Consider the following 110,884-nt stretch of genomic DNA (forward strand, 5'->3'; position numbering starts at 1 on the left):
ACAGCTCACGGACGCCCTTAACCGCCCAGCTGAACGGGTTGAAGTCAGCGACGCGCTGCAACCAGGCCGGAGCCAGGGTCATGGGCAGCAGGATGCCGGACAGCAACATGATCGGCTGGATGAACGTGTTGAGCATCGGCGCCAGGGCGTCTTCGCTCTTGAGGGCGAGACCCAACGCGTACCCCAAAGAGGAAAGCAGCAACGCCATCAAAGCGATAAGCAGATACGCGAGCAACGCGTTGCCCAGCTGAACCCGCATTCCGAACAGGACAGCCAGGACCGTGACCAGAACCGCTTGGAACAGCAGCGAAACCACGTCACGAAGGCAACGGCCCAGCATCAGGGCGACCCGGCTGACAGGCGTCACCCGGTTGCGCTCAATGACACCGGCCCGCAGCTCGGCGATAAGGCCAAACCCGGAGAAGGCGGTGAAGAGCGCGACCATCACGAGCATGCCGGGCACGAAAATCAGGTAGGCCTGAGCATCGGTCAGCTCAGCGCCCTGGCCCAGCGCCTTCTTCATCAGCGGGGCAAACAACAGCAGATAGAACAAAGGCTGAGTAATACCAACGACAACCCACACCGGGTTGCGCAGCAACAGCAGCATCTGCCGCTGGAAGACCAGCCATGTATCACGCAGAAACTTCATGGTCAGCTCTCCCTCAAACTGCGGCCGGTCTTGGCCAGGAACACATCGTCGAGGCTGGGCCGGTGCAACTCGACGGAGGTGAGCTTGATGCCATTGGCATCGAGGGTACGAAGCACCTGCGGGATAACCGAGGCACCGTCCTCAACGTAAAGCCGGATGGACTCATCCGTGGTTTCCAGCTTCTTGACATATTCAGCGCTGTCGAAAACTTCGGCGGCCGCCGCAACGTTTTGCGGCAGGGCCACCTGCACGACATCGCCGAGCACTTCCTGCTTGAGCTCAGCTGGCGTTCCCTCCGCCACGATCTGGCCGTGGTCCATGATGGCGAGCCGGTCGCACAGCGCGTCGGCCTCATCGAGGTAGTGCGTCGTGAGGAAGACGGTCATGCCCATCTCGCGAAGCTTGCGGACCTCTTCCCACATGTGCGCCCGTGATTGCGGGTCAAGGCCTGTGGTCGGCTCGTCTAGGAACACCACTTTTGGCTGGTGGATGATGCCTAGCGCGATGTCGACCCGGCGCCGCTGGCCACCGGAATAGGTCTTGCACTTGCGGTTGGCGTATTCAGCTAGCTCGAATGCTTCGAGCGCGGCCGAAGCACGTTTGTGCGCCTCGGTTTTGCTGATGCCATACATCCGGGCGTGCAGCACGAGCTCTTCGCGAGCCGTTGAGTCGTCCCAGGTGCTGCCGCCCTGGGCCACATAGCCAATGACTTTGCGGACGTCACCGGGTTGTTTACGCAGATTGACGCCAGCGATGGTCGCGTCACCGCCGTCGGGAGTGATGAGGGTGGCAAGCATGCGCAACGTCGTCGTCTTGCCGGCCCCGTTAGGGCCGAGGAATCCAAAAATTTCGCCTTCAGCGACTTTGAGGTCCACACCGCGGACTGCCTCGACAGTCTTCTTCTCGCGGCCGGCCCTTGAGCTGAAGGATTTCCGCAGCCCAGTCGTCTCGATGATCATAGGGGCGACCCTACCCATCGCGTACGACACTAGTCAAGTTTGATTAGTTATAGCTGAGGTATCTCACCGCCACGCGCGAGTGCCCAGCGCGCCGCGAGTTCCTCGGTCAGATAAGGAGCGCCGTCCTCAATCTCCTTGGCGATCCGCTCGCACCAGGCGATCTCGCCTTCGTTGCGGGCCATGTTGAGTTCGAGCATCCAGCGGACGTTGGCTGGCTTAATGTCTGGCGCTGCCCACCCCGACACGATCGCCGCGCGCATTCCCTCATTTGCCGCCCTCAATTGGGTGGCCCGGTTACGCAGCACCGCGACGGTTTCCTGCCGCGGCACCTCAAACAGGAACGAGAACGCCGCCATGAACGGATCCACATGGCTCTCCCCCGCGCTCCAGAGATATTGCGACAGCAGATCGCGGAACTGTTCGTATCCCTTCTCGGTGACCTCGTAAGAGACCCGAGCCGGCCGGCTGCCCACTTGCGACGTGCCCACTTCTCGCAGCGCGCCTTCGTCGACCAGCTTCTTCAGCGCATGGTAGACCGATCCGGGCTGGATATTCGCCCACTTATCAGCGTTCCAGCTCAGCAGCTCCCGCCGCACGTCATAGCCGTGTACTGGCTGAAGGATCCGGACGACCCCGAGGATCATCATGCGCGTGATAGACACACGTTTAAGACTAAGAGGAAAGCATCACAGGGACGTGTTACTGATCGGTCGTTTAAACTCCGCCTCATGGCCGAGCTGTCCAAAGTGTTGATCGCTAACCGGGGCGAAATCGCCGTCCGGGTCATCCGCGCCTGCCGCGACGCCGGGCTGGGCAGCGTCGCTGTGTATGCCGACGGCGACCGGGACGCCCTGCACGCCAGGATGGCTGATGAGGCCTACGCGCTCGATGGCGTTACCAGCGCGGAGACCTATCTGCGCATCGACAAGCTTCTCGACGTAGCCAAGCGGGCCGGCGCTGACGGCGTACACCCTGGATATGGGTTTCTCGCGGAGAATGCTGAGTTCGCCCAGGCGGTGATCGACGCTGGCCTGACCTGGATCGGCCCCACGCCGCAAGCCATCAAGGACCTCGGCGACAAGGTGACCGCCCGGCATATCGCGCAAAGAGCAGGTGCCCCGCTGGTACCAGGCACGCCTGACCCCGTCGCCCACGCCGATGAGATCGTGGCGTTCGCCAAGCAGCACGGCCTGCCCGTGGCGATCAAGGCCGCGTTCGGCGGTGGCGGCCGTGGGCTCAAGGTCGCCCGCACGCTGGAAGAGATCCCGGACCTGTTCGAAAGCGCGACGCGGGAAGCGGTCGCGGCGTTCGGCCGGGGCGAGTGTTTCGTCGAGCGTTACCTGGACAAGCCCCGGCACGTCGAAGCTCAGGTCCTGGCTGACCAGCACGGCAATGTGATCGTGGTCGGCACGCGGGACTGTTCGCTGCAGCGACGGCACCAGAAGCTGGTGGAAGAAGCACCCGCGCCGTTCCTGACCGACGAGCAGCGCAGCCAGATCCACGAGTCCGCTAAGGCGATCTGCCGCGAAGCCGGTTATCACGGCGCCGGAACGGTCGAATATCTCGTGGGCGCCGACGGGACAGTGTCCTTTTTGGAGGTCAACACGCGTCTTCAGGTTGAGCACCCGGTGACCGAGGAGACCGCTGGCATCGACTTGGTACGCGAGCAGTTCCGCGTCGCCTCTGGCGAGAAGCTGCGTTTCACGCAAGACCCCACGCCCCGTGGGCACTCAATTGAGTTCCGCATCAACGGTGAGGACCCGGGCCGCAACTTCCTGCCCGCCCCCGGAACGGTGACGAAGCTGAATCTCCCCGAGGGCCCTGGCGTGCGCGTGGACACCGGCATCGAGGAAGGCAACGCGATCAGCGGCAACTTCGACTCGCTGCTGGCGAAGGTCATCATCACGGGTGAAACCCGGACCGAGGCACTTGAAAGAGCAAGAAGAGCACTGGACGAAATGATCGTCGAGGGCATGGCCACGGCACTGCCGTTCCACCGGGCGATCGTGCGGGACAAGGCTTTCGTCGACTTCACCGTCCACACGCGCTGGATCGAAACGGAGTGGGACAACACGGTTGCGCCGTTCCAGGGTGCGTCCGAACCCGACGATGAGGCACCACGCCAGAAGATTGTCGTCGAAGTTGGCGGCAAGCGGCTTGAGGTTTCGCTTCCGCGACAAGCGACAGCGGCGGCTGCCACAGCGGTGGGCCCGAAACCCAAGCGGGCGGCCAAGAAGTCGGGCGGGGTAAAGGCGAGCGGCGATTCGCTAGCCGCACCGATGCAGGGCACGATCGTGAAGCTCGCCGTCGCCGAAGGGGACACGGTCGCCGAGGGCGACACCATCGTCGTGCTGGAAGCCATGAAGATGGAACAGCCACTGAACGCGCACAAGGCTGGTGTCGTCACGGGACTCAAGGCCACTGTCGGCGAGGTTGTGCAGAGCGGCGCCGTTCTGTGCGAAATTAAGTGACGTGGACAGACTTGAGGGCTTCACCGGCGTCTACCGGGATTTCGTGCACGAGCGGGACTGGGAACAGTTCCACACGCCTAAGAACCTAGCCATGGCGTTGGCCGGCGAGGTGGGCGAGCTGGTCGCCGAATTCCAATGGCTGACGCCGGAACAGGCCGGTCAGGTGATGGCTGACCCAGCACACGGGCAGCGGGTCAAGGACGAGATCGGCGACGTCATGATCTACCTGACCGGGCTGGCCGATGTGCTGGGCATCGACCTCGTTGAGGCAGCGGAGCAAAAGCTTGCCAAAGCGGCGCTGCGCTACACGGTCGAGACACACAAAGGCAGCGTTTCTAAGGCCTAGCTCGCCGCAACCGGGAATATCCAAAAAGGACAGCCGCCGTCCAGGCGAGTGCCCAGGCGGTTATGCCTAACGCTTGCGGCAGGGATCCATCGGTGTTCACATAACGGGCCGCTGACATCAGCGGTGGCGCCAACCACGGAGCCGGGAAACCCCTGAGCCCCAGCACAATGGCGAGCACGGCACCGGTCGCCAGCACCATCGCGCCGGCACCGGCGGTACGGCTGATCGCACGGCTAGCCATGGCGCCCAAGGCAACCGCTGGCGGCACCGCGATGAGGTGCACCCATAGTCCTTCCGCCAGCGCGAGACCCTCGTCAGCGGAGACCCCACCCACGGCCCATGGCAGCACCATGCCTAACAGGACGGTCACGCAAGTTGTTGCCGCGCCAGCGAGCAGACCGTTGACGAGTTCGCGATGACGCGATCCCAGAGCGGTGATGGCGATGTGCCGCTGCACGTCTGGCTCGACGTCGAGCAGAATCTTCACCTGCCACGCGAACACGGGAAACAGCACAATCGCTGACATGCCATAGGCTTCGGCGGCCCGTGCCTGACCTCCACCGTAGAGCACGCTCAGCACCGCGAGCGCCGCTAACAGTGGTACGACGGCGATTTGCGTGTGCAAGTAGGCCGCCAGCCGCATTCTGATCATCGCCGCACCGCCACGACATCGTGACCGTCGGCTCGCAGGCGCTTGGCTACGTCATCGGCCTGCATTGGATCAACCGCGATCTCAATGACAGCTTTGTGTGGGGTGCCTTCACCGACCAGCAACGAGCCGTCGTGCACGGTCCAGACAACGGCGTGCGGCAACTTCACGGTCTCCCCACGATGGTCGCTAACGAGCACGATGCCGCCTTCATCGGTCACCTCTGCGATGATTCCGCTGACCGCCGCCCGGGTTTGCGCGTCGAGCCCTTCCCACGGTTCGTCGAGCACGAGCAGCCCTGGGCGCACGAGAAGTGCTTGTGCCAGACCAACTTTTTGCGCACTGCCCTTTGACAGCTCGCCGAGTTTCGTGTGGAGGAAAGGTGTCAGGTGCAGTCGCTCTACCCACTCGTCGATAGCCGTTGACGGTGCGCGGCGGATCGCTGCCATGTGCCTTAGATAGGCCAGAGCCGTGAACGGCTGTGCCGCGGGAAACCGCTCCGGCACCCAGCCAACGATGGCCGGCCTGTCAGCGACCGTCCCCTTGTCACACGCCCGGATGCCCGCGACGGCACTGAGCAAAGTGGACTTTCCCGCACCGTTACGGCCGTGCACCACGGCCACCTCACCGGGCGCGAGCGTCGCCGATACGGACCGCAGCACCCACGGTGCCCGGCGCCCATAACGGATCCAGAGACCGTCCAGCCGCATCCGGCCAGTGTGCCAGCGCTACCAGCTCGTCGGTAGGGGCATGCCTTCGGTGTAGCCAGCGGCCGATTGCACGCCCACGAGCGCACGGTCATGCAGATCTTCCAGGGTGCGGGCGCCGGCGTAGGTGCAGGCACTGCGTACACCCGCGATTATCTCGTCTAGAAGATCTTCGACGCCGGGACGCCGGGGATCGAGATACATCTTCGCCGAGGAGATTCCCTCTTCGAACACCGCTTTGCGGGCCCGGTCAAACGGCGAGTCGTCCGCCGTCCGCGCACTCACCGCGCGGGCCGAGGCCATGCCAAAACTTTCCTTGTACCGCCGTCCGTCGGCATCGAGATAGAGATCGCCCGGAGACTCATAGGTGCCCGCGAACCAGGACCCGATCATCACGTTGGCCGCACCGGCCGCCAAAGCCAGCGCCACATCGCGCGGATGACGCACGCCACCGTCGGCCCACACGTGCTTGCCCATCTCGCGAGCCGCCTTGGCACACTCCAGCACGGCTGAGAACTGCGGCCGCCCCACGCCCGTCATCATGCGCGTGGTGCACATGGCACCCGGGCCGACCCCGACCTTGATGATGTCGGCGCCTGCGGTGACCAGGTCTCGTACGCCCTCCGCGGTCACGACATTGCCCGCCACCACCGGCACCTGAGGGTGCACTGAACGGACCGCGTGCAGGGCCTGGATCATGCGTTCCTGGTGGCCGTGCGCGGTGTCCACGACGAGGGTGTCCACGCCCGCGTCCAGAAGCGACTTCGCCTTGCCCGCGACGTCACCGTTGATGCCGACGGCGGCTGCCACGCGCAGCTGACCCTTCGCGTCCAGGGCCGGACGGTAGAGGGTCGCCCGCAGCGCGCCCTGCCGCGACAGCACGCCCACGAGCACGCCTTCGTGATCGACGACCGGGGCGACCTTGCGCCGCGCGTGGTAGAGCCGCTCGAAGGCGTGCCGCGGGTCAAAATGTGATTGCAGCGTCAGCAGATCCGTCGACATGACGTCGCCCAGCTGGGCGAACCGGTCCACCCCCACGGTGTCCGACTCCGTCACGATCCCGAGTGGACGCCCCCGCGGATCGACCACGATCACGGCACCGTAAGCCCGCTTGGGCAGCAGGTGGATCGCATCGCCAACGGTTTCCGTGGGCCCGAGCGTGATCGCCGTGTCGTGGATGAGATGACGCTGCTTCACCCAGGAGATGACGTCGGCCACCACCTCGATCGGGATGTCCTGCGGGATCACCACGAGCCCCCCGCGCCTGCTGATCGTCTCCGCCATCCGGCGGCCCGCCACCGCCGTCATGTTCGCCACGACGATCGGGATCGTGCACCCCGTACCGTCGGCCGTGGACAGATCGACATCAAGCCGCGACCCGACCTCCGACCGCGTCGGGGCCATGAAGACGTCGTTGTAGGTCAGGTCATACGCGGGCAGCGCGCCGGACAAGAACCGCATAGGCCCCATGATTCCACCCCGGCCCACGTCAGGACTGGCCATCGCCGCACACCCCGCGTCAAATCGGCCATTAAACTAGCTAATCAACTATGCGATTAGCTAGTTTAGGCACCTGCATAGAGCCGCGAGATGTCAACAAGTTCTACCTCTGATCTAGCTGCTGCCTGTTTACGCAGTTCAACGCTGAAACCAGCGCGGCCGAACAAAAGCAGCTTCACCTCAGATGCCAGCTTGTCCTGAGGAATGAGTCCGCGTAGATGGTCTAGCCGGATCAGCTCAGCCACGCCAACCGGCGACGATGTTCCCTTCGCTTCGCCCAGGGCGACGATGCGCTTCGGCTCGTAGGCCACATCGATGGTGGCGACCACATCGATCTCATGGCTATGCCCATGTTCCATACACGCGATAACTGCTGGCCGCACCTGGTTCGGCCAGCCAAGTAGATCAGGCGGAGCGTACTTGAGTGTCCATTCACGGGCGATGTCCTCAAAGTGCGGACCGTAGATTTTCGCCTCAACCGTGTCCTGATGAGACAGCCAGACGTCTCGGCCACCGAGCGCCACGAGCTGCGGTTCATGACGCCGCATGAGCAAATGATGAAGGCGGATAACTGGCTCTGTTAAGCGGTAAATTGGTCGCCGCTCGACCAGACCGTCTTCCACCTTCTCGGCTAACCTGATCTCCTCAAGAACCGTAAGTGGGTGCGCCAGAGCGCTGTCAGGCCGCCCGAGCCGTACGGCAATCTCGCTACGCCGGGCCGCTCCAGTCGCGATCGCCTGCAGAACGCTGAAATAGAGTGCGGCGTCAGTAACCTCCGGCTGTTCCTGAAGCAAGATGTTGCCTTCGCGGAACATCGCCGACGCTGGGTTCAGCAAGCCACGCAGCACCCAGGGAACAAAGTCACGCTCGGATTTCACTGGGCCGTCGCTCATCGCCAGATACGCAGGCGTACCCCCGGCGAGGGCATTGACACGGAAGGCTAAGTCAGGGTTGCCAGCCAGCCCCCAGAACTGTGCTGCCTCTCGGTAGCCAAGCGGCGCGACAGCGAGTTCAAGCGTCGCGCGTCCGCGCAGGGGTGCTGATCCGCCGAGAAGCTTCCGCATTGTTGTCAGGGCGCTCCCACACAGGATGAGTCGGGTGCGGCTTTGCCGCATAGCCCGGCTGCGTGGACTCATCGCGATCTGAATGAGCGATGGCAAGGCTGGCTGGTCTAGCAGCAGATGCGGGAACTCATCCAGCACGACTAGAACTGGCTTGTCGCCACGCTCTCCAAGCCGCATGAGCGCGTCGATCGCCTCTTCCCAATCGGCGAACCGGACCGGCTCCCCGGTTTGCACGAAGTCGCGATACGCCTGGCTCAATGCTTCGAGATTTCCAGGACCATACTGCTCCGACGCGGTGAACATGAGGCCGCCAGTTGCCTCTGCCAGCAGCTCCAGCATGAATGTTTTGCCTTGGCGTCGGCGTCCATAGACAAGCCCCAGCGCAGCTCCAGCATCGAGCTTGGTCGCGAAGCGGACGAGGTTTTCCCATTCCACGTCACGCTCGACTAGCTCAACGGGCTTGTCCAGCACCGACAACTCCTTCATCGCAACTTCAGTTATGGTAACTCAAGTTGCGATGAAGTGTTTCATCATCATTCGGCGACGTGCTGCATGAGCTGGCGGGCGGCTTCGGAGATGGAGCCGGACAGCGACGGGTAGATGGTGATGGTGTGGGCGACCTGGTCGACGGTCAGGTGGTTCTCGACCGCGATCGTGATCGGCATGATGAGTTCACTGGCGCGTGGGGCGACGACGACGCCGCCGATGACGATGCCGCTTGTGGGGCGGCAGAACAGTTTGATGAAGCCGTCGTCGAGGCCAGCCATCTTGGCGCGGGCGTTGCCGGCCAGGGGCAGCATCACTTCACGCGCAAGGGTTTTGCCATTGTCCACATCGGACTGTGAGACGCCGACCGTGGCGAGTTCAGGGTCGGTGAAGACGTTGGCCGCCACGGTGCGCAGGCGCAGCGGGGCGACAGCCTCGCCGAGCGCGTGCCACATGGCGATGCGGCCCTGCATCGCCGCGACACTGGCCAGCGGCAGGACGCCGGTGCAGTCGCCCGCGGCATAAATGCCGGGAACGTTGGTGCGCGAGACGCGGTCGACGGTCACGTAACCGCCGGGGCCAACGGCCACGCCATATTCGGCCAGGCCCAGGTCGGCGGTGTTGGGCACGGAACCGACCGCCATCAGCGCGTGCGATCCCTCGACCACGCGGCCGTCGGACAACGTGACCTGCACGCCGTCGCCAGCGCGCAGCACCGAGTCCGCACGGGAGTTGTTGAGGATCGTCATGCCCCGCGCCCGGAAGACCCGCTCGATCGCCATGGCGGCGTCGGCGTCCTCGTGCGGCATGACCCGGTCGCGGCTCGACACGAGGGTCACGCGAACACCCATGGCCAGGTAGGCACTGGCGAACTCGGCACCGGTCACGCCGGAGCCGATGACGATCAGGTGCGCCGGAAGCTCAGGCAGGTCGTAAACCTGCCGCCAAGTCAGGATGCGCTCGCCGTCGGGCACAGCCGAGGGAAGCCGGCGTGGTGTCGCCCCAGTCGCGATCAAGACGGTTGACGCATCGATGAAATACTCAGCGTTACCGTCGTGTGGCGCAACGGCGATCCGGTGAGTGTGCCCGAGAGTGTCGTCACCCAGACGGGCTGTGCCATGGATCAAGGTCACACCGGCCTTGATCAGCTTGGCTTGGATGTCTCGCGACTGCGCTAAAGCGAGCCGTTTGACGCGACCGTGAACCGCTGAGGCATCGACTGTGATCGCTTCAAGACCGTCCGAGTGGATCCCGAATTCCTCGGTGTCGCGATACCCGGTTACCACCTCTGAGCTGGCGATAAAGGTTTTCGACGGCACACAGTCGTCGAGCACGCAAGCCCCGCCGGCACCCGCCGCTTCCACCACCGTCACGTCGGCATCCAGTTGCGCGGCGACGAGTGCCGCCTCATAGCCGGCCGGCCCGCCACCAATGATCACGATGCGATTCACGGGTCCATTGTCTACGACGGCGCGACAGTGACACGCACCGGCGTATTCTCACGGAGCGCCTAAGCGGGATATCGTCATCGCCGTGCGTCATTACGCTGCGTACGGATCGAACTTGGACCCGGGGCGGATGCGGGCTTACTGTCCGCACTCCCCGATGGTCGGTGTCGGCTGGCTCGAAAATTGGCGGCTGACCTTTGCCGGCGAGGAGCTCGTGGGCTGGGAGGGCGCTGTCACGACGATCGTGGAGTCCCCCGGCGATCGTGTCTTCGTGGCGCTCTATGACGTGCACCCTTGGGACGAAGCCCGGCTCGACGAGGTCGAGGGGGTGAGTTCCGGCACCTACACCAAGCTGCACCTGCGGGTGGCCACTTTGGATGGTGAGGTGACGGCCTGGGTCTATGCCTTCCACGGTTTCGAGGGCGGGCTGCCCACAGCGTGGTACCTGACCGAGATCGCCAACGCGGCGGAGAAGGCCGGTGCGCCGGATGACTACGTCAGAGCCCTGCGCTCCCGGCCGACCCGGACGAATCAGCTGTAGTCCTGCTCGTAGATGTTGGCACGGTAAGCCGGGGTCATACCGACGCCGGTGTAGAGCCGGATCGCCTCCGTCGGGTTAGCCAGGTCGACGCCGAGGCCGGCTTGCGGGTACCCCTTGGTGCTGTAAATCTGGAAAGCGGCGGCCAGGAGTGACCGGCCGACCCCGCGTTTGCGAAATTCCCTAAGCACGGCAAGGTTTTGCACCCAGCCTTCGGGGTCGCCTTCCGAGGCCTTGCTCTGCAGCGCGCCCGCGAGCTGACCGTCCACAAGCGCCACTAGCCACTCATCCCAGTCAACGTGACGCTCGCCGACATAGCGGGAAAGCCACTGCTCATAGCTCGTGGGACGGTAGTCAGGCGTGTCCCGGAACGCCGTGTCGATGATGCTGTAGAAGGCGGGCAGCTCCTCCTGCGTCACCGGCCGCACTTCAACGCCGGGCGCTGGTTCGAGCGCGACCGGGAGCGTGATCTGCATCCGGGCGTACTGCTTGAGGAACGTGAAGCCCGCATCCTCAATCGAGGCGATCCACGCCAACTCGGTCGGGATCGCGCCCGCACGGGCGTTCTTGCCCCGTTCCTTGACGGCAGCCGTCATGCGAGCGAGCAGCGGACGCTGGGCGGGCAGGCCGCCCTCGGGATGGACGTAGACCTCGACGAAGTCACGCGGACCGTCGGTCGCGTTGTCGAGGTAACCCCAGCCCATGATTTCGCCAGCGGGACCGGTGGCCACCACCGACACGGGACCCTCCAAAGCCAGCTTGACGTCTGACGGGTCGAAATCAGCGAAGCCAACCGCGACCATGTCACTGGCGTGCACAAGGGCAAGCAGGTCGGGGGCGTCTTCGCTGGTCGTGGGGCGGGTCGCCCATCCACTTGGCAGCATGCCCGACAAGCTAGCTCAACTTCGCGTGCTTGCGCGCTTCATTTACGAGCGTGACGAACTCGGTGCGCTCGGCCGGGGAAAGCACCTTAAGAGCCTGCCCGGCCAGGTGGTCGGCGACACTGTCCGCCCACGCGCGCCTTCGGATCAAAGGACCTATCGGGGGGTACGGCGGTTGCCAGCCATACGCGACGGCGGAGGCTTCGCCCTCGGGTCCAGCGATCAGCGCCTGCACCGGCGTCAAGCCACTAGCGCGTACAGCCACCAGGAGCGCGCCTGCGCGATGTTCATGCAACAAGTGCATGGCGATGGCGGCCCGGGCTCCCGGACCGTCCAGCGGCCCGCTGGTCAGCCCGTCCAGCGACGCCCTCCCACTTGGCAACGGCATCGCCCGCCAGGCGGCGAACAACGGCATCCCGGCGGCATCGGCGCTAACGGCGACAGTTTCCGCCAGCGTCACGAGGCGAGCGATCTTGGGAGCGTCCTCTAGCTTGTCCGCTCCCCACCGGGAACACTCGGCCAGCACGTGAGCGGCCACTTTGGACGGTGTCAGCACCGACCGCGCCGCCGTCCAGCCATCCCGTACCGCCTCCGGCGAGATCATGCCTAGCGCGGACGCGACCGTGTCGGGACGAACGTCGCCGAGAGCCCCACCACGCCCGGCCACGTAGAACGCCCAGCCGGTCAGGCCCAGCTCACGGGCGCGCCGCAGCGTCATAGGGCACTGCAGAAACGCCGACCCCAGCGAGATGACCGCTTTCCTCGTCGCAGCGCCAGCCTGATCCGGATTCACGAGACGATTGTGGACCCAGGAGCTAGCCGTTCGTAAGGGCAGCCGGACCGTGCGGTGAGGTGACCGTCCACAAGCGACGCGCTTTTGTCGTTGTCCAGGCAGTCATGCAAGGCGAACGCTCGCCGCGGATTGACCGCGCGCACGAAGTCCAGCGATTCGGAAAGCTTCAGCCACGGCGCGGATACCGGCACGAACAACGTCTCGATCCGCACGCCCTGCGGCACATCAACCGAGTCACCGGGGTGATACAGCTTCTCTTCAATGAGATAACCATTGTTTGGTACCAGGGGAATCTCGCGGTAGATCTCGGCGTGCCAGCCACCGAACACTTGGATTCCCAGCCCCGCGGCCGAGAAAGCGTCCCCCGGGGACACCGGGACGGTCAGCCCCGCCCACTGCCCGGCGAATTTCTCGGCGACCGCCGGGTGGGTGTAGACCACGGCGTCGGGACGCTTCTCCAAAGCATCGGCCAGTTTGGCGGCATCGACATGGTCGGCGTGCTCGTGGGTGAGCAGCACGGCGTCAACGCCATCTAAGGCGACCTCGGATTCGCTCCAAACACCGGGATCAATCACCACAACAGCATCGTTATGTTCAAACCGGAGACAGGCGTGCGAATACTTAATCACTCTCACGAGTGCAACGTTACGGGCTCCGCGTGCGTCCGCTGTGTCATGAAACGAATTGCTGTCGCGGGGCTCGTTCTGGGGGCCCTGTTCATTAGTGGCTGCACCTCCAACGAGAGCGGGGCACCTACCAGCGCGGAGGCTCCCGGCCGCGACTTTCTGTCGGCCGGTGACGGGTCGGAGAAGAGCGCCGCCAATCCGGCTGGCGCCCCAGGCGAGCAAGACGCCGGCAAGGCTCCAAACGCGACGGCCGCACCCGAAGGCCGTGCCCTGATCTACCGCGGTGACATGACGATCCGTGTGGAGGAGGTGGAGGCCGCGGCTGTGAAGGTCGAGGCGCTGGCGACCTCGCTCAAGGGCCATCTCGCGAGCGAAAAACGTTCGCTGGGCAGCCAGTCGGCGTACGCCTCGATCACCATCCGGGTGCCGTCTGAGAGCTATGCGACAGCGATGCAGCGACTGTCCAAAGAGATCGGACGCGAAGAGTCCCGCTCGTCCAACACCGAAGACGTCACCGAAGCCGTCGTCGACTTGGACACCCGCATCGCCGCGGCCAAGGCGAGCGTGGAGTCGGTGCGTCGGCTCTTTGACCGGCCTGGCCTGCCGATGAACGAAATTGTGTTGCTGGAGAAGGAACTCAGCTCACGGCAAGCCGAGCTCGCCTCGCTCGAAGCCAAGAAGCGCCGGCTAAGTGACCTGGTCGCGATGTCGACGATCACGGTGAACCTGGCCGGGCCAAACACTGTCCTGCCTGAGAAACCGAAAGAACGCGCGCCCGGATTCCTTGGCGGGCTTCAGGCGGGCTGGGATGCCTTCCTGTCCGTGGGCGCCGCCATCATCTATGTCGTCGCCTACCTGTTGCCGTTCGCCGCGGTCATCCTGCTCCTCGGTTTCGGCCTCAGCCGCCTCCTGCGCCTGCGGCGCGAACGCGTAACCACCACCGCTTCTCCACCGTCCACACAAGACTGATCGCGCCGTGGCGGCGTGCGAGTCTAGGTTGCTGGTGTGCCAGCGACCTTCCCCTCCCACGCCGCCGCGGTCCTTGGGCTCAAGTTCTGGAAGCCGCGCTGGTTCGACGGCATCGCCCTCACCGTCGGCTCGGCCGCGCCTGATTTCGCCTATGCCGTTGACGGCACGTGGTTCGAGGCGCCCGTGCCTGACTGGCCGCCCCTATACGCCATCGCGCATTCCTGGTACGGCATCGCGCTATGGGGCCTGCCCGTAACACTCGTCGCCTGCTGGCTAACGCGGCGAACTTTTGAGCAAGACCGTCCGGACGTCTGGATAACCACGGCCTCAGCCGTCATCGGAACGGCCAGTCACGTCGTGTGGGACCTGTTATCCCCCAACGATCTGGCGTCCAGCATCGCCGGCGCCCTCATCGCCGTGCCGCTGCTGGCGCTCCACTTTGGACGATCCTGGCCGAAACCCCATTGGCCCACACTGATCGCGGGGGCGGTCGCGTTGCCGTTCCTGCCCGGTGCCGCGCTCGCGCACACCACCGGGTCACGGATCGTCCTGCTGACCGGTCTATCGCTCCTGATAGGACGGAGAACTAAAACTCGGCCCTGAGGGCCTGGGTCGCGGTGTGGACCATCGTGCGCACACCGACACCGATGCACTTCTCGTCGACGTCGAAGTGAGCCTGGTGGATGTCCATCTTGCCTTCGTAGCCGGAGATGGCGGTGCCTAGCCGGAACATCGTCCCGGGAACCTGCTCCACGTAGTAGGCGAAATCTTCCCCGCCCATACTCACTTCGGCCTCGAGCACGTTGTCGGCACCGATGGCGTCGGCCGCGGCGGCGGACAGCACACTGGTCGCCACGCGATCGTTGATCACGGGTGGCACGCCGCGGATGTATTTCACCTCAACGTGTGCTCCCGTTGGCGCGCAGACCTCGTGGATCAGCTGAGTGATCAGATCCTGGGCGCTGAGCCAGGCTTCCCTGCTGAGCACCCGGATCGTCGCCTTGGCCACACCCTCGTTGGGGATCGCGTTGAACGAGTCACCCGCGTGAATCGAGCCGAACACCATGGACATGCTGGCGCGCGAGTCGACCCGGCGGCCGATCAGGGCCGGCACCTCGGTCACCACACGCCCCAGGGCGGACACCAGATCGGCTGTCAGGTGCGGGCGGGCCGTATGCCCACCGAGACCCGACAGACGGACTTCCACGGCGTCACAGGCGGCGGTGAAGGCGCCGGAACGCACGCCAATCTGGCCGGTCTTGAACCAGGGCCCCACATGCAGCGCGTAAATGGCCGCGACGTCCTTGAGCGCACCCTCGGCGATCATCTCCGGGGCACCGGAGTTCAGCGACTCTTCAGCTGGCTGGAAGACCAGGCGAATGCGGCCCGGCAGCTCGCCTTGCTCGTCAAGCTGAGCCAGGGCAAGGCCAGCGCCCAAAGCGATCGTCGTGTGCACGTCGTGACCACACGCGTGAGCGACACCGTCGTTTGTCGAGCGGTAAGGCACGTTCTTCGCGTCGTGCAGCGGCAGGGCGTCCATGTCCGCGCGCAGCGCGATCACCTGGTCACCGCGGCCGATATCGCAGAGCACGCCATTGCCACGGCCGGTCAGCCGGGGCGCGAGCCCAGCGGCGGTAAGGATCCGGGCCACGTAGGACGCCGTCTCAAACTCGTGATGTGACAGCTCGGGATTGGCGTGAATATGGCGGCGAATAGCTACGAGATCGTTTCCGTGCGCGGCCAGCCATCGGTCAAGCTGACCTCGCAGAGCGGCTGGGTGCAGGGATGCTGACGTCACCGAGCTGCTTTCGATCGCCATCGGTGCTAATGGCGGCAGCGTTAATGCTCGCGTCACGGAAGATTCTCGATCTCTTCGGTTGGAACAAACTCCACAAGACTAGCCCCGGAGTAGTAACTCTGCGCAATCACTATCTTGTAGTCGAAATGTTGCAGAGAGCATTCGCCCTGGTAAGAGCTGTCCACCACTCCGTCTCACCTCTTACAACGTGTGACGACAGAGCGGGTTGCGGATGACGCAAGTCAATGCTGCAAGTTGCAGGCTAGAAGGTCTCTCTGGGCTGATACGTGCCCCAGACTCGGCGCAGCGTGTGACATACCTCGCCGACGGTTGCGCTCAGGCGCAACGCTTCCTTCATCGGATACAGGACATTTCCGTTGCCGGCGGCAGTTTTCTCCAGCTCAGCCATTGCCCTGGCCAACGCGTCGTTATCGCGGTCGCGGCGAAGCGCAGCCAGCCGATCACGCTGAGCTACCTCGATCGTGGGATCTACCCGTAACGGTTCGTAGGGTTCTTCAACGTTAAGGGTGAACTTGTTAACCCCGACGACGATCCGCTCACCGGAGTCAACCTCAAGGGCGGTGCGGTAAGCCGAAGATTCGATCTCGCGCTTCTGGAACCCCACCTCGATGGCCTCGACGCTCGACCCGTGATCGAAAACGCGCCGGATCAGATCGTTTGCCTGTTCCTCAATGGTGTCCGTCATGGCTTCGATCGCGTAGGACCCGGCAAACGGGTCAACCGTTGCGGTCAGGTCGGTTTCGTAGGCCAGGACCTGTTGCGTGCGCAGGGCCAGCCGGGCGGCCTTCTCCGTCGGCAGGGCGATCGCCTCGTCGAAAGAGTTGGTGTGCAACGACTGTGTGCCGCCAAGCACCGCTCCCAGCCCCTGCACGGCGACCCGGACCAGGTTGACCTCAGGCTGCTGGGCGGTTAGCTGCACCCCGGCGGTCTGGGTGTGGAAACGCAGCATCCAGGACTTGGGGTCCTTGGCACCAAAGTCTTCACGCATGATCCGCGCCCAGATCCGGCGGGCCGCACGGAACTTGGCGATCTCCTCGAGCAGAGTCGTGCGGGCGACGAAAAAGAACGAAAGCCGGGGAGCGAAATCATCGACGGCCAGCCCGGCGCTAACGGCGGCACGCACGTATTCGATGCCGTTGGCGAGCGTAAAAGCGATCTCCTGCACGGGAGTCGCTCCCGCTTCAGCCATGTGATAGCCGGAAATCGAGATGGTGTTCCACTTAGGAACCTCGGCCCGGCAGTAGGCGAAGGTGTCCGCGACCAGGCGAAGCGACGGCTTCGGCGGGAAGATGTAGGTCCCCCGGGCGATGTATTCCTTCAGGATGTCGTTCTGGATCGTGCCGTTGAGGGCACCTCCAGCCACGCCCTGCTCCTCGGCGACGAGCTGGTACAGCAGCAGGAGGACGCTGCCCGGGGCATTGATGGTCATGCTCGTGGAGACCTTGTCCAACGGGATATCCCGGAACAGGACGCGCATGTCCTCGATCGAGTCGATCGCTACCCCGACCTTGCCGACCTCACCATGGGCGATGGCCTCGTCGGAGTCGTAACCCATCTGGGTCGGCAGGTCGAAGGCGACCGAAAGGCCCATCGTCCCGGCGTTGAGCAACTGGTGATAGCGGGCGTTGGACTCCGCGGCGGTCCCGAATCCGGCATATTGCCGCATCGTCCAAGGACGAGACGTGTACATCGTCGGGTACACCCCACGGGTGAAGGGATATTCACCCGGACGTTCGCCACCTTCAGGGCCATACACAGGCTCGATGGGGAAACCGGACTCGCTCAACCGCCGTTGGTTCACATACGCGATCGTAGGTCCCAATGTGGTAACGAGGGCTGAGGTGTTTAACACAGCTTCCGTTTCTGGGTATGAGTCACGCAGAATAGGGCTCGACCCGATCCCCCTCGTGTGCGAAGAAAGTGACCATGCATTCCACCCGTGCAGCCCCCGGCACCGTCATCGGCGGTCGATACGCCCTGCGTGCTGCGGTTGGCCACGGCGGCATGGGCACCGTCTGGCGGGCGACCGACACCGTCTTGCGCCGCGAGGTGGCGGTCAAAGAGGTCGTGCTTCCGCCAGGTCTGGCGGCCAGTGACGCGGAGGCGATGTACGAGCGCACGCACCGTGAGGCACGTGCCGCCGCCGCTTTGTCGCACCCGAGCGTGGTCCAGGTCTTCGATGTCGTGGTCGAAGAAGGCCGACCGTGGATCGTGATGGAGCTGCTCGACGCGCGCAGCCTCGCCGACATGGTCATCGAGGACGGTCCGGTCGCGCCACGGGCCGTGGCGAAGATCGGCGTGGCTCTGCTCGGCGCCCTGGAGGTCGCGCACGCGGCCGGAGTGCTGCACCGCGACGTGAAGCCCGCCAACGTTCTGATCACGCGCGATGGCCGTTGCGTGCTGACCGACTTCGGTGTGGCCAAGTTGCCGACCGATGTCCAGCTCACGACGCCGGGCATGGTGCTCGGCTCACCACACTTCATCTCCCCTGAGCGAGCGCTTGGCCACCGTTTTGGCCCGCCCAGCGATCTGTTCTCGCTTGGCGTGACGCTTTACACAGCGGTCGAAGGACGCCCACCGTTCGACAAGGGCGACCCGCTCGCGACGATGCACTCCGTAGTGGAGGATCCGCCCGCGCTGCCTCAGCGCTGTGGCCCGCTAGCTGACGTGCTCTATGGCTTGATGGAAAAGGACCCACAGCGCCGCTGGGATGTGCCCACGTCACGTGGCTTCCTGCGCGAGATGCTGGCTGGCCCGCTGGCTCAAAACGCCTCACCGCAGCACGTGACCGATCCGTGGGCGATCGTGGCACCACCGCCGCCTCCCCCGCCGGTCTATCAACAGCGCCGCCAGGAGAAGCAGGTCGGCGGCCGGGCGATGCTCCACACCGGAGAGATGCCGGCCGACCGGTTCACCCGCTCGCGCCAGGGCACGCAGGCACAGCCCGTGCTCGGTGACGCTAAGCCCAACAAGCTGCGGTTCGCCGTGATCGGCGGCATCGCGGCCGTTCTGATCGCCGCGACGGTCAGCTGGGCCATGTTCGGTGGCGATGACGATCCAAAGGGGACACAGCCGACCGGGCAGCCTCAGAACAAGCCCAGTGCCTCGGCCAGCGCGGCACCGGCCAACACCGAGGTGCTGACGCTCAGTGGCGTGAGTGTGAACGTTCCGAAGGGCTGGAAGCGCTCGCCCAGCAGCACCTATGTGGACGTTCAAGACCCCGCTGACACCACCCGCTGGCTGCGGATCAACGTGACGAACGAGAAGAACGCCAAGTCAGCGCTGGAAAGCGCCGACAACCGGAAGATCGGCAACTGCGACGCGGGCACTTACGAGAAGATCTCGCTTACCGACGTCGAGTTGGCCGGGACGCCGGGGGCACAGCTGGAGTTCCGCTGCAGCATCAAAGGCGTGCCAAAACATGGCATCTGGCGGATAGCTGTCATCAAGGGCGCGGCCCGCCACTGCTACCTGCAGGTTCCAGAAGCGACATTCGCCGCCGACAAGGCTATCTTCGACGCCGCCGTGGCAAGCTACAAAGTCACTTAGTCTTCTGCTAGAAATCCGGCATGACGGAACTCGCTGCGCGCGCACAAGCCTGGATAGACGACGACCCGGATCCGACTTCGCAGGCCGAGTTACGTGAGCTGTTAGCGGCGCTGCCGGGCAGCGAGGCTGAGCTGCGAGACCGGTTCAGCGGACCGCTCACCTTCGGCACCGCTGGCCTGCGTGGCCCGCTCAGGGCCGGCCCGAACGGCATGAATCTCGCGGTTGTCCGCCAAGCCGCGGCCGGCCTGAGCCAATGGGTCGCCAAGCGTCAGCCGGGATCACTGATCGTGATTGGATATGACGCCCGGCGTGGGTCGCATGAGTTCGCGATGGAAACGGCTCGCGTCGCGACCGGTGCCGGGCTCAGGGCCGCCTTGCTGCCCGGCCAGTTGCCGACTCCGGTGCTCGCGTTCGCCGTGCGGCACCTTGGTGCCGCGGCCGGCGTGATGGTCACGGCCTCACACAATCCACCGCAGGACAACGGCTACAAGGTGTACCTAGGCGCCGCTCTCGGTGGCACGCTCGGCGATGGGGCACAGATCGTGCCACCCGCCGACAAGGAGATCGAGGCCGAAATCCGGGCGGTGACAAGACTTTCGGAAGTTCCGCTCGGCGTTGACGGCGATGTGCTCGACCACAAGATTGTCGACTCCTATGTGGAGGCCGCGGCCGCCGTCGTCGATCCAGATGAGCCCAAAGAGCTCGCCATCGCGTACACCCCTTTGCATGGTGTTGGGGGCGAGGTGTTGCGGGAATCCTTTATCCGCGCGGGTTTCCAGCCGCCATCGATCGTGAGCACCCAGGCCAAGCCGGATGGGACGTTCCCGACGGTCGCGTTCCCCAACCCGGAGGAGCCCGGCGCCATGGATCAGGTGGTGGCGCTGGCCAAGACCTCGGGTGCCGACCTCGTCATCGCCAACGATCCCGACGCTGACCGCTGTGCGGTGGCGATCCCGGTCGGGGACTCGTGGCGCATTCTGCGCGGGGACGAAGTCGGTGTGCTGCTAGCTGATCACCTCATGCGGCGCGGCGCGACCGGCACCTACGCGACCACCATCGTTTCCTCCAGCCTGCTCAAAACCCTTTGCCAGGAACGCGATCTCGGGTACGCCGAAACCCTCACCGGTTTCAAGTGGATCGTGCGCGGCGGCGAGGATCTGGTCTACGGCTACGAAGAGGCCCTGGGCTATTGCGTGGCACCGCAAATGGTGCGCGACAAGGACGGGATCACCGCGGCTCTGGTGGTCGCCGAGCTGGCTGCTGGGCTGAAAGCCGAACTGCGCACACTGCAGGACCGGCTAGATGAGATCGCTCTCAAGCACGGGCTCTACGTCACCGATCAGCTTTCGGTTCGCGTCGACGACCTGCGTGAGATCTCTGACGCCATGGCACGGCTGCGCAACAGAATGCCAGCGTCGCTTTTGGACGAACCCGTTACTTCTGCTGAGGATCTGCTGCCCGAGGCTGATGTGATCATCCTGCGCACGGAGTCATCTCGTGTCGTGGTGCGGCCTTCGGGAACCGAGCCGAAACTCAAGGCGTACTTGGAGATCGTCGAGCCGGTCAGTGAAGGGGACCTGGCCGCGGCCAGGGAACGGGCTGCCGCGACCATCGTCGCCCTGCGGACGGAAACCGCCGCGGCGCTTGGCATTTGGAGCGTCAATCCCTAACGTCCCATAGCGTTACGTCAGACGTGTGCCAGCCGGGCCCAGCCAGACCGGTTAGGAGCTGCGCTAGCTCCTCGCCCCGGTATTCCTGGTAGTCAGGCAGCACGATGGCGGCGGCCCGCCAAAAGGACACATCGTGTTTGAAGGCGGTCCGCATCTCCGGCGTGATCTCGGGGACTTTGCCGGTGGTGTAAACCTCACGGATCAGGGCCGCGGTCGGTCTCGGCACAGCGCCGAACCGGGCGCGGCCCGATTCGTCTGGGCCGAGGAAGTAGCCACCCGCGAGCGCGAAGTCAGACTTGGCTCGCTGCCACTCCATCGCCTGCGGGAACTCCTCTGACGTCACGGGCACCGCGACGAGGGTCCGTCCCGAGGGGATCCACTCCTTCCAGGCACCAGACGTGATGAACGCGGGAGTTCCCGGGTGGTGCTTGGCGGGGATCGGCACGGGCAGGATCGGCAGGATCGCGATGATGAGAGCGAGCCACGCCAGACGGCGTTGTTGTGTCTTCTCGATCCGCCGCACGAGATCGACACAAACGACCAGCAGCGCACCGATCACTGGCACGAGGATCAGTCCAAACCGGACGGTGATGACGTGCCCCATGAGCGGAAGCTTCTGCAACACCAGCCACGGCAACGGAATCCCGGTGCCACGCCGGCCGACCATGAGCGTGGTGCCCAGGCTCAGGATGAAGAACACGCCAGCTGTCATGGCCAATGCCTTGATGAGCGTCCGGTGCCAAAGCCAGATCATCACGACGGCCATGAGGATGAGCAGCGGCCAGCCGAAGAAAGTGTTCTCTTCACTGATGTTCCACGACAGGCGGTTCGGGCCGGGCAGCCCGCCAAACGACAGGCGCGAGAACGCTGGATAGGACGCCAGGTCGGCGCGATAGTTGGCGACACTTGACGGCAGGCCGTGATAGGTCTGCCCGCCGAAGAACTGGCGATAGAGCGGATAAGCCAGCGCGACCGCGGCGATGGCCGCCGCGATCCAAAGCGGTTTGAGGATCGGCTTAACCGGGCGCTTCTCCAGCCACGCGTAGGCGCCCATGAACACAGCTAACGCCAAGGCCGTGTACAGCAACACTTCTTCGTTGATGAACGCCTGAATGACAACGAGAACCCCGAGCACGACACCGCTCTTGACGCTCGCCAGCTTCAAGGCGGCGAGCACGAGGAAGGGCACGAGAAACTGTGCGGTCCAGTTGATGTGCCCGTTGGCGTGACTGATCATGCCGGGGGCGAAGCCGCAGAACGCGCCACCGATCGCCGCCGCCAGCGGTGACTTCGTCAGGAGTTTGCCGAACACGAGAAACCAGCCGAACGCGGTTCCCGCGAGCCCCAGCACCAGCAGCACGAGGAAGGACACCTCGGCGCCAAACAACATCGTCACCGGGACCATCGGAATCGTCAGCGCGAGCGCGCCGGTGTTGGCCATGAGGTTGACGCCATCGGGGACGTTGAGCAGGTGGGTGAAGAACGGGTCGACGCCCTCGGTGACGACGCGCTGCGCGTGCCTCAGGAACCAGATGAACTGGGACTGATCAGAGTTGATTTCCACCCGGCGGTGCGCGAGGTCCCGCCATAGCCGGGCTGTAATGAACAGCCCGGCCAGCAGATAGCTAGCGGCGACGATGATGTAACGCCACTTGAAAGGTGAGCCCGAGTCTTGGTGAGCCGCCGTCCGAGCGTGCTCAATTAACCGCCTCGTCCGCAGATTCACCTTTTCTTTCTAAGGCATTTATTCGAAATGAGGAGCGTAAGCGCCAAATTGCCGGTCGCCAGCATCGCCAAGGCCCGGCGTGATGAACATGCTCTCGTTGAGACCGTCGTCAATGGACGCGGTCACCAGTTTGAGGGGCAGCCCGGACTGTTCCAGGCGGCGGATCGCTTCGGGCGTCGTCAGGGCGCACAGGACGGTCATGTCAACGCAGCCTCGCGCGGACAGAAGACGGCAGCAGTGCTCCAGCGAGCCACCCGTCGCCACCATCGGGTCCAGCACCAGAACCGGCCGCGTGGACAGGTCGTCGGGCAACGACTCCATGTAGGGGCGAGGCTCGAACGTCTTCTCGTCACGGGCCAAGCCCACGAAACCCATCGAGGACTCCGGCAGCAGGGCGAGGGTGGCGTCAGCCATCCCGAGCCCGGCGCGCAGCACCGGCACGATCAGTGGCGGGTTCGACAGGCGCGTGCCCTTGGCGACCGCGACTGGCGTGTGCACCGGGAACGTCGCCGCCTCAAAGGTGCGGGCCGCTTCATAGGCGAGCATCGTTGTCAGCTCGTGCAGGGCGGCCCGGAAGTTGGCCGAATCGGTGCGGGAGTCACGCAACGCGGTTAGCCGGGTCTGCGCGAGCGGGTGTTGCACGACGAGTACGTCCACGGCATCACTCTAGGGCAAGTCAAACCGTCCCGGTCGCGATGGCCATTTGCGATCTGGCCGGCATCCGCCGCACGCTGTCGTAGATGCCGAGGATCGCCTCAACGAACGCTTGCGGCGTATGCCTTTGCGCGTTGACGCGAGCGTTCGCGCCGAGCGCACGGGCGAATTCGCGCTCCCGCAACAGGCCTATGATGCCCTCAGCGAAGGTGTCCTTCGTGGCCAGGACGGCCTGCCTCTGGAGTACCCCCTTTTCATAGAGCACCTCATCGAGCAGCACGCTGGGGACCCCGGCGAGCGCGGCCTCTTGCAGCACCAGAGCCTGTGTGTCGGTCAGCGACGGGAAGGCGAAGACCTCCGCCGCCTGGTAGGCCGCGGCGACTTCCTCAGGCGGCAACTGTCCGGTCACGACGATCCGGTCGGTGCGGATCATCCGCTTGAGCCAGCGCGGCTCGTAGACCGCGCCGATTAGCACCAGCTTGGCGTTGGGCTCGGCTCTCAGCACCTGCTCGAAAGCCGGGATCAAGGTCTCGACGCCCTTCTCGCGGTTGACCCGCCCCACGAAGAGCACCACCCGGTCGGTGTCCGCGATCCCCCATCTGCGCCGCCAGCCCGGGGCCGCGTCTCGCTTTTCCACCCCAGTGGGTACTAGGTAGAGCTTGCGTGGATCCACGGGCAGCGTGATCCGCTCTAGGACTGCCGCCGTCGGCACGATCACGGCGCTCGCGGTCCCGAGCAGCAACTCGTTGCCCGCATCCAGCGCCCGCTGCCGGCTGGTAGCCGAAGCGTCGGGGCAAGGGCGGCCTAGTTTCCACGCGTAGAGGCGGGCCATCGTCCACAGCGCGGGCGCGGGCACCCGGTAAGCGGCGGCGTAGGCGTGCAGATCCGTGTGATAGGTCTGCACCAGCGGGATGCTCAGCCGTTGCGCGAGCAGGACGCCCAGCAGCCCGGCCGGGCCGGGACTGTGCACGTGGACTATGTCGGGCCGGTGTCCAGCCAGCTCCGCGATGAGCCGGTCGCGGCCGCCGGTGACAGGCCAGTGCGCCAGGCGCAGGTCAGCTACTCCACAGGGCAGCGAAGGAAGGCTGACCTGGCCTCTTGGCGCCACGATCGTGCTGGTGTGGCCGAGCGTCTCCAACGCGGCGCTCAGCGTGCGTAACGAGGTAATGACCCCGTCGCGTCGCGGCAGGTACGTATCGGTGAAGTGCAGTATCCGCACAAGCAGCAGATTCGCTGGGTACTGCCAATACCCCATGTCCAGGTCGTAACCGAATGGTGAAACGTAGACTTCGCCTTGTGAACAACGCCGAGCTAACGCGCATCCTCCACGGGCTGCCGGGCGTCGACAAAGTTGGTGCGGAGGCGCGGGCGGCCAGCCTGGGCACCCGGTCCATCAAGACCACGGCCAAGGCCTGGGCGATCGACACCGCGATCCGCATGGTGGACCTAACCACCCTCGAAGGCGCTGACACTCCCGGCAAGGTCCGGGCCCTGTGCGCGAAGGCCAGACAACCCGATCCCAGTGACCAGACTGTCCCCTCCGTCGCGGCGGTGTGTGTCTATCCCTCGATGGTCCCGACAGCTGCAGAAGCTTTGAAAGGCTCAGGGATTCACCTGGCCAGCGTCGCCACCGCCTTCCCGAGCGGGCAGGCGCCCCTGAGCGTCAAGCTCGACGACACCAAGGCGGCTGTTTCGGCCGGCGCCGACGAGATCGACATGGTGATCAGCCGCGGCGCGTTCCTGGCTGGCCGTTATCTGGACGTCTACGACGAGATCGTGGAGGTCAAACGGGCCTGCGGCGACGCGCACCTCAAGGTGATCCTGGAGACGGGCGAGCTGGCCACCTATGACAACGTGCGCCGTGCCTCCTGGCTGGCCATGCTCGCCGGTGGCGATTTCATCAAGACCTCAACCGGCAAGGTCACCCCGGCCGCGACTTTGCCCGTCACGCTGATCATGCTGGAAGCCGTGCGCGACTTCCTCGCCGAAACCGGCCGCAAAGTCGGCGTGAAACCGGCCGGAGGCATCCGGACCACCAAGGACGCCATCAAGTACCTGGTGATGGTGAACGAAGTGGCCGGTGAAGGCTGGCTCGACCCGGACTGGTTCCGCTTCGGTGCTTCAACGTTGCTCAACGACTTGCTGATGCAGCGCCACAAACTGGCCACCGGGCACTATTCCGGCCCCGATTACTTCACTTTGGACTAAGCCATGTTTGAATACGCGCCCGCTCCAGAATCCCGTTCCATCGTCAACATCAAGCCCTCGTACGGGCTGTTCATCAACGGGTCGTTTGTGGACGGATCATCGTCGTTCAAAACGATCAATCCGGCGTCGGAAGAAGTGCTCTCCGAGGTCGCCTCGGCAGACGCCAGCGATGTCGACAAGGCGGTCAAGGCCGCCCGCACGGCGTTTAGCAAGACGTGGGGCAAGATGCCCGGCAAGGAACGCGCGAAATACCTCTTCCGGATCGCGCGCCTGATCCAGGAACGCTCCCGTGAACTCGCCGTCCTCGAAAGTCTCGACAACGGCAAGCCCATCAAGGAATCCCGCGATGTCGACCTGCCTTTGGTGGCCGCGCACTTCTTCTACTACGCGGGGTGGGCCGACAAGCTCGGCTACGCCGGCTTTGGCCCGAATCCGAAGCCGCTAGGTGTTGCAGGACAAGTGATTCCGTGGAACTTCCCGTTGCTCATGCTCGCGTGGAAGATCGCGCCCGCACTGGCCGCCGGCAACACGGTCGTGCTCAAGCCGGCCGAGACGACACCCTTGACCGCGTTGCTGTTCGCCGAGATCTGCCAGCAGGCTGACCTTCCGCCCGGGGTGGTCAACATCGTGACCGGCGCGGGCGAGACAGGTGCCGCGATCGTCGAGCATCCCGATGTGAACAAGGTGGCCTTCACCGGGTCAACGGACGTCGGGCGCATCATCGCGCGCGCTGTGGCTGGTACCCAAAAGAAAGTCACGCTTGAGCTCGGCGGCAAGGCAGCGAATATCATCTTTGAAGACGCGGCGATCGACCAGGCGGTTGAGGGCATCGTCAACGGCATCTTCTTCAACCAGGGTCACGTGTGTTGCGCTGGCTCACGGTTGCTGCTGCAGGAGTCCATTCAGGACGCGGTGCTGGAAAAGCTCAAGCGCCGCATGACCACTCTGCGCGTGGGTGACCCGCTGGACAAGAACACCGACATCGGCGCCATCAACTCGGCCGAACAGCTTTCGCGCATTCGCACCCTGTCGGAAATCGGGGAGAGCGAGGGTGCCGAGATGTGGCAGGCGCCCTGCGACCTTCCCGCGCACGGATTCTGGTTCCGCCCAACGATTTTCACCGGCGTCTCGCAAGCTCACCGCATCGCGCGCGAGGAGATCTTCGGCCCGGTGCTGTCGGTGCTGACGTTCCGCACGCCGGCCGAAGCGGTGGAGAAAGCCAACAACACGCCCTATGGCTTGTCCGCGGGTGTGTGGACAGAGAAGGGCTCGCGCATCCTGCAGATCGCCGATCAACTGCGGGCCGGGGTCGTGTGGGCGAACACGTTCAACAAGTTCGATCCCACGGCACCGTTCGGTGGGTACAAGGAATCTGGATACGGTCGCGAGGGTGGCCGCCACGGGCTGGAGGCATACCTTGCGGCTTAACGTGCGTAAGACGTACAAGCTCTACATCGGTGGAGCGTTCCCCCGCAGCGAGTCAGGACGGACCTACGAAGTGGACGGTCAGAACGCGGCCCTCGCCTCCCGCAAGGACGCGCGCGACGCCGTGCTGGCGGCCCGTGCCGCGTTCGGCAAATGGTCCACGGCCACGGCCTACAACCGCGGCCAGATCCTTTACCGCGCGGCGGAAATGCTGGAGGCACGGCGCTCAGAGTTTCCGGCTGGTGAAGTCGACGACGCCATCGACCGCCTTATTTGGTACGCGGGCTGGGCCGACAAACTGGCACAGGTGACAGGCAGCGCGAACCCTGTGGCGGCACCGTATTTCAACATCTCGTCACCGGAGCCAAGCGGTGTCATCGCGATCGCGGCACCGGCGGGTTTCCTGGGCTTGGTCAACGTCATCGCCCCGGCGATCGTGTCCGGCAACACCTGTGTCGTCGTAACAGAGTCAGCGATTGAAGCGATCACGTTCGCCGAAGTGCTTGCCACGTCTGATCTTCCGGGCGGTGTCGTCAACATCCTCACTGGCTTCGCCAAAGAGGTCGCCCCGTGGCTCGCCTCGCACGACGACGTCAACGGCCTCGACCTCACCGGTGTCACCGACGCTGAACTCGCGACGGAACTCGAGCGCCAGGCGGCCGACACCCTCAAGCGGGTCATCCGTCCCAGCACTCCAAAGTGGACGGACGATCCCGGCCTGGGCAGAATGACGGCGTTCCTGGAAACCAAGACCGTTTGGCACCCGAAGGGCGTCTGATTTGCCGACCGTCTCCGGGCCGGTCAGCGGCACGTCGCTGACCGCCCCACTGTCCGCGGTGGAGTGCGTCTGGTTCAAGGTGCGAGTCGATTCGTGGCAAGCGCACAAAGACCTGCACCACCGCGACACCGTCTACTTTTCCCGCTCAGCCGAGCCGTTCTTCATCGGCGACGTCCCCGTGAGCCCAAGTCTCGCGGAAGGCACCGTGTCAGTGACCGAGACGTTCACCGGCAAACGCCCGCCGTCGGCCGAGGAGACACCACTGCTGCACCTGCTGGCCAGCCGGGGCTTGATCGACCCCAAGGCACTGCACCGGCGGGCGCACTTGCTCGACGAAATCGTCTGGGAAACCACCGAATACGTGCTCACCCCCGGCACAGCCCTAACCGTGCGCGGCCGCCGGTCCCGCTCAGGGCTCCTCAAACCTTCTTTGTTCGCGCGGTAAACAGATCACCGTCCTCGCAGCGTCCTTAGGAACGTGGACGAAGCATTCGAGCAGTATGTGCACGCCCGTGGCCGGGTGCTGCTGCGCTTCGCCTATGTGCTCTGTGGAGATCATCACCTAGCGGAAGACCTGGTCCAGGAGGTTTTGGCCAAGGCACATCGCCGGTGGTCGCGCATCGAGGCGGAGCAGCCGGATGCCTATCTCAAGCAGGCCCTGGTACGCACTCACCTGTCCTGGTGGCGGCGACTGTCCAATCGCGAGACGCCTCGTGAGGTGATGGCTGAGCCGGCCGGGCCGGATTTCGCGCAACATATGGCGGTCCGCGATGAGCTGTGGCGGCTGCTCGCGAGCTTGCCTAAGGCCCAGCGAACCGTTTTGGTGCTGCGGTTCTTCGAAGACCTAGACGATGCGCGCATTGCTGAGGTGATGGCGTGCTCGCAGGCCACGGTCCGCGTGCACGCCTTTCGGGGGCTCAGCAAACTGCGCTCGTCGGTTAGCCCACGGGAAGTGATCACGGCATGAACCTCACCGATGAACTCCGGCTCACGATGCGTGATCACGCCGAAGCCGCTCCTGAAGGGACGAGTTTGATGGCCGCTGTCAGGACCCGGTCGCAGCAACAGCAACGGCGGCGGCGGACGATCGGGGTCAGCGTCGCGCTGGTGGCCGCCGTTGGTGTCGCCATCCCGGTTCTGTTGATGCGACAGTCGCCGGCTCCGACGCAATCGGCGGGCTCGAACCTCGTGTGGGTCGGCGAGATGACGCGCCCGTACCCAGCGGATCTGAATCTCGAAGGGGTCGAGTTCGACTACTACGGCGTCGGCGGAGCGGGCGGCTACCGGCTGGAAAATGGGCGCGCTTACAACGGCACCGGAGAGGGCGAATACGTGTCGATCGGGACCACCGAAGACGCTCCGGCGACCTGGCAAGGCGTATCGAGCACAGCTGATTCCGTGCGGGGACGGCCAGCGCTAGCCTGGTCGGGAACGCTGAACGGCAAGGCACATGTCCGGCTGACCTGGCAGGACGAGAAGGGCCGCTGGCTGGCCGTTTCCAGCGCGGTCTACAAAGCTGACACCCCCACGTTTATCAAGACAGTCGCCGAGACACTCAAGCCCGGCACCTGGCGCATCGCCATTCCCTATCGCTTCGCGAAGCTGCCAAAGAATGTCTATATCGTCACGGCCAGCCAGCAGCGCGTTTGTTTCGCTGTGATCGGTCAGCAGAAGGAAGCCTTGTGTTTCCAGGACGGTCCGCCCGCGACAGATCAGACAGGCAAAGAGGTGACGGTGCGCGGGCAGACGGGACGGCTCGCCGAGCAGCCAGATGGCTCGACGACACTGGCTCTGCCGCTCAGCGATACGCGCTGGATGATGGCCTCCGCCGCGCCTGGAGTCCTCACGTCACCAGCAGATCTTGCGGCGATCGCGGAATACGCGACCGCGGAGCAACACCCCGGGCTCTAGTGACCTGCGTCATCCGGCACGATGGGTGTTGTGCGCCCGTTTGATCCGAGACTGATCCGGCATGTCCCGGCCATGCGCCGCGACGTCGCCCTGCTGGCGGTGCTCGGAGTCGCGACGGCGCTTTCGATCGTGATCGCGGCCAGTGCCTTGGCGAAGGCGCTGGCCGCGTTTTCTGTTCCGGCCCTGGCCACTTTCGTGGCGGCGCTCGGCGCTAGAGCGGTGTTCACGGGACTCAGCGGTGTGGTGACTGCCCGCATGGCCGCGACCGTGAAGGCGCAACTGCGCGGCGAGCTCCTGAAAGCGGCCGGAAACGCGGGGCCGGTGTGGCTGGGCGGCCAGCGAGCTGGCGAGCTGGCCACACTGACCGGCCGCGGACTGGACGCTTTGGACGGTTACTTCACCGGTTACCTGCCGCAACTCGTGCTCAGTGTCACGGTGCCGCTCGCGGTGCTGCTGACCCTGGCCTTCGCTGATGTGACCTCAGCCGTAATCGTGCTGCTGACCCTGCCGTTGATTCCGGTGTTTGGCATCCTCATCGGCTGGCAGACCCGGGTCGCGACGGAACGTCAATGGCGCCGGCTTCGCTTGCTGGGCGGGCATTTCCTGGACATGGTGACCGGGCTGGCCACGCTGCGGGCGTTCCGCCGCGCTGGCGCACAGGTGGCGGCCGTGCGGGAGATGGCCGACCGCCATCGCAGCGCGACCATGAAGACGCTGCGGATCGCCTTCCTGTCCGGCCTGGCCTTGGAATTGGTAGCCACGATTTCGGTCGCACTGGTCGCGGTGCCCATCGGCATCCGGCTGCTGTCGGGCGGGCTGACGCTTGGTACGGCGATGTTGGTGTTGCAGCTGACGCCGGAGGCCTATGCCCCCCTGCGCATCGCGGGCACGCGGTTTCACGCGAGCATGGAAGGACTGACGGCGCTCGATCAGGCGTTCACGTTGCTTGCCGCCGCACCCACGGCTAAGGCATCCACTCCGGTCGCTGGCTTCACCGAGCTCGTGCTCAAGGACGTCTCGGTGAGTTATGAGCGCGAGACGGCGCTGTCCTCAGTGGTCCTGACGATCCGCGCGGGCGACCGCATCGCGCTCACCGGTCCCAGCGGCGGCGGCAAGAGCACTTTGCTCGCTTTGCTACTTGGCTTCGTGACCCCCACCGAGGGAACCATTCTCATCGACGGGGTTGATCTATCTACTTTGGACCGGCCCGCCTGGCGTTCCAACATCGCGTGGGTACCACAAAAGCCGCATCTGTTCGCGGGAACGCTCGCCGCCAACATCAGCCTGGGCGACCCTGACGCTCCTCCGGAGGCGATCGACGCGGCAGCCAAGGCGGCCGCTCTCCCGCACGACCTCGGCATCGTCCTAGGCGAACGCGGGCACGGCATGTCCAGTGGGGAGCGGCAGCGCATCGCCATCGCCCGGGCCTTCCTGCGCGACGCCGGCCTGCTGTTGCTCGACGAGCCAACGGCTCGCCTCGACCGGGTCAGCGAAGCCGCCGTGATCTCGTCCACGATCGCGCTCGCCGAAGGCAAGACAGCACTGATGGTCGCCCACCGCCCGGCGATGCTGACCGCGGCGACCCGCGTCCTGCACGTCGAAAACGGCACCGTCACCGAACTCCCTACCCCGGCTCTGCATCCCGAGCCCGCCGGCGATCCCGCGACAGCCGGAGTCATCCAATGACGCGGCCCCGCGCTGCCGGTCCGATGCAGAGCCCGGGGGAGCGCATGACCGCAGGAGGCGCTCAATGACACGGTCAGGCACTGCCGGTGCGGTTGTGGCGCGGAGCGAAGCGGTGAGCCCGAGCGTGACGGTGTCTGCCGCTGGGGGCGGGTTGTTGCGGCCCTTCTGGTGGCGGCTAGTCGGCGCTGGGCTGCTCGGTGCGCTGACGGAGGCTGCCGGGATCGCCCTGCTGGCCACCGCGACTTGGCTGATCATGACCGCGGCCGGGCAGCCTCCATTGCCCGCACTCACGGTCGCGATCGTCATGGTGCGGGCCCTGGCGATCGGGCGCGGGACGTTGCGGTACACCGAACGGCTCGCCAGCCACGACGCCGTGCTGCGGATCGTCACCGAGGTGCGGGCGAAACTGTTCGCCGCACTGACGACACGGCCGCTGGCACGGAACGCCGACGCGCTCAGCCGGATGGTGTCCGATGTGGACGCCGTGCAAGACGCCGTCGTGCGGGTCGCGCTGCCGTTCTTCGCCTGTGGGCTCATCGCCCTACTGACCGCCGCTGGTGGATTCCTGTTTGGGCCGCTCACGGGACTCGCGCTGGCCGCTGGACTGCTGGTCACCGCCGTGCTCGTGCCGTATCTCGGCTACCGGCTGGCCCGCTCAGCCTCGGCTCAGCTCGCCCCGCTGCGGGCGGCCTACGCTGTCACGACGGTCGACGTGGTCCACGGTGCGGCCGACCTAGCCGCGTATGGCGCCGCGGCCCGCTACGAGGCTGTGGGAGCCGCTCAGGCCGCCGAACTGTCCGCTGTGGAGCGCCGCCTCGCCCGCCGCTCGTTCGCCCTCGACACCCTGTCGACCATCGTTAGTGGACTGACCGCTGCGGCTGTGCTGCTCGCCGCACGGGAGCAAGGCACCTCGCTCGTGTGGGCGGCAGCGCTCACCATCGCCGCCCTCGGCACCGGGGAACTCACGCTCGCCCTGCTCGCTGCCGCTCGCAAGCTCGCCGAAATCCAGGAACCGCTGCGCCGCCTCGGCGCCCTGGGCATATCGCTGCGCCCCGCTTTGCTCTGCACCCATAGGGACAGTTTTATGCAGCCCGCTGTGCCTCTATCGGTGCAGAGCAAAGGGGTGGAGCAGACCGTGCCTGAGGTGCGGCTCGACAACGTTTCCGTGGACGGGCGGCTATACGGCATCAGCCTGGCCCTGCCGCCGGGACACAAAGTCGCCGTCATCGGACCGTCAGGCGCCGGCAAGAGCACGCTGCTTCAGGTGATCGCGGGCGCGATCAAGCCCGATCACGGGACGGTGACGCCAACGGTGGCGGAGTTCACTGTCGCGACAGGACTGATGGCCGACGCGCATGTGTTCCACGCCACGATCGAGGACAACCTGCGGATCGCGAAACCTGACGCGACTGATAGTGAACTTCGGTCGGCATTGGACACGGCTGGGCTCACTGAGTACCAGATAGATGTCTTGGCGGGGGAAGACGGAGCGGCACTGTCCGGCGGCCAGAGGCAGCGACTGGCTCTGGCCCGGGCAATCCTCGCGGCACCACCGGTGTTGCTGCTCGACGAGCCGACCGAGGGCCTCGACCCGCGACACGCCGTCGCCGTGCTTCGTTCCGTTTTGGAAAGCGCGCGCGACCGGACCGTCGTTGTAGTCACCCATCATCTTCAAAGTCTCGATCGCTTGGAGTTTGACGAGATTATCGAGATGGACGCGGGCCGCCTCCTATCGCTCAGCCGGAACCACTAGGGTGTCTGCGTAGTCGCGAACGCGACATCACCCCGGTAGGAGGTAGATATGGCATCAACCATCTGGGACGAGTTTGAAATCTCTCCAGTGGAGATCGCCATGCCCGGCAATAAGGTTGGATTCACGCTTCGGGCATACCGGATGTCGAACGACATCACGCCGACCGATGTGACCGACCGCGAAGACGACGATGCCGTCTTCAACAGCCGAGGCCACCGTTCGCCGCTCGACGAGGACGAGCTGCCGGAGTTCGAGTGGACCAAAGAGCAGCTCGATGAGATCGCGGCCGCCGAAGCCGATGACGACCTCGCCGAAAAGGCTGCCGAGTCCGCCGACGACGATGACGCTGAAGACGATGATGCTGAAGACGACGAGGCTGAAGACGACGAGGACAAGGAGCCGGAGGCGCAAGAGGTGCCGGTTTTCCTTTCCCACAAAGGAAAACTGCTGCTGTTCAAGTCGGCCGAAGGCCTGGCCAAGTTCGTCAAGTCCAAGGAACCACACGACCTCGCCCAGCTTGAGCAGTGGAAGAAGTTCTCCTCCACGATCAAGGCGAGCGATGTCGAAGTGGGCGACGAGGACACGTACGAACTCGACCTCGTCGTGGACAACCTGCGCGCCGGACCGGACGCCTGGGACGCAAATTTGGTCCTAAGTGCTGGTGAACTGGCCCGGGATATCGGCTACGCTCTGCGTCTGCAGCCGGTGATCGTCGCTTTGTCCCCAGGGTCCCCTCTGGACGATCTCGACGAGGCTCTGCGCGCGACCGGATTTTTTGCAAAACGCAAGCTCCGCAAAATCGGGTCCGAGCAGGCATCTCTCGGCTGGCGGACGATTATCGGGAAAATCTCTGCGGCTGTGGACTGGCGCGACTGAACTTCTCCGGGCAGCATCAAGTCTTGGCATGGCAAGTCCGGAGTAGGAGGACGGGTCCGTGGCGCTCGTGCGGGTGTATTGCGGTATCTCATCGACAGCTGAAGGTCGGCTGCCGTTCGCGGTGGTCGATGACTCAGGACGGCTACTGGAGTATTTGGAGCTGACCGACGACGCGGCAGGTTATGCCGCGGTCACTTCCGTGCTGACGGAACGGTTCGGCGGCACCATGGTCGTCATCGCTGTCGACTCCGACGATCACCTGCTCGTGTCTCTGCTTGCCGCCTCCGGCCGTCCCATCGCCTACACCGATGACGAGACGGCTGACGACTTCGCTGACCGCTTCGCCGACGACGAGTCGATGGATGAAGTTCAGGCCACGCCCGACGAGCGCCGTGCTGTTGGCCTTGCCCGTGCTCTGCAAGCCGGAGCGCTTTCCGGTGGGGTCGCGCCGACTCCCCGTGAGTTCTCCGCTCTCAAGCCATTGCTGGCGGCGCACACCGCTATTTGCACTGGACGCCACGCTGCCGCTGTCGCGCTGCGCGAAGTGCTGCGTGAGCTTTACCCGGCTGCCCTTCGGGCCTACCCCGATCCGGCTGAGCCGATCGCTCTGGCGATGCTTGACGCCCTGCCAGAGCCAAGCCTGCTGTCCGCCGCCGCGGGCAAGGGCCGCGATGCGGCCGTCACCGTGGCGGCCCGCCTCGTGGCTGACGGCATCTGCGACAACCAGACCGCCCTCGACGCGGTGACCGCACTGCGCGTCGCTATTCAGGAAACCCCGCGCCGCAACGGGGTGGCCAAGCAGCTCAACGAGACCGTCGCCGATGTCGTGCGGTCCAGCGTCGCCGCGGTGCGCTCCGCCGATGCCGCAGCGACGATCCTGATCCACTCGATGAGTGAACGTGTGACGCCCAAGGGTGTTTCCGCCCTAGCTGCCGCGGCACCACGCCGCCGCATGCAGCCCACTCCGATGGCCGCTGTCCGCCCGGTCAGCCCGGCCCCGGTCGCCCCGCAGCCCGTGGTGCCGATGCCCCGCCAGCCGGTGGCCGTGCCCGCGATGACCCTGCCACCGGTAGTGCCACAACCCGTTGCACCGCAACAGGTTCCGGCTCAGCGTCCGGCGTGGGCGGCAAACACTCCGCCACCGCCAACGCCACCGGGCTTCGAGCCAACGCCGGTCACCGGCATTCCGACCATCGTGGCCGCCTCAGCTCCGCCCGCTCAGGCCATGCCCCCGGCCTACTCGGCTCCTACCGCGCATCCGGTTTCGCCTGCGCCTTCAATGCCGTCCATGCCAGCAATGCCTATGTCGACGCCGATGCCGATGCCTTCGATGCCGCCCATACCGCAGATGCCTGTGATGCAGGCACCACCGGTCATGCCTGCGGCACCGGCTGTTCCGGTGCAGCGGGCCGTGCCAGGCGGCCCGGTTTCCCCCGAGCCGCTGGCTCCGTTCGTGCCGACGCTCACCAACGCTGTGATCAACAGTGAGCGGGCCGCGCGCGGATTCACGCCCGCGCCAGCTCCGCCGATCTCGCGCGACAGCTGGCCGCTGGTCAACGAGCCCGAAGACGACGGCCTGCCCGCCGTGGCACCGGTTTCGCCCGCCCGGATCACTCCGCCGTGGCAGGCAGAGGATCTGGTCCCGCCGCCGTCCTTGCGTCTCGTGGAGCCGGAACCGGTGGCCGCGGCAGCCGCGCCCAACCTTCGCCTCGTCGACGACAGCGCGCTGACGGCCCGGATTCCCAAGACACCACGCCGCACCGAACGGGCGCCCGAGCCCGGCATCGACGACACCGACTTGCTGATCTTCTCGTCCATCCCGTCCGCCTGGTTCGACCGTGAGTCCGAGGGTGAGTCCACCTGGAACTCATCGCTGGACGACAGCTGGCGGGCAGCCGAAGCGGCGTCGCTGCACCCGTCCGTCGGGGCTGACACCCGGGCGGGCCTCCCGCAGCGGGTGCCGCAGGCCAACCTCGTCGCCGGCAACGCCAACAACGACCGGCCGCTGCGCATCGTCCGCGATGCCGGTGAGATCGCCGCGCACACCAGCAGCTACTTCCGCGGCTGGCGCCGGGGCAACCAGGAAGTCGGCGGCTACGGCCTCGGCGGCCGCCCGGGACGCGAGTCGGCCAACGGCTGGGACTTCAGCCGCGAGCACGAGCTACGCGACGACCGCGGAGAATACGGCCAGCGCGCTGTTAACTATCGGTAGTTGTGTCCTTGGCCATATCGCCTGGGCTTGACCTCGCGGTATGGCTCCTAGCAGCATTCATGCAATGATCCGACCCCACATCTCCCGGCGCCACGCGCTTACCGGGGGTATTGGCCTGGCCGCAGGAGGGCTACTCGCCGCCTGTTCCACGCCGACCGGAACCCCCGCGGCCCCAGCCCCCAAGGTCACGGCCCAGGCAGGCGTCAACGAACTTGTCGTCGGCGCCAACCTCGAGCTCACGGGCACCGGATCAACGTTCGGCAAGCTCCAGGAGCAAGCTCTGCTCATCGCGGCCGCCGAGATCAACAGCACCGGCTTGCAGTTCGGTGACCGCCGCATCCCGGTTCGCTTGGTAATCAAGGACAACGGCGGCGTGCCCGCGAGCGCCAGCCAGGTGACGCAGCAGTTGATCGACAAGGAAAAGGTCAGCGCCATCATCGGCGGCACCACGGTGGAAACCGGGCTGAGCATGCTCGCCGTCGCCGAACAGCGCAAGGTCCCCCTGCTGTGCCTCGCCAGCGGCGACGACATCTCCGTCCCGCTGCCGCAGCGCAAGTTCATCTACAAGCTCGGGCCCAACTCCTCCGACGTGGCGACCGTGCTGGCCCGCGAGATCCGCCGGCTTGCGCTGCCCAGCGTCGCCCTGCTCGCGAGCCCCGACGGCCACGGCGAAGGCGGAACCAAAGCGCTGCCGCGTGCCCTAGCCGCCGCCGGGATCACCCACACCACAACGGTCCGCCTGCCGCAGGCCACTCATTCGTTCGCAGACGCGGCGAAACAAATCAACGCCTCCAAGGCCAAAGCCGTCGTGATCTGGGCTCAGGCACCCGTTAGCGCCGCCGCGGTGGCTGCTGTGCGGGCAGCTGGGTACACAGGCAAGATATTCCTCGACCCGGGCGCCGGTGCTGACGAGACGCTCACGGGAGAAAACAGCGGGGCGGTCGACGGGACCTACATCGTGCACCCCACCGTCCTAAGTGGAGCGCCACTGACCGCCACGACACCCTCCGGGCGGGCGGCACGAGACTTCATCTTCCGCTATATCCAGCAATACGGCACCTATAGCGGCTTCGCCCCGTACGCGGCGGACGCGCTCAACCTGGTGGCCTTCGCCGCCAAGCGAGCCGCGCACGTCGACCCACAGCGGTTGCGTGGACGCCTGGAAGCCGGTGCGGTGGAAGGAATCGCGGGTGCTTACGCGTTCCAGCCCATCTCACACGGCGGCCTGGAGCCAGACGCGCTGGTGCTCTTCGTGGCCCGGCAAGGTGCTTGGATCCGGCTCTAGCAGCCGGATCCCCTCACGCCCCTACGCGCTGGCGCCGCATCGAAAGCACGTACTCCACAAGGGAAATCAGCACGTTCTTCGTTGATTCGCGGTTACGCGCGTCGCACGTCACGACCGGAACGTCATGTGAGATCGCCAAGGCGTCCCGCACGTCGTTGGGGTCGTGATACTGCATGCCGTCGAAGCAGTTGATCGCGATCAGATATGGCAGCTTGCGGTGCTCAAAGAAGTCGATCGCGGCGAAACAGTCGGCGAGACGCCGAGTGTCCACCATGACGACCGCACCAATCGCACCGCGCACCAGCTCATCCCACATGAACCAGAAGCGCGTCTGGCCCGGCGTTCCGAACAGGTAAAGGATCAGGTCACGATCGATCGAGATACGCCCAAAGTCCATGGCCACCGTAGTGGTGGTCTTGTTAGGAATCTGGCGCGTGTCGTCGACGCCGACACCCGCCGAAGTCATGATGGCTTCAGTGGTGAGCGGCGTGATCTCCGAAACAGAGCCCACCAACGTCGTCTTGCCGACGCCGAAGCCGCCGGCGATGACGATCTTCGCCGATGTCACCCGTCCCGTGTTGGGACGCTGTGACATGTCAGAGCCTCCGAAGTCCACTCAGCACCCTCTCAAGCAGTTCTGTACCGACAGAATCGTTGCTATCGAACGATGTCGGCTCGTACACCGCGACCAGGCCATCGGCCGCCATGTCGGCGATCAGCACACGTGCCACGCCGAGCGGCAGCTTCATCCTGGCCGCGATCTCCGCGAGCGACTGCACTTTGCCATCGCAAAGCGTGGCGATGTGCTGATGTTCGCGGCCGTGCCCGCCACGGTTGCCGGTGCTCGCGTCCCGGCCCCGCACCGTCGTCTCTACCAGTGCTTCGATCGCGATCTCCAGCCGGGGCCGGGTGCGACCGCGGGTAACGGCGTATGGCCGGACCAGAGCCCCGGTCGGCTCTTCCCTATCTGGCAACGTCGCCGTCACCCCCTCTCCCTACCAGTGGTGTCCGAAGTGGACAACTGCCGGTTAACCAATCACCCCAGCGGCGCTGCGGGGCGCCGGGGTCAGGGCGTCGCCCACCCGGTCAACCAGCAAAGCCATTTCGTAGCCGACCTGCCCGACATCGCAGCTACGCGACGCGAGCACACCGAACGACGAACCGTCCGAAATGGACATGAGGAACAGGAAACCGTTGTCCATCTCCACGACGGTCTGCAGCACGGCTCCGCCTTCGAAGCAGCGAGCCGCACCCTGGGTGAGGCTCACCAGCCCGGAAGCGATGGCGGCGAGCTGATCAGCCCGGTCCCGGGGTAGATCCCGGGACGAAGCGAGCAGCAGGCCGTCGGCCGAAACCGCGACCGCGTGGGCGACCCCGGGCACCCGGTCGGCGAAGTTGGCCAAGAGCCAACCAAGATCCTGCGCTGTGGTCATCCCTCGTGCTCCTTGCCGTTCTGGCCTCCGGCCTCGGTAGAGCCCGGATTCTGATCGTCTTTGTGCTGTGTCCGTCCACGCTGGACACCGCGGTGATAGGCGGACAGGAGCCCGCGCACACCTTCTGGCGACCGGCGCTGCACGCTGGTAGTGGCCTTGTCGACGCCACCGGGCACAAGCTGTGCCATCGGCGTGCGCTTTGGCAGTCCAGCCATGGTCGTCTCTTCCGGCTCCTCGTTGACCGAGGCGGCCGCGGTCGCCGCGGCCCAGCCTGCGTCAGCGGCAGTCTGCCACGTGGGCCTGTAGGCGGCGGGCACTCCTTCGCCCTGCCCCATCCGCCCGGCTCCCGCCTGCGCTGTCACCATCTCGTCCCTCGTGCTCGGTGCCTCACCGTTGGCCCCGCCTACCGGGGTCCCGCCGTTAGTGCGGGAGCCGACAGCCGGGAACTGTGCGGTGATCGTAAGGTCTGGCGCACCGTATTCGGGAGTGGATGTCCCGCCATCGTCGACAGCCGTCCGGCGGGTGCTGAACCACGCCGACTCCAGCTCCCGGAAGATCGGGAGTTCCATCGTCTCGTCAGCGTACGGAATGTGCTGCGGGACAACGGGTTGCTGCGACTGCGACGGACGCTCTTCAGCGACCGGCGGCCAGATCGGCGGAGCGGCACCCATCGGCACTTCGTGCCTGGGCGGCGATGACACCGGAACAGCCGAGACCGGAACAGCCGAAATGGGCAGGCTGCTGGCCGGAGGGGCCGAATACGGTGCCAGGCGGTCGTAGGCGTGTTCCTCCGGCGGGGTCTGCCGGGGGATCTGTGAGCCGTAGAAGCTCGCGGGGCGGCCACCTGCGGCCAGTTCCGCGTCGACCGTACGGCGGGGCAGCGGATCGTTTGCGCCACCTTCGTTTGACCCGGCACCGGTCAGGTCTGACCACGCGGGCATGCCTGCTCGGCTGGGCGGGGCCGGAACCGGGGCTGGCATAGGCGGTGGAGTGACCGCTGGCGGCGCGGCGAAGGGGTTCGGCGTCGGGGCGTCAAAGCCACGCGGCGAACCGCTTTCCAGCGCGAGCGGAGCACCAAACGTGTTGCGTGGTGGCACAGCTGGCTGCCGCTGCGGCTCGATCGCGCTCGGCTCACGCGACGGCGCACCGGCGCGGCCGGAAAGCGCCCGTGGGACAAGCACCGCGGTCGGCAGCGTGACGTCGGCGATCACGCCACGCTCGGCTGACGAACGCAGCTCCACCTTGACGCCATGCCGGGCGGCCAGACGGGCGACCACGACGAGACCCATCATCCGGGACACGGCCACGTCCACCATCGGCGGCGTCGCGAGCCGCTCGTTGATGTCGGCGAGCATGTCCGGCTGGATGCCGATGCCGTGGTCTTCGACGTAAAGCACGGCACGGTCACCCACGCGGCGGGCCTCGACCATGACGCTCGAGTCCGGCGGGGAGAACGCGGTCGCGTTATCGAACAGCTCGGCGATCAGGTGCACGAGGTCGTTAACCGCGTGCGCGGCGACCTCGATGTCGCGGTCGACCACACCGAACTCGATGCGCGTGTAGTGCTCCACTTCGGACTGTGCGGCACGGAGCACGTCGAGCAGGGCCGCCGGCTCGCGCTGCACACGGGTGGAGTCGGCACCGGCGAGCACCAGAAGGTTTTCGTCGTTACGCCGCATTCGAGTGGCCAGGTGGTCGAGCTGGAAGAGCTCGGCCAGACGATCGGGGTCTTCTTCACCACGCTCTAGCCGGTCGAGGTGACCGATGAGCCGGTCGACCAGGATCTGCGAACGGCGGGCGAGGTTGACGAACATGGTCGCGACGGAGGATCGCAGGGCGGCCTGCTCGGCCGCGGTGCGGACCGCTTCCAAGTGGACCGCGTTGAACGCCTCGGTCACCTGGCCAAATTCGTCCTTGCTGCGCACCGGCAGCGGTTCAGCGATCTGGTTCGCGACTTGGGCCGGCGACAGCTGTGACGACAGCGCCGGGTCACGCAGCCGGGCCACGGCCTGGGGCAGACCGTATTGGGCGATCGTGAGCGCGCCTTGGCGCAGCTCGCGCAGCGAGCGAGCCATGGAGCGGGCGACGAGCCACGCTGACAGGATGGCGACGATGAGCATGAGGCCGACGAGCGAGCTCTGGATGAGGATTCGCGAGGTGACATCGTTACGCACCGCGAGCGCGGCGGTCTCGACCTTGGCGTCGAGGTATTTCTCGACGTTACGCACCTGGTTCGCATGGTCCTTCATGGCGAGGTCCCACTCGGCCGCGCTGAAGTCGGTCGTGATGGGGGCACCGCCGCCGAGCGACTCGATCTTGCCCTGGTAGCTGGTGGACTTCCGCAGCGGCGGACCGGTGACGGCGCTCTTGTAGTAGTCCACATCTGTTGACAGAGCCACGGACTCGAACGCCCGGTAGGTCTGGTCCTGGCCGACGAGGGCCGACAGGAAGCTCTTGTTGATTTCGGGGGTCATCTCGCCCGCGTCGAACGCCCGCAGCACCACGATGCGTTCCTCGGCGAGGAATTCCTTGCCTGCGGCGATAGCGGCCGCGGCACGAAGGCCATCACCAAGGTCACCACTACCGGCGGACTGCGCCGCCCGGTCCCGGATCTCAAGCAAGTCGCGGATAAGCACCTGATAGGGCGGCGAAACGTCAGACAGCTTGACCTTCAGCTCACCGACCTGCTGGCGCACGGTCTGGAGCCGGCTCAGGCTGTTGTCGATGCGGGTCAACAGGTCGCGCATGCCCGGGTCAGCGTCGCGGAGAGCGTTGCGCTGCTGGGTGTATTCCAGCGCGGCGGCGTCCACCGCACGGCCAGCTTCTTCGAAGGCGGCCCTAGGCGCCTTGCGCTGGTCTTCGTTGTCGGCGGCGAGGGTTTGTACCGCGCCAGCCCGTTCGTTCTGTAGCGCGTCGACCAGGGTTCCCGACTCTTTCACCAGCTGAGACAGCACGCGAATGCGGTCTGCACCGGTGTACGTATCCAGATTGTCCACCAAACCGTTGGTTCCAATAACCAGCGTGGCAAGAACTGGCGGGATCATGATCAGGCCAAGTTTGGCCCAGATCGGCATATCCCTGAGCCGGCCGAATGGCCGCCGGAGACGCGAAAGGAAGCCATTCGATGGCTTTCCAGACCGCTTGCTCACGTCACCGCCCTCTCCTGTTGGTGCCAAAGGCAACGCACATCATCCGGCCCTGCAAAGGTCGGACCCCGAGATTCCATCACGCCCTTAGCAAAGAAGAAAGCCCAGGTTGTTTCTGGCAACCAGGCCAATGGGATGCTCATGGGGATACAGCCCAATGTCGTCAGTGGAGCTACTCACAGTGAGCGTCCAAAATGCCCGAGTTATTCTTCTTGCCGGACCTTCCGGTTCCGGGAAGTCCTACGTAGCTCGGCGAACCGGGCTACCAGTGCTTTGTCTTGACGATTTCTACAAAGACGGCACCGACCCTACCTTGCCTCAAGCGCAGGGCATCGTGGACTGGGAGTCCCCCGAAAGCTGGAATGCGGAGGCCGCGATAGCGGCGATTGCCGAATTGTCCGCCTCTGGTCAGGCACTGATCCCTGTCTACGACATCGGCCAAAGCGCTCGAGTAGCTGATCGGCTATTCGCCATCGACGATCAGTCAATGTTCGTCGCCGAAGGGATATTTGCCGCCGAGCTCGTGACACGGTGCGCTGAGCTGGGACTTCTTGCTGACGCGATAGCCCTGAAACGGCCCCGTACCGTTACTTTCACCCGCCGGCTGGTCCGCGATCTTGCCGAACACCGCAAGGCGCCGTCTGTCCTATTTAGACGTGGGATCCGCCTGTTCCGGGAGGACCCCACGGTACTCGGACGCGCCTACCTGCTCGGTTGCCGCCCGATGTCGGCCCGCAAGATCTGGGCTCGCGTCGAAAGCCTTAAATCAGCTTCGCGTACGCGGGCTTAATGACCTCGTTGATGATCGCCAACCGCTCGTCGAACGGGATGAACGCGCTCTTCATGGCATTGATCGTGAACCACTGCAGCTCGGCCCAGCCCCAGCCGAACGCCTCGCTGAGCAGGAACATCTCGCGGGACATAGATGTGCCGCTCATCAGCCGGTTGTCCGTGTTGACGGTAACCCGGAAGCGCAGGTCACGCAGCATCTTGATGGGGTGAGCGGCGATCGAGGCGGCCGCTCCCGTTTGCACATTCGACGACGGGCACAGCTCCAGCGGAATCCGCTTGTCCCGGACATAAGCCGCGAGCCGGCCCAGCTTTCCTTCGCTGGAAATGTCGTCGACGATCCGCACTCCGTGACCGAGACGGTCCGCTCCGCACCACTGGATCGCTTCCCAGATGGACGGCAAGCCAAAGGCCTCACCAGCGTGAATGGTGAAGTGGAAGTTCTCCCGCTGGAGGTATTCAAAGGCATCGAGGTGCCTGGTGGGCGGATAGCCCGCCTCAGCTCCTGCGATGTCGAAGCCCACGACACCTTCGTCGCGGTAAGCGATGGACAGCTCGGCGATCTCCATCGAGCGGGCGGCGTGACGCATCGCGGTGAGAAGTGTGCCAATTCTGATCGGCGTGCCCTTGTCGCGAGCGATAGCGGAGCCCTCGTCGAAACCGGCCTGCACCGCCTCGACCACCTGCGAGAGGGTCAGTCCCTGGGTCAGGTGCTGCTCCGGGGCGTAACGCACCTCGGCGTAGACGACACCGTCGGCCGCGAGATCCTGGGCGCACTCGGAGGCCACGCGGCGTAACGACGCCTCGGTCTGCATCACCGCAACGGTGTGCGCGAATGTCTCCAGATAGCGCTCAAGCGAACCGGAATCGGCCGCTTCGACAAACCAAGCGCCCAGGGCCGCGGGATCGCTCGCCGGCAAAGAATGCCCGATCTCCTGCGCCAGCTCCACGATCGTCGCCGGGCGCAGCCCGCCATCGAGGTGATCGTGCAGAAGTGCCTTCGGGGCCCGCGTGATTTCATCCAAGCTCAGGGTCACATCAAGGAAGATAGCGCTGTGCTGACCGACCAGATGATCGCCGCGCTGCGCTGCCCCCTGTGCCGTCAGCCACTGCGCGCCGGGCCATCGGTCCTGACCTGCGCCGGCGGCCACAGCTTCGATCTGGCAAGACAGGGATATGCCCTATTGGGTACCGGTAAAGCACTCCCCCTGGGTGACACCGCACCCATGGTCGAAGCAAGGGCGGCGTTCTTCGCGACGGGTCACTTCGATCCGCTGATGCGAGCGGTCGCGCAAAAGGCGTCCGGCGACCTGATCGTGGACCTCGGGGCAGGCCCGGGCACTTACCTAGCGCACGTGCTGGAAAGGCTGCCGCACGCGCAAGGCGTCGCGTTTGACGTCAGCAAACCGGCCCTGAAACGGGCCGCCAAGGCACATCCACGCCTGGGAGCGGTCGGCGCTGACACGTGGGGTGAACTTCCGTTGCGGGACAACAGCATTGACACCGTGCTCAACATCTTCGCCCCACGCAACGGGCCGCAGATGCACCGTGTGCTCAAGCCAGACGGCCAGCTGATCGTGGTCACACCCGAGCCAGGGCACCTGGCTGAGCTGCGCGATCAGCTCGGTCTGCTCAAAGTGGACGAAAGCAAACCAGCCCGCGTGGCCGCGACGCTAAGCGAGTTTTCCGAGGCCAGCCGGGAGGTGCTGACCTGGGAAATGGAGCTAACGGCCGCTCAAGCCACGGCGATTGTCCACATGGGACCCAACGCTTTTCACGCCGCTGGCACGGCTGACGCGATGCGGGTGACCGCGAGCGTGGCCGTGACTACGTGGACAGGTCGACTTCTTCCCACCCCGGCGGATCGTCATGATTCGGCCCGCTGAACACACAGGCCCACTCCAGCGCCCAGCGGCGCTGACCGATCGCGTTGGCGTCAATGACCCCGGGCAGTTCGCCCTCAAGCTTCAGGTAGCCGTAGTCCAGGCAGTAGTGCAGGTCGAGCGCGGCGGCCACAACGGCGGGGTCTCTAGGCGCGGGAAGCGACCGTGCCTGCCACTGAGCGAAGGTCTCGCCAGCTTCGAGGTCCGGCATGATCTGCGCCAGGGATTGCACCGGCCCGAGCGGGTCCAGCACGTGAATCAATCCTAAGATCCAGGCCAGTCCCGCGATCGCGTCCAGGTGCAGGATGAACGACCGCCGGTCACCGATCTCCTCGGTGATCCACGCCCACTCCGGTTCGGTGACATCGGGGGTGAGGTCGTTGTCTTCCAGCCATTTGACGGCCAGTTCCGGCGGCATGCCGAAGGCTCGTTCCAAAATCACGTAAAGGATCGCGGCTCGCCGCTCCAGCTCGATCGTCGGGCGCAGGTCCACGAGGTCACCCGGATCCCAGACGAACGGATAGTTCTCTGGCGGCACGGGCAACCCGACGCGCGTGACTTCTTGCAAGCTGGCAACGCGCACGGCAACGGGATCGGGGGCAGCGATAGGCATGTCGGGCCGGCTAACCGATCCGGTCGATGATCAGCGGAACCGCCGGGCGCGGCAGGCTCTCGATGGTGAACGCGGGTGTCGCCGTCTCCAGCGCCGAGGCGATCCGGCCTGGTTCGTCAGTGCGCAACTCGGCCAGCACGTCGCCCGGGCTCACGCGGTCGCCCGGCTTCTTGTGCAGCACTACGCCCGCGGCGAAGCTCACCGGGTCTTCCTTACGTGCCCGGCCCGCCCCAAGGCGCCACGCCGCTAGGCCGATGCCCATAGCGTCCACAGCGGACACGACACCACCCTGCGTGGCGCGCAAGACCTCGACCTCTTTCGCGGCCGCCATCGGAGCGTCCGGATCACCGTCCTGAGCACGAATCATCTCCCGCCACGTGTCCATCGCCTGACCCGACGCCAAAACCGCCTCAGGGTCCACATCAGACAGTCCAGCGGCGTCCAGCATTTCGCGGGCCAGCGCGAGCGTCAGCTCGACCACGTCAGCCGGGCCACCACCGGCGAGCACTTCGAGGGACTCCTGCACCTCGATGGCGTTGCCGACGGTCAGCCCCAAGGGCGTGTTCATATCGGTGAGCAAGGCGACGGTGTTGACCCCGTGCGCCCGCCCCAGCTCGACCATCGTGCGCGCGAGCTCTCGCGCGTCGTCACTGGACTTCATGAACGCCCCGGTGCCGACTTTGACATCGAGGACTAAGGCCCCAGTACCCTCAGCGATTTTCTTGCTCATGATGGAGCTGGCGATCAGCGGAATGGCCTCAACCGTTCCCGTGACGTCCCGCAAGGCGTAGAGCTTGCGGTCAGCGGGCGCGAGCCCTTCGCCCGCTTGACAAATCACGGCACCGACGGTGCTGAGCTGCTCGACGAACTCCACATTGGACAGTGCCGCCCGCCAGCCGGGAATGGACTCCAGCTTGTCGAGTGTCCCGCCGGTGTGCCCGAGGCCCCGGCCACTCAATTGCGGCACGGCCGCCCCGCACGCCGCCACCAAAGGCGTGAGCGGCAACGTGATCTTATCGCCCACACCACCTGTGGAGTGCTTGTCGACCGTGGGCCGCGTGACGGCGGACAGATCGAGCCGCTCCCCCGAAGCGATCATCGCGGCGGTCCAGCGGGCGATCTCGCGATCGTCCATGCCCCGCAACAGAATCGCCATCGCCAGGGCAGACATCTGCTCGTCGGCGACCACGCCCTTGGTGTAGGCGTCGAGCACCCAGTCGATCTGAGCGTCCGAAAGCGTGCCGCCATCCCGCTTGGTGCGAATGACATCTACAGCATTAATGCTCATGGGCGATCGCCTCCAGGTCCTCAACACCGAACGCGCGCGGCAGCAGTTCAGCCATGGTGAGCGGGCCGTCCTTGGAATCCACGAGCATCTTGGGCCCTCCGTTTTCCCAGAGCAGCTGGCGGCACCGTCCACAAGGGAGCAACGGGTGACCGTCGGCGTCAACGCATGCCATGGCTACGAATCGGCCGCCGCCCGTGGCGTGCAGTTGCGACACCATGCCGCACTCAGCGCAGAGCACCACGCCGTAGGCCGCGTTCTCCACGTTGCAGCCCACGACGACCCGGCCGTCGTCGACCAGCCCAGCGGCACCGACCGGAAACTTCGAGTACGGCGCGTAGGCCCGGTGCATGACCTCGACCGCGGCTTTGCGTAGAGCTGGCCAATCAACCTTTGACATACGGCTTTCCGTCCGCAGCAGGTGCTCTAGAGCGGCCAACCAGTCCAGCCACCGCGAAAATTGTTGCTACATAAGGCAACATGGCGAGGAAGTCACTGGGGATGGGGCTCTGAATCGCCTGCAACAGGGACGACAAGGCGCTCGAGAAACCGAAGAATATCGCGGCCAGGAAGGCACCAACCGGGTGCCAGCGGCCGAAAATCATCGCGGCGAGGGCGATGAAGCCCAGGCCACCGGTGATGTTCTTGGTGAAGCTGCTCGCCGTCACCATCGAGAAGTAGGCACCGCCGAAGCCGGCGACCAGACCCGCGATCATAACGTTGACGTAACGTAGGCCCAGCACCTTGATGCCGACGGTGTCAGCCGCGGCTGGATGCTCTCCCACGGCCCGCGTGCGCAATCCCCATCGCGTACGGAACAAGGCGACCGTGGCCGCCACCACGAGCAGGAGCGCCGCATACGTCAGGATCGTGCCCTTGAACAAGGCAGGCCCAATGATCGGAATCTCAGACAGACCCGGGACTGTCCACACAGGAAGCAGCCCTGGCGAGTTGAACGACTTGGTGTCCTCGCGCATGACCTGTTCATAGAAGAACCCGGTCAGGCCAAGGGCTAGCGCGTTGAGGACGACACCGATGACCACCTGATCCACCAGGAAGCGGATCGCCAGCCACGCGAGAATCAGTGAAATGAGCGCACCGCCAATGGCGGCCGCCACGAGGCCAAACCACTGGCTGCCCACCATCGTGCCGAATAGCGCGGCGAAGAAGGCGCCCGTGAGCAGCTGCCCTTCGATCGCCACGTTGACGACACCGCTGCGTTCACAGAGCACGCCTGCGATCGCGCCGAAGATTAGTGGAAGCGACTTCTCCATCGTGATCTTCGACAGGGAGCTCAGGGGCACCTGGCCGCCGGTCTCGGCGATCTGCCAGATCAGCGCCGCCACCACGAAAAACGCTAGGCCCAAGCCGACGTACAAGCCGAATCGCTTGTTGGTCAGGATGAGCAACGCTCCACAAGCGATGGTCAGCAGCCCGAAGATCAGCGTGCCGACTTTGCCGTTGATGCTGAAGCTCGCGCCACTGGCCGCTGTCGTTTCGCCCAGGAAGAATCTCGCGGGCTCGTTCGGCACGATGGCCGTCAAATACACGGCCGCGATAAGTCCAAGCAGGACCATGATGAGCCCGGCTTTGCGCGTACGCGTCCAGTAGCCCTCGGGAAGCGCCAGCGAATTGTCTACCGTCATCGACGTCATGTCGTCACCCCTTCGCCAGCGCGGCGGACGCGGCGGCCGACGGCGACTTGCGCAACCGGAAGACTGCCTTAACCAGCAAAGGCGCGGCCACGAAGATAACGATCATGGCTTGGATCGCGGTCACCAGCTCGTTGGAGATGCCGGAGAACGTCTGCATCGCGGCGCCACCGGCTTGCAGCGCCCCGAAGAGCAGGCCCGCGCCGACGACACCCCACGGTTTCACCCGGCCTAGCAACGCGACGAGGATGCCGTTGAAGCCGATCTGCCCCACCACTTCACCGGTGAGGTTGCCTGCCGTGCCCAGCACCATGGTCGTGCCGCCAAGTCCCGCGAGCGCGCCCGCGAGGCCCATCGTCAGAGCCAGCGTCCAGCCGACCTTGATGCCCGCGGTCCCTGCCGCATTGGGGTTGTAGCCCACCGCGCGCAACTCGAAGCCAAACGTGCCCCGCTTGAGCAGCCACGCGACCCCAGCCGCGACCAGCAGCGCCAGCAGGATTCCCAGGTTGACGCGCAGTGCCGGGTCGATGAGCTTCGGGAAAATCGACGAGTCCGGCACCGGCTTACTGATCAGCTCAGAGCGGTTCGGATCGTCGATGGCGGCCTGGCGGATGTACCAGAACAAGAAGTAGAGGGCGATGTAGTTGAGCATGATCGTCACGATGACTTCATGCGCCCCGGTCTTGGCCTTGAGCACGCCCACGAGCAGACCCCAGAGCCCACCGAGAAGCGCTCCGGCCAGGATGGCCAGGAGAATGACGATGGGCGCGGGGAGCTTGAGCAGAATGCCCACGGTGCCGCCACCGATCGCACCCATGATCGCCTGGCCCTGGCCACCGATGTTGAACAGGCCAGCGCGGAAAGGAATCGCGACCGCGAGCCCGGTCAGGATCAGCGGTGCCGCGTTCGTCAGCGTTTCCGAGATCGGGCGGAACACCTGCTGCCAGGTCGTCATGTCCCAGTACCACCGGTTGACGGTGTCGGGATTGACGACCGCGCCCTTGAACATGTCAGTGTAGGCCTTGCTAACCAGATCCCAGCTGGCTTCCAGCGTCTTGAGCGGCTGGTAGAAGAAGTAGCCCCACTGCGCTCTCGTGTCAGCGTCACCGATGATCATCAGGATGCCGCCGAAGATGAGCGCGAGCACGATCGCGAAGAGGGTGACCGTGAACGTGTTGTCGGCGTAGAACTCTTTCTTGAAGTTGTCCCACAGCGTGGGGTCGCCGCGGTGCTTACCAGGCTTTTCCGTCGTCAGATAGGGCCGGCCAGCTTCGGCGTGCGCTGGGCCCTTGTCCGGCGACGGCTCTGGAATCGGGTGCTGCTCGTCACTCACGTCAAAGCCTCCCTTCGGTCGGCTTCGCCGCGAGGCACTATGGGGCCTGTTATTTCGATTCGTTCGCGCAAGCGCTCTCTCATGAGTCGGCCTCGGGGGTAATCCCGGCCATGAGCAGGCCGAGGGTCTCACGTGGAGTGTTGGGTGGCACTACCGCCAGAATCCGCCCGCGGTACATGACAGCTATCCGGTCGGCCAGCGCGACCACCTCGTCCAGCTCGCTGGAAACGACAAGCACCGCCGAGCCGACGTCGCGCTCGGCGACGATGCGGCGGTGAATGAACTCGATCGAGCCAACGTCAACGCCACGCGTTGGCTGCGAGGCGATGAAAAGCTTGAGAGGACGCGACATTTCCCGCGCCACAATGACTTTCTGCTGGTTGCCGCCCGACAGCGAACCCACGGGCTGCTGCTCTGACTGGCTGCGAATGTCGAACTCTTCGACCCTGCCCTGTGCCGCCTCATTGATCGCACGCGGGTTCAGCGCGAACCGGTTTCCAAACGGCTCAGTGTCATAGAGGTCGAGCACCAGGTTTTCCGCGAGGGAGAACTCTTTGACCAGCCCGTCAACGCTGCGGTCTTCCGGCACATACCCAACCCCGGCTCGCAGGACCCGCCGCGTCGCCCAGCCGGTTATGTCCTGTCCGGACAGTGTCACTGACCCGGTGAGCGAGGGCCGCAATCCCATGATCGCCTCGACCAGTTCGGTCTGGCCGTTGCCCTGAACACCGGCGATGCCGAGCACTTCGCCCGCCCGCACCTCCAGGTCGACTCCGTCGACCGCCCGGTGCCGCCGGTCGTCGGCCACGACTAGCCCGGAAACCTTGAGCACAGCCGCACCCGGCTCGGAGGTCTGCTTAGGCACTTCCAGCACGACGCTGCGGCCGACCATCAGCTCTGCGAGCTCTGATTCCGGCGCGGTCGGCTCGGCGCTGCCTACAACTTTGCCACGCCGGATAACGGTGATCCGGTCGGCCACCGCCTTCACCTCACGCAGCTTGTGGGTAATGAAGACGATCGATTTTCCAGCGTCTCGCAGCCCGCGCATGACACCGAGCAGTTCATCGGTCTCCTGCGGCGTTAGCACAGCGGTCGGCTCGTCGAGAATGAGCAGGTCCACGTTGCGGGTCAGCGCTTTGACGATCTCAACCCGCTGCTGGATGCCAATGGGGAGGTCTTCGATGATCGCGTCTGGGTCCAGGGGCAGCCCATATTTCAGCGAAACCGTGCGCACGAGGTCGCTCGCGGCGGCGTGATTGAGGAATCCCGCCTTCGCCGGCTCCGCGCCCAGCATCACGTTTTCCGCGACCGTGAACACCGGCACGAGCATGAAGTGCTGGTGGACCATCCCAATACCAGCCGCGATAGCGTCGCCCGGACCCTTGATCTTGATGGCTTTGCCATCGACCAGGATCTCGCCACTGTCCGGCTGCAACAGACCATAAAGGACATTCATCAACGTGGACTTGCCAGCGCCATTTTCGCCCAGCAGGGCGTGGATCTCGCCTGGCTCCACTGTCAGAGAGATGTCGTCATTTGCGACGAGGTCACCGAAGCGCTTGGTGATGCCGCGCAGTTCGAGTCTCAGCGTCGCCTCCAGAGCTATGTGGACCTCATGTTGAAACAACATTGTGGAGGAACAAAGGCCGCCGCGGTACCGGGGGGTTCCGGTGCCGACGGCGGCCGTGTAGTTATTACCGCCTGAAGGCGATCATCTCACCAGTTCAGGCGGTGTGTGGTCACTTCGGCTGGGCCGGGGAGGTGACCTTGATGGTGCCAGCGATGATGTCGGCTTCCAGCTTCTTCAGCTCGTCCTTGAGGGACTGGTCGATCTTGCTGTCGAAGTCGTGGAACGGCGCCAGGCCCACGCCCTTGTTGGCGAGGGTGCCCAGGAAGCCACCGGTCAGCAGCGTGCCCGGGGTCTTGGCCGAGTTGAGCACCGCGTCCTTGACACCGTCGGTCGAGTTCTTGAGCACGCTGCTCAGCATGACCGACTTGTAGTCGGTGGTGAGGAAGCCGTCGGAGTCGACCCAGATGATGACGTAGCCACCGTTGGCTGCCGCGGCAGCCGAACCGAGGCCGGCGCCACCGGCGACCGGGAAGATAACGTCGGCGCCCTGGGCGACCAGGGTGTCGGACTGCTGCTTGCCTGCGTCCTGCTTCACGAAGTCATTCGTGAACAGACCGTCTTGCTTGTCCTTGTCCCAGCCGAAGACCTGAACGTTCTTGCCCTTGGTGGTGTTGTAGTGCTTCACACCGTCGACAAAACCGTCCATGAAGATGGTCACGGGACCGATCTTCATACCACCGTAGGTGCCGACCTTGCCGGTCTTGGAGTAGCCGGCCGCGAGGTAGCCGGCCAGGAATGCGGCCTGCTGGGTCTCGAACTGGATCGGGTAAACGTTGGTCAGGCCCAGGTTGTCAGCGTCCACGATGGAGAACTGAACGGTCGGGTTGGCCGCGGCGACCTTCTTCGTGGCGTCGCCCATCAGCCCACCAACGGCCTGGATGTATTTACAGCCGTCCGTCACCTGGTTTTGCAGGTTCGGGTCGTAGTCAGACATTGCCGTTGAGGCGGTGTACTTAGTGGTGACGGCCGAGTTCGCGGCCTTGGCGGCCTCGAGACCCTTCCAAGACGCCTCGTTGAACGAGCGGTCGTCGATGCCACCGGTGTCGGTCACCATGCAAGCTTTGAAAGATCCAGCGCCCGGGGTGCCGGGGGTATCGGCCGGGGGCTTGCTGCAAGCAGCAGCCGCGAAAGCGATGCTTCCGGCCGCGGCGAGCGCGATGATCTTCATCCCACGCGGACTGCGCAAGATGGTCTCCTCTCCCAATGAAAACTGCTTTGACGGCAGCCTACGTGCGAAGCAGCCGTTCAACCGACAATCATGAAGCTTTGTTGAACGGTCGTTACTCTGGCGTGACTGTTAGGTGTATTTGGTCACTGAGTAGCTGTGACATCACTAACGGTAACTCCGGTGGCGGCATGTGCCGCGCATTTGCGAGGGCGTAATCTGCCGGATCATGGAGGCACTTCGACTCATCCTGCGTTACGCCCACCTCATCGGGTTCGCCCTGCTCCTCGGCGGCGCGATCGTGCAGTATCTGTCCGGCGTCATCCGGATCAACAAGGCCGTCCTATGGGGAGCGACGATTCAGCTCATCACGGGTATCGCCCTGGCTGCTCCCTTTGATCGTGACCCTGCGCTCAACCACGTCAAGGTTGGCGTCAAGGGAGTCATCGCACTACTGATCTTCATCGCGGTGTTCGTGCCGCGGAACAAGGAATCCGTCGCGAAGGGACACTTCTTCGCCATCATCGGCATGACGCTAGTGAACGCGGCGATCGCGGTCTTCTGGCGATGACCGAGGTAAGGACCCTGGGCCCGGAGGACTGGCAGATCCTCCGGGAACTAAAGGCTCGCCGCACGGATTACGGCCTGCCGGGGGTCACGACGCGGCTGATGGACAAGCCTTCCGCCGCGTAAAGGATCTGCCCGTCCAGCACAGGTTTCGGCGTTCCGTTGCGGCTGACGGCGACCTGAATCGACTCGTGTCGCAGCTCTCGGACGAACACGAGGGTGTCAGCGTCAGCGTGAATCCAGCGCAGGCCGCCGTGCCGCAGCGCGGGCTCGTCGCGGCGCAGCCGCAAGAGGGCGCGATAGGCCACGAGCATCTCCAGGTCCTGGTCCCCAGGGCGATTCCAGGGCATGGGTGTACGCGAGTGCTCCCCCGTGGTCCCTTCAAGCCCGAATTCGCTGCCCGCGAAGACCATCGGCGTGCCCGGCAATGTCGCCTGCAATCCCAGTGCCAGCACGTGCCGCTGCGCCGATCCCGTCACCGTGCGGATGCGGGGCGAGTCGTGAGAATCGAGCAGTTGCCACGAGTGCACATAGGAGCGCCAAGACATCCGTGAGAAAAAGTCGCGGATGGTGTCCAGGGTGGACTGCCCGTCGCGCAACGGAATCCCGCCCGGGTAGCCCATAAAGCTTTCCAGCTCACTGGTTTCAGCGCGCAGCCACGACCACAGCGGCCGGGTGAAACCGCCGTAGTTCATCGTGCCTTGCCACCCGTCCCGGTCGAGGTCTGCCGTGGCGTCGTGGGCGTGCTCGGCGACGAACATCGCGTTGGCGGGCACGGCTTGGCGCAGCTGCCGGGCGACCTCGTGGTTGTAGTCGTCAGTGCCGCAACGGCCCGTCATGTTCGCCACGTCGACCCGCCAGCCGTCGAAATACTCCAGCCAGCGTTGCAGCACATGGGTTACCCGCGAACGCACGAGCGGGCTGCCCCAGTTGAGCTTGGGCAGGCTTTTGACCCCGTACCAGGATTCATAGTTCCCGGCGCCGTCGAAGTAGAACATCTCCGGGCAGGTCTGGAACCACTCGTGATCGTCGCCGACGTGGTTCGTGGTGATGTCGCCGATCAGCCGCATTCCCCGCCCGTGCACCGCGTTGGCGAGCCGCTTCAAGGCGGCGTCGCCGCCGAGCAGCGGATCGATGTGGTCGAAACTGGAAGCGTTGTAACGATGATTCGACCGGCCCGGGAAGATCGGCGTTAGGTAGACCGTGTTCACGCCAAGGGATTCGAGGTGATCCAGGCGTGCCGTGATCCCGTCAAGGTCACCGCCATACAACTGCTCGGCGACACCAGGCCCGTGCGGGAGAACCGCATCGCTATCCCACGCCGACGGGATCGCCCAGGACGGAACGTCTTTGCCCGCCAAGGTTCCGCCGAAGCGGTCCGGGAAGATCTCGTAGATGATGGCATCGGCCATCCACGACGGTGGTGCCTGATGCGTCACCAGGCGAAAATCCGTGGCATCAGTGACATCGCGGAAATGGAGACCGCTTGCGGTCAGCCATCGCCCCTCACCGAAGAAGAACCGGTACGGCGTCACAGGATTGCGGGCGATGACAGTGGCCGTGAACCACCTGTCTTCCGCACCGTAGCCGCCGATCGCCTGGCCCGTCCGCGTTTCGTCAAGCACAGCCGGAGCGAAGCGCGGCTCACCGTCCACGACGGACCGGACGTAGACCTCACCGAGCGGAAAGGAGGCGGGGATCCGCACCCAGACGCGCGTGCCGTCGACATAGAGAGCGGATCCATCGTGATGGGGCTGGTCGAGATAACGCATGTCAGCCTTTCACCGCGCCCAACGTGAGCCCGGACGTGATGTATTTCTGGAGCCAGTAGAACAGCGACACGGTCGGGATAGCGGTCAGCAGGGTCCCGGCCGCGAAGGCACCGAAGTTGACGTTGCGGTTGTCCGGCCCTAGCAAGCCAAACATGCCCACCGCGAGGGTTTTCGTGTCATCGCTGCGCAGGAAGATGTTGGCCATCAAGAACTCGTTCATCGTGCCAACGAAGGCCAGCAGCGCGACGACGGCCAGAATCGGGGAAACGAGCGGCAAAATGATGCGGAAGAAGATCTGCGCATGCGAAGCCCCGTCGACCGTCGCCGATTCATCGAGTTCCTTGGGCACGGTATCCAGGAACCCCTTCATCAGCCACGTGTTCACGCCCAGTGCCCCGCCCAAGTAGAGCAGCAGCAGACCCCAGATCGAGTCAAAACCGAAGGGCGGGAACAGTTCCGTGACTTGCGTGAAGATGATGAAGATGGCCACGATCGCCAGGAACTGCGGGAACATCTGGATGAGCATGATGGCCAGCAGCCCAACGCGACGGCCCGCGAAGCGCATGCGGCTAAAGGCATAGGCGGCGCAGATGCCGAGGAACACGCTGGCGAACGCGGACACCAGCGCCAGCATCACCGAGTTGAACATCCACCGGCCAAACGAGTGATCCGGGTCGGAGAAGAGTTTCACGAAGTTATCGAAACTCGCCCCGGTCGGGATGATCTCCGAGGATCCAAGCGTGCCAAGCGGATTGAGCGCCGCCGAGAATACGAACACGACGGGCAGCAGAGCGAAGGCTACGACACAAAGGAGAAAGGCGTGCCGCCAAATCATTCTCATGAGTAGACCTCTTCCTGTGCCCGCGTGCGGCGGAACGCGATCGCCGATGTCACCGCGACGATGATGAAGATGAACGTCGACAAGGCCGCCGCGAATCCGAGCAGACCGCCGCTGCCTTCGAAGGCGAGACGATAGGTATAGGTGATGAGCAAGTCGGTCTTGCCCACGAGATTGTTGTCGACCGCGTAAGGCCCGCCGTTGGTGACGAACCGGATCAGGTTGAAGTTGTTGAAGTTAAAGGCGAACGACGAGATCAGCAACGGGGTGAGCGCCACGAGCAGCAGCGGCAGCGTCACCCGGCGGAAGCTTTGCCACGCCGAGGCGCCGTCTATTCCGGACGCTTCTGTCAGCTCACGCGGAATCGCTTGCAGCGCACCGGTCGCGACGAGGAACATGTAGGGATAGCCGAGCCACAGGTTCACCAGAATGAGCGCGAGACGGGCACTGGCCGGCGTGCCCATCCAGTCGTGGTCGAGCCCGAGCACACGGTTGATGAGCCCGAAGTCCTTGTTGAACATATCCCGCCACACCAGCATGAGCGCGAAGGCCGGCATCGCATACGGAAGCACGAGCAGCGCCCGGTAGATCTTCGTGCCTTTCATGCGAGGCGAGTGCAGCGCCAGCGCACAGGACAGGCCCAGGACGAAGGTGACAAAGACAGAGGCGATCGAGAAGACGAAGTTCCAGATCAGCACATTGAAGAAGTGACCGTTGACGTTGGGGTCGGTCAGCGCACGGGCGAAGTTCGACCAGCCGACGTTGACCTGCCAGCCTTGCAAGAGGTTGTTGCCCTGGGCGTCAACGAAATAGCCGGTCTCGCTGGAGGCTTTCCACTCTTTGCCTTCCCCGCGCACGCAATCGCAGTCGGCGGCATAGGCGCGTGTCTTCTCGAACTCGATCGCCCGGCTCAGTCCGCTGGACTTGATCGCCCCGCGAGCGGTCGGCACGGCCAGTGCCTGCACTTCAGCGTCGCGGTCTCCGGCCGGCAGGATCTCGTACCCGGGAGCGGAAAGGATTTTGCCCGTGAGGCTGACTTCAGCACCCTCCACATTGGATAGACCGTCGGCAGTGCCGGCTTGAACGGCCTTCGTTTCCCGGTCAACGAGCAGGAAGACCAAGTCACCGCCCTTAGCGGCGATCGTGAGCGCATAGTCGGGCGATCCTGGGATCTCCTTGAGCGATTCGCGCTCGATGGCCGCGACGGCTTCTTCCTTGCTCCCGCGGTGCCCGTCGCCGTAATTGGTGAAGGCGATGCTGAACGTGTACAGCAACGGCACCAGCTGGAAGACGATCAAAAAGACCGTTCCCGGAACGAGATACTTCGCCGGAACGTGCCGTTTGGACAGATAGAGATAGCAAATCCCCGCCGCCGCGGCGCACAGGATGGCAAGAGCCACCCAGGCTTCGGCCTTCAGCAGTGGAGGCACCGCGTAAAGCAGGATGGCCGCGGTGATGCTCAGGGTGGCGACGCGCGACAGCAAGAAAGACATGGCATCCCGATCAGTTGAAGATGGCGGCCCCGCCGGCACGTGGCGGGGCCGCCTGAGAGGGGTACTACTTCTTGAGCGCGGCCAGAATCGCGGTCTGTGCGGCTGCGGCAGCCGTCGCCGCGTCCTCACCCTTGACTACCGCGACCTCAGCGTTACCGAATGGGCCCCAGATCGCCGACATCTCGGGGATCGCGGGCATCGGGAAGCCATCCTTGCCAGCGGCGAGGAACTTCACCAGGTCGGGGTCGGCACCCTTCACGGCGTCGATCGCGGCCGTCAGCGCCGGCGGGCGGGGGTCAGCGTCGTAGAGCGCCTTGGCGACGTCCTTGTTGGTCACGTAGTTCGCCACGAACTCTTGCGCCAGAGCCTTGCTCTTGGCCTTGGAAGCCACGTAGAACGCTTGCACGCCAAGGAAAGGCGTGGCCTTCTTGCCACCGGCGAAGCCAGGAACGGCGCTGATGTCGTACTTCACGCCACCGGTCTTGACGTCCTTGGTCGCCCACGGGCCGGAGATGAGGAACGGGCACTTCTTGCTCGCGAAGGTCGAGATGGAGTTCTCGTTGCCGATCGAGGTCTTCAGCGCGCCGCTGCCCTTCTCGCCCAGCTCCTTCAGTTTCGTGAAGGCCTTGACCGAATCGGCCGAGCCCACGGTCACGTTCTTCGGGTCGGGGTCGCCAGAAGCCGTGGTGCCAAACAGCGATCCGCCTGCGGAGGCGAAGATCGGATAGATGTGGTACGCGTCGCCTGCGGCACCCACCTGCAAACACATGATTTCGGAGACTTTGCCAGCGGTCTTGAGGTCGGTGCCCGCCTTGACCAGATCCTCGATGGTGGCCGGAGCGGTTGGCACCAGTTCGGTGTTGCGGAACAGGGCGATGTTCTCCATCGCGTAGGGCGCGCCATACACCTGGCCGTTGAAGGTCACCGCCTTGAGAGCGGCTGCTTCAAACGAGCTCTTCTGCGCGGCGGTGAGGTTGACCGGGTCGATGGCGCTGTTTTGCACCAGGTTGCCGATCCAGTCGTGGGCACCGATCACGATGTCGGGTCCACTGCCCTGCTGGGAACCGGTGACGAAGACCTGCTGCAGGTTCTCAGCGATCTCCTTGATCTCCACGGTGACGCCGTTTTCCTTGCCGAACTGGTCGGCGAAAGGCTTGAGAGCGGCGGTGCGCTTGGGGTCGGCCCAGATCTCCAGCTTGCCGTTGCCCTTGTCCTTCGCGGGAGTCGAAGGCGCTGGGTCTCCACCACAGGCAGCTGCGCCAAGCAGCATGCCTAACGCGGCGGTGACACCCAACACGCGGATGGCGCGCATGAAAGTCTCCTGTCGTTGGCAATGAAAGTTTGTGGAAGATGGTGCCGAACGTTAGCAAGAGATTTCAGAGATTGGAAGAGCTTGCAACCGCTGGATCACCAAACTCGGTCATCTTCGGTTAACATGCCGCCATGCGAGCGCGATTGTCCGACATTGCCCAGCAGGCCGAGGTCAGCGAGGCCACCGTGTCCCGCGTGCTAAATGACCGCCCTGGGGTGTCCGCTGAAACCCGGCAAGCGGTGCTCACGGCACTCGATGTGCTGGGCTATGAAAGGCCTGCCCGGTTACGCAAGCGCAGTGCAGGTCTCGTCGGCCTCGTCGTGCCGGAGCTGGACAACCCGATCTTCCCGGCTTTCGCGCAGATCATCGAAAACTCGCTCGCTCAGCAGGGTTTCACCCCGGTTCTTTGCACGCAGACGCCCGGTGGCGTCACCGAGGACGAATACGTGGAGATGCTGCTCGACCGGCAGGTCTCCGGGATCGTTTTCGTCTCTGGGCTACACGCCGACTCCACGAGCGACCCGGAGCGCTACCGCAAGCTGCTCGCCCGGCCACTGCCGATCGTGCTGGTCAACGGCTATGCCGAGGGAATCGAAGCCCCGTTTATCTCGTGCGATGACCGCACCGCTGGTGATCTCGCCGTGTCGCACCTGGCCGCGCTGGGCCATCGCAAGATCGGCCTGATTACCGGCCCGGATCGCTACTTCCCGGTCAAACGCAAGATCGAGGGGTACCGCGCGGCGGTCTCCCGCCTTGGCCTCGAAGAGATCATCTCGCTGTCGCTCTTCGGTGTAGAAGGCGGCGACGCGGCCGCATCACGCCTGCTCGACCGTGGCGTGACCGGGTTCGTCTGCGGCTCTGACCTGATGGCACTGGGCGCCATTCGCGCGGCCCGGCAACGAGGTCTGCGGGTGCCCGAGGACGTGTCGATCGTGGGTTACGACGACTCGCCGCTGATCGCCTTCACCGACCCTCCACTCACGACGGTGCGCCAACCGGTCCGGGCGATGGCGGTGGCGGCCGTTCGGGCACTTGTCGACGAGATCAAGGGACATCCCGCTCCCCATTCGGAGTACATCTTCCGCCCGGAACTCGTCGTGCGCGGCTCCACCGCCGTGCTGAAGTCCTGAAACTTTCTGAAAACTTCTGCTTGACTCTTGCAGAGCTTGCGGGTGATCCTTCATGGGTGCCCCGGTTGCTCGCTGTTTTCCTCCTTCTGTGCTTGACGGCGTGCTCCAGCACGCCTCCAGCGCCGGGAGAGCGCGATCTGGATCACGGGGTAATCATCCACCTCTTCCAGTGGCCCTGGGAGTCGGTGGGCCGCGAGTGCGCAACGGTGCTCGGCCCGGCCGGAGTCGCCGCGGTCCAGATCTCCCCACCCCAAGAACACCGCGCGCTCCCGGGCCATCCTTGGTATGCCGACTATCAGCCGGTCAGCTATCAGCTCACGTCTCGCCGAGGAGAGCGGCAAGCCTTCGCCAGCATGGTGTCTGAATGTCACGCGGCTGGCGTCAAGGTCTACGCCGATGCTGTCATCAACCACATGGCCGCAGGCATGGGCCAGTCGTTCCCCAAGGTTCCCTACGGCCCAGCCGACTTTCACTCATGCGGCCGGTCCATTAGCAACTATCAGGACCGCTTCGAGGTGCAGAACTGTCAGCTGGTGGGGCTGGCGGATTTGGCGACGGAGCAGGAGGCGGTGCAAGCGCGCATCGCGGGATATCTGAACGATCTGCTGGCACTGGGCGTTGACGGTTTCCGCATCGATGCCGCCAAGCACATCGCCGCCGCCGACCTGCGAGCGATCCTCGGCAAGCTTACGAAACCGGCTTACCTCTACTCCGAGGTGCTGTTCAGCGCGGCTGAACCGATCAAACCTGAGGAATACCAAGACTTTGGGACCACGCTGGAGCCCCGCTATGGCGAGATCCTCGCGCGGCATTTTCGTGGTGACTCGCTGAGCTTGCTGGACGCACGCCTCCAGACGCTGCTGCCCCAGGCAGTGACCTATGTGGATAGTCACGACACGCAGCGCGGCAGCTCGACGTTGTCCTATAAGGACGAGGCGCAACACACGCTCGCGGTGCAGCTCATGCTCGCTCACCCCTACGGCACGCCGCTGGTGATGAGTTCCTTCGCCTTCAACGGTTTCGACGACGGTCCGCCCTCGCTCAGCGACGGAACCACGAAACAGGTCGTTTGTGGCGAAGGCTGGGTCTGCGAGCATCGCACGGTGCTCAGCATGGTCCGCTTCCGCCAAGCGGTCCAAGGTGCCGAGGTGCAACACCTGTGGGCCACGGATGCCGCCCTCGGTTTCGCACGTGCGGGCAAAGGCTATTTCGCCGTTAACAGATCGGCAGAGCCCATCAAGCGAACCGTCCAAACCGGACTGAGCGGAACCTTCAAAGACGTGATCACCGGTCAGACGCACCAGATCTCGGGCGAGCTGATCCTTACTATCCCCGCTACCGGTGCCATCGCACTAATCAAGGAGTAGTTACATGGACGACTGGTGGCGCAATGCCGTGGTCTATCAGGTTTACCCGCGCAGCTTCGCCGACGGAAACGGCGATGGCACAGGTGATCTGATCGGCCTGCGGAGCAAGCTTGGATACCTGCATCGCCTCGGCGTCGATGCCATCTGGCTGAGCCCGTTCTTCACCTCGCCGCTAAACGACGGCGGCTACGACGTGTCTGACTACCGTGACGTCGACCCGCGCTTCGGCAGCCTCACCGACTTCGACATGATGATCAAAGAGGCGCACGGCCTGGGCATTCGCGTGATCGTCGACATCGTGCCGAACCACACGTCCAGTGAGCACCCGTGGTTCAAGGCCGGCCTGCGCGACCGGTACATCTTCCGCGATCAGCCCAACGACTGGCAGTCCATCTTCGGCGGCCCCGCGTGGACACAGGTCGAGGACGGCTCCTGGTACCTGCACCTGTTCGACCCCACACAGCCCGACCTGGACTGGACCAATCCCGTGGTGCGCGAGGAGTTCCGCGACATTTTGCGGTTCTGGCTCGACCGTGGTGTCGACGGTTTCCGCATCGATGTCGCGCACGGCATGATCAAAGAGGACGGTCTGCCTTCGATCAATCGTGAGGGCCGTCAAGTCGAGCTGCTCGGCCGGGAACGCTTGCCCTACTTCGACCAGGACGGCGTGCACGAGATCTACCGTGAGTGGCGGCCCATTTTGGACAGTTACGGCGCGATAGCCGTCGCTGAAGCATGGGTCGAGTCACCGCAACGGCTAGCCCGCTACATCGGCCCAGACGAACTGCACCAGGCCTTCAACTTCGACTTCATGATGGCCTCGTTCGACGCGGCCTCGTTCCGTGAGGTCATCGACAGTTCCCTGGCGGCGGCCGAGGTCGTTGGCGCGCCGACCACCTGGGTGCTGTCCAATCACGACAAGTTCCGGCACGTCACCCGCTACGGCTCCTTGGCCAAGGCACGTGCGGCGACGTTGCTCATGCTGGCTCTACCCGGAAGTGCCTACCTCTATAACGGCGAGGAGCTAGGCCTGGAAGAAGTCCTTGACCTGCCAGACGAGTTACGCGAAGACCCAGCGTTTCGGCGCACGGGCGAAAGCCGCGACGGCTGCCGCGTTCCGCTGCCATGGAGTGCCAACGGTCCCGACGCGTGGGTCAATCCGTGGCTGCCGCAGCCCGCGCACTGGGCGTCGATGACCGCGCAAGTCCAGGAAGACGATCCGTCGTCAACCCTGAACTTCTATCGCGAAGCCCTGAAACTGCGCAAAGGGCTCGGCGGCGATCTTCACTGGCTCGACGCGGAGCCGGGTGTCCTGCGGTTCCGTCGCGGCGGCCACGAGGTGATCATTAATGTCGATGGCGGTCTGGTGCCTTTGGACGGAGAAGTCCTCATTTCAAGCGCGCCACTGGGGACTGACAGGACGCTCCCGCCCGCCACCGCAGCGTGGCTGGCCCCATAATCCATGCGTGGTCAAAACGTTCTTCGAGAGCATCGAGTCCTGGTACGACAAAACCGTCGACTCGACGCGCAAGCGGTCATCGCTTTTTGACCATTTCTGGCGCGCGAAGGAACGCTACAGCGACGTGCTCGGCGGCCGGCTCTCGGCCGCCATCGCGTACTACGGTTTCTTCGCGGCCTTTGCTTTGGCGGTCGTTGTCTACACCATCGTCATCGATGTCTTCTCGGGTAGCCAAACCTTGGCCAAGAGTGTGGATGAGTTCCTGGGCAACTACTTCACCGACTTGACGATCGACGAGCTTAAAGGCCAAGTCAACGTGATGCGCCCGATCGGGCTCGTGGGCCTAGTGCTGGCGGGCGTCGGGTGGGTGGACGCGTGGCGCTCCTCCCTGCGTGCGATCTGGCGGCTCGACCAGCACCCAGGCAACTTTCTTCTGCTACGGCTCGTGGATCTCGGTACCCTCATCGTTTTTGGTTTGATGATGACCATCTCGCTCAGCGTCAACAGCGGTTTGGAGGCCTTGTTCAGATATATCGCCGACGGGAAGACCGGCACCATCCCGTTCCAAAGCGCCACCTACGCCCTCACGTTCGCCGTAAACGTGGTGATTGCGTTTGGCTTGCTGACGCTCCTGCCGAGGATGCATCTAGGTGTCCGACGGCTGCTGCCAGCGATGGTGGGAATCGCGATTGGACTGACGCTGCTCAACGCTTTGAGCCACTACGTCGTGATGCGCAGCCAGAATCCGGCCTACGCCATCGTGACCACCACCGTTGGCCTCCTGGTTTACCTCTACGCCTTCAACCAGATCGTCATTTGGGGCACGTCATGGGCGGCGACTGCCCAAAATGGACGCGTCTTCGATCTCGCCTGGGGACGGCCTCGCGAGCACGACACGTTGGGGGAAGACGAGCTTCCTGAAGGCGACAAGCCATGATGGTCGGATGGGTGCACTAGTCACAATGGAGCTCGCGGCGGACGCGCCGCAGCACGACCTTCCGTGGATTATCACTTTCGGCCCCCTTGACGAGGACGAAGACTGGGAGCCGGTGGTCTGCGGCCCGTATGAGCGCCCGCACGCGCTAGCGCTGGCCCAGCACGTGGTCGCCGACGCCGACCTGATGGCTGTCGTCGAACCGCTGCTGCCGGCCACGTCGGTGGATCAGATCAAGGAACAGATCGGCACGGCACAGCGTGAGGCGGCTGAAGAAGCCGCGCTGGAGTCCGATGACGCTCTGGACACCGACTATGACTGGGAAGACCACGAAGGTCACGACCACGATCACGACGATGACCACGGCCCGGCCCACGCGCCGTCAGCCGAGGAAATCAAAGCCGCGTTCGCGCGGATTTCGGCCCGGCTAACCCAAGGGGTATGAGCGAACTGGCCGCCAGCGGCCGTCGCTTCCGTGCTCGTAGCGGGTGAAGTGGTCCACGTCGAAGCGGGCCTCGTAATCAGCGAGCCGGCTGAAGATCTCGTCGAGGGCCGGGGCAGGCACGTCATGCGCCACCGTCACGTGCGGGTGATACGGATGCGCTAGCTCACGCTGGAGCGGTCCATTGCGGACCGCTCCAGCGAGCTTCTCGCATTCGCTGATCCCTATCGCGAGGGAAACGAACACGACCTGGCTCACTGGACGGAATGTGCCTGTTCCCTTGAGCAGAATGGAATAGGGCTCGTGACCGCGCGCCACCGTCAGCAGGTGAGCGTCAAGTTCGGCGTCGGAGTGCGAGCACACCGTCGGCCCTAGCAAGGTGATGTGCGACGGGATCAAGGGACCGGCGGGATCACCGGTGGACGCACGGAAGGCGTCGAGTTCCGCACCCCAGGGCTGTGGGATGCCGATGGCGACACCGATCGTGCGTTCCACAGAAGGCTCCTTTACGAAGCAGGTTTTAGAAAGCCAATGCGGTCGTAGGCCGTAGCCAACGTCTGCGATGCCACGCTACGAGCCTTTTCGGCCCCTATCGCCAGCACTTTGTCCAGTTGTGCCGGGTCATCAAGGTACTCCTTGGTCCGCTCCTGGATCGGCGTGATGAACTCGACCACCACGTCAGCCAGGTCTTTCTTCAGATCGCCGTAGCCCTTGCCGTCATAACGGCCTTCGAGATCCACGATCAGCTCGCCGGTCAGAGCCGAGTAGATCGTGAGCAGATTGCTGACGCCTGGCTTGTTCTCCGCGTCGAATACGATCTCGCGACCAGTGTCTGTCACAGCCGACTTGATCTTCTTAGCCGCCTTGGACGCGGGCTCAAGCAGCTCGATGAGGCCGTTGGGAGTGGACGCCGACTTCGACATCTTCGCCGTCGGGTCCTGCAGGTCGAGGATCTTGGCGGTCTCTTTGACGATGTGCGGCTTGGGCACCGTAAAGGTCTGGCCGAACAGGGTGTTGAACCGCTGAGCCAGGTCGCGGGTCAGCTCAAGATGCTGCCGCTGGTCTTCACCGACCGGGACCTCGTCTGCCTGGTACAGCAGAATGTCGGCCGCCTGCAAGATCGGGTAGGTGAACAACCCGACGCTGGCCCGGTCCGCGCCCTGCTTAGACGACTTGTCCTTGAACTGCGTCATCCGGCTGGCCTCACCAAACCCGGTGATGCAGCCCATGATCCAGCCAAGCTGTGCGTGCTCCGGCACATGCGACTGCACGAACAACGTGCACCGCGCTGGGTCGAGCCCGACCGCGAGCAGCTGCGCGACGCTGACCCGGGTGCGCTGACGCAGCAGCGCGGGCTCATGCCCGGCCGTGATCGCGTGCAGATCCACCACACAGTAAAAAGCGTCGTGAGTGTCCTGCATCGTCACCCAGTTACGAACCGCACCCAAAAAGTTGCCCAGGTGATAGGAGTCCGCGGTCGGCTGAATTCCGGAGAGCACTCGTGAAGACATAGCGGTTATTCTCCCACCTCTAACGGAACCCACATCGCCCCAGGGGACTCACTAAGACGTGCAGGACGACCTATCGAGTCTTTACCACGCCAGCTACCGCCGGCTCGTGGCACAGGTCTTCGCGTTCACCACGGACTTGTCCGAGGCGCAAGACGCTGTGCAGGAGGCCTTCGCACGGGCACTGGCGCGTCGCCGCGGCCTGTCCGACATCGACGCCCCCGAAGCCTGGCTGCGTACCGTCGCGATAAACATCGTGCGGCGGCGGTGGCGGCGAAAGCAGCTCCTCAACACGATCCTGCTGCGGGAACGGCCGCTGGCCAAGCTGGTCGCCGACGCGCCGGAACCCGACCGCACCGACCTGCGCGAAGCTCTGTCCTCGCTTCCACAGGCCTATCGCGAAGTGATCGTCCTGCACTACTTGGCTGACCTCCCTGTCGACGAGGTCGCCTCGATCCTGGAGGTTCCGGTGGGCACCGTGAAGTCCCGGCTGTCTCGTGGACGGGACGCCCTTAAAGGAATGCTCGACGACGTCGAGGCGCCACCACTGGCGCAAGTCCGTGTGCGGGCTGGCAAGATTCGCAGCCGCCGGCAGGTGACGCAAGCGACCGCCGCACTGGCCTTTGTCTGTGCCGTGGCGATCGGGTTCTTCCCGTTCGTACGCGCGCCGCAGCCCCCGGCCGGCCCGATCCCCGCGCTGCCACCGGTTTACGAGTGCGCGGAGGGGATCAACGTCATCGGGCTGACCAATGCTGAACTGTCCGCCGTGCAGGAGCTTCCCGGTGACATCAAGAAGATGACGTTCAGCGGAAGCGACGGCTGGCTGTCCACGAGCAGCGGGACCAAGGCACGCTCCCTCGACGGCGGACGCACCTGGGAGCAGGGCGACTTCGACCCGCCGGCCCGGCGCACGTGGCCGGCGAGCATCGGCGATGTCGTGTGGGCCAGCGCGGATGACCAGTGGGCCCAGGGCACGAAAGGCCTGACGCACGCCGACGGGCTTTTCTATCCCACGAGCTATGGCACGACGGGCTTTACCGCGACCGAGTGGCTCGGGACGCTCTACATATTCACCGGTGGCGAGATCTGGATGGCTGACAAGACGGGAATCCGCAAGTTCAGCGACTTCAACCCGATCGCGATCAGCGGCGATGTGGCGATCCTGGATAACGGCCGCCTACTCGTCGCGTCCGACAACGGCTGGCACCTCAGTGAGGACTGGGGTCTGCATTGGACGAAGCTCAAGGGAAACCTTCCGTTTGTCAGTGAGCTTCGCGTGTCAGGCAACGGCGGCTACGTCGCGATCGGGTTGTTCAGTGTCTACGCGGCGCTGTCGGCGGACGGGCTCACCTGGCACAAGCTGCCGATTCGCTAGCGTGACCGCACACAGCGCGAGGAGTGCGGCCACCCGGGCGAAGGTGAACGTGCCGTACTCCTCATAAGTCAGGCTGCCATCGAGGTGACCCCACACTGACCACCAATAGGCGACCTCGGCGGCTTGCCAGATAAGGATCATGAATAGCGGCGTGCCCGCGACCACGACCAAGGGCAACAGCCACAACACGTATTGCGGTGAGTAGACCTTGTTCGTGACAAGGAACGCGGTCATCGTCAGCAGCATCAGGATCTCGATACGCCGCGGCGCGAACAGGGCGATAGCGGCCAGGGACAGTCCAAACAGGACGATGCCCACTTCGTTGAGGTTGTCCACGGGATACCCGAGCAGCTGCGAGGCATACCAAACCGAGCCGAAGTCGGCCGGGCGGTCGGAGTTGAGCCGCCAGAACTCCATCCAGCCATCGGGATAGAACGCCATCACCGGCAGGTTCACCGCGAGCCAGCTGATGATCGCAGTGAAGGCCGCGATGACGAAGCGCTGCCGGGAAACCAGAAGAAAGGCCAACAGCAGGAACGCTGGGTACAACTTCGCCGCGGCACCGAGCCCGACCGCAAGCCCTGCTAGCTCTGGCTTTTCCCGGGCCCAGGCCAGCATCGCCAGCGCCACGAACATCACGGGCAGCATGTCCCAGTTGATGGTGCCCGTGAACATGAGCGCGGGTGATAGGCCAACGATGACACCGGCGGCGATACGTCCCGTGAACTTAACCGTGGCCCACACCGTCACGAGCGTGCACACCAACAGGAACGCGACGTTGATGAGGAAGTATTGCTGCGGCGTGCTCGACAGACGCGCGGTCAAGTCGGCGACATAGCCAGTGATTACCGGGTACTCAAAAGATCGCTCTGTGGCATAGGGAAAGAAACCCTCAGCCAGCCCGCGATCGGTGAAGAGCACGGGCAAATCGCTGTAACAGCGCTGCCCAAAGATGAGCTCGCGCTGATAGGGCCAGCCGGCACTGTGGCACGGCCATTTCTGCCAGAGTCCCACGGCGAAGGAGAAGACCGCCGCGAGGTAGGGCGCCGCTTTCACTCGGCTTCCTGGACCGGAGCCACGCGCACCCGTGCGGCCCGCCGCCCTTCGGTCTTCACCACCGTGAGCGTGTACCCATCGATGGTCGCCACATCCCCGGTTACCGGAATCTTTCCCACGGCACTCATGATGAACCCTCCGACGGTCTCGTATGGACCCTCGGGCAGGGCGAGTCCGGTGCGTTCGGCGAAATCGGCGAGGTTGAGCATGCCGTCGACTTCAGACGGTCCCGCGACCGGCGCAGGGTGATCGGTCTCGTCGTATTCGTCGTGGATCTCGCCGACGAGTTCCTCAATGAGGTCTTCCAGCGTGACGATGCCAGCCGTGCCACCGTATTCGTCGATGACCACGGCGACGGTGTGGCGTTCGCGCCGCATTTCCGAAAGTGCCGCGAGCACGGGCTTGCTGTCCGGCAGCCGTTTGATGACGCGCACGAGCTGGGCGACCGGCTTGGAGCGGTCCGTTTCCCAGATCAGATCGCGCAAGTGAACGAACCCCACGACGTCGTCATCGCTGCCATCCGTCACGGGAAACCGCGTGTGCCCCGCTTCCTGGGCGATCTGCACGGCGTCTTCAATGCACATCTCGCGCTTGAGGAACCACACTTCCGTGCGCGGAACCATGACCTCTCGGAGCGCCGCACGTGAGCGGGCCAGGGCCTTGCCGATAATCTGGCGCTCGTCGGGGTCCAGGGTTGTGTTCGCTGCGATGAGTTTTCCCAGCTCACCGTCAGAAATCTGTTCACGTCCCGCCGTAGACTCGGCCCCCAGCACTCGAGTGGTCCAGCGGGTGAGCCCGTCGGCCGCTCGAACGATCGACCGGGCGAGGCGTTGTCTTGGAAGCGCCACGTCAAAATGATACGGTGTTGGAAATTGTTCGTTCGTGTTTGAAAGGGTGAGCATGAAGCTTCTGGTGACGGGCGGCGCCGGATACGTCGGTGGAGTGGTGACGCAACTCCTCCTCGATGCCGGGCACGAGGTTGTCGTCCTGGACGACCTGTCCCGCAATGACGCTTCACAGATCCCCTCGGCCGCGCGGTTCGTTCAGGCCCGCGTCCACGACGTGGCGACGGTGCTGGACAACTCTTTCGACGCCGTGCTGCATTTCGCCGGCCTCATCGCCGCGGGCGAGTCGATGATCCATCCCGAGTGGCACTGGGAGAACAACACGGTCGGCACGCTCGCCCTGCTCGACGCCATGCGCGTGGCCCGCGTGCGCAACCTCATCTTCTCCTCGACGGCTGCCACCTATGGCGACCCGTCGGAGTTGCCACTGACCGAGACATCCATCACCAAGCCCGTCAACACCTACGGCGCCACCAAACTGGCCGCCGACATGATCATCGCGTCCGAGGTGCACGCGCACGACTTGGCCGCCGCTTCGCTGCGCTACTTCAACGTCGCGGGGGCCTACCTTGCCGGCGACGTGCGCCTCGGTGAGCGCCACGATCCGGAAACGCACCTCATTCCCATCGCCCTGGAAGTGGCCGCTGGAAAGCGGGAGAAGCTGCAACTGTTCGGCGACGATTACGACACTCCTGATGGCACTTGCATTCGCGACTACATCCACGTCGCCGATCTGGCCCAGGCACACCTGCTCGCCCTGAACGTCATCAGGAACGGCGAACACAAGATTTACAACCTCGGCAACGGCACGGGGTTTTCCAACCGTCAGGTCGTTGAGGCCGTCCGCAAGGTAACCGGCCACGCCATCCCCGTCGAAATGGCGCCACGCCGCGCGGGCGACCCGGCCGCCCTCTACACCTCATCAGCTCTGGCACAACGTGAACTGGGCTGGGTGCCCGCGAAACCCGGCATCGAAGAAATCGTCGCTGACGCTTGGGAGTTCTATCGCCATGGCTGAGACCTTCGCCGCCCCCGGCCGTGTCAACCTCATCGGCGAGCACACCGATTATTGCGACGGTTTCGTGCTGCCTTTCGCTCTGCCGCACCGCACCGTAGTGTCCGCAACGCTTTTGGACCGTCCAGAGTGGACAGTGACGTCCCGGGGCGAGACCGTCACGTTTGACCTGTCCACGCCGGTGACCGGCTGGGCCGCTTACGTTGCCGGTGTCGTGTGGGCTTTACGCGACGCGGGTTACACCGTTCCTGGTGCCGTTCTTGACCTTTCGTCCGACGTTCCGCTCGGGGCCGGTTTGTCCTCTAGCGCGGCACTCGAATGTGCCGTGCTCACGGCTCTGGTTTCACTTGGCGGCCTTGACATTCCGCTGCCGGAGCGGGCATTTTTGGCTCAGCGGGCTGAGAATGCTTATGTTGGCGTGCCTTGCGGCATCCTCGACCAGGCCGCGTCCACGCTTTGCACCGAAGGCCACGCGCTGTTCCTCGACTGCCGAACCCTTGCCATGGAACAGATCCCGTTCGACCTCGCGGGCTCGGGACTGGCCATCTTGGTCATCGACACGCGCGCCCCGCACTCGCACGTCGACGGCGAATACGCCGCTCGCCGCACAGCCTGCGAAAGTGCCGCGCAAGCCTTGGGAGTGCCCGCCCTACGCGACGCGACTCTCGGTCAGCTTTCCCTTTTGGACAACCCTTTGTGGGTACGCCGTGCGCGTCACGTGATCACCGAAAATCAGCGCGTACTCGACGTGGTGTCCCTGTTGCACTCCGGCCGCGTCCGCGACATCGGCCCTCTCCTCACCGCCTCACACGTCTCCCTGCGCGACGATTTCGAAGTCACCGTCCCCGAACTCGACACGGCAGTTGACGCCGCCCTATCCGCCGGCGCCTACGGCGCCCGCATGACCGGCGGCGGCTTCGGCGGCTGCGTCATCGCGCTGGCAGACTCCCCTTCACTCCCGGCTGTCGAGACCGCGGTCCGCAAAGCCTTCGCCGACAAGGGTTTTACCGCGCCCGAGTTCTTCACCGCCCTCCCCTCCCCCGGCGCCGGCCCGGTCCACTAACCGCCGCACGGCTTCCTCGATGTTTGCCCGCGTCACAGCCGCTACGACGACGATCGGGTTCTCCGCGAAGAACCCGTTGCTGCTCAACGCCTTTCGGGCCTCCAGCGTGAGCCTGTTGATGTCGTAGAACGTCACCTGAATCCGACGGACACCGTAGACAACGTCGACGTCCATCCAGCCCTTCTGCTCCACTTCCCAGAAGTCGTAGTCGTCCTTAAGGACCTCTGGATAGACAATCTCGTACCTCATCGCGCCTCTACTTGGTGAGAGTGCGGCTGCGGCCGCGGAATTCGGCCACCAAGCGGTCGCCGCACGTGACCGTGATGTCGTAGATGCCTGACCGGCCATAGCGTGTGACTTCCCGTGCGCGTGCCGTCAGCACTTCTCCTGACTTGGCTGTGCTCACGAAACTGATGTCGGCTCCAGCGGCGACCGTCGGCGGCTCGTCCGGATAGTTGCACGCGCATGCGAAAGCCGTGTCAGCGAGCAGAAAGATGTAGCCCCCGTGCGCGATCTCGTGCCCGTTCGTCATGTCCGGACGGATCGTCATCTCGAGCAGCGCGTCCCCCGGCGCAACCTTGAGCGCCCGGATCCCCAGCCCCTGCGACGCCCTGTCCGCCTTCAGCATCTCCACCGGATCACTCATACCGCACCCCAATCCCTCGCCAATGGGTTTAGGATATTCTTAACATTCGGAAGGCCTTGGGGAGGGGTCTATGGAGTGGGAGATCCTTATAACCACGCAGGTCGAGGCTTTCCTGGAACAGCTATACGAAACTGATCGGTCCAGTCACCGCCTGGTGAATCAAGCCATTCTAATACTGGAGCAAAACGGCCCAGCCGAGGGACGCCCTCTTGTCGACACGGTGACCGCGTCAAATATCGCCAATATGAAGGAGTTGCGTCCTCCATCCAGTGGACGCAGCGAGGTCAGGATTCTGTTCGTGTTCGATCCGTGGCGATCAGCGATTCTTCTGGTGGCAGGGGACAAGTCAGGGGCTTGGAACCGTTGGTATCGGGAAGCTATCCCTCAGGCAGAGGATCTGTACGACCGGTACTTGAAGGAGCGCGAGGAGGAGATGCACGATGGGCGAAGCTAAGCGGTGGCGCGATTCCGGACATCTAGAACGCGCGATCGATACCGCAGGTGGCCCTGAAGCTTTCGACGCCGCAGTTGGCGAGATGCTCAGCGAGGCCCGAGGCTGGCGCTTGGCGGAAATGCGTAAGCGCCGCGACCTTACTCAGGAACAGGTCGCCAAACGGATGGGGATTTCGGTTGCCCGTGTCTCGCAAATCGAGTCTGGCGACGTATCCACACAGGACGTTCTTAACCGCTATATCAATGCACTTGGGGGCACTCTCAAACTCATCGCTGATTTCGGGGACGAGCAGTTGAAGGTCGCCTAGTAAAACGGCGGCCATAGGATGGGCAGCATGAGGTTTGGACTGCTGGGAACTGGTCACTGGGCTCGTGAGGTGCATGCGAAGGCGCTTGCCGCTCACGAGGGCGTGGAGTTCGTGGGTGTCTGGGGGCGTAATCCGGACGCGACGGTCGACATCGCTGAGGAGCACCAGATCCAAGGGTTCCGCGACGTCGACGCGCTGCTGGCGGCGGTTGACGCGGTGGCGATCGCGCTGCCACCACACGTGCAGGCGGAGCTGGCGCTAAAGGCGGCGTTGCAAGGATGTCATCTGCTCCTGGACAAGCCGCTAGCGCTGACGGTCGAGGCGGCTGACGCGGTGGTGGAGGCGGTCGATGCGAAGGGCCTCAAGAGCGTCATCTTCTTCACCAGCAGGTTCCAGCCGTCCACAGTGGAGGTGCTGAAAGAGGCCACCGGCAAGGCATGGCATGGCGGGCGGTCGACGTTGTTTGGGGCGATCGCGGATACGCCGTTTGACGCGTCGCCGTGGCGGCATGAGCACGGTGGGCTGTGGGATCTCGGGCCGCATGCGTTGTCGCTGCTGCTGCCAGTGCTCGGCCCGGTCACCGGGGTCAAGGCGATGCACGGTCCGCAGCAGTCGTCATATGTGCTGCTAAAGCACGAATCTGGTCCCGTGAGCACCATGGAGCTGACCATCCACGCGGCTCCTGCCGAGGGTAAGAACGAGACCATGTTCCATGGCGAGCCAGGGTGGCTGACCCTGCCCGGATTCGACGGTGACGCGCTCGGATCGTTTAGCCGTGCCATCAGCGAATTGCTGGAGGGTGGGCCGGATCACCCGCTCAACGTCCACTTCGGACGTGAAGTGACCCGGATTCTGGTGGAGGCCACCATATAGGGTGCCTGGCATGGCTTCCAGTGAAAGTAATGCCTATCTCGATCGGGTAGTGAAACAGCAAGCCGCACTTGAAGTCGACCTGGGCGCCGCCAAGGCTCCTGACGCACCAGCCGCCAACGCGGTCAACGTGCGGATCAAGGGGTTTGGCCGGTGGCGCACGGTTCTGGTGCCGCCCAACGCTTTCGTGGTTCACACGCGCCGCGGGCGGCGCGAGCCTGTCCACATGGGCCTGGGGATATCGTTTCGCTTCAACCCTTACCGGGACTCCTTCTTGGTTGTCCCGGGCACCATGCAGACGATTCTGCTGAGCGCCTACTGCATTTGCCAAGAGCTCCAAGGTGTAGTGGTGCAGGCCTACGTTCAGTGGATCGTGGAGGACATCGCGGTCGCCTATCGCAAACTTGACTTCGGCGACCGCAAGGACCCCATGCGCCTGGTCAACATTCAGCTCCGCGAGCAGGCCGAAGCGGCGATCAAGGACAAAGTCGCGACGATGAGCGTGCACGAAGTGCTCAGTGACAAGCAGCCCATCATCGAAGAGCTGACCGCAAGGCTGCGTGACGTGGCCGAGGGCGGGCTGGGGCTGCGCATCGTCACAGTTCAAATCAAGGAGGCGATCGTCAGTTCCACGCGCCTCTGGGAGAACCTGCAGAAGCCGTACCGCGCGGAGCAGAACCAAATCGCCCGGCTAGCCGAGCTTGCCGCCGAGGAAGTCATCTCGGTGCGCCAGTCGCAGAACAACCTGCGTCAAGGCGAGCGGGCCGAAGAGGACGCGCGGAAGCTTGCCAAACAGCGCGACGAGACCCAAGTACACGCGCACAAGCTGGAGCAGGAGCGGCATGAGCAAGAGGTCGCGATTGGACGGTTGCGGCTGGAGCTGGAACACCTTATGCAGCAACTGAAACTCGACTTCGAGCTGGCCATGGCGACGGCCCGGGCGGAAAACTCCCACGCCGTCAAGCTGCTCGAAATCGAGCGAGCCAAACTGCGGCAGGACATCAACAACAACCAAACGCCGGAGGCGATTCAGGCCCGCATGATCGCGGCCTTGCCCGATGTCGTTTCCCGCCTGCCGAAGCCGGCCGAGGTTCGTTCGGTCAACCTTGGCGGTGGCGATCCCACCAGTCTCGGTGGTGTCATCGCCTATGTCCGCGAGGCGATCAAAGCGCTGAGCTAACAGGTGTGGAGGCGCCTGCGAACACAGGCGCCTCCACAAACGACTGTCACGCGGGCGGGTTGACCCCGTTCTTCGACACAGGCAGCAACAGGTGCGTGCCGTAGTAGATCGTGGCCGGCTCCGGCGGCAAGTGACCCAGAACCGGGTTGATGTGCTTCAGCTGCAGGTTGACCACGGGAGCGGCGGTCGACGTCACGATGTCGAACTTCTCCAAGTCAATCCACCGCACGATGTTGAAGACATCAGCGGGAATGTTGTCTCCCGCTTTCTGCACCGGCACACAGAGCTGCCGGTTGTAGGTCACGTTCACCCCGTGCACGGGCAGATTCGCCAGCACTGGGTTGAGGTGCCGCAAGGAGAGCTGACGGTTCATCGGCGTTTGCGGCTGCTCTAGATAGCACTTGAGGTCGATGTGACGCACCAGGTTGAACACCTCAGGCGGCGGCGTAACACCGTTCTTGATGACCGGCACGCAAAGGTGCTGCGGAATGCTCAGGACGACGTTGCGAGCCGGGAGGTTAGCCAGCTGAGGGTTCAAGTGGCGCAAGGTCAAGGGCCGGTTGATGTTCGTGCCGGTGATGCGATAGCACGACAAGTCGACGAACCTGACGAACGCCAGCACCTCGGGCGGTGGCAGCACGTTGTTCTTCGCCACGGGAACACACAATTGCTCGCGTGGGCCCAGGGTGTGCGTCTCGATGGGCAGGTTGCCCAGCACGGGGTTGAGGTGGCGCACGGTCACCGTGGCAGCCGGTGGCGTGTAAGGCGAGGTGCGCATGCACTCAAGGTCCAAATTGGACACAAAGCGCAGCGGCGAGGGCAGGGCCTGGATCTGCGGTTGCGCGGCGGCCGGGCTAGCCGCCGTCATCCCAGCAGCGACGCTGAGCATGAGGACGGCAGTGGCCAGCGTGCGAAGGCGAGACATAGAGGGTCCTTTCAAGATAGTGAAAGGCATCAATTCCTATGGCCCGCAGTCTTCCACGCCAGCGACATGACCAGAATGCGCTCGCGAGTCGGCTTCGCGACTGATCCGCTTGCGCTACACCGCTTCCACGATCATGCCGGCACCAACCGTACGGTTCGTCGCCTCGTCAATGATGATGAATCCACCCGTGGCCCGGTTTCGGCGATACTCATCAGCGAGCAATGGCACCGTCGTCCGCAGCCGGACGCGGCCGATCTCGTTGAGCGCCAACCCGGAAGCGGACTCGTCGCGGTGCAGCGAGTTTACGTCAAGACGGTAGTTCAGCTGACGCACGATCGCCCGCGCCGAGCGCGTCGTGTGCTTGATGGCGTACTTAGCACCGACTTGCAGCGGCTTACTTTCATCCATCCAGCAGACGAGCGCTTCCACATCCTGCGCGACGGCGGGAGCGTTGTTGGGACGGCAAATCATGTCCCCGCGCGAAATATCGATCTCGTCCTCGAGGCGGACGGTCACCGACATTGGCGGGAATGCTTCTGTCACCGGGCCATCGGCCGTCTCGATCGAGGCGATGCGCGTGGTGAAACCGCTTGGCAGCACAAGGACTTCGTCGCCTGGCTTCATGACGCCAGAAGCGACCTGTCCCGCGTAGCCGCGATAGTCCGTGACCGTTGTCGATTGCGGACGGATGACGAACTGCACCGGGAATCGCACGTCGACCAGGTTGCGGTCGGAGGCGATGTGCACGTGCTCGAGGTGGTGCAGGAGCGACGGACCCTCGTACCAAGGCATGTTGGCCGAGCGGGTAACGATGTTGTCGCCCTTCAACGCCGAGATCGGGATGATGGAAAGGTCTGTGATCTCAAGTTTGGCGGCGAACGCGGTGAACTCGCGGACGATGTTTTCGTAGACCTCTTGCGACCAGTCCACGAGGTCCATCTTGTTGACACACAACACCAGGTGCGGCACGCGCAGGAGCGAGCACAGGAAGGCGTGCCGGCGGGACTGTTCCACGATGCCTTTGCGCGCGTCGACGAGTACCAGAGCAAGGTCTGCCGTGGACGCACCGGTCACCATGTTGCGTGTGTACTGAATGTGGCCCGGCGTGTCCGCGATGATGAACTTGCGCCGTGGGGTCGAGAAGTAGCGGTAGGCCACGTCGATGGTGATGCCCTGTTCCCGCTCGGCCCGCAGGCCGTCGGTGAGCAGTGCCAAGTTTGTGTATTCATCGCCCCGGGCGGCCGACACCGCTTCCACCGCTTCAAGCTGATCGGTGAACAGCGACTTCGTGTCGTAGAGCAGACGCCCAATCAGCGTGGACTTTCCGTCGTCAACACTTCCAGCCGTCGCGAAGCGCAGGATATCGATGCCCATCAGAAGTAGCCTTCCCGCTTGCGGTCTTCCATCGCCGCTTCGCTGACTTTGTCGTCGCCACGGGTGGCTCCCCGCTCGGTGATGCGCGTCTGTTCAATTTCCTCGATAACGTCGCGGACCGTCGCCGCCTCAGAGGAGATGGCCGCCGTGCACGAAGCGTCGCCGACAGTGCGGTACCGGACCGTTTGCGTGGCAGCGGTTTCGCCGTCTTTGAGAGCGATGAACTCGTTGATGGCGTAGAGCATGCCGTCGCGGAGCACGACCTCACGCTGGTGCGCGAAGTAGATCGAGGGAAGCGGGATGTTGTCACGCTCGATGTAGTGCCAGATGTCGAGCTCGGTCCAGTTGGACAGCGGGAAGACGCGAATCGACTCACCGGGGTTGTGCCGTCCGTTGTAGAGCGACCACAGCTCAGGGCGCTGGTTCTTCGGGTCCCACTGGCCGAACTCGTCGCGGAAGCTGAACATGCGCTCTTTGGCGCGCGCCTTCTCCTCGTCGCGACGGGCGCCGCCGAACAAGGCGTTGAAGCGGTATTTCTCCACCGCGTCGAGAAGGACTGGCGTCTGAATGCGGTTGCGTGAGCCGTTGGCGGGCTCCTGCACGAGGCCCCGCTGCAGCGCGTCGGGCACGCTCGCCACGATCAGCTGGATGCCGAGCTGGTTCACGCGCTGATCACGGTACTGAATGACTTCCGGGAAGTTATGCCCCGTATCGACGTGCATCACCGGGAACGGGATCTTCCCGGGAGCGAACGCCTTCTGGGCCAGGTGCAGCATGACGATCGAGTCCTTGCCGCCCGAGAAGAGCAGGACGGGCCGCTCAAGCTCAGCCACGACCTCTCGCATTACGAAGATGCTCTCTGCTTCGAGAGCATCTAGATGCGAGACACGGTAGGAGGCAGAGCCGCTACTCATTGTCAGACCTTTCCTAGCTCTTTAGTCGGGATTTAATCTAGGCCGAAAGGATGCCACGCTCAAAGATGCTGTGACAAGGCTGACAGCAGCCGTTTCGACAGATCGGAGCGGCAGACGAGAAGATCTGGAAGCTTCGGGTCGGCCCGGTTGTACTCCAGCGGCCGCCCATCGACACGCGAGGCGTGCAGGCCAGTGGCCAAGGCCACGGCGACCGGAGCGGCCGAATCCCATTCATATTGACCACCGGCGTGGATATAAGCATCAGCTTCGCCAGTGATGACAGCCGCGATTTTGGCCCCGGCAGATCCCATGGGTACTAAGACAGCACCCTCCGCCTTCGCCAGCCCCGGCAAGAACGCCGGTGGGCGGGTGCGGCTCGTGACGATCCGGATCGCCCCACCCGAGGCCACATCGGGGTGCATAGGCGGATAGGAGGGCGCTGGATCGGTGCTCAGCACGCGGTGCTGGGCCGGCAGCGCGATCGCGCCAGCGGTCAGCCGGTGTGACACCGTGCTCCACAGGGCGACGTGCACTGCCCAGTCGGCGCGGCCTTCTTCGCCGAACTCGCGCGTGCCGTCCAGCGGATCGACGATCCACACACGTTCCGAGCTCAGTCGCGCGGGATCATCGCGTACGCCCTCTTCGGAAAGAACGGCATCGGCGGACCGCCAGCGGCCGAGCTCTTCCATCAGCATCTCGTGCGCGACCTGGTCCCCGGCCCGGCGAAGCTTGTCCGGGTCACCGAAGCCCTTCGTTTGGCGCAGGTCAACGAGTGTTTCCCCGACCTTCGCCGCGAGCCACGCGGCGAACGCGCCATCGGAAGCCGGCGCCATCAGTAGGCCCCCGAACTGCGGACCACGGCCGTGACCGTGCGCAGCATGATGACTAGATCCATGGATAGCGACCAGTTCTCGACATAACGGAGATCTAACCGGACGGCTTCCTCCCACGGTAGGTCTGAGCGGCCAGAGACCTGCCACAGACCAGTCATTCCCGGCTTAACGGCCAGCCGCCGGTGGACATCTCCGGCATAGACGGCGACTTCGCGCGGCAGCGGCGGGCGGGGGCCGACCAAGGACATCTGTCCGGCTAGGACATTGAACAGCTGCGGCAACTCGTCGAGGGAGTACCGCCGCAGCCACCGTCCCATGGGCGTAACGCGGGGATCGTTGCGCATCTTGAACATCACGCCGTTGCCCTCGTCGAGGTGGCGGATCTCGTTAAGGCGTGCTTCGGCATCCGAATACATTGTCCGGAACTTGAAAATCACAAACTCTTTGCCGTCGCGGCCCACCCGGGTCTGCCGGAAGAACACCGGGCCCCGTGAGTCGATGACGATCGCCAGGGCGATCAGCACGAGGATGGGTGCTGACAAGGCGATGAGTGCCGCGGAGCCGATGCGGTCCACGAGTTCCTTGATGATCCGGCTTCCCCCGGACAGCCGCGGATGCTCCACGTGCAGCATCGGCAGCCCGTCCACGGGACGGATCGTCGTGCGGTCACCGGCCACGTCGATCAGTGCGCTCGCGACGATCAGGTCGACCTCGTCGCGCTCCAGTTGCCAGGCCAGCCTTCTCAGCGCGTGACCGTCGAGTTCGGGGCAGCTCAGCACGATCGCCGTGTCAGCGCCGGCGATGCTGACCGCTTCAGCGACATCGTCAAACGTCCCGTAAATGGGCAGCCCCACCCGGCCGTCGCTGCCCTTGGGCACACAAGCCCCAACGACCTCCAGGCCGTGGAACCGTTCACGGCAAAGTTGCCTGGTCAGGGCGATGATGGCCAGCTCGTGCCCGACGACGATCACCCGCCTGAGGCACTCGCCGCGACTGCGTCTGACGTGCAGCCGGTGCCGGAGCAGGAATCGCGCCACCACCATCGCCGCGGTCGCCCCCGGCATCGCGACGAGCACGTAGGAACGGGCCGTGGGAAGTTCAAGGGCGTAGGAGACGATCGAGACGGTGGCGATCAGCCACAGCCCGCCACGGATCACGCGATCGTATTCATCGGTTCCGACGAACAGGAACCGTTTGTCGTAGGCGCGCGTGAGCGCATGTGCCGCAACGAAAACGAACGGCAGCGCGAGCGACAAGATGACATAGGTGCGTGTAAAGGCTGTGACTGGCCCGCCAAAGCGCAGCAGGTAAGCCAGAATCCCGGCAGCCGCGCCGACCGCCAGATCCAGGCCGAGGAGCTTCAGCTGGTACCGCTGCTCCCAGCCCTTGCGGCGGTCAAGTTGCCGTGGCGGAAGCCCAATGTGCGTGCGGCCCTTGTGCTGTGGGCGCACCGCGATCAGGCCTGCCGGAGCCGGGCTAAACGGAGCGGGTCCCGCCGGGGTTGGTGCGAAGTCCACAGCGGACGTCCGGCGGCTCCGGCTCGGATAGGGCCGCGGCCGCTGTTCCATCCATGCCCCCAATCACCGCAGTACCTGGGGGTTCAACGGTGTGCGAGCAGAAATGTCACGCTGTGTGAAATACAAGCTGGGCCGCGGCAAGCCCTTTGGTGACGATGGTTTCGACCGCGTCGGCGGCCTTATCCACGAGGTATTCAAGTTCTTTGCGTTCGGCGGATGAGAAATCCGACAGAACGTAATCGGCTGGATCCTGCCGGCCTGGCGGGCGCCCAATGCCGAACCGCACGCGCACATAGTCCTTTGTGGACAGTGACGAGCTGATGGAACGGGCACCGTTGTGGCCACCTTCGCCACCACCGGTCTTCAGCTTGATCTGACCGTAAGCGATATCCAGCTCGTCATAGATAGCGACAACCTGTGACGGCGGAATCTTGTAGAAGTTGCACAGGGCGGCAACAGGGCCACCCGAAAGGTTCATATACGTCAACGGTTTCGCGAGCACGAGTCGCGGCGCGTCCGCGCCATAACCCAGGCGTGTCTCAGCGACTTCCGCCAAAGCCTTGCGGTGACGGCTAAACGAGCTGCCTGTCCGCTTCGCGAGCAGGTCCGCCACCATGAACCCGGCATTGTGCCGGTTACCGGCATACTTGGGCCCCGGGTTACCCAGCCCAACGATGAGCCAAGGCTGTGCTGGCGGCCGGTTGGCCGCCAGCTCCGCGTTCTGCACTTACTCGGCGGCTTCCTCGGAAGCGGCTTCACCCTCGGCGGCTTCGCCTTCCGCGGCCTCGGCCTCACCGGTGTCGCCCTCAAGCTGCTCGGCGGTCGGAGCGTGGCTCACGATGACGAGAACCGTCTCGGGGTCGGTGATGAGCTGCGAGCCCTTCGGCAGCTTGACGTCGCCGGCGGTGACGTGGCCACCAGCGTCAAGGCCCTCAACCGAAGCCTCGAGGTGCTCCGGCAGGTGCAGCGCCTCGGCCTGGATGGAGATCGAGTTGTGCTCCTGCATCACCAGGGTGCCCTTGACGGGCTCGCCCACGACGTGCACCGGAACATCAACCGTGACCTGCTCGCCGCGCTTAACGATGATGAGGTCGACGTGCTTGTAGGTGTCCTTGAGCGGGTCGCGCTGGATCGCCTTCGGCAGGGCCAGCGTCTTGTGCCCGTCCGACACCGTGATGTCGAAGACGGTGGTCATGCCACCGTGACGGATGGCGGCCGCGAACTCCTTGGCCGGCAACGAAATGTGGCGCGGGGCCTCACCGTGTCCGTAAAGCACTGCCGGAACCAGGCCAGCCTTGCGGGCACGACGGGCAAAACCCTTACCGAATTCACTACGCGTCTCAGCGTTGATCTTTACACCGGTAGACATGTGTCAAACTCCTGCTCAACGGTCTCGTGTGGTTCACAGCGCACGACGAGCCGGAACTCTCCGCCGTCGATAACGGTGCGCGAACGCACCCTCGCCGTGGCAACCCGACCACTCTACCAGCGGCTCAGCTGAGGCCCCCAAAGAGGGTTGTCACGGAACCATCGTCGAATACCTCACGGATGGCGCGAGCCAGCAGAGGCGCGATCGACAGCACGGTCAGCTTGTCGAACTGCTTCTCCGGGCCGAGCGGGAGGGTGTTCGTCACGATCACTTCACGGATGCGGCTGTTCTTCAGGCGCTCCGTCGCGGGGTCGGAGTGCACCGCGTGCGTCGAGGCCACCACGACATCGGCCGCACCCTCGGCGAACAGAATGTCGGCGGCCTTGCAGATCGTTCCAGCCGTGTCGATCATGTCGTCCACGACGATGCATGTGCGCCCGGCTATGTCACCGATCACGCGGTTGGCGACCACCTGGTTCGGCGCCGTGATGTCACGGGTCTTGTGGATGAACGCCAGCGGGCAGCCGCCCAGCCGGTCAGTCCACCGCTCAGCGACCCTCACGCGGCCCGAGTCGGGCGCCACCATGGTCAACGGCCGGTCGCCGTAAGTCTTCTCGATGTAGCTCGCAAGAACATCCATGGCGAACAAATGGTCCACGGGACCGTCGAAGAAGCCCTGAATCTGCGCGGTGTGCAGATCCACGGTCAGAATCCGGTTGGCCCCCGCGGTCTTGAGCAGATCAGCCACCAGCCGGGCCGAAATCGGCTCCCGGCCACGGTGCTTCTTGTCCTGCCGCGCGTATGGATAGAACGGCAACACCACGGTGATGCGCTTCGCGCTTCCACGCTTGGCAGCGTCAATCATCAGCAGCGTTTCCATCAGCCACTTGTTCACCGGCTGCGAGATGCTCTGCACGATGAACGCGTCCGAACCACGGACCGATTCGGTGTACCGCACGAAGATCTCGCCTGCGGCAAAGTCATAAGCCGTTGTCGGAGTCACCCCGACCCCGAGCACCTCTCCAATTTCCTGCGTCAGCTCCGGAAAAGCCCGGCCGCTGAAAAGCATCAGGTTCTTGGTATTTTCCGCCACGATGCTGCCCACCGGTGGCCGCCCTTTCGCGATAGGTCTGCGCTGTAAGTATTACCCCCGCCGCCATCTTTCCTTGACGGTTTGGCAACCTCGGCGAAGGTCCACTCTGCGGTGGGACATCTCACCGTGCGGTTGACAGGAGGGGTGGGTTGATGGCAAGCGTCTGTGAGCGCTACCTTCATTTCATGTCTCGTGAGGAAGCAGGGGAACCGCCGGTGATCCAGCGGCGCATTCTGCTACTCCTTGCCGCCGGGTTGACTATCTCCACCATCGCCAAGCTGGTGTTCCTGAGCGAGCGCGCCGTCCACGAGCACATCGCCACCCTCAAGAACCAAACGGGTGCCAAGAACCAGTTCGCCCTAGGCGCTGAAGCCGCCAAGCGCGGCTGGCTGTAACGATTACGGCGTCTTCGACGCCGTAATCCACAGTTGCGTGATTTCAGGTCCCCTGAACGCGGTCGTGCGAAGCAACGACCGGCATGCGCTATTCCGCTTCTTTGGCGGCGTTTTTGGCGGCCTCGGCGGCTGCTGTGCCAGCGCGGGCGCGAGCGACCCAGCCCTCGATGTTTCGCTGATGCGCCCTGGCGACCGCTAGCGCGCCCGCCGGAACGTCCTTGTCGATGACCGAACCTGCGGCGGTGTAGGCGCCGTCGCCAATCGTTACCGGAGCCACGAACGTGGTGTCACAGCTCGTCTTCACATGCGAACCGATCGTGGTGCGGCTCTTGGTGGTGCCGTTGTAGTTGGCGGTGAGGTTGCCCGCGCCGATGTTGGACTGTTCGCCCACGGTGGTGTCGCCCAGATAGGACAGATGTGGCACCTTCGTGCCCTCGCCTAGCGACGAATTCTTAAGCTCCACAAAGGTTCCGACCTTGCTCTTGCGGCCAAGTGTCGTTCCTGGACGAAGGTAGGCGAACGGCCCAACGTTAGCGCCGTCACCGATTTCAGCCAGCTCCGCGTGTGCCCGGACGACCTTCGCGCCCTCGCCCACGACAGTGTCGATCAGTGTGACGTCGGGCCCGATAACGGACCCTTCGCCGACCTCGGTCGCGCCCTTGAGCTGTGTGTTTGGCTCGATAACCGCGTCACGCCCGACGTTGACTGTCACATCGATCCACGTCGTCGCCGGGTCGTTGATGGTGACGCCATCGCGCATCAGCCGGGTGTTGATCCGGTCGCGCAAAAGAGACCGCAGGTGCGCCAGCTCCGCGCGATCGTTGCAGCCGAGCGTTTCATCGGCATCATCCGCGACGTGTACGCCGACAGCCCGCCCCTGCGCGACAAGCGCCCCGAAGACGTCCGTCAGGTATTCCTCGCCTTGGTCGTTGTGCGCGTTCAGCGAACCCAGGGCACCCCGGAGCAAGGCGGCGTCAAACGCGTAGATCCCAGCGTTGATCTCTCTGATCGCGCGCTGCTCCTGCGTCGCATCGCGCTCTTCGACGATGTGCTGCAGCAAGCCATCGGTCCCGCGAACGATGCGGCCCAGGCCGGTGGGATTAGCCACCTCGGCGGCCAGCACTGTCGCCGCGGCACCTGCCTTCTCGTGCGCATCCACCAAAGCTTGCAGCGTCGCGGCACCCAGCAACGGAACATCGCCGTTGAGCACGATCACGGTGCCGTCGGCGTCACCCGGCAGGGCAATGCGGACCGCGTGACCGGTGCCGTTCTGCTGCTCTTGAAGGACCGTCTCGACTGCGGGCGCTATTTCGGTCAGGTGTGCGGTGACCTGGTCAGCCCGGTTGCCGACGACCGCGATCACGCGAGCGGCGGCGAGAGGGGCAGCGGCAGCGAGCACGTGCCCGACCAGAGAACGCCCGAGCAGCGGGTGCAGCATCTTCGGCAGAGCCGATTTCATGCGCTTACCTTCGCCAGCAGCGAGCACGATCACCGTACGAGACATTAATGGCACCTATCATCGATACGGACAAAAGCCATAAGCTCGGGCGCAAGGACTCGAACCTTGAAAGCAGGTACCAAAAACCTGAGTGTTGCCAATTACACCACGCCCGAACAATTGGCCCGAAGCAGACTTTGCCGCCCTGGACCAGCTTGCCGGAGCTAGCTTAGCGCCCCACCGTCGGTGACGGTCAACGGCCTTTGCCCTCGGCCAGTCAGCAAGTTGTGGGGTTAGCACTACTGTCAAACTACGGGACCGTATTCGCCGGTAGCCCGAACGGCCTATCCGAACGGTCAGGCGCACCGCCCAGCACCCTCTCCGGCTAGCCGCCGTTTGGCCAGAGTTGCGCAGGTCAGAAGCTGACCGGTCGTACTCCTACCCGATAGACCGTTACTGACCGCGATGAAACGGTAACTCCATGCCATCAGATCTGATTGACAGCTACAGCAGCTACCAGCGCAGCGAATCCCGGTCTGACCGCACCATCGACGACCGCAAACGCATCCTGTCCACCCTCGATCAGGAACTGCCCTACGGCATCGAAGGCACCAGCGAAGAAGAGCTGCGCGACTGGCTGTGGCGCGACGGCCTGTCCCTGTCGAGCCGCGAAACCTACTACGGCGCCATCGCCGACTTCTACAAGTGGGCAGCGGCCGAAGGCCACTTCGAGTTCAACCCGGTTGAGCGCATCACCCGCCCGAAACCACCACAGCGGCTGCCCCGGCCCGTCACCGACGAGCAGCTCACCTACGCCCTGGCGTGCGCCCGCGAGCCGTACCTGACGTTCATCAAGCTCGCCGCCTACGCCGGGGAACGGTGCATCGACATCGCCCACCAGCGCCGCGAGCTCATCAGTGAACAGGCGGTGAGCATCGTGCAGTCCAAAGGCGGCAAGGCACGGGTCGTGCCCACCCACCCGGTCATCTGGGAGGCGGTCCGCGACCTGCCGCAAGGCCCAGTGACCGGGCTGGATGAGCGCCAGATCTCCATCTCCACCGCGAACTACTTCTCCCGCACGCTGAAGATGCCAGGCGTCACCCTGCACCGGTTCCGGCACTGGTTCGGCACGATGGTGCAGCGGCTCTACAAGGACCTGCGCGTCACGCAGGAACTCATGGGGCACGCCGACCCGCGAACCACGGCAGGCTACGCGCTCGTGGCGGCCGAGCAGACCCGGGCGGCTATCGATCTTCTGCCAGATTTCTCCGCCGCACTAGCCGCCGCTGGGCTGGCAGCTGCGGCACCTCGTTCTCTTCGGTGACGACCTCAAGGCGGGGCTCGCGGTCGGGGGGCAGGTGACCGCGTTCACCGACCACGACGACGGTGGCGTGGCCAGACTGGGTCATCGCGATCACGTCCGCCCACGCGGATACGACCGCGATGACCCGGTACTTCTTCCTGGCGCAGTAGACGGCGCACACGTCACGCCATCTGCTGGCGGGCGGGCCGATGAAAGGCACGAACAGGATTGCTTGCTGAAGCGCGGACAGTTTGGGCATGAGAGTCTCCCGCCGCTCAAGACTGGAAACTCTAACCGTGTCCTAATTGTCGTATGCGTGACAAGACATTCATGCGGATTGGCCTGCACTTGCACCCCATTCGGGTGGTCAAACGTGAACGCCGTAACACCTAGCGCACCGCTGCCGATAGCCCCCTGGGCGCTACTCCGCGCCGAACAGGTACTCCAGCTGATAGACCGAGCTGTCAAGGATCATCACGTTCACCTCAACACACTTACCCGCACGCGTGTTCGCCCGCCGCGTGATCTCGATGACCTGCACACCCGTCGGCAACCCCATCTCCTCACGCTCGGCAGACGTGGGCGCGCGCACGATCAGATGCTCAGCGAACTCGTTAGGCTCAAACCCTGCCTCCGCCATGCGCGCATAGATGCCACCAGGCCCCGGCCCGGTGTAGGCGATCGACGGTGCTGCGGCGACCACCTCCAGCGGCAGGTACGACGTCGCCAGCTGGACGACCCGGTCCTCGACGGCGAACCGGCGCGCCCGCGTCAGGACAGCCGCACCGGCAGGGATGTTCAGCGCCGCGGCGACCGTGCCCGGCGCGGGCACCTCGGTCACGTCCACGTTCACGACACGCAGCCGCTGCCCAGTGTCGTGGTCCTGAATAGCCAGCCCGGCACCCCACTGCCGCTTCGACAAGCGCCCCGGTGACGACCGGACGATCCGCGAGAACGTCCGCACATACAGGCCGTTGCCGTGCCGGGATACGACCACACCCTCGGCGCGCAGCAGCTCGACAGCCCGCGCGACCGTCCCAGTTGGAACACTGAACCGCTCGGCAAGCTCCCTGACGGTCGGCAGGCGGTCGCCCTCGACGAGCCGCTGCTCATCGATGAAGGCCCTGAGCTGGTCGGCGACGATTCTGTAGCCCGGCTTGGACATGCAGGCAGGCTAGCAGTGTTCAGCGGAACACAACATTGAGTGTTCAGAACAGCACCTGTCTACTTGAGGGCAGGCGCCGGAGTTGACTAGCGCACCTGGCCAGCTCCGGCGCCGCTACGGAGGTGCGCCATGGACTGGATCATCGCTCTGCCAGCGTTCGTGCTGGGCTTCATCACCGCAGTGCTCGCCATGCGTGGCCGTGAACGCGGCACACCCGTCGGGCAGATCCGCGAATGCGTCTCGGTGGTGTGGTGCTCGCATTGCGGCATGCCACAGAGCGCCCTGTGCCAGACCCACAAGCTCCCAGCTGGCGTCGTCCAGCCGTAGATCTCTGGCGGCCGGCCTGCCGGGTTGATCCCTGGCCTCTGGCCGCCAGTCCCCCTAATCGCGGCGGGCCTCACGCCGGATGCGTTCCAGTTCCCGCTCGACGGCGCGCAGGACCAGCGCCGTCATCGTTTCGCCGCGGTCCTTCGCGATGGCGGTCGCCTCGTCCCAGATCCCACCCGCACGGAGATAGCGCTTCGGCGTCTCACCCGTGGTGACTGGCCTCCCGCGCGCGCGCTTCTCCTTCATGCCGGAAGTGTACACCCACGAATTCTGACTTCGTGTACACCCACTATTAGCCGTTCGGCTGACTTGACGGCATGTCCATATCGAATTAGTGGGTGTACGCTAAATCCATCGCGTCGAGCCCAGAGGCTCCGCCCCCATACATTCCCCAGGAGGGACACCATGAACACCACTCCAACCCAGGCGCAGCAGTTCGCCGCCGCCTACGCCGCCGACATGGCAGCCGCGATGCTCAAAACCATCAAACGCGTCCGCCAGTCAGCCACCGTCATCATGCTCATCGCCATGGTGGTCAGCTACACCCACCAGGCCACCTTCCTCGACAGCATCGGCACCGGCGTCCTCGGTGCCTGGCTCATCCCCGGCGCCCTCGACGCCCTCACCTTCCTGTGCGTCAAGGTCCTCGGCACCGCAGGAATGCACCCGGCAGCCAAGTCGATGGCCATGCGGGTCCTCGTCTTCCCCGTCCTCGCCAGCGGCTTCATCAACGTCATGGGCCCCGGCAACTGGATCACCAAGCTTGTGTTCGTCGTCGCCGTCCTGCTGATCCCGGCCGCCGAACTCGTCGCCACCCGGATCAAGCCAGACTTCACCGCGATGGACGCCATGGAGCGCGACATCACCCCCGCCGCCGCCCCTGAGGCCGACGAGGAACTGACCGCCCAGCGCCGCGCATCCGCCCTCAAGGCCGCCGAGACGCGCCGCGAGCGCAAGGCTGAGCGCGAGGCGAAGGCAGAAGCCCAGCGCGAGGCACGCCGTGCACGAGCTGCCGCCCGCAAGCTTGAGGAACTCGCACCCACCAGCCCAGGCCACCCGGCCGTGATCCTGAGCGCCAGCGACAAGGAAGCACTGGCCCACCTGATGGCCGCATGAAGACGCCAAAAATGGCCCGGACCTCCGAAGAGGACCGGGCCATTTTCATTCCCAAGAATGGCGCGTGAAACCAGTTTCGATATGTGCCTAGCTGCTGCTTAGCCCGTGAAACATCAACCCGCGCTCGGGCGTGTCGCGGCGGGTTTCGGCTCGTTCGGGACCACGTAGGTGATACCGCCACCGGCTGCTACGGCCAGAAGGACCTCAACCCACTCCTGTGGGGTGATGGCGTCGTCAGCCATCACCTTGAGCAGCACGACACCGCCAGCGATCACCGCCGAGATGATGGCCTTACGGGACCGTTTAACCCATGCCAGCATTGCTGTTCCTTTCCACTAGAGGTGCCCCCTGGTCAACCACACGTCTGCGACGGAGGCGGCGGGATCGGGTTGCCCTCCCGCTTGCCCTCGTTGAACGCGCGGCCCTTCTCGTACTCACCGAATGCCCGCTGAAGGGCAGCCAGACGGGCAGCCGGGTCAGCGATGTGCAGAGCCCTGTTCTGCTCCGCAAGCAAGGCGGTGGACAGCTCACGCTCATCCGAGGCGATCTCGGCACGCAGCCGCTGGTTCGCGTTCGCCGCGTCAACGTATGCGGCCACACACTCGGTCAGCCGCCGCTGCTCCCCGGTCAGCCGCCGCTGCTGGTAGGACAGGATCAGGGACCAGCCCAAGGCGAAGACCACCCCGACCACGACCAGCCGGTAGACCAGTCTGCTGTCGAGGAACCTCTGCACCCGCACCAGTGCTTCAGTTGGCATCATTTGCCTCTCTGCTTGGCCCGGTCCCAGCTGCGCCGTGCGTAGTGCGCGGCGCAGACGACAACGAACAGGGACACCAGGATTTGAAGAAGGTAGGAGATCACTCCTCGGCCTCCTCTTGGGAGACCTGCCCCGGCGGCTTGCGCCGGACGTACAGGGCTGTGAACACCCCGGCAGGGATCACAAGCACCATCGGATCAGGGCGGTTACCCGCCTTCACATCCGACCAGGCAACTGCGCCCACAACGGCGAGAGTCCACAGCATGACCAGGTTGCGGACCCAGTTGGACACATGCCCCTCAGCTTTCAGTTAGTTATCTGGTGTGGCGCCATCGACGGCGCCAAGGACCTTGCGCAGGGCGGCTTCGAGCACCGCCTGGTCGACAACGACCGCTGGCTTTTCGGCGAGTGCCTTCAGCGCGAAGTGGACCTCGTTGCGTTCCTTGCGGGGAGCGGGCTCGCCCGGGATGTGGAACTCGGCATAGGGCAGGTTGAACATGACGGCCCGCTGACGGGCGTCGGTGGCGATGATGTTGTTCGCCCGGTCCTGATCCATGTCGTCGTCTCCGTTCGTGTGAGCCGTTACGGCGGGCCATGACGCGGCGTTCTCATCGCCGGAGGCCAGGCCCGAGAAGTGCGCGTGGTCGGGGTGTGGGTCGTCGAGCTTGGGCTGCTTGACCCATCCGTATGTCCTTGAGTAGAGCCAGCCGTCAAAGATGACGTACCGCAGTCTCGGTTCCCCGCCCGCCCGCTCCCGGGCCTGCTCGGCGGCCACGACACGCTCGACCAGCCCTTGAAGCTGTGCCCGGCTCATGGCTGGGCCGAGCATCACGTCGATCGCGCGGTGCTCCGGGTTGCTGTCGGCATCGGACTGCGCGGGTCGGCTGCCCGAGGTGTCGTCTTCGTTGTGGTCCGACGCGCGCAGCTGGTGTGCGGCGTCGCCGATGCCGTAGATGGTGACGCCCGGATAGGCCGCGGCGATGTCATCGGTGAGCGCCTGCATACTCCGGGATCTCATCAGCGCACCGCCCTCGCGCCCTTGACGGTTTCACTGCCAGTGACACCGAGCCCGTGTGGCAGGCCGAGCACCATCGACACCCGCTGAATGTCCGGGAAGCAGGCGCCCGGCTGTTCCGCACGGTGCGCGGCGCAGTCGTGAACGAACCCGGCCGTCGGCGACCACCACACCTCTTCGATCCGCGCGTCCCGGCACGCCTGGTCGATGACCAGCCGGTCGACGTTGCGCGCCACCAGCTCGGTACGCAGCTGGGCGACACCGTCATCGCGCGAAGTGGGCTTGGCCGGAAGGATCAGGCCATGCCCCGGTACTACTTCCATTGCCATGAGCCCTCCTAGGCGGGCCGGTAGCGGATAGTGCCAGCGAGCGCGTCGGAGGTGCCGAACGTGAACGGCACCGTCGGGGTGACGTCACCGCCGTCGGACACCAGGCGCAGCTGGGTGGTGGAGAACATGTGCACGGTGATCGGGCGGCGGATCGTGCCCGAATCGAGCACCCAGCCCTGGCCGACGACCAGGTCGGTTTGGCTGGCGTGCGCCGTGAACGGCAAGTCGACCATCCACGACCCGGCACCGTAGGTCGACGTGGTGCCGAACACGAACGTGAACTGCCAGTCGAGGACGTCGGCACCCGAGATGCGCCGGTAGATGCCGTTGCGGGTGCCGTTGCCCAGCGCTGGGTTGGACCCCGACCCGGTCAGGGTCGGCAGGTGTGTTGTCCAACCGGGTGCGATGAGCGCGTTGAGCTGGGCGGCGGTTACCCGCTGCCCGGAGGCGAACGTCACGGTCCCCCCTACAAGGCCGGAATGATCGGGTCGCGGACGTGAACTTCAGCCCCGGCAAGGTGCGCCTTCGTAACGCCGTTGACTGAGCGGGTGACCGTGAATGTTTGCGGGCTTGACGCACCAGCGATAGCTGTCACCGTCATCACCTCACCGCCGATGAGCAGCGGGAAAGGCATCTCGGCCGAATCGGTGGTCCACAAGTCCGTCGAGACGGAGGTCGTCACCGACAGCGACGTCGCCGAAGAGGTGACGTCTGAGGTGAGAGTTGAGCTGCCCGAGTCGAGCCGCTGCTCGCCGTCTAGGTCGAACACCTCATACGGCGAGGCCGGCGAGGTGTTGAGTGAAACGTCCCAGCTGACCGTGTCCCACCGCTCCGTGTAGCCCTCGATGATGAGGTCTATCTGGTCAGGTGGCAGGCCTGCGGGCGGGTTGTCGATCGTCACCCTGCTGCCCAGCGGTGTGGCCAGCCAGGATGGGATCAGGTCCGGTGAGCCGTGCAGTTTGATGGGGATGCCGGGCCACCGGTACTCATCCACGGTGCCGATGTGGACCTTCCACGCGGCCACGTCTGTCAGCTGGGTGTCCGTTTCGACGTTGACTGTCGCCTGGTCGTCGTACAGGCCATTGAGTGCCACGTTCGCGTCGTCGCGGTAGGTGGCGAACGAGCCGCCGTCGCGCGAGACCGTCCACTCGTTACGCAGCCGCTGATCGTCGTCGGCCGGTGCGGGCATGATGATGTGCCCGGCGTCGAAATCGAGCTCCAAGGTGACCGGCTGGTTGCAGCGTTCAGACAGCGCCTGGTAGGCGATACCGAACTGGTGCTCGTAAAGCACACCGCCGTCGGCGGCCTCGCAGTCGCGCAGCTCGTCAAGCAGTGTGCCGGTGCCCTGCGGGCCCATCGCCACCGAAGACGACGCCGTCACATGTGCCGGTATCGACGCCTCCCGGCACAGACGGGACACCCGCTCGTGTGCCATCTCACCGGCCCAGCCGTTAAGCGCGGCGGCGTTGAGGACCAGGTCCGTGCTCACACTGAAGCCCGGGTCGGTGAAAACAGCGGCATGCCCGAACGCGATCTGGTCGGTCGTCGATGCCGCCGAAATCGTCACCGTGGCGATAGTGCTGTGACCGCCAGCCACAGACCCGCCGTTGACCGCCGCACCTGACCCGTCGATAGCCGCCAGGCCCAGGTAGGCAATCACGTTGGAGCCGCTGGTGCGCTCGGCGACCCTGACCGACCACCATTCGCCATAGAACTCGGCCGCCAGCGGGTTACCCGGCCCGGTCCCGTCGAACAGGACTTGAGCCACCGTCTGCACGGTGCCGAACACGTCATACCCGCGCAGGATCATCTGGCTCGGCGGGCCGGGTGACAGGTTCAGCTCATACCGGGCGATGAGCCCCTCGCCACCGGTGTCGATCGCGGCGATCGTGGTAGATGGGGAGGGTTCGCTTGGTGCCCGGAGGAGAAGCTGCAGCGCCCACAGCCCACCTGTGGTGTAGGACGGGACGGTGAACACGGCAGAGGCGCCGCTGTCAAAGACGGGAAGGGGCCGCGACCCGGCCAGGTCGGACTGTGCCGCGTAGGCGACCGTGCCGGTTGGGATGACGGCCTGCGTGTTCAGTGTTGCCGGAAGGAACGACAGGGACTCGGCCCCGTCTTCCATCGGCCAGTAGGCCAGCGGCACATAGTCGCCCGGTGTGGTGCCGAGCGTGCTTCTCGTTACCGCCGAGCGGAGCACCTCGCCTTGCGCCAGCCTGCGCATGACGCCCGCGCAGGTGATGGTGACGAAGCTGTCGGTACCGGACTGGTCGCCCCAGCGGGTGGGCAGCTCGTTGATGTAGCCGTAGTAGCGGTCGACGAATCCGGAGCCGGGGTTGAGTTCGATCCAGATCGGGGTGTTGCGCGACAGCAGGCCGAAGTAAGGGCCGGTCGGGTTGAGGCGGACGAAGATGCCGTCTGGGTTGCGCAGCTTCAGCTGTGCTTTGGACGCGGTGACGCGGCCATATTCGTCCCTGCGCCCCAACGTCAGGGAAACACCCAGGTCCTCGCGCACATACTCGGTGACGTCGAGCCAGTTCCAGGTCAGGTGTGAGGCGTTCAGGTCGGCGCCGAGTGCGATGTGGACCCGCATGGACAGGGGTGATGCCGGGAAGGTGACCGGCAGCAGCTGGGTGGAGATTCCGGGCCAGCCTGCCCGCCGGAACCGTCTGCGCCGGGCGAGCGATGCCTGCCGGACGTAGGCGGCGCTAGGCATGGACTACTCCATCCACTGAATCCAGCAGCGCATGTCCACGGCGGTCGTCGGGGTTGTCGCACGCAGGCGCACGAACGAAGACACGGCGACGACCGGGCCCTCACCGGGCACCCAGAAGTACTCGTAACGCATCGCCGCGGCGGCCTCAGCCGACACTGAGCTAATCGACACCGCGTCGAACGTCTTCGTCGTCACCGGTGCCGTCTCCGAAGAGGATGTGAAGCCGGTCGCCGACGTGCCAAGCGTTAGCAGCGAAGCGGGCGAGCCCGGGTTGATCGGCTGAACTCCCGACGCCCCATGCGCTGTCACCGTCGCCGCCGTATCCGACTGGATCAGGTCTACGACGGCATCCGCGCCGGGAGGGTCGTCGATGCTGTAGCCCCAGCCGAGCAGCATGATCTGCCGCGTGGACGGAGTTGCCAGCTGCAACATGGTCTTGATGGACGTGCCGGTTGTTACGGCCGCCGGTGAGGCGGTCGTGACCATCGCCGAATTCCATGCCCTGTAGCGGTGAAGCACTGGTTCTCCTTACGCAGCACCGAAAGCGCGCAGGTCCCCGCCATCCACGCGGACCTGGTGCAAGATGAATGGCCAGATGGCCTGAACGAAGGCGTCGAAGGCCGGGTTGCCTGACGGTGTGATCGCGATACTCACGACTGGGCGAGCCGGTGCGGCTGTGGCGGCGAGCATCGAACGGGACTGTGACGCGCTGTAGACACGGCCACCTGAGGCGCCCATCTCCAGCAGCTCCGGGCCGTCCTCACCGACCACATAGGTGGTGTTCGGGTGCACGGGACCACCGGCGGCACGGCCGCCACCAAACCCGGACGAGTCACCAGAACGCGCACGCGCAGCGGCCGAGGTGGAGCCAAGAAGTCCAGCGAGTATGCGGGCCTGAGCAATCGCCTCAGCGAGCCCCGGGGTTTTGAACTCGGTGGTGACGGCCGCCGGAATGCCCTTGTAGGCGTCGATGAGCCGGTTGACCTCTTCCTTGTTGAAGCCGAGCGCGAGCAGGTTGCTGCGCAGAGCTTCAAGCTGCCGGTCGTAGGCGGCGTTGGCCTCGTCGACTTTCTCCGGCACGGTCGCGGTCGCGTCCCGCAGGTCTTTGATCGCCTGGATCTGATCGAGAACTGCGTCACGATTACGCAGCCCCTCTTCGCTGGTGAGCGCGAGGGTGCGCTTGCCCTGCAACAGCTCCTTCTGAAGCGCGATCAGGCCCTTCTGGTAGGCGACCGTCGCCTCATCGAGGTCCATGATCGGATCGAAGACGGCATCAATAGCGTTCTTGAGCGCCTTCATCTCGTCGGCGGTCTTCTCCGCCTCCGTCTTGATGCCGTTGAGGTTCGTGGTGAACCGGGGCATCTGGTTTGTCGCGTGATCGACGGCATCGCCAGTGTCGACGAACATTCCGTTGAGCAGGCCCAGCCCAGCACCAAGAGGCAGGAAGAACTTCAGCCACGTGGGCATGTCAGCGAACGCACCTGTGGCGACTTCCCCGATCGCGATGAACCACTGGTAGGCGTCCGAGAGCACGTTGACCAGAAGCCCGAAGCCGTGCAGGGCGTCACCGACGAGCACGATCAGGTCGTGCATCGCCGCCGCCGCACCCTCCGGCTCTTCGGCGATCAGGTCGAACATGGCCGACAGGTCATCGCCCAGGCCTGGCAGCGCGTTGGCGAGAACCGTCAGCACGGGCTCGGCTGAGCGCAAGGCGTTCTTCAGCCCCGGCAGCGTGTTCTGGATCATCTCCGTGAACCCGCGCGCCAGCGGAAGGACCGCATTGGCTAGTGAGCTGAACTCCGGCTTCAGGTCGCGGGCGATGTTCCGCGCGGCGATCCTGAATTCCTGCAGCGACTCGACCACGGGCTCGACGAACGGGATGCCCAGGTCGCCGAACGACGACACGAACGTCTGCCCGAAGTCCTTGGCCGCGGCCTTGACCGACTCGTCACGCGCCGCCGCGGCGACACCGCCGACGATGCCGCCGAGCCCGACGCTGCCGATAACGGCGGCACCGATGGAGGCGCCGATCGCTGGGCTCAGTGCGACACCGATCGCGGCAGCCGCTGCGATCACTGGGCTGCCGCCCGCCGAGATGGCCTTGGAGAACGACTCGACAAGCGTTGTGCCCGCCTGAGCGCCCGCCTGGGCGGAACGGCGCAGCAACTCGGTGTCGTCGTCGCCGAGCAGGAGCCGGTCGACCCGCTTCAGTTCGGCGAGGCGCTTCTTGTCCTTGCGCAGATCGGCGAGGAACGCATCAGCACCCGTGCGCTGGAAAGCCTTGGCCGTGTTTTTGATCCGCTCCTCAAGCCCGGCCATCTCGCGGGAAAGGGCTGAGGTTTCCTTGCCCATCTCGCCGAAGACAGTGCCGGTCTTGTGGGCTTCGTCCCCGATGCCCTTGAGGCTGCGCTTGCTTTTCTCCTCGCCGCGCACGACGACATCGATCGCCACCTCATTACGGCCGGCCATCCGATCGACCCCCGTCCGATTGATGGAGAGTGATCTCGTGCGCGATGCCGCTACCGTGCAGGCGTGAGCAATGAACTGATTCGCATCGGCAAGCCGCCGCAGGCGCCCCCGCAGAGGCCGTGGGCCCGCCGCCGCCAGGGATTGCTTTTCACCTCGGCGGGGGTCTTCATCGGGGTGGCCGTCGCCGTCGTGTTCGTCATTAGTGGCCGCCTACAGGGCAGCGCACCAGCATCGTCGTTACCTGACTCCGCTTGGTCCGTCTCGCCGACACCGACGTTGAAGTCGCTCGACGTTCATGGCGCCTGTGTGCTGCTGTTGCCGACTCTGCAGTCGGGGGCGGACGCGGTCAGAGACTTGGCGGCGGCACCGGATGGATCCCGGGTTGACTGGCCAGAGCTGGACAAGACGGTCGCCGACCTGAAGACAATCGCCGCCGTCACCCCGCAGGACCTGCGTGATGATGTTGGGCAGCAGATCGCGACGCTGTCGGCATTCCTGGACATGCGGGCGACGGGCAGCAACATGACCGTCGACCTCATGGATTTCCGGGCTTCCGGGCTGCGTATCGCCGCGCGCTGCGCGCCGTACGCGTCCCGCTAACGCTTCTTCAGCCCGTCCTTGATGTAGGTGTCTGCCTCACGTGCGGTCAGCTGCCGCACCTCACGGGCGGGCATCTGGTAGACGCGCCAGAACCAGGGCAGCAGCGGCTTCAGGCCTTCTTGGACCGTTTTGTCTCCGAGGACGGCTCCGAGGAGCCCCCATCCGGGGGGACCGCGTCATCACCGGCCAGCGGGTCGCGGTAACGCGCCTTCAAGGTCTTGATGTTGAAGTCCTTGAACGGCACCGTGTCCACTTTGTTCATCTTGCGGGCCAGCCAGATGACACCCTTGATGCCCAGCGCTGTGCCCTCGGCAAACTCGCCCGCCAGCAGCACCACTGTGCCGATGCCGGTTTCCTTCTCCCACTTGTGCAGCTCGTCGAACGGCACATCGTGCAGCTGGTCACGGTCGAACGGCACCCACTCGGGGCCGCCGTACTGTGCCAGGTCTTCGTCGCTGAGCCGGAACTCTGTCGGCATCAGATAGCCCTCTCGATTTTGGCGGCCACTTTGCCCATGGCGTCGCCTATGTCTTTGGCCGCCTTCGGGGCGGCACGTCTGGCCGGTTCACTGGCCCAGCCGGGCCGAATCTGCTGGGTCACCCACGGGTTCGTCATCCGGGTGCCGTCACTGAGCCGCCGGTACCGGCCATACACCGGATGGCGTAGCCGCCCGCGTTCCATGGACGCCAGGTCCCGTTCGCGGGCCTTGCCCAGACCGATGAATTCGATGGAGATCCTGCGGTCGCGCGACAGGCGAACCTGCACCTTGCTGCGCAGCGACGACGCGAACGTCTTCTCGAACCCCTTGGGCATGTAGGTGTCTGTGGAGCGGCGCACTTCGCGTTCCACCGAGGTGGCCGCCTTGCGGATGCCCCGGCTCAACTCGGCGGCCAGGTCCTTTTCGCCCGCCTCGCGCAGGGCTTTGGCCATGTCGAACAGGCCGCGCTCGCCACGGATACCGACGGCGAGGCTCACGGTTTAGCTCGTCGCCCGCGACAGGGTTCCCGCGCCCGGCCACTGAACGCTGACCGTAGCCAGGTCACCGACGCTGTTACCGAACGGGTTGTACTGCGACACGAGCACTGAGCCGGAGTACTCCGGGTTGGTCGCGCCAATCGCGCTCGACGTCGGCCGCACCTTCACGGTCGTCGTCGTGCCCAGCAGCGGCCACAGCGTGGCGTCCACCGCCGAGGCGGCGAAGTCGCTGTTGAACTCAGGCTGAACCGACCAGTCCTTCAGGCCACCGATACGTGACCGGTAGGTGTCGCCAAAGGCGGTGTCGTCGAGCTCGTCGGCCGAAACGTTGACGGTAACGGCCCGGCAGAAGCTCGACAGGACAACGCTGTTGACCTCAAGGCGGGCGTCGATGAAGGCAAAGCTTGCCATGGTAAGTCTCCTTAGGAGCCGATGCCGATGGCACCAGCGATCGAGAAAGTGCCGGTTACCGCAGTGACGTTGAAGCGGTAGTGGGTATCAGTGATCGCACCGGCGACACGGGTCATCCAAGTGCCACCAGTGGTGGTAATCGGGCCGATGGTTTGCCGCGTGGTGGCCGAGGTGAAGTTGGCGTTGTCGTCAGACTCGACGATCACGGTGATCGTCGTTCCGGCGGTGAAGACATGGAAGGTCGCGTACAGGAACTGCGCGGCGCCCACCTGTCCAAGGTTCACGCCCGTGCCGGTAGCGCCGGTCGAAGACACATTGGCCTTCGCTTTGGCGACCTGGCCACGGATCGCACCGACCGCGTTCGTGCTCGACTGGCTCACCTGAAATGGGGTGACCTGGCCGATCTGGCCGAACGGCGAGTACCGGAACACGCCACCCTGATACAGATAGGCGGGTGTCGTTTCGGTGCTCAACGAAGAGATCGTTGTGACCCGGTCACTGGTGCCGAGGTTGGTGAAGAACTCCGGGTCGGGGGTGCCGGTACCGGCCTCGTAGAAGCCCGAATAGGTGGCCGAAAGGGTCTTCAGCCCACCAGTGCGGCGGCGATAGGTCGAGCCGAACGGGGTGCAGTCGAGCTCTTCGGTGCTGATATTGGCCGCCATCTGGTTCAGATAGCCGGTGGCGTCGAACCCGCCGATCCAGGTAGTGGCATCGACGAAGGCGAAGGAGCCCATTACGCCCCCTTCTTGGCCTTGGGTAGCACCTTGACCAGCTGCGCCTGTGTGAGTACGGCGATGTTCGTTTCGGCTGGGTCGAGGTAGGCGATTTGGCCCTTGGTGACGTCCTGCGTTTCCGCGACGCGCACCGGCTTGACGACCGGGTTGCCTTCGCCGTCGAACAGCGGCGCGCCGTTGGGGCCGAATTGGACCTCTTCTACCTCGCGGTAGCCGGTCACCGAGACGATCGGGAGGTCTCCGATCACCTCGCAGCGGACAAGGTGTTCCACAGCGGACTCCAGGCATGCGAAAGTGGCCCAGACTCGGCTGGGCTGCGGTGGGATGTGGTGTCCAGCTAGGACAGGAAAGACATGAGCGCGATGCTCAGGGTGATCTCGGAGTAGCTGCCACCGTCGTCGGTGAGCCAGCTGTCCAGGTCGACCGACTCGACTCTGGCCAGTTTCAGGTTGGCCAGGTCGCCGAGGGTGTAGTTCTCGGCGATGTAGTCCTCGACGATGGTCGACAGGGCGGCAGCGCGGGCCTCGGCGTCCTCTGTGGTCGCCTCGCCCTTCTTGCAGACGCGGATGTGCAGCCTCAGCGTCAGGTCTTCCTTGCGTTTGACCCGCCCGCCGGAGCCGCCTTTCATCGCGGCCAGCTCGACGGGGCCGCTGATTTTGCCGCCGTAGATGACCTCTTCAGGAACATCGCGGGGCATGTTGTAGGCGACTTCGACACCTGTCATTCCGGACAGGCCGGTCAGGACGTTGTCGGTGCCGACGAGCCGGGCCTTGGCCGCCGCGGCGATCGTGCCGCTCATCAGCGGCCACCGTGGAACAGCGAATACCGCTGCGGCGAGTACGACAGTGTCCGCGACGCCGGGACGGCACCGCCGTTGGTGCCGGTGGTGCGGCGGGAGTAGCGGCCGTAGATGGCGTCAACCTCGGGCAGGCCGGTTTTATACGCGCCGGGCATGTCGAGCCTGTATGTCGCTCCGTCAGTGACGGTGAACGAGGTTGTCCGGTCCGGAATCCCCGTCTTGTTCAGGTTCAGCCGTGTCCGCAGCCGGGTCAGCGACGCCTGCACTAGGTCTGCTGGTGGCCGGTCGAGGCCGTATTCGAACTCGACCACCACATTCGCGCGGGCCTCGGTGAACACGTTGCCGTCGGTGCGGATCAGCCGCCCATCGTCGGTGACCGTCAGCGCCGCCAGCTCGGCGGCGGTGAACGCCACGAACGTCTCGTCCATCGCCGGGGCCATCGTCACCGACCGCACCACCCGCACATCGGCGACCGAACGAACCGGGTCACTGTGGGCCAGCAGCAGCGTCGAGGTCCCCGCACCATCGAGCACGACCCGGTCGTAGCGGGGCACGAACGACCTGTCACAGATCGTCTCGCACTCCGTTTCGACCTCAAGCCGCTTCAGTGCCAGGTCGGCCGTCGGGTATTTGCTCGCGTCAGACAGGGAAGTATCGGACGCGCGGCCCTGCGCGAGGGTGAAGTAGAACCCGCCCACGATCTCCACATAGTCGACCTCGGTCACCGAACCGCCGCCGACGGTGGCCGTCCAGGTGACCGTCAGCCGCCGCAACGACGACTGTGCCGCCAAAGGTGCCGTGATCCGCCCGGAACTCCCACCCACGACCGTCGCGTTACCCGACGACACAGCGGTGCCGTTGGCGTCCACGATGGCGTAGGTGGGAGTGCCCGTCGGGTCGGTGGCCGTCTCGTCCACATAGAACGTGTGGCTCAGCGTCGCCGCGGCGTTGGAGGCAAGGCGGGTGAAGCCCACGGCTAGCCGATCCTGACCGACCCGGCAACGGTGCCGGTGCCGCCCACGTCGACGTAGACGCCGTTGAGGCACCACGTCGGGTGGTTGAGCGCCACGTCGGCGGAGCCCCCGGCGGCGAGGTTGACCGCGCCGATGAGGGTCCCTGACGCGGCCGAGGCGTTGTCGTAGATCCTCACCGTCGCGGCATTGCTGCCGCCGGTCTCCTGCACCGTATAGCCGCCGAACAGGACGCCACCAGTGGCCTTGACCGCCTGGTCGGATCCAGTCAGCGCGACCGTCTGGTAGCTCTGCTTCATGGGTTAGACCCCAGCCAGCTGGTAGTTGACGATCACGAGCAGGTTCGGGATGAGCAGGCCAGTGCCCCCCACCGTTTTGATCATGGTGAGGGTGTCCCCTGCGGTGATACTCACCCCGGCACCAAGAGTCATCGACTCCTCGGTCAGCGCGACCGAGTTCGTTGTCGACCACGCCCGCGACGCGGTAGTGGCCGCTGCGGCGCCCGCCGTGTGCCGGGTCAGGGTGTAGGTGGCGAAGTTGGTGCCATCGGCGGTGATCGCCGCTGACGGGACGATGGTGACGGCGGTGACGACACAGTCCAGTGGCGCCTTCCAGACGGGAAGGTTGCCGGTGGAGGCCGCGTTGCCGGTGGATTCGAGGGCCACCTGGTGGTACAGGGTGCCGCGCATTTCTTTGAGCTGCATGGCTGGTTTTCTCCTTCGTGAATGTCTGGTGTGGACGGAGCAGCCACCACCCGTGATGGGCGGTGGCTGTCAGCCATGCTGGCTAGCCCTGGCCCCTGTAAAAACCGCGGTGGTCCAAGGCGGTGCCGGAGAAGATGAAGCGGCACTTCCAGGTGAAGACGTCGGCGTTGAACACGCTGCCCGAGTTCGGGTCCGACTGCGTGAACAGCTCCGGCTCCTCCTTGCCCTGGTAGAAGCCGACCTCAATCGTCGGGACCTGTGACGGGTCGGCGACCAGGAACCAGTCGTTGGCGTCGGTCGCGTACGGCAGCAGGATGTGGCGCAGGCCGTTGGCCTGGTGAATGTTCGGGGTGTCCGACGCACCAGCCGGGGTGGCCGGGACAGCCACAGCTGAGGTGCACAGCTGGAAGGCCAGTTCCTCCAGCTCCGGCGGAACGATCAGGTACTTGGGGGTCAGGCCGAGGATCTCGACCGAGTTGCCGTACGCGGCCTGTTCGATCATCTTGCGGCGGCCGACCGACAGGGTCGTCTGCGACAGCGCCGAGCTGGTGTCGGTGTTGGCGTGAGCGGCGTCGAACAGCGCCACCGAGTCGTAGGTGCAGGTGACACCGTTGCCTGAGATCAGCATGTCCCACACGAAGCGGTAGAGGGTTTGCGCGGCCGCACGGCCGAGCTTGCCCGGGATCCGCTGAATCGCGCGCACGTCATCGTTGGCGATCATTTCCAGGGTGACGTCTTCCGTGCCACCCTTCTTCACCAGCGCGTACGTCGCCTCCTCATCACCGGGGGTGGTCAGCGGCTGGTACGGGGCTCCCTGGTTGACAGTCGGCAGCACGCCGTAGCCGCCGATGCGCCCGACCCGCTGAGTGCGGAAGTCCATCACCGGCACGGTCGAGGACACGATCGAACGCCACGTCTGAAGCGACGGGTTGGAGTACTCGGCCACCATGCGCCGGGTGACGCTGTCACCGAGGACCTGCGCCCAGGTGGAGGTGTCGCCGGACTCCGTCGAGCGGGTGGCCACACCGGAGTCGAAGCCGGAACCGAACGACTCACGCAGGATCTGCCGGGACAAGTCCTCGCGGCCAAGGTAGGCCGGGCGGTATCCGGTGAAGTCCATGTAGGCCTGCTGGAAGCTGCGGTAGCCCTTGCTGTAGTCGCCAGCGAAGAACGCGTCGAGCGCGTCGACCTTCTTCTGGCGGGCCTCCTGGGTGACCTGGACCGTCACCGTAGGCGCCAAACCGGCACGCTCAGCCACACCGAGCGCCGCCTTAAGTGCTGTGATCTGCGAGTCCACGTCGGACTCGGTCACATGCTGCGGAAGAGCCTCACGGATCTGCGTGCCGACAGCGGCGGGCAGCTGCGCCTCGCTCACCTTCTGGCTGATCATCAGACCGGCCATGAAGCTGGACTTGTCAACGGACCCCGCTGGGGGCGGGGCGGGTGCCGCTTCGGTCACCTTGCTCAGTCCGAACCCGGCGAGCTGCTCGGGCGTGGCTTCTTTGAGCGCGGCGAGCACGGCTTCTGACGTGACGGTCACGTCTTCCTCCTGGTTGCTCTCTGGGTCGGTTTCATCGATTCCTCCCGCGAGGACGCGGGTGGCCTTGCCTCCGGCAGCGGGGTCTGCGACCACGTCGGCGGAGTGGACTTTGGTGATGCGCACGGCCTCCTGGACACGCCGTCCGCCGACGCTGGTGTGCTTGAGCACCGTCATGGCGTCATGGGAGATGCCGACGATCGGCGGGAGGCCAGCGGCTTGCGCGGCCACGGAGGCGTCGAGCGCTTCGGCGGTGTGCGTCGCTGACGGCAGCAGGTGCAAGTCGGCGTACAGCCCGTCGGCGGCGGCTTCGACGTTGCGGTAGAACCCGACCAGCCCGGAAATCGTCGACGACTTCAGCTCATCGGGGGTGCGGTGCCGGTCGAACGCCTTCGCACCGTCATACAGCTTGGCGGCCGTTTTGAGCACCGATGCCGGGTAGTTGCGCCCGTTCTTACTCTCACCCGCGCGAATGATCTGCACCCGGAAGATGCGGCCACCATCGTTGGAGGTGCCGCGTGCTTCCAGCACCCGGCCACCGTCGATGCGCTCCAGCTGCGGGGCCTCGGCCTCACGGGTGTGCTCGGCGACCGCCTCGCGCACGAACGCGGCGAAGCCGACCTCAGCCGGATCAGTGTCGGCTAGCGGGTCGAGGCGGCGAAGGAAGTCGACGTTACGGGCGAGCTCGACGTCGCCGCTGGCCTCTTGAATGGCGGCCTCAACGGATTCCAGCCACTCGACCGGGTCGACCTCAAGGTCTGTTTCTGGGTACACGAAAGTCTCCCTCGGGGAAGGGCTGAAAGGGTTGTGACAAAAGGAAAGAAACGGGACTAGCGGCTGTTATCGCGCCTTCACGGCGGCGATGATGTCCGCTTTCCGCGTTACACCGCTGAGCTTGGAACCTGTCCGCTGCTCGTGGAAGTCCTTGAGCTGCTTGATGGTCATCGTGTTGAGCACGTCATCGGCGGGCATCGGGCCGGTTGGGCTGGCGATCGCATCCGCCGCTGCCACCTTCAGCGCGGCGCGGCCGGTGCTGGCTCCCGCTGCGGCTTTCGGAGCACGTACGCGTGCTGGCTTGGTGCCCTCCATGTCGGCAAGCTTCTTGCTGCCGCCCACACCGTCGATTTTGATGAGGTGCTTCAGTTCCCCGCCAACCTTCACCGCGCCCTGACGGTCTTCCGGGCTGAGTGACTTCAGATTCGCGACAGGGATGAACTGCGCACCGCCGGAATTGGCGAGCTCCTTCAGTGCGGCGTCTTGCTCGGGGGCGGTATATCCCTTGGCGGCCAGCTGCTTACGCAGTTCGGACAAGCGCACCCATCCGCCTGGTTTGTCGGCCAGGTCGCCGACCGCGCCGCGAACGTCGCCTGATGCGCTCGCGGCCCTCGCCGCAGGCACTGAACCGCCGCCGCTTCCGCCGCGCCGCATCTGGCCGTTTTCGACGATGCCGAGCAGGTGCTTGTCTTCGCCGGACAGATTCAGCGCCGCCGCCCGGTCTTCGGGCGACAGCATCTTGCGGTTCTCTTCCGGGAGTAGCCGAATCTGGCCCACCTTCACGAGGTTGAGCAGCACCTTGTCTTGGTCCTCGCGGGTGCCGCCAAGCTTCTTGCGGAGATCGGCCAGACTGACCCACTCGCGGCCTGGGTCGGCCAGCTCATCAAACGCGGTGTCGACCCGTTGCCGGATTTCGCCAGTGCTGACGGCAGACGTTTCAAGCGCACCGCCCTTGCCTGTGCTCTTCGGCTGGATTCCGCCTCCGCTACCGAACAGCTTCACCGCAGCGTCGTACTGCTCGACGTCCTTGTCCTGCTCATCTTTCGGGAGCTTGCCGAACGGGACATCCAGGTCACCGCCACGGGCCCAGTCATTGCGTTCCAGCCATGCGTCGTGGATAGCCGCACCGGCCTCCTCGCGGCTGAGATTCCCCCCGCGAGTGCGCATCAGGTCCACCACGACCTTCGCCGCCGCGCGGTTCTCGGCCTGCCAGTCCTCCGGCAGATCCTCAAACGGCGTGTTGGCGATATCGACCTGGTCAGTACCGTGTTTGGCTTTCCACTTGGCGTCCTTGGTCGTCTTCACCCGGGGCTCAAACCCGCCATCGGGCTGGGCGCGGCTGGCACGCCAGTTCTCGTGGAACACCGAAGCAAGCCGGTCGGTGGCGCCAGCACCCTCAAGGCCACCGCCTTTTTGAAGTTCAGCCGTCCTGAGCTCTCGTTGGCGGACGGCATCGGCGGGACTCGACACTGATGCCTTTTTCCATGGCGGTACGAAGTCGTCTGGGCTGCCGTCGCTTTTCGTCCCCAAGCCGTGGGCGAGGAGGTTGATGCGCATGCCGACAAGCGTTTCGACGAGGCCAGCAACCTTGTCTGCTTTCGTGCCGAATGGCATGACCTTGGTGTCGTGCTCGGCCGCGAACTCCTTGATCTGTGGGAGTGTCATGCCGCTAAGTAGTTCGGTCAGCCGTCCACGGTCTTCGGGCTCGGGGTCTTCGATCATCTCGGCGGCGGTCCTGCTGCCCGATTGCCGCCTGGCGGAAGGCTTCTGCTTGGCCTGGATCTCGTCCAGGTCGTGGCGGAAGTTGCCCTTTGGGTCCAGCTTCGCGAACACCTTGCCGGCGATCGAGTCGCGTGACTCGCCACGGCTCAGCGAAATGTCCATAGCCTTCGCGGCGCGCACCAGCTGGTCGCGGGAGAAGCTATCGAACGGGTGGCCTTCACCGTCGAAATCGCGCAATGCCTTCTTGAGCAGGTCCGGCATCGGCCGGAACTTGCCCGCGCTCGGGTGGCCCTTGGGCCAGCGGGCGTGCTTCTTGATGTCGAACGCTTCCAGGGCGCGCAGCACCATCGCTACGGCGGGAGACACCGCCGCGAACAGGTGGGCGACAGAGCGCTCAGGAGCTTGCAGCACCCCTCGCACCCTTCTTCGAAGCCGCTGCCTTCTTCACCGTGGCACCCTCGGGCAGGTCCATCAGTTCCGGCCCGTCCTCGCCCACCACGCGCGAGGCCTTCGGTGCCGGGTCGTCAACCTCGGGCACATAGGCGCGTGCGGTCGTCTCCGACACCAGCATCACCCGCCCGTCGCGCAACGTCACCACACACCCGGCCGAATGATCCACGACCGACACCACAGCCGTCTCGTGCACGCCAAGCCGTTGTGCCGCATCAACTTTCGTCATCGAACCCCTCCGGTCTTCACCAGCCGCAAATGGGCCTCCTCAACCTCGGACGCGATATCGTCCGGATTGGCGTCCGAACCCGACAGTTCGGCCCGGTAAGGCACACCCATGAAGTCTTCCCACGCCTTACGGCCGGCCAGTTTCGCCGCCTCAGGCTCGATAATCTGCGCGTCCACCAGCGTTTGAAGGCCCGTGGCCAGGTTCAGCAGCACCTGCGCGGTGATCGCCGCATCCGCTGCCGCGATCTCCGGGCCGGTCACCATCACCGCCTGCGAGGCGGGGATTTCGGTCTTCTCACCGGTGCGCGGGTCGGTCGCCTGAACCATCGCCGGGAGCCGCTTGGCCGCCACCGCCCGGTCAACGGCGAACCGCACTAGCTCTGTCTGCTGATACAGCCACACGTTCTGCACACCACCGACACGGCGGCGCACCGGCTCAGCCATCGACTGCGACGTGGCACGGTTGGCGCCGTCCGGTTCGGACAGCCACGTCTTGGCGAGGCCAGCCCCGGAGGCGATGGACGTCAGCACGGCGCTGTTGGCCTGAACGTCTTCGGCGGCACCGGTTTGCGCGTTGAGCGCGCCCCATTTCACCGTCTCGTTGTGGACCTCGATCGACCCCGACGGTGGTGCGTGGGTGCCGCCACGGGCGGTAACGAAGTCGTCGACGTCCTTCTGGTCGCCCTCGACGGTCACGTCGAACGCGAAATACCGCATGATCGCCGTGCGGTCGATCAGGTTGGACAGCACTAGGTCGTAGTTGTCGAGCCAGTCCAGGATCGGCGTCAAAAACGGCATCCCACGGATGTCAGTGTCCAGGGTGCGCCACGGGGCCCAGAACATCGCCTGGCCCTCACGCAACTCCGTGTCATCGCTGACCGTCACCAGTGACAGCTCGCGATCCTCTTCCTCAGAACTTAACGGCGCCAGGATCGCCTTACTCGGCCACAGCGGGTTACCGGCGCGGATCTTCACATCCTTGACCAGTGACGGGTCGACAGGTGCGAACCGCACCACCCCGGACTGCTTGCCCTCAAGCATTTCGTAAAACTTTTCGCCCAGCAGCAGCTGCGAGCGAAGCGACAGCTCCTGAATGTGCCCCAGGCGGTTGGCCGGGTCATCCCAGAACTGGCGTGCCACCACATCCACGTCGGGGTTGGTGCACTGCAGCTTCACCCCGGACGCGCCGACACAGAACGCCACGTATGTGTCGATGATTGCCGTCGCCATCGGGTTGGACCGGTACGCGGTCACCGAATAGGCGCGCGCCTTCTCCCGCGTCCAGTACGGAACCTCACGCGACCCACGCCCTGCCGAGCGGTAGCCGGTGTCGCCGTCGACCGGGTCGGTGCCCCACGTGCCCAGCATCGAGCCGGTGGCGACAACCTGTTCCGAGGTGGCCTCGACGATCCTGCGCGCGGGGCGCAGCCAGGACCTCATGCGTACCACCGCTCAAGGTCAAACGTCTCGACTTTCAATGCCTCGGTGGCCATCTCCACGGCATCCGGATGTCCCTCAGCGACAGCCTGAAGCACGCCGACGTACAGCTTGTCGGTGTCCTCGTGGCTGGCCTCTGGGTCGTACCGTTCGCCGGTTAGCGACGCCAGGTACGCAACGGTGGCCCGGACCTCTTCGAGGGTCATGCCGACCGTGCCGCCGCAGGACGGGGCTTAACCGTCGCCAGCTTCGCCGTCGGCTCCGACGCCCACTGCTTGGCCTCCGCGTCGGCATGCGACATGGCGACCGCGGCGAGCCAGACGGCCTCAACCGCGACGATGAACATCGACACGAACCAGGCACCCGGCACGTTCAGCGCGGACAGGAAACCGCCGACGGACACAGCGATCGCGATCAAGCCGGCCACGCCAAGCAGGTTGCTAAACAGGCCCGACGGGATGCGGGGCACGTGAAACCGGACCTCCATACAGGCCTCCTAGATCTTCAGGCGGCCCTGCGGCCGGAACGGATTCGCGGTAGACAAGGCGCTCTGCGATGGCGCACCGACCGGTGCGCGCTTCTTCGTATTGGCGAACAGCCACGACCGCTGCTCGAAGGTGTAGCGGGCGATCGTCAAAGACCCGATCGGCGAAATCTCGGCATCCGAAGTCGCGCGCGCCCACGACGTGGCATCCGCCGACGAGCTGCGGATCTTCGCACCAGCGGCGGCCTCAGTCAGCTGCGAGGCCGGAACGACCCGGAACCCGCGCTGCTTAACAGCGTCACGGATCTGCCCACACGCTGCCGCCAGCTCCAGCCCGCCAGCCACGAGCAGATCCCCACGCCGGGGAGTCTCATCGCCGCGGCGCTTCTTGAGCACCGGCTCCGGCAGCTGATCGGGACGGTAGAACCCGGCATCGGTGAGCTCCAGCTTGATGGACTCATACGTGCCCGGGCCCATCCCGAACGCGATCGGGTCAAGCTCCTTGCGGATCTCAATCAGCCGGGGGACGACCCATTCGACACCGTCGCGGTAATCGATGAGCTGCCCGTGACCGAGACCGTCAGCACGCTTGCCGAATACGGTGATCGACGCGTAGTCGCGCATCACCGAAATGTCCACAGCCACAGCCAGATCACCATCGCGGCGCGACAGTGGGTCCTGAATCTCGGCCCACGCCTTCATGTCGATGACACCCGCACCATCACGGTGCGGAAGCCACACACCAAGCCGCTCGGCCGCGTACTTCGAGCCCAGCCCGGAAGGCTTCTGCTCGTCGATCACGGTCTCGATCTCGATGCGGATACCCAGCGCCGGATTGCACGCGTACGCCAAATCGATGTCGTGAGCCCGGTCGCGGTCCTCGGCGCGGGTCATGTCGAGGTCGGCACCCCAGTCGAAGTGCGCCAGCCGTGACTCGCCGTTCTCGCCGTCAGCCTTGAGGCCGTACACCCAGGCGTCATCAACCCGCGGGGGTGTGCCGAAGAACCACATCTGCCACTTCGGCATCGCGCTGACGGTCGGCTGGATCGCCGCCATCTGATCGGCGGTGATCTCCTGCGCCTCGTCCATCACCAGCCGCGGCGACGAGAAGCCACGCACCGCGGTGTCGCTTCGGGTGTGGTACTCCAGACGGCGGCCGTCCTTCAGGACGATCATCCGCTCGCCGTTGGCGTGACGGTAACGCTCCACCTGCCGGTGGAACGCCGGCGTCCGGCGGCACAAGCGCTCCATGCGCTCGTACGCCTTCTTCGACGTCTTGTGCTCATGCGCACTGTGCGTGATCTCGTCGACCTTCATGTCGTCGAGGAACAGCCACGCCAGCTCCAGCGCCTCGATGATGCCGCCCTTGCCGTTCTGGCGCGGCACCCAAACCGAGTTCTTCTTTGCCGTCCAGTCCCCAGCTGCCGGGCCGTCCGGGCCGAGCACGAGGTGCTGACCAAGCCCGTGCGTGAGAACAAATTCTTGCCACGGGTCGAGATGAAGCCCGGCGCGTTTGGCGTTGGCGATCACTTCGGGCGCGGCCGAAAAGTCGTACGGAGGGTAGTTAGCGACCCGCGGCGTCTGCGATCCGAGCCTTTCGCCGAGCTGCAAGTTCATCGTCTTCGCCGCCCCCAGCCGTTGGTTGTGCGCCGGAATCGGCGGCGGCGAGGGCGCCCATCATCCGCAGTTCGGTGAAGATCTGCTTGAGGGCGAGTGCTTGCTGGCGCGCTTCGGCAAGCGGGGCGTTGATGACCAGCTCGGCTAACTCTGGGTTACCGCGAGTCTCGACAATATCGATCCATGACTCTGCGTCACCTGACAGTAAGTGATCAAGCTTTTCTAAGCGATCGACAATCCTGCATGCCTCTTCGGCCAGAACGCGTGCCGCAGGCGTTAAAACGCCACGTTTATGCAGGTCAGACCATAGAGCCGCGCCGCGTTCGTCCAAAGTAGAGGGAACACTCTGTGTCACGGTGACCCCCAGTAGTCGCCCCAAGATCCAGCCCGGGGAGAGACAAGGCGCCATAGGTGCTGCGGGTGGCGCGGTGATCCAAAATGGACTTTGACCCCCGGGGGTTGGTCACACAGCGTTATCCCAGTTCAGAGGCACTTTGCGATCTTCATGTCAATCACTCTGAGTTACCATCACTCTGAGCTATGTTCCTAGATCGAATCGAGCATCACGCTCAGTGACTCACGCTTGATGGGCTCTGCTCTGCCCGCTCCACGCCTGCTGTTGCACGACCAGCACGCGAGACGTACTTGCTCCCTTGGTGGCACCCCTGCCCCGCCCATGGCTATGGGGATGAGGTGGTCCACTGTTCTGCTCTTGGGGTGGCGTGGTGGCAATGTCTGGTCTACGTATGTGCAGCACTTCCAGCAGTGGGTCTCTTCGGCGTAGACCTGTTCGCGCAGGCGTCTCCACGCGCGCGTGCCTCTCGGGTCTCCAGCCTTGTTGCGCTCGTCTCTCACGCGCGGCTGTGTGTACCCGATGGGGCTGAGGATGTGTTGCGCCATCTCCCACGAGCCTGGCCACATGGGGCAGCCGTCGTGATGGTCGAACTTGGCGTACCAGGTTTCGATGCTCGCGTGTGAGGTGCGCACGTCTTGGCGTCTTCGGTGGCCTGCTTGGTAGTGGCAGACGTCTTTGCTCGGTATCACGAGGAAGGCGTGTGTCGCGCCCATGTCGGTGACCGCTCGCGCTCTCGCGCTTGAGGTGGCGCCTGATCGGATGGCGACGGCTTGCGCATCTGGTTCAAACCTGAGCCGTTTGAGTGCCTGGCGGAATACCGTCTCGCCCGCGCTCCACTGTGGATCGTCACGGTCGAACACGGTCAGCGGCAGCGAGCGGGCGATGGTGGTCTTGCCCGCGCCCGATGGCCCGAACAGTGCGACGACCAGACGAGTCCCCACGGCTCACCCCGGCCCCGCAATGACGAAAGCCCGCACTAAGGCGGGCTGGTCGTTTGGTCCGGACAGTTCACGACCCTGACGATAGGGTGCGCTATAAGGATCTCCGTGTCAAATACGCCGCCTGCGGTGTGGCGCACGTGACTTGATGTCTCTTAGTGCTGACACGGCGAGCTCCACATCGAACAGCTGCCGTCCTGTCGCCGGGTCGGTTCGCGCGGGTGTGCAGTGCTTGCGGATGGTGGCCGGCGAGCGCAGTCCTAACGCGACGCTGAGGGCTTCGCAGTCCATCAGTTCGCGGTCGCCGTCGTAGCGGACGATCATAGAGCGCCTGCAATGCCCGCCCAGATGGCCGCGTTCGTAATCGCGTCGAGGTCGGGCTCACCGCCGCCATGGCGTTCGGGGCCAGCCTCAGCGGCAAGCCGGTCGCCTTCGTTGCGCCAGGCATCCCACTTGGCATCCAGTTCGCGATCTTTATCGTTCGTGGGCTCGCTCACGTCAAGGTATGCCTTGCTGCTTGGGTCGTCTGGGTGTGTGCAGGTGATGCAGATGAGGGTGTTCTCGTCGTAGTTGCAGTCGCCGCATCGCTTGCAGCTGAGTGCACCACGCTCGACATAGAACGCGGCTTCGCCTTCAAGGGTGCTCACGGCTCTACTCCGAACATCTCCGCGAGGGCCAGGATTGTCGGGCATGGCCAAACGATGAACAGGTTGTCGTAGTCGTCCTGCTCGGCGCACGAACCGCACCATTCGGCGTCAGGTTGATGCCGCGCCAGGATCTTCCGCGCTCCCTCGACTTGCCGCAGCACTCGTGTCGGGTCGTGGCGCATAACGTGATCGAGCATGCGCTGCTCGGCTCCGATGGGCCACTCGCCGTTCAGGTCGATGACCCAG

115 protein-coding genes, 1 tRNA gene and 2 pseudogenes (2 of these 118 only partly in view) are annotated in these 110,884 nt (G+C 64.7%); 38 read left to right on the top strand and 80 right to left on the bottom strand.

Annotated features, from left to right (window positions below):
* The 3 genes in view from A3E1_RS0136240 to A3E1_RS0136250 are tightly spaced (at most 50 nt apart) and all read right to left on the bottom strand, a layout consistent with a single transcriptional unit that may run on beyond the window.
* Window positions 1–649, bottom strand: the 5' portion of a protein-coding gene (locus A3E1_RS0136240; protein ID WP_020525733.1) for an ABC transporter permease. 113 nt of this gene lie to the left of the window's left edge; 649 of the gene's 762 nt are visible here — the first part of the coding sequence; the start codon lies at window positions 647–649; its stop codon lies beyond the left edge, outside the window.
* 2 nt (window positions 650–651) lie between these two features.
* Window positions 652–1,605 carry a daunorubicin resistance protein DrrA family ABC transporter ATP-binding protein gene (locus A3E1_RS0136245; protein ID WP_026209176.1) on the bottom strand — a complete coding sequence of 318 codons (954 nt, stop codon included), beginning with the start codon at window positions 1,603–1,605 and terminating at the stop codon, window positions 652–654.
* A gap of 50 nt (window positions 1,606–1,655) precedes the next feature.
* Window positions 1,656–2,270, bottom strand: coding sequence for a PadR family transcriptional regulator (locus tag A3E1_RS0136250; protein WP_020525735.1), 615 nt, complete (start codon window positions 2,268–2,270; stop codon window positions 1,656–1,658).
* Window positions 2,271–2,345: 75 nt separating this feature from the next.
* Between A3E1_RS0136250 and A3E1_RS0136255 the strand changes: the two genes are divergently transcribed.
* On the top strand, window positions 2,346–4,079 hold the full coding sequence (locus A3E1_RS0136255) for an acetyl/propionyl/methylcrotonyl-CoA carboxylase subunit alpha (protein ID WP_026209177.1): 1,734 nt from the start codon (window positions 2,346–2,348) through the stop codon (window positions 4,077–4,079).
* A gap of 1 nt (window position 4,080) precedes the next feature.
* Window positions 4,081–4,425, top strand: coding sequence for a nucleotide pyrophosphohydrolase (locus A3E1_RS0136260; protein ID WP_020525737.1), 345 nt, complete (start codon window positions 4,081–4,083; stop codon window positions 4,423–4,425).
* Here A3E1_RS0136260 and A3E1_RS0136265 read toward each other — a convergent pair.
* From A3E1_RS0136265 to A3E1_RS0136285, 5 genes are all read right to left on the bottom strand, one after another.
* Complete coding sequence (locus A3E1_RS0136265) at window positions 4,415–5,077, bottom strand: hypothetical protein (RefSeq protein WP_020525738.1); 663 nt, start codon at window positions 5,075–5,077, stop codon at window positions 4,415–4,417. The two genes, A3E1_RS0136260 and A3E1_RS0136265, sit on opposite strands and share 11 nt — an antisense overlap.
* On the bottom strand, window positions 5,074–5,784 hold the full coding sequence (locus A3E1_RS0136270) for an ABC transporter ATP-binding protein (RefSeq protein WP_020525739.1): 711 nt from the start codon (window positions 5,782–5,784) through the stop codon (window positions 5,074–5,076). Before A3E1_RS0136270 ends, A3E1_RS0136265 begins: the two co-directional genes overlap by 4 nt.
* Before the next feature lie 18 nt (window positions 5,785–5,802).
* Window positions 5,803–7,242: a GuaB1 family IMP dehydrogenase-related protein gene (locus A3E1_RS0136275; protein WP_020525740.1), complete on the bottom strand. Its 1,440-nt coding sequence runs from the start codon at window positions 7,240–7,242 to the stop codon at window positions 5,803–5,805.
* Between the two features lie 104 nt (window positions 7,243–7,346).
* Window positions 7,347–8,831, bottom strand: coding sequence for an AAA family ATPase (locus tag A3E1_RS0136280; RefSeq protein ID WP_020525741.1), 1,485 nt, complete (start codon window positions 8,829–8,831; stop codon window positions 7,347–7,349).
* A 47-nt stretch (window positions 8,832–8,878) separates the two neighbouring features.
* The gene (locus A3E1_RS0136285) at window positions 8,879–10,282 is read right to left on the bottom strand and encodes an NAD(P)H-quinone dehydrogenase (protein WP_020525742.1); all 1,404 of its coding nucleotides are present in this window, start codon (window positions 10,280–10,282) and stop codon (window positions 8,879–8,881) included.
* 82 nt (window positions 10,283–10,364) lie between these two features.
* Here A3E1_RS0136285 and A3E1_RS0136290 point away from each other — a divergent pair, with 82 nt between their 5' ends.
* Complete coding sequence (locus A3E1_RS0136290; protein WP_026209179.1) at window positions 10,365–10,820, top strand: gamma-glutamylcyclotransferase family protein; 456 nt, start codon at window positions 10,365–10,367, stop codon at window positions 10,818–10,820.
* On the opposite strand, the gene A3E1_RS0136295 is transcribed toward A3E1_RS0136290, so the two are convergent.
* Genes A3E1_RS0136295 through A3E1_RS0136305 form a run of 3 tightly spaced genes read right to left on the bottom strand, consistent with a single transcriptional unit; the run spans window position 10,811 to window position 13,126 of the window.
* Window positions 10,811–11,701 carry a GNAT family N-acetyltransferase gene (locus tag A3E1_RS0136295; RefSeq protein WP_020525744.1) on the bottom strand — a complete coding sequence of 297 codons (891 nt, stop codon included), beginning with the start codon at window positions 11,699–11,701 and terminating at the stop codon, window positions 10,811–10,813. The genes A3E1_RS0136290 and A3E1_RS0136295 overlap by 10 nt on opposite strands.
* A 10-nt stretch (window positions 11,702–11,711) precedes the next feature.
* Window positions 11,712–12,491 (bottom strand): SCO6745 family protein, encoded by a 780-nt coding sequence (locus tag A3E1_RS0136300; protein WP_020525745.1) that lies wholly within the window; start codon window positions 12,489–12,491, stop codon window positions 11,712–11,714.
* Entirely contained in the window at window positions 12,488–13,126 is a 639-nt protein-coding gene (locus tag A3E1_RS0136305; RefSeq protein ID WP_026209181.1) for an MBL fold metallo-hydrolase, read from the bottom strand. The genes A3E1_RS0136300 and A3E1_RS0136305 overlap by 4 nt, the downstream gene beginning before the upstream one ends.
* A 39-nt stretch (window positions 13,127–13,165) precedes the next feature.
* Between A3E1_RS0136305 and A3E1_RS43950 the strand changes: the two genes are divergently transcribed.
* Window positions 13,166–14,086 (top strand): DUF4349 domain-containing protein, encoded by a 921-nt coding sequence (locus tag A3E1_RS43950; RefSeq protein WP_020525747.1) that lies wholly within the window; start codon window positions 13,166–13,168, stop codon window positions 14,084–14,086.
* A gap of 36 nt (window positions 14,087–14,122) precedes the next feature.
* Window positions 14,123–14,689 (top strand): DUF4184 family protein, encoded by a 567-nt coding sequence (locus tag A3E1_RS0136315; protein ID WP_020525748.1) that lies wholly within the window; start codon window positions 14,123–14,125, stop codon window positions 14,687–14,689.
* Here A3E1_RS0136315 and A3E1_RS0136320 read toward each other — a convergent pair.
* Window positions 14,673–15,941 carry an amidohydrolase gene (locus A3E1_RS0136320; RefSeq protein ID WP_026209182.1) on the bottom strand — a complete coding sequence of 423 codons (1,269 nt, stop codon included), beginning with the start codon at window positions 15,939–15,941 and terminating at the stop codon, window positions 14,673–14,675. The two genes, A3E1_RS0136315 and A3E1_RS0136320, sit on opposite strands and share 17 nt — an antisense overlap.
* Before the next feature lie 205 nt (window positions 15,942–16,146).
* A complete protein-coding gene (locus A3E1_RS0136330) occupies window positions 16,147–17,706 on the bottom strand; it encodes an acyl-CoA mutase large subunit family protein (RefSeq protein ID WP_020525751.1) in 1,560 nt (519 codons plus the stop codon).
* A gap of 125 nt (window positions 17,707–17,831) precedes the next feature.
* On the opposite strand from A3E1_RS0136330, the gene A3E1_RS0136335 reads away from it, so the two are divergent.
* The gene (locus A3E1_RS0136335) at window positions 17,832–19,454 is read left to right on the top strand and encodes a serine/threonine-protein kinase (protein ID WP_020525752.1); all 1,623 of its coding nucleotides are present in this window, start codon (window positions 17,832–17,834) and stop codon (window positions 19,452–19,454) included.
* Window positions 19,455–19,474: 20 nt separating this feature from the next.
* Window positions 19,475–21,124 (top strand): phospho-sugar mutase, encoded by a 1,650-nt coding sequence (locus tag A3E1_RS0136340; RefSeq protein WP_020525753.1) that lies wholly within the window; start codon window positions 19,475–19,477, stop codon window positions 21,122–21,124.
* Here A3E1_RS0136340 and A3E1_RS0136345 read toward each other — a convergent pair.
* The 3 genes from A3E1_RS0136345 to A3E1_RS0136355 are packed head-to-tail and all read right to left on the bottom strand — an operon-like array spanning window position 21,114 to window position 24,759.
* Window positions 21,114–22,850: a hypothetical protein gene (locus A3E1_RS0136345; RefSeq protein WP_020525754.1), complete on the bottom strand. Its 1,737-nt coding sequence runs from the start codon at window positions 22,848–22,850 to the stop codon at window positions 21,114–21,116. The genes A3E1_RS0136340 and A3E1_RS0136345 overlap by 11 nt on opposite strands.
* Before the next feature lie 18 nt (window positions 22,851–22,868).
* On the bottom strand, window positions 22,869–23,507 hold the full coding sequence (gene upp, locus A3E1_RS0136350; protein ID WP_020525755.1) for a uracil phosphoribosyltransferase: 639 nt from the start codon (window positions 23,505–23,507) through the stop codon (window positions 22,869–22,871).
* A gap of 19 nt (window positions 23,508–23,526) precedes the next feature.
* A complete protein-coding gene (locus tag A3E1_RS0136355; RefSeq protein ID WP_020525756.1) occupies window positions 23,527–24,759 on the bottom strand; it encodes a glycosyltransferase in 1,233 nt (410 codons plus the stop codon).
* Window positions 24,760–24,776: 17 nt separating this feature from the next.
* Here A3E1_RS0136355 and deoC point away from each other — a divergent pair, with 17 nt between their 5' ends.
* From deoC to A3E1_RS0136410, 11 genes are all read left to right on the top strand, one after another.
* On the top strand, window positions 24,777–25,712 hold the full coding sequence (deoC, locus tag A3E1_RS0136360) for a deoxyribose-phosphate aldolase (RefSeq protein ID WP_040393018.1): 936 nt from the start codon (window positions 24,777–24,779) through the stop codon (window positions 25,710–25,712).
* A 3-nt stretch (window positions 25,713–25,715) separates the two neighbouring features.
* Complete coding sequence (locus tag A3E1_RS0136365; protein ID WP_020525758.1) at window positions 25,716–27,140, top strand: aldehyde dehydrogenase family protein; 1,425 nt, start codon at window positions 25,716–25,718, stop codon at window positions 27,138–27,140.
* Complete coding sequence (locus tag A3E1_RS0136370) at window positions 27,103–27,915, top strand: aldehyde dehydrogenase family protein (RefSeq protein ID WP_020525759.1); 813 nt, start codon at window positions 27,103–27,105, stop codon at window positions 27,913–27,915. The genes A3E1_RS0136365 and A3E1_RS0136370 overlap by 38 nt, the downstream gene beginning before the upstream one ends.
* A 1-nt stretch (window position 27,916) precedes the next feature.
* Complete coding sequence (locus tag A3E1_RS0136375; protein WP_020525760.1) at window positions 27,917–28,360, top strand: hypothetical protein; 444 nt, start codon at window positions 27,917–27,919, stop codon at window positions 28,358–28,360.
* A gap of 33 nt (window positions 28,361–28,393) precedes the next feature.
* Entirely contained in the window at window positions 28,394–28,882 is a 489-nt protein-coding gene (locus A3E1_RS0136380) for a SigE family RNA polymerase sigma factor (protein WP_020525761.1), read from the top strand.
* Window positions 28,879–29,826 (top strand): hypothetical protein, encoded by a 948-nt coding sequence (locus A3E1_RS0136385; RefSeq protein ID WP_020525762.1) that lies wholly within the window; start codon window positions 28,879–28,881, stop codon window positions 29,824–29,826. Before A3E1_RS0136380 ends, A3E1_RS0136385 begins: the two co-directional genes overlap by 4 nt.
* 21 nt (window positions 29,827–29,847) lie before the next feature.
* Window positions 29,848–31,512, top strand: a complete 1,665-nt coding sequence (cydD, locus tag A3E1_RS43955; protein ID WP_020525763.1) for a thiol reductant ABC exporter subunit CydD — start codon at window positions 29,848–29,850, stop codon at window positions 31,510–31,512.
* Window positions 31,513–31,576: 64 nt separating this feature from the next.
* On the top strand, window positions 31,577–33,265 hold the full coding sequence (gene cydC, locus A3E1_RS43960; RefSeq protein WP_020525764.1) for a thiol reductant ABC exporter subunit CydC: 1,689 nt from the start codon (window positions 31,577–31,579) through the stop codon (window positions 33,263–33,265).
* Between the two features lie 48 nt (window positions 33,266–33,313).
* Window positions 33,314–34,141 carry a hypothetical protein gene (locus A3E1_RS0136400; protein ID WP_020525765.1) on the top strand — a complete coding sequence of 276 codons (828 nt, stop codon included), beginning with the start codon at window positions 33,314–33,316 and terminating at the stop codon, window positions 34,139–34,141.
* 58 nt (window positions 34,142–34,199) lie between these two features.
* Complete coding sequence (locus A3E1_RS0136405; protein ID WP_020525766.1) at window positions 34,200–36,353, top strand: hypothetical protein; 2,154 nt, start codon at window positions 34,200–34,202, stop codon at window positions 36,351–36,353.
* A 64-nt stretch (window positions 36,354–36,417) separates the two neighbouring features.
* Complete coding sequence (locus tag A3E1_RS0136410; protein WP_020525767.1) at window positions 36,418–37,638, top strand: ABC transporter substrate-binding protein; 1,221 nt, start codon at window positions 36,418–36,420, stop codon at window positions 37,636–37,638.
* Between the two features lie 13 nt (window positions 37,639–37,651).
* Here the strand turns inward: A3E1_RS0136410 and A3E1_RS0136415 are convergent, their stop codons facing one another.
* From A3E1_RS0136415 to A3E1_RS0136430, 4 genes are read right to left on the bottom strand one after another with little or no spacing between them, the layout of a single operon-like run.
* Complete coding sequence (locus A3E1_RS0136415) at window positions 37,652–38,233, bottom strand: GTP-binding protein (protein WP_020525768.1); 582 nt, start codon at window positions 38,231–38,233, stop codon at window positions 37,652–37,654.
* Window position 38,234: 1 nt separating this feature from the next.
* Window positions 38,235–38,612, bottom strand: coding sequence for a DUF742 domain-containing protein (locus A3E1_RS0136420; protein ID WP_026209186.1), 378 nt, complete (start codon window positions 38,610–38,612; stop codon window positions 38,235–38,237).
* 54 nt (window positions 38,613–38,666) lie between these two features.
* Window positions 38,667–39,071, bottom strand: a complete 405-nt coding sequence (locus tag A3E1_RS0136425) for a roadblock/LC7 domain-containing protein (protein ID WP_020525770.1) — start codon at window positions 39,069–39,071, stop codon at window positions 38,667–38,669.
* Entirely contained in the window at window positions 39,068–42,220 is a 3,153-nt protein-coding gene (locus tag A3E1_RS0136430) for a sensor histidine kinase (protein ID WP_026209187.1), read from the bottom strand. The genes A3E1_RS0136425 and A3E1_RS0136430 overlap by 4 nt, the downstream gene beginning before the upstream one ends.
* A gap of 154 nt (window positions 42,221–42,374) precedes the next feature.
* On the opposite strand from A3E1_RS0136430, the gene A3E1_RS0136435 reads away from it, so the two are divergent.
* Window positions 42,375–43,007 (top strand): uridine kinase family protein, encoded by a 633-nt coding sequence (locus A3E1_RS0136435; protein ID WP_026209188.1) that lies wholly within the window; start codon window positions 42,375–42,377, stop codon window positions 43,005–43,007.
* Here the strand turns inward: A3E1_RS0136435 and A3E1_RS0136440 are convergent.
* Window positions 42,979–44,043, bottom strand: a complete 1,065-nt coding sequence (locus A3E1_RS0136440; protein WP_040393021.1) for an adenosine deaminase — start codon at window positions 44,041–44,043, stop codon at window positions 42,979–42,981. The genes A3E1_RS0136435 and A3E1_RS0136440 overlap by 29 nt on opposite strands.
* A gap of 33 nt (window positions 44,044–44,076) precedes the next feature.
* On the opposite strand from A3E1_RS0136440, the gene A3E1_RS43965 reads away from it, so the two are divergent.
* Window positions 44,077–44,892 (top strand): putative RNA methyltransferase, encoded by an 816-nt coding sequence (locus A3E1_RS43965; RefSeq protein WP_051105264.1) that lies wholly within the window; start codon window positions 44,077–44,079, stop codon window positions 44,890–44,892.
* Here the strand turns inward: A3E1_RS43965 and A3E1_RS0136450 are convergent.
* The 7 genes and pseudogenes from A3E1_RS0136450 to A3E1_RS0136480 all read right to left on the bottom strand — a co-directional run bounded on the left by A3E1_RS0136450 (window position 44,834) and on the right by A3E1_RS0136480 (window position 52,570).
* Complete coding sequence (locus tag A3E1_RS0136450) at window positions 44,834–45,502, bottom strand: DUF4272 domain-containing protein (protein ID WP_020525775.1); 669 nt, start codon at window positions 45,500–45,502, stop codon at window positions 44,834–44,836. The genes A3E1_RS43965 and A3E1_RS0136450 overlap by 59 nt on opposite strands.
* A gap of 10 nt (window positions 45,503–45,512) precedes the next feature.
* On the bottom strand, window positions 45,513–46,790 hold the full coding sequence (locus tag A3E1_RS0136455; protein ID WP_020525776.1) for a thymidine phosphorylase: 1,278 nt from the start codon (window positions 46,788–46,790) through the stop codon (window positions 45,513–45,515).
* Window positions 46,786–47,187, bottom strand: a pseudogene (locus A3E1_RS43970) (cytidine deaminase); the annotation flags it as partial. The pseudogene A3E1_RS43970 and the gene A3E1_RS0136455, both read right to left, overlap by 5 nt.
* On the bottom strand, window positions 47,174–48,442 hold the full coding sequence (locus tag A3E1_RS0136465) for an ABC transporter permease (RefSeq protein ID WP_020525778.1): 1,269 nt from the start codon (window positions 48,440–48,442) through the stop codon (window positions 47,174–47,176). The gene A3E1_RS0136465 and the pseudogene A3E1_RS43970, both read right to left, overlap by 14 nt.
* Before the next feature lie 4 nt (window positions 48,443–48,446).
* Window positions 48,447–49,772 carry an ABC transporter permease gene (locus A3E1_RS0136470; RefSeq protein WP_020525779.1) on the bottom strand — a complete coding sequence of 442 codons (1,326 nt, stop codon included), beginning with the start codon at window positions 49,770–49,772 and terminating at the stop codon, window positions 48,447–48,449.
* 79 nt (window positions 49,773–49,851) lie between these two features.
* Window positions 49,852–51,402, bottom strand: coding sequence for an ABC transporter ATP-binding protein (locus A3E1_RS43975; protein WP_020525780.1), 1,551 nt, complete (start codon window positions 51,400–51,402; stop codon window positions 49,852–49,854).
* A gap of 109 nt (window positions 51,403–51,511) precedes the next feature.
* Window positions 51,512–52,570 carry a BMP family lipoprotein gene (locus A3E1_RS0136480; protein ID WP_020525781.1) on the bottom strand — a complete coding sequence of 353 codons (1,059 nt, stop codon included), beginning with the start codon at window positions 52,568–52,570 and terminating at the stop codon, window positions 51,512–51,514.
* A 226-nt stretch (window positions 52,571–52,796) separates the two neighbouring features.
* Here A3E1_RS0136480 and A3E1_RS0136485 point away from each other — a divergent pair, with 226 nt between their 5' ends.
* The gene (locus A3E1_RS0136485) at window positions 52,797–53,138 is read left to right on the top strand and encodes a hypothetical protein (protein ID WP_020525782.1); all 342 of its coding nucleotides are present in this window, start codon (window positions 52,797–52,799) and stop codon (window positions 53,136–53,138) included.
* Between the two features lie 67 nt (window positions 53,139–53,205).
* Here A3E1_RS0136485 and A3E1_RS0136490 read toward each other — a convergent pair whose 3' ends face one another.
* The 4 genes from A3E1_RS0136490 to A3E1_RS0136505 form a co-directional block, all read right to left on the bottom strand.
* On the bottom strand, window positions 53,206–54,906 hold the full coding sequence (locus A3E1_RS0136490) for a glycoside hydrolase family 13 protein (protein WP_020525783.1): 1,701 nt from the start codon (window positions 54,904–54,906) through the stop codon (window positions 53,206–53,208).
* 1 nt (window position 54,907) lies between these two features.
* Window positions 54,908–55,741, bottom strand: a complete 834-nt coding sequence (locus tag A3E1_RS0136495; protein WP_020525784.1) for a sugar ABC transporter permease — start codon at window positions 55,739–55,741, stop codon at window positions 54,908–54,910.
* 2 nt (window positions 55,742–55,743) lie between these two features.
* The gene (locus tag A3E1_RS0136500) at window positions 55,744–57,237 is read right to left on the bottom strand and encodes an ABC transporter permease subunit (protein WP_020525785.1); all 1,494 of its coding nucleotides are present in this window, start codon (window positions 57,235–57,237) and stop codon (window positions 55,744–55,746) included.
* A gap of 64 nt (window positions 57,238–57,301) precedes the next feature.
* Window positions 57,302–58,549, bottom strand: coding sequence for a sugar ABC transporter substrate-binding protein (locus A3E1_RS0136505; RefSeq protein WP_020525786.1), 1,248 nt, complete (start codon window positions 58,547–58,549; stop codon window positions 57,302–57,304).
* 131 nt (window positions 58,550–58,680) lie between these two features.
* On the opposite strand from A3E1_RS0136505, the gene A3E1_RS0136510 reads away from it, so the two are divergent.
* From A3E1_RS0136510 to A3E1_RS0136530, 5 genes are read left to right on the top strand one after another with little or no spacing between them, the layout of a single operon-like run.
* Complete coding sequence (locus A3E1_RS0136510) at window positions 58,681–59,679, top strand: LacI family DNA-binding transcriptional regulator (protein ID WP_020525787.1); 999 nt, start codon at window positions 58,681–58,683, stop codon at window positions 59,677–59,679.
* 56 nt (window positions 59,680–59,735) lie between these two features.
* On the top strand, window positions 59,736–61,046 hold the full coding sequence (locus tag A3E1_RS43980; RefSeq protein WP_040393023.1) for an alpha-amylase: 1,311 nt from the start codon (window positions 59,736–59,738) through the stop codon (window positions 61,044–61,046).
* Window positions 61,047–61,050: 4 nt separating this feature from the next.
* Complete coding sequence (locus tag A3E1_RS0136520) at window positions 61,051–62,505, top strand: glycoside hydrolase family 13 protein (protein WP_020525789.1); 1,455 nt, start codon at window positions 61,051–61,053, stop codon at window positions 62,503–62,505.
* Between the two features lie 7 nt (window positions 62,506–62,512).
* Window positions 62,513–63,442 (top strand): YihY/virulence factor BrkB family protein, encoded by a 930-nt coding sequence (locus A3E1_RS0136525; RefSeq protein ID WP_020525790.1) that lies wholly within the window; start codon window positions 62,513–62,515, stop codon window positions 63,440–63,442.
* A gap of 7 nt (window positions 63,443–63,449) precedes the next feature.
* Complete coding sequence (locus A3E1_RS0136530) at window positions 63,450–63,884, top strand: hypothetical protein (protein WP_026209191.1); 435 nt, start codon at window positions 63,450–63,452, stop codon at window positions 63,882–63,884.
* On the opposite strand, the gene A3E1_RS0136535 is transcribed toward A3E1_RS0136530, so the two are convergent.
* Both A3E1_RS0136535 and trpS read right to left on the bottom strand, forming a co-directional pair.
* Window positions 63,867–64,376: a 2'-5' RNA ligase family protein gene (locus tag A3E1_RS0136535; RefSeq protein ID WP_020525792.1), complete on the bottom strand. Its 510-nt coding sequence runs from the start codon at window positions 64,374–64,376 to the stop codon at window positions 63,867–63,869. The two genes, A3E1_RS0136530 and A3E1_RS0136535, sit on opposite strands and share 18 nt — an antisense overlap.
* Before the next feature lie 11 nt (window positions 64,377–64,387).
* Entirely contained in the window at window positions 64,388–65,392 is a 1,005-nt protein-coding gene (gene trpS, locus A3E1_RS0136540) for a tryptophan--tRNA ligase (protein WP_026209192.1), read from the bottom strand.
* A 58-nt stretch (window positions 65,393–65,450) separates the two neighbouring features.
* Here trpS and A3E1_RS45795 point away from each other — a divergent pair, with 58 nt between their 5' ends.
* Complete coding sequence (locus A3E1_RS45795; RefSeq protein WP_020525794.1) at window positions 65,451–66,764, top strand: SigE family RNA polymerase sigma factor; 1,314 nt, start codon at window positions 65,451–65,453, stop codon at window positions 66,762–66,764.
* On the opposite strand, the gene A3E1_RS43990 is transcribed toward A3E1_RS45795, so the two are convergent.
* Together A3E1_RS43990 and A3E1_RS43995 are read right to left on the bottom strand one after the other, a co-directional pair.
* The gene (locus A3E1_RS43990) at window positions 66,669–67,820 is read right to left on the bottom strand and encodes a glycosyltransferase family 87 protein (RefSeq protein WP_020525795.1); all 1,152 of its coding nucleotides are present in this window, start codon (window positions 67,818–67,820) and stop codon (window positions 66,669–66,671) included. The genes A3E1_RS45795 and A3E1_RS43990 overlap by 96 nt on opposite strands.
* A complete protein-coding gene (locus tag A3E1_RS43995; RefSeq protein WP_040393114.1) occupies window positions 67,817–68,668 on the bottom strand; it encodes a hemolysin family protein in 852 nt (283 codons plus the stop codon). Before A3E1_RS43995 ends, A3E1_RS43990 begins: the two co-directional genes overlap by 4 nt.
* A 52-nt stretch (window positions 68,669–68,720) precedes the next feature.
* Between A3E1_RS43995 and galE the strand changes: the two genes are divergently transcribed.
* Window positions 68,721–69,683 carry a UDP-glucose 4-epimerase GalE gene (gene galE / locus A3E1_RS0136560; RefSeq protein ID WP_020525797.1) on the top strand — a complete coding sequence of 321 codons (963 nt, stop codon included), beginning with the start codon at window positions 68,721–68,723 and terminating at the stop codon, window positions 69,681–69,683.
* Entirely contained in the window at window positions 69,676–70,743 is a 1,068-nt protein-coding gene (galK, locus tag A3E1_RS0136565; RefSeq protein WP_020525798.1) for a galactokinase, read from the top strand. The genes galE and galK overlap by 8 nt, the downstream gene beginning before the upstream one ends.
* On the opposite strand, the gene A3E1_RS47590 is transcribed toward galK, so the two are convergent.
* Window positions 70,633–70,992: a hypothetical protein gene (locus A3E1_RS47590; RefSeq protein WP_157631965.1), complete on the bottom strand. Its 360-nt coding sequence runs from the start codon at window positions 70,990–70,992 to the stop codon at window positions 70,633–70,635. The two genes, galK and A3E1_RS47590, sit on opposite strands and share 111 nt — an antisense overlap.
* 7 nt (window positions 70,993–70,999) lie before the next feature.
* Window positions 71,000–71,389, bottom strand: a complete 390-nt coding sequence (gene paaI / locus A3E1_RS0136575; RefSeq protein ID WP_020525800.1) for a hydroxyphenylacetyl-CoA thioesterase PaaI — start codon at window positions 71,387–71,389, stop codon at window positions 71,000–71,002.
* A 70-nt stretch (window positions 71,390–71,459) separates the two neighbouring features.
* Between paaI and A3E1_RS0136580 the strand changes: the two genes are divergently transcribed.
* Genes A3E1_RS0136580 through A3E1_RS0136595 form a run of 4 tightly spaced genes read left to right on the top strand, consistent with a single transcriptional unit; the run spans window position 71,460 to window position 74,200 of the window.
* Complete coding sequence (locus A3E1_RS0136580) at window positions 71,460–71,843, top strand: type II toxin-antitoxin system RelE/ParE family toxin (protein WP_020525801.1); 384 nt, start codon at window positions 71,460–71,462, stop codon at window positions 71,841–71,843.
* Window positions 71,830–72,150 carry a helix-turn-helix domain-containing protein gene (locus tag A3E1_RS0136585; RefSeq protein WP_020525802.1) on the top strand — a complete coding sequence of 107 codons (321 nt, stop codon included), beginning with the start codon at window positions 71,830–71,832 and terminating at the stop codon, window positions 72,148–72,150. The genes A3E1_RS0136580 and A3E1_RS0136585 overlap by 14 nt, the downstream gene beginning before the upstream one ends.
* 27 nt (window positions 72,151–72,177) lie before the next feature.
* Window positions 72,178–73,023 carry a Gfo/Idh/MocA family protein gene (locus tag A3E1_RS0136590; RefSeq protein WP_020525803.1) on the top strand — a complete coding sequence of 282 codons (846 nt, stop codon included), beginning with the start codon at window positions 72,178–72,180 and terminating at the stop codon, window positions 73,021–73,023.
* Window positions 73,024–73,033: 10 nt separating this feature from the next.
* Window positions 73,034–74,200 carry an SPFH domain-containing protein gene (locus tag A3E1_RS0136595; protein WP_020525804.1) on the top strand — a complete coding sequence of 389 codons (1,167 nt, stop codon included), beginning with the start codon at window positions 73,034–73,036 and terminating at the stop codon, window positions 74,198–74,200.
* A gap of 46 nt (window positions 74,201–74,246) precedes the next feature.
* Here the strand turns inward: A3E1_RS0136595 and A3E1_RS0136600 are convergent, their stop codons facing one another.
* The 8 genes and pseudogenes from A3E1_RS0136600 to A3E1_RS0136635 form a co-directional block, all read right to left on the bottom strand.
* On the bottom strand, window positions 74,247–75,125 hold the full coding sequence (locus A3E1_RS0136600; RefSeq protein WP_020525805.1) for a hypothetical protein: 879 nt from the start codon (window positions 75,123–75,125) through the stop codon (window positions 74,247–74,249).
* A 114-nt stretch (window positions 75,126–75,239) separates the two neighbouring features.
* Window positions 75,240–76,499, bottom strand: a complete 1,260-nt coding sequence (locus A3E1_RS0136605) for a sulfate adenylyltransferase subunit 1 (RefSeq protein ID WP_020525806.1) — start codon at window positions 76,497–76,499, stop codon at window positions 75,240–75,242.
* Window positions 76,499–77,413: a sulfate adenylyltransferase subunit CysD gene (gene cysD / locus A3E1_RS0136610; RefSeq protein ID WP_020525807.1), complete on the bottom strand. Its 915-nt coding sequence runs from the start codon at window positions 77,411–77,413 to the stop codon at window positions 76,499–76,501. Before cysD ends, A3E1_RS0136605 begins: the two co-directional genes overlap by 1 nt.
* Window positions 77,414–77,472: 59 nt before the next feature.
* Window positions 77,473–78,246, bottom strand: coding sequence for a 3'(2'),5'-bisphosphate nucleotidase CysQ (locus A3E1_RS0136615; RefSeq protein WP_020525808.1), 774 nt, complete (start codon window positions 78,244–78,246; stop codon window positions 77,473–77,475).
* Window positions 78,246–79,814, bottom strand: a complete 1,569-nt coding sequence (locus tag A3E1_RS0136620) for a sugar transferase (protein ID WP_020525809.1) — start codon at window positions 79,812–79,814, stop codon at window positions 78,246–78,248. Before A3E1_RS0136620 ends, A3E1_RS0136615 begins: the two co-directional genes overlap by 1 nt.
* 55 nt (window positions 79,815–79,869) lie before the next feature.
* Window positions 79,870–80,490: an aminoacyl-tRNA hydrolase gene (gene pth / locus A3E1_RS0136625; protein WP_020525810.1), complete on the bottom strand. Its 621-nt coding sequence runs from the start codon at window positions 80,488–80,490 to the stop codon at window positions 79,870–79,872.
* A pseudogene (locus A3E1_RS0136630) lies at window positions 80,423–81,132 on the bottom strand (50S ribosomal protein L25/general stress protein Ctc). The gene pth and the pseudogene A3E1_RS0136630 overlap by 68 nt, the downstream one beginning before the upstream one ends.
* A gap of 124 nt (window positions 81,133–81,256) precedes the next feature.
* Window positions 81,257–82,237 (bottom strand): ribose-phosphate diphosphokinase, encoded by a 981-nt coding sequence (locus tag A3E1_RS0136635; RefSeq protein WP_020525812.1) that lies wholly within the window; start codon window positions 82,235–82,237, stop codon window positions 81,257–81,259.
* Window positions 82,238–82,410: 173 nt separating this feature from the next.
* Here A3E1_RS0136635 and A3E1_RS0136640 point away from each other — a divergent pair, with 173 nt between their 5' ends.
* A complete protein-coding gene (locus A3E1_RS0136640) occupies window positions 82,411–82,620 on the top strand; it encodes a LuxR C-terminal-related transcriptional regulator (protein WP_157631966.1) in 210 nt (69 codons plus the stop codon).
* Between the two features lie 88 nt (window positions 82,621–82,708).
* Here the strand turns inward: A3E1_RS0136640 and glmU are convergent, their stop codons facing one another.
* On the bottom strand, window positions 82,709–84,124 hold the full coding sequence (gene glmU, locus A3E1_RS0136645) for a bifunctional UDP-N-acetylglucosamine diphosphorylase/glucosamine-1-phosphate N-acetyltransferase GlmU (RefSeq protein ID WP_026209196.1): 1,416 nt from the start codon (window positions 84,122–84,124) through the stop codon (window positions 82,709–82,711).
* Between the two features lie 38 nt (window positions 84,125–84,162).
* A tRNA-Gln gene (locus tag A3E1_RS0136650) sits at window positions 84,163–84,234 on the bottom strand.
* Window positions 84,235–84,539: 305 nt separating this feature from the next.
* Here A3E1_RS0136650 and A3E1_RS0136655 point away from each other — a divergent pair.
* Window positions 84,540–85,382: a tyrosine-type recombinase/integrase gene (locus A3E1_RS0136655; protein ID WP_020525815.1), complete on the top strand. Its 843-nt coding sequence runs from the start codon at window positions 84,540–84,542 to the stop codon at window positions 85,380–85,382.
* A 400-nt stretch (window positions 85,383–85,782) separates the two neighbouring features.
* Here the strand turns inward: A3E1_RS0136655 and A3E1_RS0136665 are convergent, their stop codons facing one another.
* A complete protein-coding gene (locus A3E1_RS0136665; protein WP_020525816.1) occupies window positions 85,783–86,526 on the bottom strand; it encodes a GntR family transcriptional regulator in 744 nt (247 codons plus the stop codon).
* Window positions 86,527–86,655: 129 nt separating this feature from the next.
* Here A3E1_RS0136665 and A3E1_RS0136670 point away from each other — a divergent pair, with 129 nt between their 5' ends.
* Entirely contained in the window at window positions 86,656–86,853 is a 198-nt protein-coding gene (locus tag A3E1_RS0136670) for a hypothetical protein (protein ID WP_020525817.1), read from the top strand.
* 54 nt (window positions 86,854–86,907) lie between these two features.
* Here the strand turns inward: A3E1_RS0136670 and A3E1_RS0136675 are convergent, their stop codons facing one another.
* Complete coding sequence (locus A3E1_RS0136675) at window positions 86,908–87,099, bottom strand: hypothetical protein (RefSeq protein ID WP_157631967.1); 192 nt, start codon at window positions 87,097–87,099, stop codon at window positions 86,908–86,910.
* A 159-nt stretch (window positions 87,100–87,258) separates the two neighbouring features.
* Between A3E1_RS0136675 and A3E1_RS0136680 the strand changes: the two genes are divergently transcribed.
* Window positions 87,259–87,969, top strand: coding sequence for a hypothetical protein (locus tag A3E1_RS0136680; RefSeq protein ID WP_020525819.1), 711 nt, complete (start codon window positions 87,259–87,261; stop codon window positions 87,967–87,969).
* Window positions 87,970–88,082: 113 nt separating this feature from the next.
* Here the strand turns inward: A3E1_RS0136680 and A3E1_RS0136685 are convergent, their stop codons facing one another.
* The 9 genes from A3E1_RS0136685 to A3E1_RS0136730 form a co-directional block, all read right to left on the bottom strand.
* Window positions 88,083–88,289: a hypothetical protein gene (locus A3E1_RS0136685; protein WP_020525820.1), complete on the bottom strand. Its 207-nt coding sequence runs from the start codon at window positions 88,287–88,289 to the stop codon at window positions 88,083–88,085.
* A gap of 32 nt (window positions 88,290–88,321) precedes the next feature.
* Window positions 88,322–88,726, bottom strand: a complete 405-nt coding sequence (locus A3E1_RS0136690) for a hypothetical protein (protein ID WP_020525821.1) — start codon at window positions 88,724–88,726, stop codon at window positions 88,322–88,324.
* Between the two features lie 100 nt (window positions 88,727–88,826).
* Window positions 88,827–89,018, bottom strand: a complete 192-nt coding sequence (locus A3E1_RS0136700; protein ID WP_020525823.1) for a hypothetical protein — start codon at window positions 89,016–89,018, stop codon at window positions 88,827–88,829.
* Window positions 89,019–89,036: 18 nt separating this feature from the next.
* Window positions 89,037–89,744, bottom strand: a complete 708-nt coding sequence (locus tag A3E1_RS0136705; protein WP_157631968.1) for a hypothetical protein — start codon at window positions 89,742–89,744, stop codon at window positions 89,037–89,039.
* The gene (locus tag A3E1_RS0136710) at window positions 89,744–90,070 is read right to left on the bottom strand and encodes a hypothetical protein (protein ID WP_157631969.1); all 327 of its coding nucleotides are present in this window, start codon (window positions 90,068–90,070) and stop codon (window positions 89,744–89,746) included. Before A3E1_RS0136710 ends, A3E1_RS0136705 begins: the two co-directional genes overlap by 1 nt.
* 8 nt (window positions 90,071–90,078) lie before the next feature.
* A complete protein-coding gene (locus A3E1_RS45475) occupies window positions 90,079–90,528 on the bottom strand; it encodes a hypothetical protein (RefSeq protein ID WP_020525826.1) in 450 nt (149 codons plus the stop codon).
* An 8-nt stretch (window positions 90,529–90,536) separates the two neighbouring features.
* The gene (locus A3E1_RS0136720; protein WP_020525827.1) at window positions 90,537–92,786 is read right to left on the bottom strand and encodes a hypothetical protein; all 2,250 of its coding nucleotides are present in this window, start codon (window positions 92,784–92,786) and stop codon (window positions 90,537–90,539) included.
* Between the two features lie 3 nt (window positions 92,787–92,789).
* Window positions 92,790–93,305 carry a hypothetical protein gene (locus A3E1_RS0136725; protein ID WP_211216060.1) on the bottom strand — a complete coding sequence of 172 codons (516 nt, stop codon included), beginning with the start codon at window positions 93,303–93,305 and terminating at the stop codon, window positions 92,790–92,792.
* 9 nt (window positions 93,306–93,314) lie between these two features.
* Window positions 93,315–95,255 carry a hypothetical protein gene (locus A3E1_RS0136730; protein WP_020525829.1) on the bottom strand — a complete coding sequence of 647 codons (1,941 nt, stop codon included), beginning with the start codon at window positions 95,253–95,255 and terminating at the stop codon, window positions 93,315–93,317.
* A gap of 63 nt (window positions 95,256–95,318) precedes the next feature.
* Here A3E1_RS0136730 and A3E1_RS0136735 point away from each other — a divergent pair, with 63 nt between their 5' ends.
* Window positions 95,319–95,855, top strand: coding sequence for a hypothetical protein (locus tag A3E1_RS0136735; protein ID WP_020525830.1), 537 nt, complete (start codon window positions 95,319–95,321; stop codon window positions 95,853–95,855).
* 109 nt (window positions 95,856–95,964) lie between these two features.
* Here A3E1_RS0136735 and A3E1_RS0136740 read toward each other — a convergent pair whose 3' ends face one another.
* The 21 genes from A3E1_RS0136740 to A3E1_RS0136845 all read right to left on the bottom strand — a co-directional run.
* On the bottom strand, window positions 95,965–96,333 hold the full coding sequence (locus tag A3E1_RS0136740) for a hypothetical protein (RefSeq protein ID WP_020525831.1): 369 nt from the start codon (window positions 96,331–96,333) through the stop codon (window positions 95,965–95,967).
* Window positions 96,333–96,830 (bottom strand): hypothetical protein, encoded by a 498-nt coding sequence (locus A3E1_RS0136745; protein ID WP_020525832.1) that lies wholly within the window; start codon window positions 96,828–96,830, stop codon window positions 96,333–96,335. The genes A3E1_RS0136740 and A3E1_RS0136745 overlap by 1 nt, the downstream gene beginning before the upstream one ends.
* A gap of 3 nt (window positions 96,831–96,833) precedes the next feature.
* Window positions 96,834–97,241 carry a hypothetical protein gene (locus A3E1_RS0136750; RefSeq protein ID WP_020525833.1) on the bottom strand — a complete coding sequence of 136 codons (408 nt, stop codon included), beginning with the start codon at window positions 97,239–97,241 and terminating at the stop codon, window positions 96,834–96,836.
* Window positions 97,242–97,252: 11 nt separating this feature from the next.
* Complete coding sequence (locus A3E1_RS0136755) at window positions 97,253–97,975, bottom strand: hypothetical protein (RefSeq protein WP_020525834.1); 723 nt, start codon at window positions 97,973–97,975, stop codon at window positions 97,253–97,255.
* On the bottom strand, window positions 97,975–98,247 hold the full coding sequence (locus tag A3E1_RS0136760; protein WP_020525835.1) for a hypothetical protein: 273 nt from the start codon (window positions 98,245–98,247) through the stop codon (window positions 97,975–97,977). Before A3E1_RS0136760 ends, A3E1_RS0136755 begins: the two co-directional genes overlap by 1 nt.
* Window positions 98,248–98,312: 65 nt before the next feature.
* Window positions 98,313–98,774: a hypothetical protein gene (locus A3E1_RS0136765; protein WP_020525836.1), complete on the bottom strand. Its 462-nt coding sequence runs from the start codon at window positions 98,772–98,774 to the stop codon at window positions 98,313–98,315.
* Window positions 98,774–99,748, bottom strand: coding sequence for a hypothetical protein (locus tag A3E1_RS0136770; protein ID WP_020525837.1), 975 nt, complete (start codon window positions 99,746–99,748; stop codon window positions 98,774–98,776). The genes A3E1_RS0136765 and A3E1_RS0136770 overlap by 1 nt, the downstream gene beginning before the upstream one ends.
* Window positions 99,749–99,750: 2 nt before the next feature.
* Entirely contained in the window at window positions 99,751–100,044 is a 294-nt protein-coding gene (locus tag A3E1_RS0136775) for a hypothetical protein (RefSeq protein ID WP_020525838.1), read from the bottom strand.
* Between the two features lie 3 nt (window positions 100,045–100,047).
* Window positions 100,048–100,449 (bottom strand): hypothetical protein, encoded by a 402-nt coding sequence (locus tag A3E1_RS0136780; RefSeq protein WP_020525839.1) that lies wholly within the window; start codon window positions 100,447–100,449, stop codon window positions 100,048–100,050.
* 82 nt (window positions 100,450–100,531) lie between these two features.
* Window positions 100,532–102,760, bottom strand: coding sequence for a phage major capsid protein (locus A3E1_RS0136785; protein ID WP_020525840.1), 2,229 nt, complete (start codon window positions 102,758–102,760; stop codon window positions 100,532–100,534).
* Between the two features lie 66 nt (window positions 102,761–102,826).
* On the bottom strand, window positions 102,827–104,893 hold the full coding sequence (locus A3E1_RS45480) for a hypothetical protein (RefSeq protein WP_020525841.1): 2,067 nt from the start codon (window positions 104,891–104,893) through the stop codon (window positions 102,827–102,829).
* Window positions 104,877–105,161 (bottom strand): hypothetical protein, encoded by a 285-nt coding sequence (locus tag A3E1_RS0136800; protein ID WP_020525842.1) that lies wholly within the window; start codon window positions 105,159–105,161, stop codon window positions 104,877–104,879. Before A3E1_RS0136800 ends, A3E1_RS45480 begins: the two co-directional genes overlap by 17 nt.
* Entirely contained in the window at window positions 105,158–106,600 is a 1,443-nt protein-coding gene (locus A3E1_RS0136805) for a hypothetical protein (RefSeq protein ID WP_020525843.1), read from the bottom strand. The genes A3E1_RS0136800 and A3E1_RS0136805 overlap by 4 nt, the downstream gene beginning before the upstream one ends.
* Window positions 106,597–106,803 (bottom strand): hypothetical protein, encoded by a 207-nt coding sequence (locus A3E1_RS44015; protein ID WP_020525844.1) that lies wholly within the window; start codon window positions 106,801–106,803, stop codon window positions 106,597–106,599. The genes A3E1_RS0136805 and A3E1_RS44015 overlap by 4 nt, the downstream gene beginning before the upstream one ends.
* Window positions 106,800–107,084, bottom strand: coding sequence for a hypothetical protein (locus A3E1_RS0136815; RefSeq protein ID WP_020525845.1), 285 nt, complete (start codon window positions 107,082–107,084; stop codon window positions 106,800–106,802). The genes A3E1_RS44015 and A3E1_RS0136815 overlap by 4 nt, the downstream gene beginning before the upstream one ends.
* A gap of 9 nt (window positions 107,085–107,093) precedes the next feature.
* A complete protein-coding gene (locus tag A3E1_RS0136820) occupies window positions 107,094–108,698 on the bottom strand; it encodes a hypothetical protein (protein WP_020525846.1) in 1,605 nt (534 codons plus the stop codon).
* Window positions 108,646–109,029, bottom strand: coding sequence for a hypothetical protein (locus A3E1_RS47595; RefSeq protein WP_157631970.1), 384 nt, complete (start codon window positions 109,027–109,029; stop codon window positions 108,646–108,648). Before A3E1_RS47595 ends, A3E1_RS0136820 begins: the two co-directional genes overlap by 53 nt.
* 215 nt (window positions 109,030–109,244) lie before the next feature.
* Window positions 109,245–109,994 carry an HNH endonuclease gene (locus tag A3E1_RS46575; RefSeq protein WP_020525848.1) on the bottom strand — a complete coding sequence of 250 codons (750 nt, stop codon included), beginning with the start codon at window positions 109,992–109,994 and terminating at the stop codon, window positions 109,245–109,247.
* 108 nt (window positions 109,995–110,102) lie between these two features.
* Window positions 110,103–110,315, bottom strand: coding sequence for a hypothetical protein (locus A3E1_RS0136835; RefSeq protein ID WP_020525849.1), 213 nt, complete (start codon window positions 110,313–110,315; stop codon window positions 110,103–110,105).
* Window positions 110,312–110,638 carry a hypothetical protein gene (locus A3E1_RS0136840; protein WP_020525850.1) on the bottom strand — a complete coding sequence of 109 codons (327 nt, stop codon included), beginning with the start codon at window positions 110,636–110,638 and terminating at the stop codon, window positions 110,312–110,314. Before A3E1_RS0136840 ends, A3E1_RS0136835 begins: the two co-directional genes overlap by 4 nt.
* Window positions 110,635–110,884 carry the 3' portion of a DUF6221 family protein gene (locus A3E1_RS0136845; protein WP_020525851.1) on the bottom strand. Its footprint extends 80 nt past the window's final position, so the window shows 250 of its 330 coding nt (coding positions 81–330); the start codon falls outside the window, past its right edge; the stop codon is at window positions 110,635–110,637. Before A3E1_RS0136845 ends, A3E1_RS0136840 begins: the two co-directional genes overlap by 4 nt.

Source organism: Catelliglobosispora koreensis DSM 44566, from assembly GCF_000379685.1.
Taxonomy (GTDB): Bacteria; Actinomycetota; Actinomycetes; order Mycobacteriales; family Micromonosporaceae; genus Catelliglobosispora; species Catelliglobosispora koreensis.

What these genes read in the sequence shown, in the direction of transcription:
- A3E1_RS0136265 (WP_020525738.1), bottom strand. Translation starts at nt 5,077, where the DNA reads ATGATCAGAATGCGGCTGGCGGCCTACTTGCACACGCAAATCGCCGTC.
- A3E1_RS0136270 (WP_020525739.1), bottom strand. Translation starts at nt 5,784, where the DNA reads ATGCGGCTGGACGGTCTCTGGATCCGTTATGGGCGCCGGGCACCGTGG.
- A3E1_RS0136275 (WP_020525740.1), bottom strand. Translation starts at nt 7,242, where the DNA reads ATGCGGTTCTTGTCCGGCGCGCTGCCCGCGTATGACCTGACCTACAAC.
- A3E1_RS0136280 (WP_020525741.1), bottom strand. Translation starts at nt 8,831, where the DNA reads ATGAAGGAGTTGTCGGTGCTGGACAAGCCCGTTGAGCTAGTCGAGCGT.
- A3E1_RS0136295 (WP_020525744.1), bottom strand. Translation starts at nt 11,701, where the DNA reads ATGCTGCCAAGTGGATGGGCGACCCGCCCCACGACCAGCGAAGACGCC.
- A3E1_RS43950 (WP_020525747.1), top strand. Translation starts at nt 13,166, where the DNA reads ATGAAACGAATTGCTGTCGCGGGGCTCGTTCTGGGGGCCCTGTTCATT.
- A3E1_RS0136335 (WP_020525752.1), top strand. Translation starts at nt 17,832, where the DNA reads ATGCATTCCACCCGTGCAGCCCCCGGCACCGTCATCGGCGGTCGATAC.
- A3E1_RS0136340 (WP_020525753.1), top strand. Translation starts at nt 19,475, where the DNA reads ATGACGGAACTCGCTGCGCGCGCACAAGCCTGGATAGACGACGACCCG.
- A3E1_RS0136355 (WP_020525756.1), bottom strand. Translation starts at nt 24,759, where the DNA reads ATGGGGTATTGGCAGTACCCAGCGAATCTGCTGCTTGTGCGGATACTG.
- deoC (WP_040393018.1), top strand. Translation starts at nt 24,777, where the DNA reads ATGGTGAAACGTAGACTTCGCCTTGTGAACAACGCCGAGCTAACGCGC.
- A3E1_RS0136365 (WP_020525758.1), top strand. Translation starts at nt 25,716, where the DNA reads ATGTTTGAATACGCGCCCGCTCCAGAATCCCGTTCCATCGTCAACATC.
- A3E1_RS0136385 (WP_020525762.1), top strand. Translation starts at nt 28,879, where the DNA reads ATGAACCTCACCGATGAACTCCGGCTCACGATGCGTGATCACGCCGAA.
- cydD (WP_020525763.1), top strand. Translation starts at nt 29,848, where the DNA reads ATGGGTGTTGTGCGCCCGTTTGATCCGAGACTGATCCGGCATGTCCCG.
- cydC (WP_020525764.1), top strand. Translation starts at nt 31,577, where the DNA reads ATGACACGGTCAGGCACTGCCGGTGCGGTTGTGGCGCGGAGCGAAGCG.
- A3E1_RS0136400 (WP_020525765.1), top strand. Translation starts at nt 33,314, where the DNA reads ATGGCATCAACCATCTGGGACGAGTTTGAAATCTCTCCAGTGGAGATC.
- A3E1_RS0136410 (WP_020525767.1), top strand. Translation starts at nt 36,418, where the DNA reads ATGATCCGACCCCACATCTCCCGGCGCCACGCGCTTACCGGGGGTATT.
- A3E1_RS0136415 (WP_020525768.1), bottom strand. Translation starts at nt 38,233, where the DNA reads ATGTCACAGCGTCCCAACACGGGACGGGTGACATCGGCGAAGATCGTC.
- A3E1_RS0136425 (WP_020525770.1), bottom strand. Translation starts at nt 39,071, where the DNA reads ATGACCACAGCGCAGGATCTTGGTTGGCTCTTGGCCAACTTCGCCGAC.
- A3E1_RS0136435 (WP_026209188.1), top strand. Translation starts at nt 42,375, where the DNA reads ATGTCGTCAGTGGAGCTACTCACAGTGAGCGTCCAAAATGCCCGAGTT.
- A3E1_RS43965 (WP_051105264.1), top strand. Translation starts at nt 44,077, where the DNA reads ATGATCGCCGCGCTGCGCTGCCCCCTGTGCCGTCAGCCACTGCGCGCC.
- A3E1_RS0136450 (WP_020525775.1), bottom strand. Translation starts at nt 45,502, where the DNA reads ATGCCTATCGCTGCCCCCGATCCCGTTGCCGTGCGCGTTGCCAGCTTG.
- A3E1_RS0136455 (WP_020525776.1), bottom strand. Translation starts at nt 46,790, where the DNA reads ATGAGCATTAATGCTGTAGATGTCATTCGCACCAAGCGGGATGGCGGC.
- A3E1_RS0136465 (WP_020525778.1), bottom strand. Translation starts at nt 48,442, where the DNA reads ATGACGTCGATGACGGTAGACAATTCGCTGGCGCTTCCCGAGGGCTAC.
- A3E1_RS43975 (WP_020525780.1), bottom strand. Translation starts at nt 51,402, where the DNA reads ATGTTGTTTCAACATGAGGTCCACATAGCTCTGGAGGCGACGCTGAGA.
- A3E1_RS0136480 (WP_020525781.1), bottom strand. Translation starts at nt 52,570, where the DNA reads ATGAAGATCATCGCGCTCGCCGCGGCCGGAAGCATCGCTTTCGCGGCT.
- A3E1_RS0136485 (WP_020525782.1), top strand. Translation starts at nt 52,797, where the DNA reads ATGGAGGCACTTCGACTCATCCTGCGTTACGCCCACCTCATCGGGTTC.
- A3E1_RS0136490 (WP_020525783.1), bottom strand. Translation starts at nt 54,906, where the DNA reads ATGCGTTATCTCGACCAGCCCCATCACGATGGATCCGCTCTCTATGTC.
- A3E1_RS0136495 (WP_020525784.1), bottom strand. Translation starts at nt 55,741, where the DNA reads ATGATTTGGCGGCACGCCTTTCTCCTTTGTGTCGTAGCCTTCGCTCTG.
- A3E1_RS0136500 (WP_020525785.1), bottom strand. Translation starts at nt 57,237, where the DNA reads ATGTCTTTCTTGCTGTCGCGCGTCGCCACCCTGAGCATCACCGCGGCC.
- A3E1_RS0136505 (WP_020525786.1), bottom strand. Translation starts at nt 58,549, where the DNA reads ATGCGCGCCATCCGCGTGTTGGGTGTCACCGCCGCGTTAGGCATGCTG.
- A3E1_RS0136510 (WP_020525787.1), top strand. Translation starts at nt 58,681, where the DNA reads ATGCGAGCGCGATTGTCCGACATTGCCCAGCAGGCCGAGGTCAGCGAG.
- A3E1_RS0136520 (WP_020525789.1), top strand. Translation starts at nt 61,051, where the DNA reads ATGGACGACTGGTGGCGCAATGCCGTGGTCTATCAGGTTTACCCGCGC.
- A3E1_RS0136530 (WP_026209191.1), top strand. Translation starts at nt 63,450, where the DNA reads ATGGGTGCACTAGTCACAATGGAGCTCGCGGCGGACGCGCCGCAGCAC.
- trpS (WP_026209192.1), bottom strand. Translation starts at nt 65,392, where the DNA reads ATGTCTTCACGAGTGCTCTCCGGAATTCAGCCGACCGCGGACTCCTAT.
- galE (WP_020525797.1), top strand. Translation starts at nt 68,721, where the DNA reads ATGAAGCTTCTGGTGACGGGCGGCGCCGGATACGTCGGTGGAGTGGTG.
- galK (WP_020525798.1), top strand. Translation starts at nt 69,676, where the DNA reads ATGGCTGAGACCTTCGCCGCCCCCGGCCGTGTCAACCTCATCGGCGAG.
- A3E1_RS47590 (WP_157631965.1), bottom strand. Translation starts at nt 70,992, where the DNA reads ATGAGGTACGAGATTGTCTATCCAGAGGTCCTTAAGGACGACTACGAC.
- paaI (WP_020525800.1), bottom strand. Translation starts at nt 71,389, where the DNA reads ATGAGTGATCCGGTGGAGATGCTGAAGGCGGACAGGGCGTCGCAGGGG.
- A3E1_RS0136580 (WP_020525801.1), top strand. Translation starts at nt 71,460, where the DNA reads ATGGAGTGGGAGATCCTTATAACCACGCAGGTCGAGGCTTTCCTGGAA.
- A3E1_RS0136585 (WP_020525802.1), top strand. Translation starts at nt 71,830, where the DNA reads ATGGGCGAAGCTAAGCGGTGGCGCGATTCCGGACATCTAGAACGCGCG.
- A3E1_RS0136590 (WP_020525803.1), top strand. Translation starts at nt 72,178, where the DNA reads ATGAGGTTTGGACTGCTGGGAACTGGTCACTGGGCTCGTGAGGTGCAT.
- A3E1_RS0136595 (WP_020525804.1), top strand. Translation starts at nt 73,034, where the DNA reads ATGGCTTCCAGTGAAAGTAATGCCTATCTCGATCGGGTAGTGAAACAG.
- A3E1_RS0136600 (WP_020525805.1), bottom strand. Translation starts at nt 75,125, where the DNA reads ATGTCTCGCCTTCGCACGCTGGCCACTGCCGTCCTCATGCTCAGCGTC.
- A3E1_RS0136605 (WP_020525806.1), bottom strand. Translation starts at nt 76,499, where the DNA reads ATGGGCATCGATATCCTGCGCTTCGCGACGGCTGGAAGTGTTGACGAC.
- cysD (WP_020525807.1), bottom strand. Translation starts at nt 77,413, where the DNA reads ATGAGTAGCGGCTCTGCCTCCTACCGTGTCTCGCATCTAGATGCTCTC.
- A3E1_RS0136615 (WP_020525808.1), bottom strand. Translation starts at nt 78,246, where the DNA reads ATGGCGCCGGCTTCCGATGGCGCGTTCGCCGCGTGGCTCGCGGCGAAG.
- A3E1_RS0136620 (WP_020525809.1), bottom strand. Translation starts at nt 79,814, where the DNA reads ATGGAACAGCGGCCGCGGCCCTATCCGAGCCGGAGCCGCCGGACGTCC.
- A3E1_RS0136640 (WP_157631966.1), top strand. Translation starts at nt 82,411, where the DNA reads ATGTCTCGTGAGGAAGCAGGGGAACCGCCGGTGATCCAGCGGCGCATT.
- glmU (WP_026209196.1), bottom strand. Translation starts at nt 84,124, where the DNA reads ATGTCTCGTACGGTGATCGTGCTCGCTGCTGGCGAAGGTAAGCGCATG.
- A3E1_RS0136655 (WP_020525815.1), top strand. Translation starts at nt 84,540, where the DNA reads ATGCCATCAGATCTGATTGACAGCTACAGCAGCTACCAGCGCAGCGAA.
- A3E1_RS0136665 (WP_020525816.1), bottom strand. Translation starts at nt 86,526, where the DNA reads ATGTCCAAGCCGGGCTACAGAATCGTCGCCGACCAGCTCAGGGCCTTC.
- A3E1_RS0136670 (WP_020525817.1), top strand. Translation starts at nt 86,656, where the DNA reads ATGGACTGGATCATCGCTCTGCCAGCGTTCGTGCTGGGCTTCATCACC.
- A3E1_RS0136675 (WP_157631967.1), bottom strand. Translation starts at nt 87,099, where the DNA reads ATGAAGGAGAAGCGCGCGCGCGGGAGGCCAGTCACCACGGGTGAGACG.
- A3E1_RS0136680 (WP_020525819.1), top strand. Translation starts at nt 87,259, where the DNA reads ATGAACACCACTCCAACCCAGGCGCAGCAGTTCGCCGCCGCCTACGCC.
- A3E1_RS0136685 (WP_020525820.1), bottom strand. Translation starts at nt 88,289, where the DNA reads ATGCTGGCATGGGTTAAACGGTCCCGTAAGGCCATCATCTCGGCGGTG.
- A3E1_RS0136690 (WP_020525821.1), bottom strand. Translation starts at nt 88,726, where the DNA reads ATGCCAACTGAAGCACTGGTGCGGGTGCAGAGGTTCCTCGACAGCAGA.
- A3E1_RS0136705 (WP_157631968.1), bottom strand. Translation starts at nt 89,744, where the DNA reads ATGAGATCCCGGAGTATGCAGGCGCTCACCGATGACATCGCCGCGGCC.
- A3E1_RS0136710 (WP_157631969.1), bottom strand. Translation starts at nt 90,070, where the DNA reads ATGGCAATGGAAGTAGTACCGGGGCATGGCCTGATCCTTCCGGCCAAG.
- A3E1_RS0136720 (WP_020525827.1), bottom strand. Translation starts at nt 92,786, where the DNA reads ATGCCTAGCGCCGCCTACGTCCGGCAGGCATCGCTCGCCCGGCGCAGA.
- A3E1_RS0136730 (WP_020525829.1), bottom strand. Translation starts at nt 95,255, where the DNA reads ATGGCCGGCCGTAATGAGGTGGCGATCGATGTCGTCGTGCGCGGCGAG.
- A3E1_RS0136740 (WP_020525831.1), bottom strand. Translation starts at nt 96,333, where the DNA reads ATGCCGACAGAGTTCCGGCTCAGCGACGAAGACCTGGCACAGTACGGC.
- A3E1_RS0136750 (WP_020525833.1), bottom strand. Translation starts at nt 97,241, where the DNA reads ATGGCAAGCTTTGCCTTCATCGACGCCCGCCTTGAGGTCAACAGCGTT.
- A3E1_RS0136755 (WP_020525834.1), bottom strand. Translation starts at nt 97,975, where the DNA reads ATGGGCTCCTTCGCCTTCGTCGATGCCACTACCTGGATCGGCGGGTTC.
- A3E1_RS0136765 (WP_020525836.1), bottom strand. Translation starts at nt 98,774, where the DNA reads ATGAGCGGCACGATCGCCGCGGCGGCCAAGGCCCGGCTCGTCGGCACC.
- A3E1_RS0136775 (WP_020525838.1), bottom strand. Translation starts at nt 100,044, where the DNA reads ATGAAGCAGAGCTACCAGACGGTCGCGCTGACTGGATCCGACCAGGCG.
- A3E1_RS0136780 (WP_020525839.1), bottom strand. Translation starts at nt 100,449, where the DNA reads ATGCAGCTCAAAGAAATGCGCGGCACCCTGTACCACCAGGTGGCCCTC.
- A3E1_RS0136800 (WP_020525842.1), bottom strand. Translation starts at nt 105,161, where the DNA reads ATGACGAAAGTTGATGCGGCACAACGGCTTGGCGTGCACGAGACGGCT.
- A3E1_RS0136805 (WP_020525843.1), bottom strand. Translation starts at nt 106,600, where the DNA reads ATGAGGTCCTGGCTGCGCCCCGCGCGCAGGATCGTCGAGGCCACCTCG.
- A3E1_RS44015 (WP_020525844.1), bottom strand. Translation starts at nt 106,803, where the DNA reads ATGACCCTCGAAGAGGTCCGGGCCACCGTTGCGTACCTGGCGTCGCTA.
- A3E1_RS0136815 (WP_020525845.1), bottom strand. Translation starts at nt 107,084, where the DNA reads ATGGAGGTCCGGTTTCACGTGCCCCGCATCCCGTCGGGCCTGTTTAGC.
- A3E1_RS0136820 (WP_020525846.1), bottom strand. Translation starts at nt 108,698, where the DNA reads ATGAACTTGCAGCTCGGCGAAAGGCTCGGATCGCAGACGCCGCGGGTC.
- A3E1_RS0136835 (WP_020525849.1), bottom strand. Translation starts at nt 110,315, where the DNA reads ATGATCGTCCGCTACGACGGCGACCGCGAACTGATGGACTGCGAAGCC.